The sequence below is a fragment of the uncultured Sulfitobacter sp. genome (assembly GCF_947502895.1).
In the GTDB taxonomy this organism is placed as follows: domain Bacteria; phylum Pseudomonadota; class Alphaproteobacteria; order Rhodobacterales; family Rhodobacteraceae; genus Sulfitobacter.
This window is the reverse complement of record NZ_CANNBM010000001.1, coordinates 227878-342201: the sequence shown is the minus strand read 5'-3', so window position 1 is coordinate 342201 and position 114324 is coordinate 227878. Positions and strand designations below refer to the sequence as shown.

Annotated in this window: 105 protein-coding genes, 2 tRNA genes and 1 riboswitch (2 of these 108 cut by a window edge); of the genes, 77 read left to right on the top strand and 30 right to left on the bottom strand. The window is 57.7% G+C overall.

The annotated features are described in order from the left end of the window. The 3 genes in view from Q0903_RS01610 to Q0903_RS01600 are tightly spaced (at most 18 nt apart) and all read left to right on the top strand, a layout consistent with a single transcriptional unit that may run on beyond the window. On the top strand, window positions 1-47 hold the 3' portion of the coding sequence (locus Q0903_RS01610) for a GntR family transcriptional regulator (protein ID WP_299412244.1). Its footprint begins 604 nt before the window's first position; only the last 47 of its 651 coding nucleotides appear in the window; its start codon lies beyond the left edge, outside the window; it ends in the stop codon at window positions 45-47. Next, a complete protein-coding gene (locus tag Q0903_RS01605; protein ID WP_299412241.1) occupies window positions 44-1084 on the top strand; it encodes an AbrB family transcriptional regulator in 1041 nt (346 codons plus the stop codon). The genes Q0903_RS01610 and Q0903_RS01605 overlap by 4 nt, the downstream gene beginning before the upstream one ends. Window positions 1085-1102: 18 nt before the next feature. Beyond that, the gene (locus Q0903_RS01600; RefSeq protein WP_299412238.1) at window positions 1103-1795 is read left to right on the top strand and encodes a transporter substrate-binding domain-containing protein; all 693 of its coding nucleotides are present in this window, start codon (window positions 1103-1105) and stop codon (window positions 1793-1795) included. On the opposite strand, the gene Q0903_RS01595 is transcribed toward Q0903_RS01600, so the two are convergent. From Q0903_RS01595 to Q0903_RS01580, 4 genes are all read right to left on the bottom strand, one after another. Next, a complete protein-coding gene (locus Q0903_RS01595) occupies window positions 1786-2754 on the bottom strand; it encodes a D-2-hydroxyacid dehydrogenase family protein (protein ID WP_299412237.1) in 969 nt (322 codons plus the stop codon). The genes Q0903_RS01600 and Q0903_RS01595 overlap by 10 nt on opposite strands. Window positions 2755-2779: 25 nt before the next feature. Next, window positions 2780-3871 (bottom strand): 4-oxalomesaconate tautomerase, encoded by a 1092-nt coding sequence (locus Q0903_RS01590; protein WP_299412234.1) that lies wholly within the window; start codon window positions 3869-3871, stop codon window positions 2780-2782. Beyond that, window positions 3868-5895, bottom strand: a complete 2028-nt coding sequence (locus tag Q0903_RS01585) for a tripartite tricarboxylate transporter permease (RefSeq protein WP_299412232.1) — start codon at window positions 5893-5895, stop codon at window positions 3868-3870. The genes Q0903_RS01590 and Q0903_RS01585 overlap by 4 nt, the downstream gene beginning before the upstream one ends. A 68-nt stretch (window positions 5896-5963) precedes the next feature. Continuing rightward, window positions 5964-7070 (bottom strand): tricarboxylate transporter, encoded by a 1107-nt coding sequence (locus tag Q0903_RS01580; protein ID WP_299412229.1) that lies wholly within the window; start codon window positions 7068-7070, stop codon window positions 5964-5966. Window positions 7071-7207: 137 nt separating this feature from the next. Here Q0903_RS01580 and Q0903_RS01575 point away from each other — a divergent pair, with 137 nt between their 5' ends. Next, window positions 7208-7882 (top strand): response regulator transcription factor, encoded by a 675-nt coding sequence (locus Q0903_RS01575; protein ID WP_299412227.1) that lies wholly within the window; start codon window positions 7208-7210, stop codon window positions 7880-7882. Beyond that, complete coding sequence (locus tag Q0903_RS01570; RefSeq protein ID WP_299412225.1) at window positions 7879-9252, top strand: sensor histidine kinase; 1374 nt, start codon at window positions 7879-7881, stop codon at window positions 9250-9252. The genes Q0903_RS01575 and Q0903_RS01570 overlap by 4 nt, the downstream gene beginning before the upstream one ends. Before the next feature lie 4 nt (window positions 9253-9256). Here Q0903_RS01570 and Q0903_RS01565 read toward each other — a convergent pair whose 3' ends face one another. After that, the gene (locus Q0903_RS01565; RefSeq protein WP_299412223.1) at window positions 9257-10126 is read right to left on the bottom strand and encodes a glycosyltransferase family 2 protein; all 870 of its coding nucleotides are present in this window, start codon (window positions 10124-10126) and stop codon (window positions 9257-9259) included. 137 nt (window positions 10127-10263) lie between these two features. Here Q0903_RS01565 and miaB point away from each other — a divergent pair, with 137 nt between their 5' ends. From miaB to metK, 8 genes are all read left to right on the top strand, one after another. Then, a complete protein-coding gene (miaB, locus tag Q0903_RS01560; protein WP_299024410.1) occupies window positions 10264-11580 on the top strand; it encodes a tRNA (N6-isopentenyl adenosine(37)-C2)-methylthiotransferase MiaB in 1317 nt (438 codons plus the stop codon). 323 nt (window positions 11581-11903) lie between these two features. Beyond that, window positions 11904-12419: an OmpA family protein gene (locus Q0903_RS01555; RefSeq protein WP_299027642.1), complete on the top strand. Its 516-nt coding sequence runs from the start codon at window positions 11904-11906 to the stop codon at window positions 12417-12419. Window positions 12420-12431: 12 nt separating this feature from the next. Then, window positions 12432-12752, top strand: coding sequence for a hypothetical protein (locus Q0903_RS01550; RefSeq protein ID WP_299024408.1), 321 nt, complete (start codon window positions 12432-12434; stop codon window positions 12750-12752). A 131-nt stretch (window positions 12753-12883) separates the two neighbouring features. Next, entirely contained in the window at window positions 12884-13909 is a 1026-nt protein-coding gene (locus tag Q0903_RS01545) for a PhoH family protein (protein WP_299412219.1), read from the top strand. 5 nt (window positions 13910-13914) lie between these two features. Next, window positions 13915-14442 carry an rRNA maturation RNase YbeY gene (ybeY, locus tag Q0903_RS01540; protein ID WP_299412216.1) on the top strand — a complete coding sequence of 176 codons (528 nt, stop codon included), beginning with the start codon at window positions 13915-13917 and terminating at the stop codon, window positions 14440-14442. Window positions 14443-14469: 27 nt separating this feature from the next. Beyond that, a complete protein-coding gene (locus tag Q0903_RS01535; RefSeq protein WP_299024401.1) occupies window positions 14470-15378 on the top strand; it encodes a hemolysin family protein in 909 nt (302 codons plus the stop codon). After that, window positions 15375-16847: an apolipoprotein N-acyltransferase gene (gene lnt, locus Q0903_RS01530; RefSeq protein ID WP_299412213.1), complete on the top strand. Its 1473-nt coding sequence runs from the start codon at window positions 15375-15377 to the stop codon at window positions 16845-16847. The genes Q0903_RS01535 and lnt overlap by 4 nt, the downstream gene beginning before the upstream one ends. 80 nt (window positions 16848-16927) lie before the next feature. After that, a riboswitch (SAM-SAH riboswitch) is annotated at window positions 16928-16976 on the top strand. Window positions 16977-16981: 5 nt separating this feature from the next. Continuing rightward, the gene (gene metK, locus Q0903_RS01525; RefSeq protein ID WP_299024397.1) at window positions 16982-18163 is read left to right on the top strand and encodes a methionine adenosyltransferase; all 1182 of its coding nucleotides are present in this window, start codon (window positions 16982-16984) and stop codon (window positions 18161-18163) included. Window positions 18164-18185: 22 nt separating this feature from the next. Here metK and Q0903_RS01520 read toward each other — a convergent pair whose 3' ends face one another. Then, the gene (locus Q0903_RS01520) at window positions 18186-19010 is read right to left on the bottom strand and encodes a response regulator (protein ID WP_299412210.1); all 825 of its coding nucleotides are present in this window, start codon (window positions 19008-19010) and stop codon (window positions 18186-18188) included. 126 nt (window positions 19011-19136) lie between these two features. Between Q0903_RS01520 and Q0903_RS01515 the strand changes: the two genes are divergently transcribed. The 5 genes from Q0903_RS01515 to Q0903_RS01495 all read left to right on the top strand — a co-directional run bounded on the left by Q0903_RS01515 (window position 19137) and on the right by Q0903_RS01495 (window position 23057). Then, window positions 19137-19838 (top strand): tRNA (guanine(46)-N(7))-methyltransferase TrmB, encoded by a 702-nt coding sequence (locus Q0903_RS01515; RefSeq protein WP_299412207.1) that lies wholly within the window; start codon window positions 19137-19139, stop codon window positions 19836-19838. Window positions 19839-20002: 164 nt separating this feature from the next. Further along, window positions 20003-21355, top strand: coding sequence for a 3-phosphoshikimate 1-carboxyvinyltransferase (aroA, locus tag Q0903_RS01510; protein ID WP_299414446.1), 1353 nt, complete (start codon window positions 20003-20005; stop codon window positions 21353-21355). 12 nt (window positions 21356-21367) lie between these two features. After that, a complete protein-coding gene (locus Q0903_RS01505) occupies window positions 21368-21982 on the top strand; it encodes a d(CMP) kinase (protein ID WP_299024391.1) in 615 nt (204 codons plus the stop codon). Window positions 21983-22072: 90 nt separating this feature from the next. Then, a complete protein-coding gene (locus Q0903_RS01500; protein ID WP_299412204.1) occupies window positions 22073-22627 on the top strand; it encodes a hypothetical protein in 555 nt (184 codons plus the stop codon). 52 nt (window positions 22628-22679) lie between these two features. Next, a complete protein-coding gene (locus tag Q0903_RS01495; RefSeq protein WP_299412202.1) occupies window positions 22680-23057 on the top strand; it encodes a rhodanese-like domain-containing protein in 378 nt (125 codons plus the stop codon). 46 nt (window positions 23058-23103) lie between these two features. Here the strand turns inward: Q0903_RS01495 and hemN are convergent, their stop codons facing one another. Next, window positions 23104-24453, bottom strand: a complete 1350-nt coding sequence (gene hemN / locus Q0903_RS01490; protein ID WP_299412200.1) for an oxygen-independent coproporphyrinogen III oxidase — start codon at window positions 24451-24453, stop codon at window positions 23104-23106. Window positions 24454-24906: 453 nt separating this feature from the next. Further along, window positions 24907-26301, bottom strand: a complete 1395-nt coding sequence (locus Q0903_RS01485) for a hypothetical protein (protein WP_299412197.1) — start codon at window positions 26299-26301, stop codon at window positions 24907-24909. A 392-nt stretch (window positions 26302-26693) separates the two neighbouring features. Between Q0903_RS01485 and rpsA the strand changes: the two genes are divergently transcribed. The 5 genes from rpsA (at window position 26694) to trpB (ending at window position 31252) form a co-directional block, all read left to right on the top strand. After that, the gene (rpsA, locus tag Q0903_RS01480; RefSeq protein ID WP_299024382.1) at window positions 26694-28370 is read left to right on the top strand and encodes a 30S ribosomal protein S1; all 1677 of its coding nucleotides are present in this window, start codon (window positions 26694-26696) and stop codon (window positions 28368-28370) included. Between the two features lie 267 nt (window positions 28371-28637). Further along, entirely contained in the window at window positions 28638-28922 is a 285-nt protein-coding gene (gene ihfB / locus Q0903_RS01475; RefSeq protein ID WP_298857955.1) for an integration host factor subunit beta, read from the top strand. After that, window positions 28922-29272, top strand: a complete 351-nt coding sequence (locus Q0903_RS01470) for a LapA family protein (protein ID WP_299412193.1) — start codon at window positions 28922-28924, stop codon at window positions 29270-29272. Before ihfB ends, Q0903_RS01470 begins: the two co-directional genes overlap by 1 nt. Before the next feature lie 6 nt (window positions 29273-29278). Then, window positions 29279-29926 (top strand): phosphoribosylanthranilate isomerase, encoded by a 648-nt coding sequence (locus Q0903_RS01465; protein WP_299412191.1) that lies wholly within the window; start codon window positions 29279-29281, stop codon window positions 29924-29926. 93 nt (window positions 29927-30019) lie between these two features. Beyond that, a complete protein-coding gene (gene trpB / locus Q0903_RS01460; protein ID WP_299024376.1) occupies window positions 30020-31252 on the top strand; it encodes a tryptophan synthase subunit beta in 1233 nt (410 codons plus the stop codon). 36 nt (window positions 31253-31288) lie between these two features. On the opposite strand, the gene Q0903_RS01455 is transcribed toward trpB, so the two are convergent. From Q0903_RS01455 to Q0903_RS01430, 6 genes are all read right to left on the bottom strand, one after another. Further along, window positions 31289-31870 (bottom strand): DUF4893 domain-containing protein, encoded by a 582-nt coding sequence (locus Q0903_RS01455; protein WP_299412188.1) that lies wholly within the window; start codon window positions 31868-31870, stop codon window positions 31289-31291. After that, a complete protein-coding gene (locus Q0903_RS01450; protein WP_299024372.1) occupies window positions 31870-32247 on the bottom strand; it encodes a DUF2237 domain-containing protein in 378 nt (125 codons plus the stop codon). The genes Q0903_RS01455 and Q0903_RS01450 overlap by 1 nt, the downstream gene beginning before the upstream one ends. A gap of 12 nt (window positions 32248-32259) precedes the next feature. Next, window positions 32260-33423, bottom strand: coding sequence for a serine hydrolase (locus Q0903_RS01445; protein WP_299412185.1), 1164 nt, complete (start codon window positions 33421-33423; stop codon window positions 32260-32262). A 64-nt stretch (window positions 33424-33487) separates the two neighbouring features. Continuing rightward, window positions 33488-34531 (bottom strand): DUF2332 family protein, encoded by a 1044-nt coding sequence (locus Q0903_RS01440; RefSeq protein ID WP_299024368.1) that lies wholly within the window; start codon window positions 34529-34531, stop codon window positions 33488-33490. Further along, entirely contained in the window at window positions 34528-35217 is a 690-nt protein-coding gene (gene pth / locus Q0903_RS01435) for an aminoacyl-tRNA hydrolase (protein ID WP_299024366.1), read from the bottom strand. The genes Q0903_RS01440 and pth overlap by 4 nt, the downstream gene beginning before the upstream one ends. Window positions 35218-35440: 223 nt before the next feature. Beyond that, complete coding sequence (locus Q0903_RS01430) at window positions 35441-36082, bottom strand: 50S ribosomal protein L25/general stress protein Ctc (RefSeq protein WP_299024364.1); 642 nt, start codon at window positions 36080-36082, stop codon at window positions 35441-35443. A 222-nt stretch (window positions 36083-36304) separates the two neighbouring features. On the opposite strand from Q0903_RS01430, the gene Q0903_RS01425 reads away from it, so the two are divergent. Further along, window positions 36305-37444, top strand: coding sequence for an MFS transporter (locus Q0903_RS01425; protein ID WP_299412182.1), 1140 nt, complete (start codon window positions 36305-36307; stop codon window positions 37442-37444). A 125-nt stretch (window positions 37445-37569) separates the two neighbouring features. Here Q0903_RS01425 and Q0903_RS01420 read toward each other — a convergent pair whose 3' ends face one another. Further along, window positions 37570-38160 (bottom strand): hypothetical protein, encoded by a 591-nt coding sequence (locus Q0903_RS01420; protein ID WP_299024360.1) that lies wholly within the window; start codon window positions 38158-38160, stop codon window positions 37570-37572. Next, complete coding sequence (locus Q0903_RS01415; protein ID WP_299024357.1) at window positions 38160-39326, bottom strand: alpha-hydroxy acid oxidase; 1167 nt, start codon at window positions 39324-39326, stop codon at window positions 38160-38162. Before Q0903_RS01415 ends, Q0903_RS01420 begins: the two co-directional genes overlap by 1 nt. A 29-nt stretch (window positions 39327-39355) precedes the next feature. On the opposite strand from Q0903_RS01415, the gene Q0903_RS01410 reads away from it, so the two are divergent. Further along, window positions 39356-39640: a hypothetical protein gene (locus tag Q0903_RS01410; protein WP_299412180.1), complete on the top strand. Its 285-nt coding sequence runs from the start codon at window positions 39356-39358 to the stop codon at window positions 39638-39640. 19 nt (window positions 39641-39659) lie between these two features. Here Q0903_RS01410 and Q0903_RS01405 read toward each other — a convergent pair whose 3' ends face one another. The 3 genes from Q0903_RS01405 to Q0903_RS01395 form a co-directional block, all read right to left on the bottom strand. Further along, entirely contained in the window at window positions 39660-43244 is a 3585-nt protein-coding gene (locus tag Q0903_RS01405) for a DUF4214 domain-containing protein (RefSeq protein ID WP_299412177.1), read from the bottom strand. Between the two features lie 167 nt (window positions 43245-43411). After that, window positions 43412-44161, bottom strand: a complete 750-nt coding sequence (locus Q0903_RS01400) for a LuxR C-terminal-related transcriptional regulator (protein ID WP_299412176.1) — start codon at window positions 44159-44161, stop codon at window positions 43412-43414. A gap of 497 nt (window positions 44162-44658) precedes the next feature. Next, complete coding sequence (locus tag Q0903_RS01395; RefSeq protein WP_299412173.1) at window positions 44659-45372, bottom strand: GntR family transcriptional regulator; 714 nt, start codon at window positions 45370-45372, stop codon at window positions 44659-44661. 229 nt (window positions 45373-45601) lie between these two features. Here Q0903_RS01395 and Q0903_RS01390 point away from each other — a divergent pair, with 229 nt between their 5' ends. The 7 genes from Q0903_RS01390 (at window position 45602) to Q0903_RS01360 (ending at window position 52292) form a co-directional block, all read left to right on the top strand. Next, window positions 45602-46789 carry an ABC transporter substrate-binding protein gene (locus Q0903_RS01390; RefSeq protein WP_299412170.1) on the top strand — a complete coding sequence of 396 codons (1188 nt, stop codon included), beginning with the start codon at window positions 45602-45604 and terminating at the stop codon, window positions 46787-46789. A gap of 83 nt (window positions 46790-46872) precedes the next feature. Next, window positions 46873-47742, top strand: coding sequence for a branched-chain amino acid ABC transporter permease (locus Q0903_RS01385; protein ID WP_299024345.1), 870 nt, complete (start codon window positions 46873-46875; stop codon window positions 47740-47742). Between the two features lie 4 nt (window positions 47743-47746). Beyond that, window positions 47747-48727 (top strand): branched-chain amino acid ABC transporter permease, encoded by a 981-nt coding sequence (locus Q0903_RS01380; protein WP_299024343.1) that lies wholly within the window; start codon window positions 47747-47749, stop codon window positions 48725-48727. Further along, window positions 48724-49506, top strand: coding sequence for an ABC transporter ATP-binding protein (locus Q0903_RS01375; RefSeq protein WP_299412166.1), 783 nt, complete (start codon window positions 48724-48726; stop codon window positions 49504-49506). The genes Q0903_RS01380 and Q0903_RS01375 overlap by 4 nt, the downstream gene beginning before the upstream one ends. A gap of 12 nt (window positions 49507-49518) precedes the next feature. Continuing rightward, on the top strand, window positions 49519-50232 hold the full coding sequence (locus tag Q0903_RS01370; protein ID WP_366141482.1) for an ABC transporter ATP-binding protein: 714 nt from the start codon (window positions 49519-49521) through the stop codon (window positions 50230-50232). 6 nt (window positions 50233-50238) lie between these two features. Continuing rightward, window positions 50239-50922, top strand: a complete 684-nt coding sequence (locus Q0903_RS01365; protein WP_299412163.1) for an aspartate/glutamate racemase family protein — start codon at window positions 50239-50241, stop codon at window positions 50920-50922. A gap of 269 nt (window positions 50923-51191) precedes the next feature. Beyond that, on the top strand, window positions 51192-52292 hold the full coding sequence (locus Q0903_RS01360) for an NADH:flavin oxidoreductase/NADH oxidase (RefSeq protein WP_299412161.1): 1101 nt from the start codon (window positions 51192-51194) through the stop codon (window positions 52290-52292). 292 nt (window positions 52293-52584) lie between these two features. On the opposite strand, the gene trpA is transcribed toward Q0903_RS01360, so the two are convergent. Then, on the bottom strand, window positions 52585-53376 hold the full coding sequence (gene trpA / locus Q0903_RS01355; protein WP_299412158.1) for a tryptophan synthase subunit alpha: 792 nt from the start codon (window positions 53374-53376) through the stop codon (window positions 52585-52587). A gap of 150 nt (window positions 53377-53526) precedes the next feature. On the opposite strand from trpA, the gene ychF reads away from it, so the two are divergent. Further along, window positions 53527-54624, top strand: coding sequence for a redox-regulated ATPase YchF (ychF, locus tag Q0903_RS01350; protein ID WP_299024331.1), 1098 nt, complete (start codon window positions 53527-53529; stop codon window positions 54622-54624). Here ychF and Q0903_RS01345 read toward each other — a convergent pair. Further along, complete coding sequence (locus tag Q0903_RS01345; protein ID WP_299412155.1) at window positions 54621-56324, bottom strand: helix-turn-helix transcriptional regulator; 1704 nt, start codon at window positions 56322-56324, stop codon at window positions 54621-54623. The two genes, ychF and Q0903_RS01345, sit on opposite strands and share 4 nt — an antisense overlap. 136 nt (window positions 56325-56460) lie before the next feature. On the opposite strand from Q0903_RS01345, the gene Q0903_RS01340 reads away from it, so the two are divergent. Both Q0903_RS01340 and Q0903_RS01335 read left to right on the top strand, forming a co-directional pair. Then, a complete protein-coding gene (locus tag Q0903_RS01340) occupies window positions 56461-56634 on the top strand; it encodes a hypothetical protein (RefSeq protein WP_299412152.1) in 174 nt (57 codons plus the stop codon). A gap of 172 nt (window positions 56635-56806) precedes the next feature. Beyond that, window positions 56807-56896: transfer RNA gene (locus Q0903_RS01335), tRNA-Ser, on the top strand. 580 nt (window positions 56897-57476) lie between these two features. On the opposite strand, the gene Q0903_RS01330 is transcribed toward Q0903_RS01335, so the two are convergent. Then, window positions 57477-58796 (bottom strand): aspartate aminotransferase family protein, encoded by a 1320-nt coding sequence (locus Q0903_RS01330; RefSeq protein WP_299412150.1) that lies wholly within the window; start codon window positions 58794-58796, stop codon window positions 57477-57479. Between the two features lie 117 nt (window positions 58797-58913). Between Q0903_RS01330 and Q0903_RS01325 the strand changes: the two genes are divergently transcribed. The 4 genes from Q0903_RS01325 to Q0903_RS01310 all read left to right on the top strand — a co-directional run bounded on the left by Q0903_RS01325 (window position 58914) and on the right by Q0903_RS01310 (window position 63947). Beyond that, complete coding sequence (locus Q0903_RS01325; RefSeq protein ID WP_299024324.1) at window positions 58914-59795, top strand: MurR/RpiR family transcriptional regulator; 882 nt, start codon at window positions 58914-58916, stop codon at window positions 59793-59795. A 10-nt stretch (window positions 59796-59805) separates the two neighbouring features. Continuing rightward, window positions 59806-60774: a TAXI family TRAP transporter solute-binding subunit gene (locus Q0903_RS01320; protein ID WP_299024322.1), complete on the top strand. Its 969-nt coding sequence runs from the start codon at window positions 59806-59808 to the stop codon at window positions 60772-60774. Window positions 60775-60912: 138 nt separating this feature from the next. After that, window positions 60913-63519: a TRAP transporter permease gene (locus tag Q0903_RS01315; RefSeq protein ID WP_299412146.1), complete on the top strand. Its 2607-nt coding sequence runs from the start codon at window positions 60913-60915 to the stop codon at window positions 63517-63519. Then, window positions 63516-63947, top strand: a complete 432-nt coding sequence (locus Q0903_RS01310) for a universal stress protein (RefSeq protein ID WP_299024317.1) — start codon at window positions 63516-63518, stop codon at window positions 63945-63947. The genes Q0903_RS01315 and Q0903_RS01310 overlap by 4 nt, the downstream gene beginning before the upstream one ends. A gap of 78 nt (window positions 63948-64025) precedes the next feature. Here the strand turns inward: Q0903_RS01310 and Q0903_RS01305 are convergent, their stop codons facing one another. The 3 genes from Q0903_RS01305 to Q0903_RS01295 all read right to left on the bottom strand — a co-directional run bounded on the left by Q0903_RS01305 (window position 64026) and on the right by Q0903_RS01295 (window position 67415). Then, window positions 64026-65027, bottom strand: coding sequence for an aldo/keto reductase (locus tag Q0903_RS01305; RefSeq protein ID WP_299412143.1), 1002 nt, complete (start codon window positions 65025-65027; stop codon window positions 64026-64028). A 223-nt stretch (window positions 65028-65250) separates the two neighbouring features. Beyond that, window positions 65251-66396 carry an NADH:flavin oxidoreductase/NADH oxidase gene (locus tag Q0903_RS01300; RefSeq protein ID WP_299412140.1) on the bottom strand — a complete coding sequence of 382 codons (1146 nt, stop codon included), beginning with the start codon at window positions 66394-66396 and terminating at the stop codon, window positions 65251-65253. 44 nt (window positions 66397-66440) lie between these two features. After that, entirely contained in the window at window positions 66441-67415 is a 975-nt protein-coding gene (locus tag Q0903_RS01295) for a quinone oxidoreductase (protein ID WP_299024311.1), read from the bottom strand. Window positions 67416-67568: 153 nt separating this feature from the next. On the opposite strand from Q0903_RS01295, the gene Q0903_RS01290 reads away from it, so the two are divergent. The 9 genes from Q0903_RS01290 (at window position 67569) to Q0903_RS01250 (ending at window position 76367) form a co-directional block, all read left to right on the top strand. Continuing rightward, a complete protein-coding gene (locus Q0903_RS01290) occupies window positions 67569-69023 on the top strand; it encodes an aldehyde dehydrogenase family protein (protein WP_299412137.1) in 1455 nt (484 codons plus the stop codon). Further along, the gene (locus tag Q0903_RS01285; RefSeq protein ID WP_299412134.1) at window positions 69016-69519 is read left to right on the top strand and encodes a GNAT family N-acetyltransferase; all 504 of its coding nucleotides are present in this window, start codon (window positions 69016-69018) and stop codon (window positions 69517-69519) included. Before Q0903_RS01290 ends, Q0903_RS01285 begins: the two co-directional genes overlap by 8 nt. 2 nt (window positions 69520-69521) lie before the next feature. After that, entirely contained in the window at window positions 69522-70268 is a 747-nt protein-coding gene (locus Q0903_RS01280) for an SDR family oxidoreductase (RefSeq protein WP_299024306.1), read from the top strand. 160 nt (window positions 70269-70428) lie between these two features. Beyond that, entirely contained in the window at window positions 70429-73296 is a 2868-nt protein-coding gene (locus Q0903_RS01275) for a monovalent cation/H+ antiporter subunit A (RefSeq protein ID WP_299412131.1), read from the top strand. A 1-nt stretch (window position 73297) separates the two neighbouring features. Next, entirely contained in the window at window positions 73298-73636 is a 339-nt protein-coding gene (locus tag Q0903_RS01270) for a Na+/H+ antiporter subunit C (protein ID WP_299024302.1), read from the top strand. After that, a complete protein-coding gene (locus Q0903_RS01265; RefSeq protein ID WP_299412128.1) occupies window positions 73633-75189 on the top strand; it encodes a monovalent cation/H+ antiporter subunit D in 1557 nt (518 codons plus the stop codon). Before Q0903_RS01270 ends, Q0903_RS01265 begins: the two co-directional genes overlap by 4 nt. 1 nt (window position 75190) lies before the next feature. After that, on the top strand, window positions 75191-75691 hold the full coding sequence (locus Q0903_RS01260; RefSeq protein WP_299024298.1) for a Na+/H+ antiporter subunit E: 501 nt from the start codon (window positions 75191-75193) through the stop codon (window positions 75689-75691). Then, window positions 75688-75975 carry a K+/H+ antiporter subunit F gene (locus Q0903_RS01255; RefSeq protein WP_299024296.1) on the top strand — a complete coding sequence of 96 codons (288 nt, stop codon included), beginning with the start codon at window positions 75688-75690 and terminating at the stop codon, window positions 75973-75975. The genes Q0903_RS01260 and Q0903_RS01255 overlap by 4 nt, the downstream gene beginning before the upstream one ends. Continuing rightward, window positions 75972-76367, top strand: a complete 396-nt coding sequence (locus Q0903_RS01250; protein WP_299024294.1) for a Na+/H+ antiporter subunit G — start codon at window positions 75972-75974, stop codon at window positions 76365-76367. Before Q0903_RS01255 ends, Q0903_RS01250 begins: the two co-directional genes overlap by 4 nt. Here the strand turns inward: Q0903_RS01250 and Q0903_RS01245 are convergent. Next, window positions 76364-77239, bottom strand: coding sequence for a LysR family transcriptional regulator (locus Q0903_RS01245; RefSeq protein WP_299412125.1), 876 nt, complete (start codon window positions 77237-77239; stop codon window positions 76364-76366). The two genes, Q0903_RS01250 and Q0903_RS01245, sit on opposite strands and share 4 nt — an antisense overlap. Window positions 77240-77331: 92 nt before the next feature. Here Q0903_RS01245 and Q0903_RS01240 point away from each other — a divergent pair, with 92 nt between their 5' ends. Continuing rightward, window positions 77332-78291: an NAD-dependent epimerase/dehydratase family protein gene (locus Q0903_RS01240; protein WP_299412122.1), complete on the top strand. Its 960-nt coding sequence runs from the start codon at window positions 77332-77334 to the stop codon at window positions 78289-78291. A gap of 68 nt (window positions 78292-78359) precedes the next feature. Then, window positions 78360-79472, top strand: a complete 1113-nt coding sequence (locus Q0903_RS01235; protein ID WP_299027636.1) for an S-(hydroxymethyl)glutathione dehydrogenase/class III alcohol dehydrogenase — start codon at window positions 78360-78362, stop codon at window positions 79470-79472. A 54-nt stretch (window positions 79473-79526) separates the two neighbouring features. On the opposite strand, the gene Q0903_RS01230 is transcribed toward Q0903_RS01235, so the two are convergent. Further along, the gene (locus tag Q0903_RS01230; RefSeq protein WP_299412120.1) at window positions 79527-80063 is read right to left on the bottom strand and encodes a TetR/AcrR family transcriptional regulator; all 537 of its coding nucleotides are present in this window, start codon (window positions 80061-80063) and stop codon (window positions 79527-79529) included. A gap of 105 nt (window positions 80064-80168) precedes the next feature. Here Q0903_RS01230 and Q0903_RS01225 point away from each other — a divergent pair, with 105 nt between their 5' ends. From Q0903_RS01225 to Q0903_RS01170, 12 genes are all read left to right on the top strand, one after another. Continuing rightward, window positions 80169-80945 (top strand): SDR family oxidoreductase, encoded by a 777-nt coding sequence (locus tag Q0903_RS01225; RefSeq protein ID WP_299412117.1) that lies wholly within the window; start codon window positions 80169-80171, stop codon window positions 80943-80945. 24 nt (window positions 80946-80969) lie between these two features. Beyond that, on the top strand, window positions 80970-81428 hold the full coding sequence (locus Q0903_RS01220) for a (2Fe-2S)-binding protein (RefSeq protein WP_299024285.1): 459 nt from the start codon (window positions 80970-80972) through the stop codon (window positions 81426-81428). Between the two features lie 3 nt (window positions 81429-81431). Then, entirely contained in the window at window positions 81432-83672 is a 2241-nt protein-coding gene (locus Q0903_RS01215; RefSeq protein WP_299412116.1) for a molybdopterin cofactor-binding domain-containing protein, read from the top strand. Then, the gene (locus Q0903_RS01210) at window positions 83669-84253 is read left to right on the top strand and encodes a hypothetical protein (protein ID WP_299412113.1); all 585 of its coding nucleotides are present in this window, start codon (window positions 83669-83671) and stop codon (window positions 84251-84253) included. The genes Q0903_RS01215 and Q0903_RS01210 overlap by 4 nt, the downstream gene beginning before the upstream one ends. 65 nt (window positions 84254-84318) lie before the next feature. Then, a complete protein-coding gene (locus Q0903_RS01205) occupies window positions 84319-85356 on the top strand; it encodes a pyridoxal-phosphate dependent enzyme (RefSeq protein WP_299412110.1) in 1038 nt (345 codons plus the stop codon). Beyond that, window positions 85356-86498, top strand: a complete 1143-nt coding sequence (locus tag Q0903_RS01200) for a Xaa-Pro peptidase family protein (protein WP_299412108.1) — start codon at window positions 85356-85358, stop codon at window positions 86496-86498. The genes Q0903_RS01205 and Q0903_RS01200 overlap by 1 nt, the downstream gene beginning before the upstream one ends. Further along, window positions 86495-87220, top strand: coding sequence for an aspartate/glutamate racemase family protein (locus Q0903_RS01195; RefSeq protein ID WP_299412105.1), 726 nt, complete (start codon window positions 86495-86497; stop codon window positions 87218-87220). The genes Q0903_RS01200 and Q0903_RS01195 overlap by 4 nt, the downstream gene beginning before the upstream one ends. Window positions 87221-87381: 161 nt before the next feature. Further along, a tRNA-Gly gene (locus Q0903_RS01190) sits at window positions 87382-87455 on the top strand. A gap of 98 nt (window positions 87456-87553) precedes the next feature. After that, window positions 87554-89371 carry an ABC transporter transmembrane domain-containing protein gene (locus tag Q0903_RS01185; protein ID WP_299412102.1) on the top strand — a complete coding sequence of 606 codons (1818 nt, stop codon included), beginning with the start codon at window positions 87554-87556 and terminating at the stop codon, window positions 89369-89371. Window positions 89372-89443: 72 nt separating this feature from the next. Then, on the top strand, window positions 89444-89875 hold the full coding sequence (gene lysM / locus Q0903_RS01180) for a peptidoglycan-binding protein LysM (RefSeq protein ID WP_299024274.1): 432 nt from the start codon (window positions 89444-89446) through the stop codon (window positions 89873-89875). Window positions 89876-90093: 218 nt separating this feature from the next. Next, window positions 90094-91971: an acyl-CoA synthetase gene (locus tag Q0903_RS01175; protein WP_299412099.1), complete on the top strand. Its 1878-nt coding sequence runs from the start codon at window positions 90094-90096 to the stop codon at window positions 91969-91971. Further along, the gene (locus Q0903_RS01170; protein WP_299412097.1) at window positions 91956-92909 is read left to right on the top strand and encodes an alpha/beta hydrolase; all 954 of its coding nucleotides are present in this window, start codon (window positions 91956-91958) and stop codon (window positions 92907-92909) included. Before Q0903_RS01175 ends, Q0903_RS01170 begins: the two co-directional genes overlap by 16 nt. On the opposite strand, the gene Q0903_RS01165 is transcribed toward Q0903_RS01170, so the two are convergent. Then, window positions 92906-93742, bottom strand: a complete 837-nt coding sequence (locus Q0903_RS01165; protein ID WP_299024269.1) for an alkaline phosphatase family protein — start codon at window positions 93740-93742, stop codon at window positions 92906-92908. The genes Q0903_RS01170 and Q0903_RS01165 overlap by 4 nt on opposite strands. A gap of 541 nt (window positions 93743-94283) precedes the next feature. Here Q0903_RS01165 and Q0903_RS01160 point away from each other — a divergent pair. The 7 genes from Q0903_RS01160 to Q0903_RS01130 all read left to right on the top strand — a co-directional run bounded on the left by Q0903_RS01160 (window position 94284) and on the right by Q0903_RS01130 (window position 102533). Then, window positions 94284-95378: a Hint domain-containing protein gene (locus Q0903_RS01160; protein ID WP_299412094.1), complete on the top strand. Its 1095-nt coding sequence runs from the start codon at window positions 94284-94286 to the stop codon at window positions 95376-95378. Between the two features lie 328 nt (window positions 95379-95706). Further along, window positions 95707-96930 carry a PhnD/SsuA/transferrin family substrate-binding protein gene (locus Q0903_RS01155; protein WP_299412092.1) on the top strand — a complete coding sequence of 408 codons (1224 nt, stop codon included), beginning with the start codon at window positions 95707-95709 and terminating at the stop codon, window positions 96928-96930. Window positions 96931-97048: 118 nt separating this feature from the next. Continuing rightward, window positions 97049-97513, top strand: a complete 465-nt coding sequence (locus Q0903_RS01150; RefSeq protein ID WP_299024262.1) for a DsrE family protein — start codon at window positions 97049-97051, stop codon at window positions 97511-97513. A gap of 636 nt (window positions 97514-98149) precedes the next feature. After that, a complete protein-coding gene (locus Q0903_RS01145) occupies window positions 98150-98764 on the top strand; it encodes a DUF1629 domain-containing protein (protein WP_299024260.1) in 615 nt (204 codons plus the stop codon). Between the two features lie 194 nt (window positions 98765-98958). Next, window positions 98959-99771 (top strand): TIGR00282 family metallophosphoesterase, encoded by an 813-nt coding sequence (locus Q0903_RS01140; RefSeq protein ID WP_299024258.1) that lies wholly within the window; start codon window positions 98959-98961, stop codon window positions 99769-99771. A gap of 15 nt (window positions 99772-99786) precedes the next feature. After that, window positions 99787-100740, top strand: coding sequence for a DMT family transporter (locus Q0903_RS01135; protein ID WP_299412088.1), 954 nt, complete (start codon window positions 99787-99789; stop codon window positions 100738-100740). Between the two features lie 26 nt (window positions 100741-100766). Continuing rightward, window positions 100767-102533: an SLC13 family permease gene (locus tag Q0903_RS01130; protein WP_299024254.1), complete on the top strand. Its 1767-nt coding sequence runs from the start codon at window positions 100767-100769 to the stop codon at window positions 102531-102533. Window positions 102534-102631: 98 nt separating this feature from the next. Here Q0903_RS01130 and Q0903_RS01125 read toward each other — a convergent pair whose 3' ends face one another. Next, a complete protein-coding gene (locus Q0903_RS01125; protein WP_299412085.1) occupies window positions 102632-104404 on the bottom strand; it encodes an SLC13 family permease in 1773 nt (590 codons plus the stop codon). 257 nt (window positions 104405-104661) lie between these two features. Here Q0903_RS01125 and Q0903_RS01120 point away from each other — a divergent pair, with 257 nt between their 5' ends. Next, a complete protein-coding gene (locus tag Q0903_RS01120) occupies window positions 104662-105405 on the top strand; it encodes a YebC/PmpR family DNA-binding transcriptional regulator (RefSeq protein ID WP_299024249.1) in 744 nt (247 codons plus the stop codon). 131 nt (window positions 105406-105536) lie between these two features. On the opposite strand, the gene Q0903_RS01115 is transcribed toward Q0903_RS01120, so the two are convergent. Continuing rightward, window positions 105537-105785: a hypothetical protein gene (locus Q0903_RS01115; RefSeq protein ID WP_299024247.1), complete on the bottom strand. Its 249-nt coding sequence runs from the start codon at window positions 105783-105785 to the stop codon at window positions 105537-105539. A gap of 298 nt (window positions 105786-106083) precedes the next feature. Here Q0903_RS01115 and Q0903_RS01110 point away from each other — a divergent pair, with 298 nt between their 5' ends. The 7 genes from Q0903_RS01110 to betA form a co-directional block, all read left to right on the top strand. After that, window positions 106084-106680, top strand: a complete 597-nt coding sequence (locus tag Q0903_RS01110) for a LysE/ArgO family amino acid transporter (protein ID WP_299412082.1) — start codon at window positions 106084-106086, stop codon at window positions 106678-106680. Between the two features lie 39 nt (window positions 106681-106719). Next, window positions 106720-107622, top strand: coding sequence for a DMT family transporter (locus Q0903_RS01105; RefSeq protein WP_299412079.1), 903 nt, complete (start codon window positions 106720-106722; stop codon window positions 107620-107622). An 80-nt stretch (window positions 107623-107702) separates the two neighbouring features. After that, window positions 107703-108278: a transcriptional regulator BetI gene (betI, locus tag Q0903_RS01100; RefSeq protein ID WP_299412076.1), complete on the top strand. Its 576-nt coding sequence runs from the start codon at window positions 107703-107705 to the stop codon at window positions 108276-108278. After that, on the top strand, window positions 108275-109783 hold the full coding sequence (betC, locus tag Q0903_RS01095) for a choline-sulfatase (protein WP_299412074.1): 1509 nt from the start codon (window positions 108275-108277) through the stop codon (window positions 109781-109783). Before betI ends, betC begins: the two co-directional genes overlap by 4 nt. A gap of 76 nt (window positions 109784-109859) precedes the next feature. Continuing rightward, window positions 109860-111041, top strand: coding sequence for a BCCT family transporter (locus Q0903_RS01090; RefSeq protein WP_299024236.1), 1182 nt, complete (start codon window positions 109860-109862; stop codon window positions 111039-111041). 69 nt (window positions 111042-111110) lie between these two features. Next, complete coding sequence (betB, locus tag Q0903_RS01085) at window positions 111111-112562, top strand: betaine-aldehyde dehydrogenase (protein WP_299412071.1); 1452 nt, start codon at window positions 111111-111113, stop codon at window positions 112560-112562. Between the two features lie 258 nt (window positions 112563-112820). Beyond that, a protein-coding gene (betA, locus tag Q0903_RS01080) for a choline dehydrogenase (protein WP_299412069.1) crosses the window boundary here: on the top strand, window positions 112821-114324 show its 5' portion. 155 nt of this gene lie beyond the right edge of the window; only the first 1504 of its 1659 coding nucleotides appear in the window; the start codon lies at window positions 112821-112823; its stop codon lies off the right edge, out of view.

The following is a 114324-nucleotide window of genomic DNA, read 5'->3' as shown; positions in this document are numbered from 1 at the left end:
ACTTGCAGACCTCCTTGCGGCACCGTCTGCGCGGCATGCAAGGATGAGCAAGCCCATACTGCCCCTGATCGCGGCCTTTACTGTGGCGGGCATCGGTGTGGCCCTGTTCAAGGCGCTGCATCTGCCGCTGCCGTGGTTGCTAGGGCCGATCTGTGCATGTCTGATCGCCGCACTGGCAGGTGTGCCGATGCGCGGGATCAAGCCTGTTGACGAAGCAATGCGCACGATTTTGGGAGTGGCTGTGGGGGCCACATTTACGACAACGCTGTTGATCTCGATGGGGGGGATGTGGCCCACGATGTTGATGATCCCTGTGATGACAGGCTGCATTGGCGTGTTGGGCGTGTTGTATTTCCAGCGCCTGTGCGGGTTTGACTTTGCCACCAGCTATTACGCGGCCATGCCGGGCGGCTTGCAGGATATGCTGGTGTTCGGCGAAGAGGCGGGCGGTGACGTGCGCGCCCTATCGCTGATCCATGCAACACGGGTGATGGTAATCGTGGTGGCGCTGCCTTTCCTGCTGGTTTGGGTATGGGATGCGGACCTGACCAATCCGCCTGGCGCGCCTGCAACCACGATCGCGCCCGATCAGTTGGCGCTGATGGTGTTTTGCGGCCTTGCGGGGTGGCAACTGGCCAAGCGTGCGGGCATGTTTGGCGCTACCATTCTGGGCCCGCTGTTGCTGGCAGCCCTTCTGGCGCTGACCGGTGTGCTGCAACACCGCCCGCCAGCCGAGGCGATCTGGGCTGCTCAATTCTTTATCGGGATGAGTGTGGGATGCAAATATGCAGGCGTCACCATGGGCGAAGTGCGCCGCATCGTGATTGCTGGGTTGGGGTTTTGTGTGATCCTGCTTCTGCTAACGGTGTTCTTTGCCGAAACGATCCACCTTGCGGGACTCGCCCCGCCGATGGAGACGATTCTCGCCTTTGCCCCTGGCGGTCAGGCAGAGCTGACGGTGCTGGCGATTATCGTAGGTGCGGATATGGCATTTGTTGTGGCGCATCATGTGCTACGCATTTTTGTGGTCATCCTTGGTGCGCCGCTTTTTGCGCGATGGTTTGAACGCCGCCGTAAAATCTAGAAAATGTCAGGACCCGATATGAAAACCCAACTTGCCGCTTTGGCGCAGAACGGCGAATTGCGTGCGGCCATCAACACGGGCAACCGCGCATTGGTGCAGCAGCAATCGGACGGCACCCTCACAGGGGTTAGTCCCGCCTTGGCGCGGCGTTTGGCGTCGGAAATCGGCGCAGAGCTTGAAACAGTGGTGTATGCAGGCGCGGGCAAAGTCTTTGCCGATGCGGGGCAGGGGCGCTGGGATGTCGGGTTTTTGGCGATTGATCCCATGCGCGCGCAAAAGGTCGCGTTTACCGATCCTTACATCGTGATCGAGGCAACATTCGCGGTGCGCGCTGATGCGGAATATTTGCGTGATGTTGGCGATATTGATGCGACCGGCGTCTCAGTGCTGACGGCCACGGGCTCGGCCTATGACATGCACCTGACCAAAACGCTGAAACATGCGACGTTGGAACGCTCGGGTACGCCGCCCGACAGCTTTGCCGCTTTTGCTGCTGGGCAATGCGATGCAGTGGCTGGTGTGCGCGCCTCGCTGGAGGGGTATTTTGCGGACGACCCTTCTGTACACATCCTGTCTGGCGTGATGACAGAAGTACGACAGGCCATGGTGCTGCCCCATCACGACGCAGTGGCAATTGCGGCGCTCAACGAATTTGTCGCGCGGGCCGTGTCCGACGGGTTTGTCGCTGCCCACTCGGCTGCTCAGGAGTAGACCTCTGGATTGATCATGTGAATGGGCGCACCCTGCGCATAAGCGTTGATCTGGTCAAAGATGTCCGAGAATTGCAGATCGAATTCATCCTCGGTCACATAGCCCAGATGCGGGGTTGCAATGACGTTTGGATGGGTCAACAGCGGGTGGTTCGTATCGGTCAGCGGCTCCACATCAAAGACATCAACAGCGGCATGGATGCGCGCGCGCGCGATCTCGGCTTCCAGCGCACCTGTCTGGACCAACCCCGAGCGTGAGGTGTTCACAAACAGCGCCCGCGGCTGCATCGCGGCCAGATCAGCCGCTGTGATGATCCCCCGTGTGGCGGGCTTCAGCCTGACATGAACGCTCACAATATCGCTGGTGGCAAAGAACGCTTCACGCGAGGCCGCAACGGTCTCACCCGCCGCCGTGGCCCGTGCGCGCCCTTCGTCCGAGGACCACCATTGCACCTGCATCCCCAAGGCCCGCGCGTATTCGGCAACGGCCCCCGCAATGCGGCCATAGCCGTAGAGGCCCAGCGTGCGGCCGCGCAATGTGCGCCCGACACCTGACTGCCAGTTGCCCGATTTCAGCGATGCCACTTGCTGCGGAATTTGACGATAGCTGGCAAGGATCAACGCCAGCGTATGCTCCGCCGCTGCATAGGACGGCGTGCCAGAATGCATGTTCGAGCAGAGCAGGACGCCATGATCGCTACAGGCTTGCACATCGATATGGGGATAGACGCTGCGCTGGGAGATCAGCTTGAGGTTCGGCACCCCGCCCAACAGGTCCGCCCCGATTTTTGTACGCTCGCGAAACAGGACCAAGGCCTCGGCCTCTTGCACGCGTGCGGCCAGCGTGGCGGGGTCGGGCGCGTGGTCAGTCCAGACAGTCACATCATGCGCCGCCAGCTTTGCAAAGCACGGCAGGCCGCGCAGCGTGTCGAACCAATCGTCAAGAATGTGAACCTTCATGGGAACGTCCTTTTGTCTGTAGAAGTCAGAGACCCGCCCAAACGTGGGAAGGCACAAACACCTCACCGGCGGCGATCTTGCGTGCGGTACGGACAAGGCCAGCGGATCGCACCTCGAAACCTTTGTCGGTTCGGGCGTAATCCACAACCACGTCAATGGTGCCTGATGCGTGCTCCAGCGTGATGGAGGCGGGCGTCATGTTTGGCACAGCCGCCAGCCCATGCGCCACCGTGCCAGGTGTCAGCACGCATGACGCAAGACACTGCGCGCCAGTCACCGCCATTGAGGGGTGCGTGTTCCAAGGCATGAAATACCGCGTGGCGATTGTCCCGCCTGCGCGGGCAGGGGCCAACAAGCCGAACTTCGGCGTGACCGATTTTGTGACATCGCCCATGCCCATCAGTGCGCCCGCCTTGAGACGCAGCGCCTCCATACGTGCAAAGAACTCTCTGTTCTCGTCCAGCTCTGCCGCGCTCTCGTACCCGCTCAGGCCGAAACTATCGGCGCGTGCAATCACCATAGGCATGGCCACGTCCATGCAGGTCACGTCGATCCCGTCGATGGTATCAACCGTGTTTCCGGTGGGCAGGAAGGCTCCTGTCACACCGCCCACTGTCTCCATGAACTGCAGGGCAACGGGTGCGCTGGTGCCGGGGACACCTGCGATCTCGGTGGCTCCCTCATAGCTGACGCTACCTTTTGGCGTCTGCACAATCGCGCTTACCCGCGCTTCGGTGTTCACGGCGCGGATATTGACAGTGGTCTGGCCTTCGCGCGCCTCGACCAACCCCATCTCAATCGCCGCAGGCCCGACACCCGACAGGATATTGCCACAGGTTGGTTTGAAATCCACCAGCCCGTCCTCGACGCTGACCTGCGCAAAGAAATAATCCACATCCGCCCATGCGTCCCTTGAAGGCGACAACATCGCGACCTTGGTCGTGACCGCGGCCCCACCGCCAATCCCGTCAATGTTGAGCGGATGGCCAGAGCCGACAATAGCGATCAGCACTTGGGCTAACGTGTCCAAATCTTCGGGCAGGTCTGCGCGGTTCAGGTATGGGCCCCGCGATGTGCCGCCGCGCATGAAGAGGTAGGGAATAGCAGTCTGGGTCATGTCAAAGGCCAAGGCAGAGTGAAGGTTTCTTGCAGCAATCCGGGTGGGAAATCACGGTTCAGCATCCATGCCATCGCACAGATAAACGCAAGCCCTGCCGCCGTGTAGCCTGCGGCATATGCCGTGCTGACGCCTGCACGCACCCGCATGAAGGTGAACAGGAAAAGCATGAGCGCAAGGATAAAGCCCAACAGCGAGGTCAGCACCAGCAGGGCGCCGAACCAGCCCAATGTGGACCACAGCCCATGGGTCGCATCTGCATCTTCGCCGCTGCGTTCACGATCCGCGAAAATAGTGTCGGTTTCAGGTTTTAGCATCATGCGGATGATCAGCAGCGCACAGCCCACCAGACAGACAGAGGCTACAAAGATCGGGAATGTGCGGTCACGGCTATAGCTGGGGATTGAGGCCGCATCGAAAAGTGCATAGGCGATATATCCCGTCACAAGCAGCAAGAACACCAGCGGCGCACGTTTGGAGCCTGACTGCACATCGCCTTCGGCCATGATGTGTTTGGCCTGCCGCAGCCCCAGCACAACCGAGATCACCGTGATGACCAGCAGCACGATAACGATGGGCGAAAAGATATAGTCGATCCCCTCGCCAAATCCTTTGCGGAAACGCGACTGTGCGATCTGGATCGCCTGATTTGCGTAGGTCTCGGCGGGGTTGGACAGGACAAACCCGATCAGAAAGGCAGGGCGCGACCAGTCAAACCGGCGCATCAGGATGCCCAGAAATCCGATGGCAAACAGGGCCACCAGATCCATCAGGTTCTGGCCTGACTGGAAAGCCGCAAAGCTGATAATCATGAACAGGAACGGGGCCAGCAGTACAAAACGGATTGTCGTCAGCTTGGCGATCCCGCCCGATGCGGCGATGCAGATCACGGTGCCCACTACATTGGCCAGCGCCAGCAGCCAGACGATCGCATAAGTGATATCAAGGTTGTTTTTCAGCATGGCAGGCCCGACCTCGATCTGGCCCGACCCCAGCAGGGCAATCGCCCCGATGAAAATTGCCATAGACCCTGATCCGGGAATACCGAACAGCAGCGTTGGGACCAGCCCGCCGCCTTCCTTGGCGTTGTTGGAGCTTTCTGGCCCGATCACGCCGCGCACTTCGCCGTTGCCAAAGTTGGACTTGTCCTTGGTGGTTTGCACCGCATGGCCATAAGCGATCCAGTCCACCACCGATCCGCCAAGGCCGGGGATTACACCCACAACCACCCCGATGATCGAGCAACGCACCGAAAGCCAGATATTGGCAAACCAGTCGCGTATGCCCGCGATCCATCCACCGCCCAGTTGCGGGCGCTCGGATATGGCGCGGTCCTTGCGCAATAGCGAGATGATCTCGGGGATGGCGAAAATACCAAGGCCTACGATGACCAGTTTCAAACCGTCCGTGAGGTACGGGAAATCATAGGACGACATGCGCAAATCACCCGAAGAGGCGCCCTCGCCAATGGTGCCGATCAACATGCCAAGGCCCGCCGCCACGATCCCCTTGATCGCCACACGGCCTGCAAGGATGCCCACCATGGAAAGACCAAATATGGTAATCATCAACAGCTCGGGTGTGCGGAACTCCAACACAATGGGCCGCGCGATCAGAATGAACACTGTCAGGAAGCTCGCCCCCACCAGCCCGCCAAACAACGACGAGGCAAAGGCCGCCGACAGCGCGCGCGCCGCCATGCCCTTTTTCGCCATGGGAAAGCCGTCCAGCACGGTGGCTTGCGACGCGGAAGAGCCGGGAATGCCCATCAGCACAGAGGCAAATGTGTCGGAGGTCGGCACAACGGCCACCATCCCGATCATCAGGGCAAGGCCCAAGACAGGCTCCATCCCGAACATGAAAGGCAGCAGCAGCGACAGGCCAGCGATCCCGCCAAGGCCCGGAAAGACCCCGATGCACAGGCCCATGACTACACCCATGACCAGATAGCCCAGCACGACAGGCTGCAAAATCAGCGCCCAAGCATCGCCGAACGCGGGCAGCGCCTCCATGATGACTTCCATGAAATCTCCTCCCCCTTTGCTTGTGAAAGCGCCCCGCCGTTGCGGGCGGGGCGCTCAAAAAGCAAAGGTTAGTTTAGCGACACGCCGTATTTTTCCTGCAACCAGTTCACAATGAATGCTTTGGCTTCAGGCGTCACTTTGGTGGCGCTTTCCATGGCTTTTTGGGCCGCATCACCCGTCATTTGCGGGTACTTGCCCAGACGCTTGCCCGAGATTTCGGCGAAATCCGCGCGTGCTTTGACGGCTTCAAAGGCTTTGGTGTAGGTCACGATCGCGTCGTTGCTGGCACCGTTTGGCAGGAACACCATTTTCTGCGCTGGGAAACCCGCAATGAAAAACGCTTTCCATGCGTCCCATTTTTCGCCGGATGTTTCGCAACCGTCAGTGGCTTCGCAGACTTCCTTGAAGGTCGGGATGTCGGGGAAGGTGGGATCGCGGGCGATATTGCCTGCATCATCCAGCGAGCCCCATGTCATCATCGGCACAGCTGTGCCTGCCTCGACCAGTGGCGTGACGCCCGACAGATAGGACGAGGACGTCTGATAGTCGATGTTGGCCTCACCGCGCTCGAACATCAGACGGCCATCACCACGGCCCTTGATGCCCATGACCGATTCCACGTTCAGGCCCAGCATTTCCCATGCCAGCGTTGGCACCAGATCAAGACGCGTGGCGCCTTGGTTGCCGTAGATGAAATCCTCACCTTGCAGCGGGGCCGCGTTCAGACCGTCCATTTTGGCCGCGATTTCCGGCGGCAGATAGGCGACACCGCCCGTGCCAGAGGCCAGAACAACATTCCAGTCGGCATATTCAAACTTTACCCGTGGATCGCCCAACAGATAGGGAAACTGGGTCGAGCCGGACGAGCCGAAGATCAGCGTGCCGTCATTGTATTTCTGCTCTTGGAAAAAGTTCGCACCCTTTGTCGAGCCTGCACCAGGCATGAATTTCACGACAACAGTCGGCTGGCCTGGCAGGGCTTCTGACAGCAATGGTGCATAAAAGTTGGCCCATTTGGCCGAACCACCTGTTTCCGAGAACGGGATGATCCATTCAACGGTTTTACCCTCAAGATCAATGCCATGACCGCCAGCGTGGGCTTGCAGACCAAAGGTCGCAGCAGCAGCGGCCACCAGCCCCAGTGCGGCGCGGCGTGTGTTTTTCAACGTAAACATAAGTTCCTCCCGGTTGTGGATCGCCCCTTCTCCCAAAGGGGTCGATTGAATGAGCGGCAGATGGCAGTGCCCCCGCGCTTGGGCCTGTTGTGCTTGGTGAACCTTGCACCAGACTTGCAAGCGCCGGATAAGAGGGGATGCGCATCACACTGGTCGAAGACAACATCAGCCTTGCCAAAGGCATCACCTACCGTCTGGAGGATGCGGGCCACGCAGTAGACGCGCTGCATGACGGCGCACAGGCGCAGGAGTTTTTGCGCGATGACGGTGCGGATTTGGTGATCCTTGATATCAACCTGCCCGGTATCGACGGGCTGACCCTGCTGACCGAGATGCGCAGGCGTGGCGATGCGCGTCCTGTGATCCTGCTGACCGCGCGCGCGCAAACTGATGACCGCGTGCAGGGCCTAGATGCGGGGGCCGATGACTATCTCATCAAACCCTTCGAAATGGCCGAGCTTGAGGCCCGCGTACGTGCGCTGCTGCGCCGCCGCACTGTGCCGCAACAGCAGTTTCGCAGCATCGGCGCTCTGCAATATGACGCCAGCGCCCGCCAGCTTTTCGCAAATGACACCGAGCTTGCCCTGCCGCGCCGCGAGGTTTCGGTGTTCGAGGTTCTGCTGCTGGCGGATGGCCGTGTGGTTTCGAAACACGGCGTGCTGGACCACGTTTATGGCACTGGCGCGGATATCGAGGAAACAGTGGTCGAGGTCTATGTCTCGCGTCTGCGCAGCCGTCTCAGGCCGCATGGCGTGACCATCAGAACGCGGCGCGGGCTGGGATATCAGATGATTGCGGATAGGGCGGAATGAGGTTCACTTCCCTGCGCGCGCGGCTCATCGTGATTATTCTCACGCCGCTGCTGGTAATCGCCCTTGTGGCAGGTGCTTGGCAGTTCCGCAGCACAACCCAACGCGCAGAGAGCATTTTTGACCGAGGCCTTCTGTCCGCAGCATTGGCGATCTCGCGCGATGTGGCTGTATCGGACGGCGATGCGCTCAGTCCGGCTACGCGGCGGTTGGTCAACGATACCTCGGGGGGGGAGCTGTTCTATCATGTCTATGCGCCTGACGGGGTTTTCGTGACGGGCTATTCCACGCCGCCTGTGCTGGCACATTCAGCCAGCCGTGATCTGACGCAGCCTTTCTTTTATGATGGTCGTTATCAGGGCGAAGAAGTGCGTGTGTTGCGCTTTCAGGACGTGTCTGTCGTCAGCGGTGTTGCGGGTGTGTTCAACATCACCGTCTGGCAAAGCGCACAAGTGCGCAGCACCTTCGTGCGCGAGGTGGCCACACGCTCGTTTGCTGTGATCGCCTTTTTGGTGGTCAGTGCCGGTGTTGTCGTCTGGTTTGGCGTGGGGCTGGGCCTGCGCCCGCTGCTGGATCTGGAACAAGCCATCGCGCGCCGCACCCCGAGCGAACTGGAGCCGATCCGCCGCCGCGTCCCTGTTGAAGCGCAGGGGCTGGTGAATACGCTCAATACACTCCTGAACCGCGTGTCGCGGCGCATCAGCTCCAAGGATGAATTCATCTCAAACGCTGCCCACCAGTTGCGCAATCCTGTCGCGGGTGTGCTGGCGCTGGCCGAGGCGGTGCAAAACGCCCCTAACGCCGCCGCCGCCAAAACCCGCAGTGCCGAGCTGGTGCAAGCCGCGCGCGAGGCGAGTGCGCTGACCAACAAGCTGCTGTCGTTCGAGCGGGCCAGCGGCAGCGACATGCGCCAGACCGCGACCCGCCTTGATCTGAAACCTCTCCTGCACCAAGCCGTGAGCACCTTTCACGCGCAGCAGAAGGGCGCGCCCGTTTCAGTGGACCAAGTACTGCCCGCTACTGCGGTCTACGTCATGGCCGATCCGGTGATGCTGCAAGAGGCGGTGCTGAACCTGCTTGGCAATGCGGTTGTACACGGTGGTCCTGATATGACCTCTATCAAACTGCATTTGTCGTGTGATGCGCGGCAGGCATCGCTGATCCTGTCTGACAACGGTGTCGGCATCCCGCCCGATAAACATGTGGCGGCGATTGGGCGTTTCAGTCAGGCAGGCGGCGGGCCGGGCAGCGGGCTTGGCCTGCCCATCGCGGTACGGGTCATGGAAAACCACCACGGCCGGTTAGAGATTTTGGACCCGCCAGATGGCGCAGCTTTTCGCCTGACCCTGCCGCTGGCAGAGCGCGAAAGCTAGGTCTTCAGAACCACTGGCCCGGTTCCATCAGCCCCAAATCCAGCAGTTGCCGCGAATGCCACTCGAACGGGGCAGAGTTGTGCCATGTGAATGTTTCAATATCGTATTTGCTGCCTGGATTGGATTTCAGCGCCTTGGCGGTACGGAACGAACAAACAGTCGCTGTGATGTTGTGGTGCCACGGACAGGCGTAGGTATTGTACTCCTCGTCCGAGAAGGTGTGATCGGCGCGCAAACGCAGCCCCGCTTTGGCGCGGAATAGCGCGATACGGTCAATCTTGCGCCGCGCTGCGGGCACATGTTCTTCGTAGCGCCAGCGCAAACCGCCGTAGAAATCCAGCTGTCGCTCTTTCGGGTGGCCTTCTTTCTCCATGTCGGGACGCGCCAGCGCGTAATAGCCCGAGCGGTCCAGATGCGCGCGCTCCAGCGATACGGCATCGGGGTGGACATCCAGATTGTCGGAATAAAGATCAATGATATAGGTGAGCATAGCATCGCGCCGCTCTTCCGTGTGAAACGCCAGCATTTCAGAGATCACGCGTGTCTCGCAAAACGGATAAAACAGATATTCGGCATTGTAGCAGTAGAATATCCACTGTCCTGGGGCAGCATCAATGATCGTGTTGACCGCGTTCTCGGTCGCCCCTTCCAGCGATGCTTCATAGTCGATGCGGTGCACGGTTTCCTGTAAATCGCGCGGCAGATCAAACGAAGCAGGCATCAGGGCCAGCACATGGGCGAACCCTGTCTGCAAATGGTGGCGCAGCGTTGTGTCTACCTCCACATCATCCTCTACCAGCACAATCGCGATGGGACCACGGGCAAGGCCTGCACGGTTCTGGGTCACAAACTGGTCGAGCGAGGTATAGCGCATGAGGTCTTTCTGCTGTCGAATAGGCTTGGTTGGGTTTTGACCCAGAATCGGTTAAATCGCCGTGCATTGCAAGACGCCGCAACGACTGATAGTTCGCGCGGCATCCCGTCCACCATGCAACCGTCAGGCGTAGCCCCATGTCCGAGACAAAAACACAGACACCTAAAAAGCTGTTTATCAAGACTTACGGCTGTCAGATGAACGTCTATGATAGCGAACGCATGGCGGAAAGCCTTGAAGGATATGTGCAGACAGATACGGCAGAAGACGCGGATATGATCCTGCTCAACACCTGCCATATCCGCGAAAAAGCGGCTGAAAAAGTCTATTCCGAACTGGGGCGGATGAAGCCGCTCAAGGCGTTGAACCCTGATTTGAAGATCGGGGTTACGGGATGTGTGGCGCAGGCCGAGGGCGCTGAAATCATGCGCCGCCAGCCTGCTGTTGATCTGGTTGTCGGGCCGCAATCCTACCATCGCCTGCCGCAGATGGAGGCACGGGTGCGCACAGGCCAAACCGCGCTCGATACCGATTTTCCCGAGGAAGATAAATTTAACCATCTCAAAGGGCGCGGCACCAAGGCGCGCCGCGCACCTGCTGCCTTTCTCACCGTGCAAGAAGGCTGTGATAAATTCTGCGCCTTTTGTGTAGTGCCCTATACGCGCGGTGCCGAGGTCTCTCGCCCTGCTGAAAAAGTCATTCGCGAGGCGCAAGAACTGGTCGAGCGCGGCGTGCGCGAGCTGACCTTGCTGGGCCAGAATGTAAACGCCTACCACGGCGGCATGACACTGGCGCAACTGGTCCGTGCGCTTGCAAAGGTCGACGGGTTGGAGCGTATCCGCTATACCACCAGCCACCCTAACGACATGGACGACGATCTGATCGCAGCCCATGCGGACACGGACAAGCTGATGCCTTATCTGCACCTGCCTGTTCAGTCGGGCAGCGACAAAATCCTCAAACGCATGAACCGCAGCCACACAGCCGAGAGCTATCTGCGCCTGATCGAGCGTATCCGCGAGGCACGCCCCGATATCATGATGTCGGGTGATTTCATCGTAGGTTTCCCCGAAGAGACCGAAGAAGATTTCCAGGCGACGATGGATTTGGTGGAAGAGGTCAACTACGGCTACGCCTACAGCTTCAAATATTCGACCCGCCCTGGCACACCTGCCGCAGGGCGCGCGCAGGTTGATCCGGCAGAAGCCGACGATCGTTTGCAGCGATTGCAGGCGCTCATCAGCCGCCAGCAATACGCCATTCAAGAAAGCATGGTAGGTCGCGACCTGTCGGTGCTTGTGGAAAAGGCAGGGCGCAAAGAGGGCCAGATGCTAGGCAAATCCGAATATCTGCACGCTGTCCATATCGAGGATGCGACGGCACAGATTGGTGATGTGGTGCCCGTCCGTATCACCCGCGCAATGACCAACTCGCTCACCGCGCGCCAGCGCTGAACGTCCCACGGGCGAAGTGAGTCGCGGCCAAGCACGAGAATCATCACATAAGTGTGTGGCGCTAAGGGGATTTCCCCAGCGTCACCACCAACAGTTACCATAATTAGCCTGAAATTGCGGTTTTCGGCCTTATGCCCACCAGATATGGACACATAGTCCTTTCCACCGCCCGCCCTTTTGCCTAACCTGTAGGAATGTGGAGCTTTCAAGGCACAATTGTGGCTTTGTCATGGCTTCGGGGGAACAGAAAAGGGAAAAGAGCTGTGGCAAACACACTTTTCAAAACATTGCGCATCGCCGCAGGGGCCGCATTGGTTGCTGTGATGGCCCTTCAGGGTGCTGCTGTCAGCGCGCAGACGAAATCACAACAGGGCCGTGACAAGGGCCAGTACATTCCGACAATCTGGGTTGATCCCGACGGGTGTGAGCACTGGGTTATGGATGACGGCGTCGAGGGTTATATGACGCCCCACACCAACCGTCAGGGCATTCCGGTCTGCCGCCGTGGCAATGTCTGTGGCGTGATGCAGAGCGACCAGTTCTTTGCAACCAACAGTGCACGTGTCTCCAAACATGGTCAGCAGCGTCTGCACAAGTTCTTCCGCGAAGCAAAAGCCACCAGCTATATCATCACCGGCCACACAGACAGCCGCGCCTCTGACGCATACAACATGCGCCTGTCGCTGAACCGTGCCAACTCGGTGGCTAAAATCGCGAAAGCATCCGGCGCACGTATCGCCGATGTACGCGGCTATGGTGAGCGTCAGCCTGCGGCCTCCAACCGCTCCGCATCTGGCATGGCAAAGAACCGCCGCGTCGAAATCATCTGCATTCGCTGAGGAAACAAGCACATGAACATTCTTAAAATCACCGCGCTTGTTGCTTTTGCGACCACCCTTGCGGCTTGCGAAGATTTTCAGGTCCGCCAGAACGGCCCTGACAAAACAGTTGACCGTGGCATCGACAAAAAGCACCTCAGCCAGCTTGAGGCGGGTATTTGGGTCGATCCAAACGGCTGTGACCACTGGATTATCGATGATGGCGTCGAAGGGTATCTCTCGGCGCGTCTGGACAAATATGGCAAGCCCGTCTGCTCTGGTGTTGCACCGCCCACCCAAACCGTGGGTGATTTCAAAAAAGGTGCAACCGGCCTTATTGGCGATCCGATCTGATCTTGCCACTGCATACACGACATTCAAAGGGCCGTGGTGCATCGCACTGCGGCCCTTTTTGCATCGCTGCACTGGCGCTGACCCTATGCGCGCCCTATCTGATTTAATCTGCCTCCTGAAAGGATCTGCTTTTGTCTTCTTCCGATACGCTCACGCCTGAAACTGGTCCCCCCGGACCCGTGCTTGATTTCGCAGACAACCGTCTGCTGATTGATCTGTGCGGCCCTTACGACCAGCATTTGGCGGCAATCGAAAAGGCCTATGAGATACAGATCGTGCGGCGCGGTAATTTTCTGACGCTGCTGGGCGAGGCGACAGCGACCGAAGCTGCGGCACAAACGCTGCAAACGCTTTATGCCCGCCTTGAAGGTGGCCGCACGGTGGAGCCTGCGGATGTGGACATGGTACTGCGCATGGGTACGTCTGCCAAAGACACAGGCGTGCGGGCAGGGGACCAGATCGAGATGCCGATCAGCGGCGGGATCGAAATCCAGACCCGGAAAAAACGGGTCGAGCCGCGCACAAAAGCGCAAAAAGCCTATGTGGAATCGCTTTTCAATAACGAACTGGCCTTCGGCATCGGCCCTGCGGGTACGGGCAAGACCTATCTGGCTGTAGCTGTCGGGGTCTCGATGTTTCTGTCAGGCAAGGTTGATAAAATCATCCTCAGCCGCCCAGCCGTCGAGGCGGGCGAGCGTCTGGGCTTTCTCCCCGGTACACAAGACGAAAAGATCGACCCCTACATGCAGCCGCTCTATGATGCGCTGAACGACTTTTTACCAGGCAAGCAATTGGCGAAGCTCCGCGAGGAGAAGACAATCGAGATCGCGCCGCTGGCCTTTATGCGTGGCCGCACGCTCAGCAATGCGTTTGTGGTGCTGGACGAGGCCCAGAATGCCACCGCCATGCAGATGAAGATGTTTCTCACCCGCCTCGGTGAGGGCTCGCGTATGGTGATTACGGGCGACCGCACGCAGATTGATTTGCCACGCGGGCAGGCCTCGGGGCTGGCGGATGCCGAGCGGTTGCTCAAATCCATCCCCAAGATCAGCTTTAACTACTTCACCTCCAAGGATGTGGTCCGCCACCCGCTTGTAGCCGCGATCATCGAGGCATATGAGGCCGAAGCCGAACGCGCCCTGAACCGCGACGGTTAAGCAAAATGACTAACTTGGATGTCATCATCGAAGCAGAAGTGTGGGGCGCGGTGGAACTGCAACCGCTGGCCGAACGTGCCGTTCAGGCCACGCTGCACCACATGGGGCTGGAGCCTGCCGTGTGCGAGGTCACGCTTTTGGCGTGTGATGACAAACGCATTGCGATCCTCAACGCTGAATTTCGCAACAAACCACAGCCAACAAATGTTCTTAGCTGGCCGACCCAACCGCTTTCCCCTGTGGCCGAGGGTGCGCCCCCACCACCGCCCGAACAGGGCTTTGACGGTATGTTTGAACTGGGCGATATCGCGCTCAGCTATGACACCTGCGCGGCTGAGGCTACCGAATCATCCAAACCCTTCGAGGCCCATCTGACCCACTTGATTGTTCATGGTGTGTTGCATTTATTGGGCTATGACCATGAAACAGATGCCGATGCCGCTCTTATGGAGGGGCTGGAGGTCGAAATTCTTGGTAATCTGGGGTGGGATGACCCATATAATAGCGACAAGTACCTCACTGGCACGCATTGATGCGGCCGTTTCCAAAGACAGGACCCAATGGGCGACACTGACGGATCTTCTAACGCAGCGCCAAGCGCGCAGGATCAACTCTCCCTCGACGAGACCAGCCCACAGGGCGATGGTGAGACGGCAAAGAGCGGCTTTTTCAGCCGTGTCATAGGCGCGCTCAGCCCCTCGGATACACAAGACGACCAGCGAGATGCCGCACCAAAAAGCGATCGCGGCACCACAGGTATGGGCAATCTGCGCCGCATGCGTGTGGATGATGTCATGGTTCCGACCGCTGATATTGTGGCAGTAGGCATCACCTCCACCATGGATGAGCTTGTGTCGGTCTTCAAAGACAGTGGTCTGACACGTTTGCCCGTCTATGACGGCACGCTGGATACGCCCGTTGGCCTTGCGCATCTCAAAGATCTGGCGCTGCGTTTTGGTTTTAACGGCACGCCCAAAGACTTTGATCTGACAGAAATGCTGCGCCCGCTTCTGTATGTCCCGCCCTCCATGACAATTGGCGTATTGCTGACCAAAATGCAGGCAGAGCGGCGTCATATGGCGCTGGTCATTGACGAATACGGCGGTGTTGACGGTCTGGTCACGATTGAGGACCTGATCGAACAGGTGATCGGCCAGATCGAGGATGAGCATGACGTGGATGAAGGCACCTATTGGTCCGAGGAAAAACCCGGCCAGTACCTTGCCCTCGCCAAAACCCCACTGTCCGAGTTCGAGAGCGAAGTAGGCCTGTCGCTTACCGATCACGACGATGTGGATGAGGAAGAGATCGAAACACTGGGCGGTCTGGTCTTTATGCTGTCGGGCCGTGTGCCTGCGCGGGGCGAAGTGGTCGTGCATCCTGATGGTCCCGAATTTGAGGTGATGGACGCCGATCCGCGCCGGATCAAACGGCTGCGGGTGCGGATGAACGGCGCGCCAACCGCATGACACCCCGCCTCAAGGGGGCGCTTTTGGCGCTGCTGGCAGGGGCGGTGGCAGCAATGGGCCAAGCCCCGTTTGATGTTCCGGTCCTGATGGTGCTGGGCCTTTCGATTGCTTTCTATGTTGCCCGCAGCGCCCAGACTCCGCGTGCGGCAGCTGCCGCAGGGTTTGGAGTAGGGTTTGCCTATTTCGCAATCACGCTGCACTGGATCGTCTCACCGTTTCTGGTGGACGCAGCGCGCCACGGATGGATGGCGCCCTTTGCCGTTGTACTCATGGCTGCTGGTGGTGCGCTGTTCTGGGCGGCTGCCTTTTGGGCCGCGCGTCGTCTGTCGCCGCAGCTGTGGGTGCTTGTCCCCTGTTGGACAGCAGTAGAGCTTGCGCGCGCATATATCTTCACAGGGTTTCCGTGGGCCAGCCCAGCACAGGCCATGGTTGATACGTTTGCAGGGCAGTCGCTGGCATGGGTCGGGCCGCACGGGTTGAATTTCTTGCTTTTCGCCGTGGCTTTTGCATTTGTCGTGGCTATGAAGGCGGCAACGCCTTTGCGGGTTGCATCGTTTCTGGCGCTGTTGCCGTTTGTCTGGCCTGTGTCTCAGGGCGCGCCAGCTCCCCTGTCGGATACTGTTTTGCGCCTTGTTCAACCCAATGCGCCCCAGCATGAAAAATGGGACCCCGAAAAGGTCGGGATCTTCTACACACGCCAACTGGAGCTTACTGCAGCGCCGCCGACAGCCGCGTTTGGTCCACCCGATGCGGTTATCTGGCCCGAAACAGCTATCCCGTGGAACCTCGCTTACGCCGAGACGATCCTGCAGGAAATCAGTGCGGCGGCGGGGGGGAAACCTGTTGTTTTGGGTGTGCAGCGGACCGAAGAAGGGCGTCATTACAACAGCCTTATCACCCTTGGCCCGCAGGGCGAGGTGTCCCAGCTCTATGACAAACACCATCTGGTGCCGTTTGGTGAATATGTCCCCTTGGGGGATTTTGCCGCCCGCTTTGGCATTGTGGGGATGGCCCCGCAAAACGGTGTGGGTTTCAGCAGCGGGGCAGGCGCGCAGCTGATGGACCTTGGTGCGATTGGCCGCGCACTGCCACTTATTTGCTACGAGGCGGTCTTTGCCCATGACGTAAACGCTGCACCCGAGCGTGCCGATTTCATCATACATGCCACCAATGATGCGTGGTTCGGCACCTATGCGGGGCCACAACAGCATCTGGCCCAAGCGCGGATGCGGGCGATTGAACAAGGTCTGCCTGTGGCCCGCGCCGCCAACACAGGCATCACCGCGATGATTGATCCTGCAGGACGCGTGTTGGACAGTATCGGCTTGGGGCAGGCCGGATTCATAGATGCTGCATTGCCTCTGCCTCTTGCCCCTACGCTCTACAGTCGCACAGGCGATTGGCCTGTCACGGCTCTTTTGACCATTCTGCTTGGGTTGGCGGTGTTGTGCAGGCGGCGAAAACCCTAGCTGTTGCGCGCTCTGCGACCCCACCGCACGCTGCCCGAATAGTGATTGACCCGCTGCGCACAGCGTCCTAATCAGTCCCGAACGCACCACAACGGCTTCCTGACGTGGTGCTTTATTTATATTGGAGCACGTACATGTCCCGCAAATCCTATGTATTCACTTCCGAATCCGTCTCTGAGGGGCATCCGGACAAGGTCTGTGACCGCATCAGCGATGCCGTCCTTGACGCCTTCATTGCCGAAGAGCCAGAGGCGCGCGTCGCTGCTGAAACCTTCGCGACCACGAACCGTGTCGTGATCGGGGGCGAGGTAGGTCTGTCGGACCGCGACAAACTGCACGATTATATGGAGCGTATCGAAGATATCGCGCGCGCATGTATCAAGGATATCGGATACGAGCAGGATAAGTTCCACCACGAAACTGTCGAGATCACCAATCTGCTGCACGAACAATCTGCCCATATCGCGCAAGGTGTTGATGCGGGTGCGGACAAGGACGAAGGCGCAGGCGATCAGGGCATCATGTTCGGCTATGCCACCAACGAGACGGACGAGCTGATGCCAGCGCCTATCCACTACGCTCATGCGATCCTGCGCCGGCTTGCCGAGGTGCGTAAAGACGGCTCGGAACCTACATTGCGCCCCGATGCGAAATCGCAGCTGTCGGTACGATATGAAGACGGGAAACCCGTCGGCGTGACATCTATTGTGCTAAGCACCCAGCACGCGGACGAGGCCCAAACCAGCGCTGATATCCGCGATATCGTAGAACCTTATATCCGCGAAGTGCTGCCCGATGGCTGGATTTCAGACGCGACCGAATGGTGGGTGAACCCCACAGGCACTTTCGTCATCGGCGGACCTGATGGCGATGCTGGCCTGACTGGCCGCAAAATTATTGTCGATACCTATGGCGGGGCGGCGCCGCATGGCGGCGGTGCGTTCTCTGGCAAAGACCCGACCAAAGTTGACCGTTCGGCTGCTTATGTTGCGCGCTATCTGGCGAAAAACGTGGTTGCTGCGGGGATGGCGTCCAAATGCACGATCCAGCTGAGCTATGCGATTGGCGTTAGCAAGCCGCTTTCAATCTATTGCGATACGTTTGGCACGGGCGAAGTAGACCCCGAAGCGATCGAGCGGGCCATTGGTCAGGTGATTGATTTGACACCACGTGGCATCCGCAACCACCTGCAACTGAACAAGCCGATCTACCAGCGCACGGCAGCTTACGGGCATTTTGGCCGCGCGCCAGAAGCGGATGGCGGTTTCAGCTGGGAGCAGACCGATCTGGCTGCGGCCCTGAAAGCGGCGCTGTAACCCACGCGTTATCCATCGTGATCTAGTCTGGCCGCCGTCGAAAAATCGACGGCGGTTTTGCTTTTGTAGGGGATTTTAGCGGGCGCTCCGAAGGGACGCGCATGTTGATGCTTGTAGCACTGCTGCCGCGTTGCCCTGACACGCTTGGCCCTGTTGGACCGCCTTGCGCGGCAAGCTGGTCAAGATCATCCAAAAAGGCCCATAACCTGCGCAGTGACCCTTCAACCCGTTGAATGCGGCTGGTCGCGTCTTGGGGGCTGATATTTTCGATCTCGCGCAGTTCGCGCATCTGCCGCATCATCCTGCTGACAATGGGTTTGATATCTTGCGCGCATTCACGTGAAAAGCTCTGCAGTGAGGCGTGCATGGTGTTGCGCTGTGACGTGCTGATCTGCATTCCACGCGACAGTTGCGATTTTTGCAAAGCGGTGATTGCCGTGCGGGCCAGAGACTCCTCGCTCAGCTCGTCTTTGGTCAGATAATCGCTGAAGCCCGATTTCAGCGCCTGAATGGCAACATCTTTTTGTTCGGTTCCTGTAATCATGACCACGGCGGCGGTGCTGTTGACGCTGTCGGCACGAATGCAATCAACCCCTTCAATGCCGGTACCGTCGGCCAGATGGTAATCAAGCAAGACAAGATCAAAGCGGTCTTTTTTGAGTTTATCCCGCATCTCCGCCAGTGAATCCGCTTCGGCCACATGGGTGTTGAAACTAAAAGACTGGCACATGTTTTTGAGCCGCTTGCGGTCGAACCGCTGGTCATCCACGATAAGAATGCTGGCAAATTCCGGTGCCGCTGCGGCCTGCTGCTGGGCGCTGGTTTGGATTTTTGTGAAATGGCTCATGCGGTGCTCCTGTCACGCGGTACAGGTGCTGGTGTAACGCAAACAGTCTTAACGATCTGTGAGCGCTGTGCGTCCGCCTCTGCACATGTATTGCAGCCCTGCGCGAACCTCGCTAAATCCAGCGCCATGAACACACCCGTCAAACCCCGCCGAAATTTTTATGGTCGCCTCAAGGGCCACAACCTCAAACAGTCCCAAAAGGACTATCTGGAGGAGGACCTTGCTGCCCTGTCGCCAGGTGCTGTGGATTGGGATGCAAACCCGCAACGCATCCCGCTGGATATGGACGCGATGTTTGGGGGCAAACCTGTCTGGCTTGAGGTCGGCTTTGGCGGCGGCGAGCATATGGTCCATCAGGCGGCGCTGAATTCTGAAACAGGTATCATAGGCTGTGAGCCCTACATTAATGGTGTTGCCATGCTGTTGGGTAAAATCCGCCGCGCAGAGGTGCAAAACATTAAGGTTCACCCCGGTGACGCGCGCGATATCTTTGATGTCCTGCCAGAACAGAGCATCTCGCGGGCTTTTTTGCTGTATCCCGATCCGTGGCCCAAAACCCGCCACCACCGCCGCCGCTTCGTGACCGAAGAACACCTCGTACCGCTGCACCGCGTTCTGAAACAGGGGGCGATTTTCCGCGTGGCGACGGATATTGAAGATTACGTACGCCAAACGCTGGAAGAAGTGCCGCGCTATGGATTTGAATGGTTGGCCGAAGGCCCTGATGACTGGCGCAAACCGTGGGATGACTGGTATTCTACCCGCTACGAGCAAAAAGCCCTGCGCGAGGGGCGTGTGCCGCATTACCTGACCTTCCGGCGGCTGTAAGCCCCGAGCAAAAGGAGCGCTTGCGCGCATTCGATTTTATTTTGCTGATGAGGGGCTTTGCCCCTCAAACTCCCCAGAGGATTTGTGGCCAAGAGAGATAGGGTCATGGACGGGGTATGAAGGCTGGTCTAGAAAGCCTTAGAATTTGTAGTGAGGGCGCTAACATGTCGGGCCATGGTGATCCAATTCCAATGACGTCAACTGCCTGCGGGCCGTTGAAAGGCATCGCAGATGTGCCGGGTGATAAATCAATCTCGCATCGTTCGCTTATTCTGGGGGCAATGTGTGTGGGTGAAACGACGATCACCGGTTTGCTGGAAGGGCAGGATGTACTGGATACAGCCGCTGCTATGCGGGCCTTTGGCGCGCAGGTGACAGAGCATGGCGGCGGACGTTGGTCGGTGCAGGGTGTGGGTGTCGGGGGATTCGCGGAGCCCGATGGCGTGATTGACTGCGGTAATTCCGGTACGGGTGTGCGGTTGATTATGGGCGCTATGGCGACCCAACCGATCACCGCGACCTTTTCCGGCGACGCGAGCCTGAATGGCAGACCTATGGCGCGGGTAACGGACCCGCTGGCGGCGTTCGGGTGTCAGGCAGTGGGTCGCAGCGGCGGGCGTTTGCCCATGACGCTGGTTGGGGCCCGTGCGCCTGTGCCTGTGCGCTACGCTGTACCTGTGCCTTCGGCGCAGGTGAAATCTGCAGTATTGCTGGCAGGGCTGAACGCCCCCGGTCAGACAGTGGTGATCGAAAAGGAAGCGACCCGCGACCATACCGAGCGTATGCTTGAGGGATTTGGTGCCGAAGTCTCGGTGCGCGATACCGAAGAGGGGCGCGAAATTACGCTAACAGGCCAGCCGGAGCTGCGTGCACAGCATATCGAAGTCCCGCGCGATCCAAGCTCGGCCGCATTTCCGGTTTGTGCGGCGCTGATCGTGCCTGGGTCAGATGTATTGGTGCCTGGCATCGGGCTGAACCCGACGCGCGCGGGCCTGTTTACTACACTGCGCGAAATGGGTGCCGATCTGGTCTATGAAAATGCGCGTGAGGAAGGTGGCGAGCCTGTGGCGGACCTGCGTGCGCGCTATTCGCCTGACATGAAGGGCATCGAAGTGCCACCTGCGCGAGCGGCCAGCATGATTGACGAATATCCTGTACTCAGCGTCGTGGCGTCTTACGCGAAAGGCGATACCGTCATGCGCGGGGTGCGCGAACTGCGCGTCAAGGAGAGTGACAGGATTGATGCGATGGCCAAAGGATTGCGGGCCAATGGCATTGAAGTGGCTGAAGGTGAGGATTGGTGGACGGTCACTGGCGCGGGCCACGGCAATGTGGCGGGGGGCGGTCTGTGCGCCAGCCAGCTTGATCACCGTATCGCCATGTCATTTCTGATCTTGGGCATGGCCGCCAACAGGCCTGTACGGGTGGATGATGGCGGCCCCATCGCCACGTCCTTTCCTATCTTCGAGCAATTGATGGCGGACCTCGGCGCGTCTGTTAGCCGCGATCAGGTCTGAGGGAGTGTGAAGATGAGCACAGGATTTACAGTCGCCATTGACGGGCCGGCAGCTGCAGGCAAGGGCACGGTCTCCAAAGCGGTCGCGGCGCATTTCGGGTTCGCGCATCTGGACACAGGGCTGCTCTACCGCGCGGTGGGCGCCAAGGTGCTGGCAGGGACCGAGCCTGTGCACGCGGCGCAGACCCTTTTGCCGGATGATCTGGAGGATGACAGCCTGCGGACCCCCGATGTGGCCCAAGCGGCCAGCAAAGTGGCTGTGATTGCCGGTGTCCGTGCAGCTTTGCTGGACTTTCAGCGCACATTCGCCGCGCGTAGTGGCGGTGCGGTTCTTGACGGGCGCGATATCGGCACCGTGATCTGCCCCGAGGCGGATGCGAAACTGTTTGTCACGGCCAGTGCTCCCGTGCGCGCAAAGCGGCGTTTTGAAGAGCTGTCGGCCAAGGGAAATACGGACAGCTATGATCAGGTTCTGGCTGATGTTCAGGCCCGTGATGCCCGCGACATGGAGCGGGCGGAAGCACCTCTGCGCCCCGCAGCGCAAGCCACAGTGATCGACACGTCCGATCTGTCGATTGAACAGGCCATCGCTGCTGCGATTGCAGCGGTAGAGGCAGCGCGCAACTAAGCCGCGAATTGCGTAACAGTGCTCACCAAAGGGTGTATCGCGTTTTGGCGCGGGATTGCTAAGCTTGGGGTCTTAACAAGGAGACTTGCCATGTTCCGCGCCCTTACCCTTGCCTTGATGCTGTGCCCTTTGCCCCTTTTGGCGCAGCAGGCAGTTCCTGTACCTGATCTGGCCGAACCGCAAGTGGCCGAACCGCCAATGACGCTGGAGCGGTTGGCAGGGATCATCACGGCACTTGATGCCGATGTGGTGGCCCAAGGGCCGACCTTGCAGTTTAACATCGACGGTATTCCCGTGATGATTGTCGCGGATGCAGGCGCGGACAGGATGCGCGCCATGGTACCTATCGCCAGTGCAGAAGGGCTCAGCGCGCAGGATTTGCTGCGCATGATGCAGGCTAATTTCGACACGGCACTTGATGCGCGTTATGCGGTGGCAAACGGGCGGTTGTGGGGGGTATTCATCCACCCGCTGTCGCCGTTGGAGCGCGACCAGCTTATCAGTGCGTTGGTGCAAACAGTGAATGTGGCGCGCAGCTATGGGCAGACATACTCGGGCGGGGCGCAGGTGTTTGGCGGGGGGGATTCCAATGGCATCTACCGCGAACTGTTCGAGGAGCTAAAGAAAAAGGGTGAGGCGCTCTAGCGCGATCTGCGCTACATCTGCACACTCCAACTTTCTCACAAGGACACCCGGAATGAAAACCGCAAAAGACTATATGGATGCTGCAAACGCGGATGTGCCAAAGATGGACGCCCCTGCCGCAATTGCCAGACATGCCGCAGGGCAGGGCGTGTTTATCGACGTGCGTGACAGTGCCGCCATCGCCGAGAGCGGCACAATTGCGGGCGCACACCGTGTGCCACGCGGCATGATCGAATTTCGCGCCGATCCGGCAGTCGAAGCGATGTATAATCCGGTCTTTGACAAAAATGCCGAGTACTATCTGATTTGTGGTGCAGGCGGGCAGGCCGCATTGGCAGGTAAAACCCTCAAGGACATGGGCTTTGCCAATGTAACCAATATCGGCGGGTTCAGTGCGTGGAAACAAGCAGGCGGCCCGACTGAAAGCTGAGTGAAAGGCCCCCGCAAAGGCCAAAACCGTTCGGGGGGTAATTTCGCTAGACAGCAACGGAGTGGCGCGCGTCGCTTTTGGCCAGATAGGCATCAAAGGCAGAGGCTGCAATCCGCACCAGCGGGCGGCCCATATCTGTCATGACGACTTTGCCCTCCGTTAGCGTTAGCAGGCCGTCTGCCTGCATTTGCTCCAGTGGATCAAAGGCATCGGACCACCAGCCGTCAGCGGCGCCATGGGCGCGGCCTAACGCGTTCGGATCTACATGCCCGTCACACATCAATCGCTCGATCACTTGGGCGCGCAAACGGTCTTCATGGACAAAGGGCAGACCTTTGGCGACGGGCAATTGCCCCGCCTCGACGGCGCGCGACCATGCGCCCGTTTCGGCGATGTTCTGAAAATACCCTGATGGTGTGCGCCCGATAGATGTGGCCCCCATGCCGATCATCGTCTCGGCGCGGTCTGTGGTATAGCCTTGGAAGTTGCGCCGCAGCTCCCCGTTGCGCGCTGCTGCCGCCAGATCATCTTCGGGCAGGGCAAAGTGGTCCAGACCAATCGCCACATAACCTTCGGCCAGCAGGGCCTCGGCGGCGGCATCTGCTTGGGCCTTGCGCGCGCTGGCATCGGGCAGGCTGTCTTCGGGGATCATCCGTTGGTTCTTGGCCATCCACGGCACATGCGCATAGCCAAACAGCGCGATCCGGTCAGGGCGCATGGCTGCACTAAGCTTTACGGTTTCAACAAGGCTGTCCACCGTCTGGAAGGGCAGGCCATAGATCAGATCAAAGTTGATGCCGGAAACGCCTGCCGCGCGTAGTTGATCAACCGATGTGCGCACCATTGCTGGCGGCTGGATGCGGTTGATCGCCTTTTGCACCTTCATATCAAATTCCTGCACGCCAAAGCTGGCGCGGGTGAACCCCAGCGCACCAATGCGTGCGGCCATCTCGGGCGTCAGCGTGCGCGGATCGCTCTCGATCGCGATCTCGGCGTCAGGGGCGAAATTCCAGCGCGCGCGCACCTCGTTCATCAAGGCTTCCAGATCATCAGGGCTGAGGGCGGTGGGCGTGCCGCCGCCCCAGTGCAAATGCGATACGGTCATGCGCGCAGGCAGCGCATCTGCTGTCAGCGCAATTTCGCGGCGTAATGTCTGTGCATAAGCGGCCACAGGCGCGTATTTCGAGGCCAGCTTCATGTTGCACCCGCAGTACCAGCACATCTGGCGGCAGAAAGGCACATGCAGATAAAGCGAGACGGGGGCCTCAACATCCAGATCCGACAACCACTCGCGATACCGCGTTTCGGCAAAATCTTTCTCGAAATGTGGCGCAGTGGGGTAACTGGTATAGCGCGGCGTGGCGCGGCTGGCATAGCGGTCTATCACAGGGTCCATCATGCAGTCCTTTGGGTCCGAAGGGGTGAAGGCAGCAGCCAGAGGCGCCTTGAGTGGTTTGTCTTGCAGCCCTCCACCCTTTGGAACGGGAGTAATTCCAAACAGGAAGAGAACTGCGCGACTGACCTCAATCTACAAAAACGCATCATTCGCGCTTTGACCCAGATCAAAGTTCGCAAAAGGGCGAAAGCGTCACGGCACTCGTGAACCATCACCGCCAAATTCCTGAACGGACGCCTGCGTGTTACCAAGAACCGAAATGGGGGCAGCAGCTATTTAGAGACGCAAACAACCAGCGATCCAAGCACCTTCGCGGCGCAAGGCACCCCAACTGACCTCGGGCGCCAATAGGAAAGAAAAAACAAAGCAGAATCGCCGAACGGGCCTGAAGCACCCCGAAAAGAGCGCTTCAGACCCGATAAAAAAGCGGCCTTCAAAAGACGGACTGAACCGTTAGGTCAGAAAGGAGGGCAGGTTGGTCCGCGGAATATCCACCCCGCTCAGATTGTCGTTGGCGCGATCCCACATATCAAATGCCCGATCAATCTCGTTCTGGGTCACCTCCTCTGACGTCAAAGGTGATCCGGTGGTCGGCGTTTCGTCAGCCGAAGGGCTTGTGGTCTCTACTTGAACGACAGGTGTCGTTGTCGGCGTGCTGGGCGCTGTCGGTACGACGACAGGCGTGCTGGTCTGGCCCTGATCGGTCTGATCGGCTGTTTCGGATTGAATGATATCACCGGTCTGCGCCACTGGTCTGGCCTCTTGCGTTACATCCTCACCATCATGTTCACCCTCTGAGGCCCAATAAAAATTAGTGCTGATGTCGGGGTCGTCATTGGTGAAATCGACAATAGTCTGTGACGTCACAGGCGTGCCGTTGGTGCCACCTACCTGTGTTAGGCTGGAGGTGCCCAGATGCACTTCGGCCACCAGTTTGGTCTGGCTGTCGACAGCGCCATCGCCATCAATGATACGGCTGATTTCGTTCGCAGACAGATAGCGCACGTCCAATGGTGTTTCGATCACATAAAGCGTCCGTGTGGTATCGGTCAGGCTGTCGCCTGTGTCTGCGCTCTCTACCTCGTTGGTAATCAGGTGCATAAAGCCTCTGAGATTCGTGAATTCGAAGTGAAGCGAATCTGCGGGGTTTGACAGGTCTATCTCGGTGACATGGCTGCCCACCTGCGACTGGTCGATATTGATTACAATATCCACGTTATTGGCGTATTCTTTGGAAATCACGGTCTCTGAAAAGACGTTTCCGCCCCCGTCCACCTTATCTTCGGTGCTCGAAACGATGACGCTCTCACCGCCCGCAATATTGGTATTCAGCGCGGCAATAACCAACGCGGTGTCCTCGTTCGGGGTTACGGCAAAGGTCGTGTCGGCGTCATACCCCAGATCAATGACATGCAGATCTTCTGGAGGCTCGACAATGTAGGATCGGTCTTGGTTTTCTCCTGTTTCAGGACCTTCGACCAAAACAGCATCATCACTTAGCGTGCCACCGTCGAGCGTCACAACTGTTACCATTTCATCAAGAGACAGGACAGGAATCGGCAAATCGGGGGGCGGGGAATAGCTTACGGGCTCGGCAATCTCCTCGTCTTCGCTATCCGGCGCGGTGGTGTCAGGCGCTTCGGTAACGGGCGTCTCGGTTTCTTCTTCGCCAGCGACAGGTGTTTCAGTGACGGGCGCTTGCGTCACTGGATCGGCTTCGGCCTCCGTTTCTGGCTCCAGCATTTCGTCGTTTGTCTGGTCCTGCGGCTCAATGTCTCCATCGTCACTACCACCCATAATTCCGACCAACCCAAGCGAGAGCATCGCGATAATTCCAACAGCAAGCATATTGTCTATCCTTCAATATGGTGGCGCTGGACCGCGCCGATCAAAACAATTTGAATCTTTTTGGACTATGTTTCGGGCATGAGTGGGGCAGATCGTGGCAACAATAGGGTTAGTTGCGGGTTATTGTTGAAAGCCGGATTTGGCCGCAGGCGGGTATATGCCGCATAAGAAGGGGCCAAATCGCTTGCGCGCAGTGCCTCTTTGGCCTATACGCGCGCTTGTCTAAGGGGCGATAACAGGCTTCGGGCGAGATATCTAATACAGGGGTCGGAGTCTTCCGGCCCTCTTTCTTTATCCCGACCGGAACACCACCCCGCAGGCCAATGCTCACCCAAGACCGGCGGAGACAACCGCACGGCCAGAAAACACTTTATAAGGATACGATACGCTACATGGCGAATATGATGGACGAGTTTGAAGCACTCTTGAACGAAAGCTTCGAAATGGACACACCCGAAGAGGGTTCTGTTGTCAAAGGCAAGGTGATCGCGATTGAAGCGGGCCAAGCCATTATCGACGTAGGCTACAAGATGGAAGGCCGCGTCGAGCTTAAAGAATTTGCCGATCCCGGCGAAGCTCCCAAAATTGCTGTCGGCGACGAAGTCGAAGTGTTCCTGCGTCAGGTAGAGAACTCTCGCGGCGAAGCGGTTATCTCTCGTGAGATGGCGCGCCGTGAAGAAGCATGGGACCGTCTGGAGAAAGCCTACGCAGCAGAAGAGCGCGTCGAAGGCGCAATCTTTGGTCGCGTCAAAGGTGGCTTTACTGTGGATCTTGGCGGCGCGGTTGCGTTCCTGCCCGGCTCGCAGGTTGATGTGCGCCCCGTGCGCGATGCAGGCCCGTTGATGGGTCTCAAGCAGCCGTTCCAGGTTCTGAAAATGGACCGTCGCCGTGGTAACATCGTTGTATCGCGTCGTGCGATCCTCGAAGAGTCCCGTGCCGAACAGCGCGCCGAAGTCATTGGCAACCTCACCGAGGGCCAAGAAGTTGACGGCGTGGTCAAGAACATCACCGAATATGGTGCGTTCGTGGACCTTGGCGGCGTAGACGGCTTGTTGCACGTGACAGACATGGCATGGCGCCGTGTGAACCACCCATCCGAGATCCTCGCCATCGGCGAAACGATCAAGGTGCAGGTGATCAAGATCAACAAAGAGACACACCGCATCTCCCTCGGCATGAAGCAGTTGCAAGAAGATCCATGGGATCTGGTTGCTGCCAAGTACCCACTGGAATCCTCGCACACTGGCCGCGTGACCAACATCACCGATTACGGCGCCTTTGTTGAGCTGGAGCCAGGTGTTGAAGGTCTGGTTCACGTCTCCGAGATGTCCTGGACCAAAAAGAACGTACACCCCGGCAAGATCGTGTCTACGTCTCAGGAAGTCGAAGTCATGGTTCTGGAAATCGATGGCGCCAAGCGTCGCGTTTCCCTTGGTCTCAAGCAGACCATGCGCAACCCGTGGGAAGTGTTTGCAGAAACACACCCTGAAGGTACCGAAGTTGAAGGCGAAGTCAAAAACATCACCGAATTCGGTCTGTTTGTTGGTCTTCCCGGCGACATCGACGGCATGGTTCACCTCTCTGATCTCTCATGGGACCAGCGCGGCGAAGAGGCCATTCAGGACTACCGCAAAGGCGACATGGTTCAGGCAGTTGTCTCCGAAGTCGACGTCGAGAAAGAGCGTATCTCGCTCTCCATCAAAGGCGTGGGCGGCGACAAGTTTGCAGAAGCAGTGGGCGGCGTGAAGCGCGGCTCTGTTGTGACTGTGGCTGTGACCTCCATCGAAGACGGTGGCATCGAAGTGGAATATGAAGGCATGAAAGCCTTCATTCGCCGCTCCGATCTGTCCCGCGACCGTGCCGAGCAGCGCCCCGAGCGTTTCTCTGTGGGTGACAAGGTTGATGTGCGCATCACCAATGTCGACACAAAAGCACACCGTCTGGGCGTCTCGATCAAAGCGCGTGAAATCGCTGAAGAGAAAGAAGCCGTCGAGCAGTATGGCTCCTCCGATTCGGGCGCATCACTGGGCGACATTCTTGGTGCCGCGCTGAAAACCAGCGACGATTGATAGAAGTGCCGAAAGGCAGTGAAGATATCAAAAGGCCCTGCGCATACCGCGTGGGGCCTTTTTGCGAATCGGCTAGGGATAGGTTAAAATTGCGGCGTTGACGGACTTAGTTTGTTAAGGAATCGCCTTTTGGTTGTACTTCACTTGGCTAACTGAGGGTCAATATGCAATAAACTGCTTGATTTGGTCGGTTCTGTGACTTTCAAAAACGCCGATTTTTTCTATAGTGGCGACATAATGACGCAATAATGCGCAGGGGAGAAACGAATGATCCGGTCAGAATTGATCCAGAAGATCGCAGACGACAATCCGCATTTGTACCAACGGGATGTCGAGCGGATCGTAAACACCATATTTGACGAGATTACGACCGCGATGTCCAAAGGCGACCGTGTCGAGTTGCGCGGCTTTGGCGCATTTTCGGTCAAGAAGCGTGATGCACGTGTGGGCCGCAATCCACGCACCGGCGAGACTGTTCATGTCGAAGAGAAACATGTACCGTTCTTCAAAACGGGCAAACTGCTCCGTGATCGGTTAAACGGGAAAAGCTAATGCGTTACGTCCGCTACTTGTGTATCGCCATCTTCGCGGTGGCCCTTATTTCTGTGGCTCTGGCCAATCGTGCGATGGTATCGCTTCAGGTCTTGCCAGCAGAGGTCTCCGGCCTCTTTGCAATGAACCCTTCGGTTCAGCTGCCGCTCTTTGTCGTGATTCTCGGCAGTGTACTGGCAGGTCTGCTGATCGGTTTCGTTTGGGAATGGATACGCGAATACGGTGAACGTGCCGAAGCGGCCAAACAAGCGCGCGAACTGCGCCGCTTGCACCGTGAGTTGGACAAGCTGAAAGCCGAAAAGCACGAAGGCAAGGACGAAGTCATCGCGCTGCTGGACAAAGCCGGCTAAGCGGACATGTCATCTGATGTTTCTGTAAAGATTTGCGGTTTGCGCAAACCCGAGGATGTGCGCGCTGTCGCCGAGGCAGGCGCGCGCTACGTCGGGTTTACCTTCTTCCCCAAATCCCCACGCTTTGTGGAGTTTCCGCAGGCTGCCGATCTCGCAGCCGCGGTACCAGTGGGCATTTGCAAAGTGGCCCTTACCGTAAACGCCGATGATGCGTTCCTCGACGCGCTCACCAGTGCGGTACCACTCGATATGCTGCAACTCCACGGCGGCGAAAGCCCGGTGCGTGTGGCGCAGATCAAAGCGCGCTATGGCCTCCCCGTGATGAAGGCCATCGGGGTGGCAGATCAGGCGGACCTTGCCCAAATCGACGCCTATACAGGTTTGGCCGACCAGCTTTTGATTGATGCCAAGCCCCCAAAAGACGCGGACCTGCCCGGCGGCAACGGTCTGGCGTTTGACTGGCAACTGCTGGCAGGGCGCGTCTGGCGCAGCCCTTGGATGCTTGCAGGCGGTCTGACCCCTGACAATGTGGCCGAAGCGATCCGTCGCACAGGCGCACGGCAGGTGGATGTGGCCTCTGGCGTCGAGAGCAGCCCGGGTGTCAAAGATGCTGCTCTCATCCAAGCATTGGTGCGCGCGGCGCAAGAGGCCTAATTCCCGCTGAACTGCGCGTCTTTGGCTTCTTTACCATTCTCTGCATGGGCGATACTGCTATGCTCAACAGATATTCCAAGAGGCATATGCGCAATGGCAAACGATCTTTTCAACAGCTTCATGACTGGCCCCGACGAGAATGGCCGCTTTGGTGAATTCGGCGGGCGGTTCGTATCCGAGACGCTGATGCCCCTCATCCTCGAATTGCAGGACCAGTACGACATTGCCAAAACCGACCCTACATTCTGGGCCGAGATGGATGACCTTTGGGAGCATTACGTGGGCCGCCCCAGCCCCCTCTATCACGCCGAGCGGCTGACCGAAGAGCTGGGTGGCGCGAAAATCTACATGAAGCGCGACGAGCTGAACCACACCGGTGCGCATAAGATCAACAATGTGCTGGGCCAGATAATTCTCGCCCGTCGTATGGGTAAGAAACGCATCATCGCCGAGACAGGTGCAGGCCAGCACGGTGTGGCCACGGCCACCGTCTGCGCCAAATTCGGTCTGCAGTGTGTGGTCTACATGGGCGCCCACGATGTAGAGCGTCAGGCCCCCAACGTCTTTCGCATGCGCCTGCTGGGAGCAGAGATTATTCCCGTCACATCGGGTCGTGGCACGCTCAAAGACGCGATGAACGATGCGCTGCGCGATTGGGTCACCAACGTGCGCGACACCTTCTATTGCATTGGCACCGTTGCAGGCCCGCACCCGTACCCCGCAATGGTCCGCGATTTCCAAAGCATCATCGGCAAAGAAGTCCGCACCCAGATGGAAAAGGCCGAAGGCCGTCTGCCCGACACGCTGATCGCGGCCATCGGTGGCGGCTCTAACGCGATGGGCCTTTTCTACCCCTTCCTCGATGACAAAGAGGTCAACATCATCGGTGTCGAGGCTGGTGGCAAGGGCGTGAATGCCAAGATGGAGCATTGCGCCTCTCTCACAGGTGGCCGCCCTGGTGTGCTGCACGGCAACCGCACCTATCTGTTGCAAGACGATGATGGTCAAATCCTCGAAGGTTTCTCAATCTCCGCAGGTCTCGACTATCCGGGTATCGGGCCAGAGCACGCTTGGCTGCATGACATCGGCCGCGCGCAATATGTTTCGATCACTGATGTCGAGGCATTGGCTGCTTTCCAGAAATGCTGTGAGCTGGAGGGGATCATCCCCGCACTGGAGCCGTCGCATGCGCTTGCCCATGTGATCAAGATCGCGCCGACACTGCCAAAAGACCATTTGCTGGTAATGAACATGTGTGGCCGTGGCGACAAGGACATCTTCACCGTGGCCCGCGCGCTGGGCTTCGAGATGGGCGAATTCGCCTGAGCAAGACGAGGGCAGGGGCCATGTGCCCCGCCCGCCTTAACGTGTAAGCTCAAGGATGTCGAAATCACTCTCGTTTACGGGAGCGGGGAACATCAGCCGCGCCCGTGTGTCTGATACCCGTTCGAACACGGCGACATCGGGTGTGATGGTGCCTGTACCCTCAAAATCCGCAGCCAGATCGCTGTACGCCCGCGGCGTCTCGCTCGCCACATACCCAACGCCCAGATAGACTGCGCGCCCGTCCCGCATCTCGATCCGCCCCGAGGTCCGCTGTGAGCCTGACAGCTTTTCAAAGGTCACGCCGGTATTATCCAGCGTCATGCGACATTTGAAATTGCTATAGACCACCAGCGCAGGCGTGCCGCCCAGCTTCATCGTGCGGCAGCGCCACTCCCCCTGCAAACTTGGGTCAAAGGCAACCTGTGGTGTGCCGGACAAGGCCGTTGTCAGGGCTGCTACATCGCCCGCACTGCCCTGTGCAAATGCCTCCAGCAAAGCTGTGCCTGCCAACCTCTCGAACCGGTCCAGCCTTGATTGCTCTTGCACGCGGATGTCCTGCGCCGCCGCAACCCCTGCGAGGAGCGCCCAAAGGGCAGCGAGGAGCAGCGCGCGATGCATCAGGCTGCGTCCAGACTGTGCGCGCGCAATACATCTAATGGCACCACTTCCAATGCGCGCAGATGTGTGGCGGCCAGATGCACCTTTGGCCCACACCCTTCCTCGGCGGCCTGCATGAAGCGCCCCGCACACAGGCACCATTTATCACCGGGTTTCAGCCCCGCAAAACCAAAGGCGGGGTTGGGCGAGGACAAATCATTCCCCACGTATTTTGAAAACGCCAGAAATTCGGCGGTCATTATTGCGCAAACCGTATGGCTGCCCTGATCCGCAGCACAGGTGTTGCAGTGTCCGTCGCGGAAAAAACCTGTCACAGGATCATTCCCGCACAGCTCCAGCGTGCCACCTTCGACATTCGTACTTTCGTCCGGCTCCATAATCCTGTCTCCCTAAATGTTATCTGCAATGGCACGAAAAATTGCGATGTTCTGTGCCGAGACGCCCTCGTCACGGAATCTGCGATCGGCAGCATTGGTGGCGATCACCACGCCGCGTGTGCGGTTGACATAAACGTATTGCCCGTAAATCCCGCGCGCCATGAATTCACCGTCCACAGCGCCCTGCGGTATCCACCATTGATAGCCATAGCCGATCGCCCCCACCGCTGTTGGCGCGGATGGTACGGTCGAAGCGGCGACCCAATCTTCAGGCACGATCTGCACACCGTTATAGCGCCCGTTTTGCAAAAACATCTGGCCCATACGTGCATAATCCCGCGTGGTCAGGTTCAGGCCCCCCAGCACAAAGGCGGTGCCAAACCCGTCCGTCAGGTAATAGGGCGTCTGCTCCAGCCCCATAGGGGCGATGACCTTTTCACTCAGCAACGCGGCAATGGGCCGCCCCGTTGCGCCGCGCACGACCATCGACAGGACATGTGTGTCAATCGAGACATATTTCCACATCTCGCCCGCGTTCGTGAACGTCTCGCTGATGCCAGCGGCAAATTCGTCCATACTGCCGCCCAGCGCCAGCACACGGCCCATGCGGTTGATATCCGAACTCTGGTCAAGGTAATCCTCGTCAAAAGTCACGCCGCTGGCCATGTTGAGCACGTTGCGGATGCTCGCCCCGTCGTATGCACCACCCACAAGCGCAGGCGCATAGCGCGTGACGGGATCGTCCAGTGATGCAATGGCACCTTCTTGCAACAGCACACCGAACAACGCGGACAGATAGCTTTTGGCGACCGACCACGATATCCGCAAATCTTCAGGCGCAGTGCCTTTGTAATAGCTCTCGTGCACGATCTGCCCGTCCTTCAGCACGACCAACGCCGTCACATCGCGTGCCTCTGCCCAGTCGGCCACCTGCGGGGGCAGGACGGCATCAGGGCCATAAGGCAGCTCTGCCGTGGGTCCATCGCCGCGCGGCACGGGCACGGTCAGAAACGCTGCGTCCATGTTCGAAAAATTCTGCACGATTTTTTCTTCGGTAAAGAGCGAATTGACCGCCAGCAGTCGCGTGATCTGTTCGCGCTGCCACAGCCCGATCACAAGCGCGGCAAGCACCAGAACGAATACAATTCTAAGCAGCCATTTTATGAATGTTCGCATGGGATCGTTCCTTTTTCTGTTGGCCCCACTCAATCACGCGCAACCAAAGGCTGCCAGTCCCGTATCACCCGCTTGCTGGCGCCCAGTGTACCCAGCGCCCGTGAAAATCTGCCCGTCCCAACGACAGTGTCATATCACCGGGCCAGAGACGCAGGGTAATCGCGGCCCCCTTACCGCCCGTCGTGTCGCCATCACTCTCCATCGAAAGCCACGCCAGCGGTCGGTTTGCTGTGGCTTTGTTGCCTGCTGCCTCGATCAATGCGGTGCCACGGGCGCGTGTGGCCGCGGGGAAATACTGCCACGCGACAGAATGCTGGATCAGGTGGATCTGCCCCTGTGGGGCCGAGGCCAGACGTGTTGCCAGCCATTCGATTGCATCGCCTTTGTCTATCTGCGCTGTCATTACCGATGCCGCCGCCCGCGTCAGCGCCAGACGCTCGGGCTGGTCCGGCCATAGATATGCCGTGAGCCGCAGCAGATCATCTCCGTTTTGAGGGTCTAGCGGGTTAAGGTCCACTCCCGCACGGCTTGCAATCTGCGGCGTGGCTACGGGTGGTGGCGGGCCTGTCCACTCGGGGCTGAGAGACAGAACAGGCATGTCGGGGCCATAGCGTGTACCCGCCAGATCAAGGGCGTAGTGATCCCACATGAGGTTCAGACCGCCGCTTGCGCCCAGCTCGCTCAGGTGCAGAGGCAGGTCGAACTGCGCCACTGCGACCCGCGCACCCGCAATCAGCACGCTAGAGCGCCGCACCTCGTTCGTCTGTGGCGCGCTGGCTGTCCAGGTCTCCATAAACGCCGCGTGTGTTGTGAGCGCCGCAAGAACTGCATCGCGCAGATCAGCGTCGGAAGGCGTGTTGGGTGGATATACCGCCACCAACCCCGCATCGCGCCGCGTCAACACCAGCGCATGTAAGCCACCTGCCACGCGCAACGGAAGCGAATGGCCCGCAGGCCCGATATCACCTCCGAAAGCTTCAAATTTGCGCGCCAATGCGCTGTCCTGCGGCCAGTTTTCGGCCAGAGTATTCAAGAGCTGCCCCATGAACGGGCTGCCAAGCGCCGCGCAAGAGATCGCCTGATCGCGGAAGGCTTGTATTAGTGTCATTTGAAACGCTCCATAAGTTTTTGCAGGGCCGTGCGTTCATCGCTGCCCGTCGGGCGCTCCTCATCCTTGGCAGGGGGTGGCGCTTTGGCGGGGCCTTTGGTGCCCGTTGACGGGCGTGGGGGGGCTGTGCGCAAACTCACTGCATTCATGAACTTGGCAGCGTCGCCCTGCGCCAACCATGGCGCACCATCACTCACACCGCGTAACACATCGTCCAACCAGTCAGCTTCGGCTTTGGCAAAATCATTCAACACATAGCCTGCCACACGGTCCTTGTGACCAGGATGTCCGATGCCCAACCGCACACGGCCATAGTCAGGCCCCAGATGTGCGTGGATCGAGCGGAGCCCGTTGTGCCCCGCATGGCCCCCGCCCATCTTGAACTTTACCTTGCCAGGGGCGAGGTCCAGCTCGTCGTGCAGTACAATCACATCCTGCGCGTCTACTTTGTAGAAATTGCACGCTGCCATTACGCTGTCGCCCGAACGGTTCATAAAGGTCTCGGGGCGCAGCAACACGGCACGCGCGCTGCCAAAGCGTCCTTCGCTGATACTGCCTTGATGTTTTGACTTCCACGGTGAAAACCCATGATCCGCCGCGATCCTCTCCACTGCCATGAAGCCGATATTGTGACGGTTACGCGCATATTTCGCGCCTGGATTGCCCAGACCTACGATGAGTTTCATTTCATGTCTCCGCTGCTTGGCCCTACCTTATGGGCGGTGGGGGGCAGGGTCCAGCGGATGCGGGATGCGCCGCCGGTATCGCGCAGCGCTTGCGCTGCGCCGCCAAGACTGCGTGCAGGCCAAAGAGGGCATGAAAACCAGCGCCCTGACCCGCCCCCTGAAACGAAAAACGGGGCCGCTCCAAGGCAGCCCCGTCTCGATCAGATCGAAAGCTGTGCAAAGATTACTCTTCGCCGCCCTCTGCCGCCTCTGGTGCGGCATCATCCGCGTCATCATCATCGGTGGCGGATGCCAGACCGGATGGTGCGGAAACCTGTGCAATCACAAAGTCACGGTCGATGACCGGCTTGCAACCTGCGGGCAGTTTCACGTTCGCGATTGTCGCGTTGTCGCCGATTTCCAGTTCAGAGATATCAACTGTGATGCTCTCTGGGATATCAGCTGCCGTTACAACCAGCTCAACCTCGGGACGTACAAGGTTCAGCGTGCCGCCCTTGCGCAGGCCGGGGCATTCTTCCTCGCCAGCAACTTCGACGTTGATGAACAGGTTGATTTTGGTTGTACGCTTGAGGCGCATGAAGTCGACGTGCGTTGGCAGGTCTTTGACAACGTGGCGCTGTACATCGCGGCAGATCACGCGCACATCGTCGTGGCCCTCTACCTTCATGTTGAACAATGTCGCTTTAAAGCGGCCTTTGCGCAGCATTGTCAGCAGCTTGTTGAAGTCCATCTGGATCGGCAGCGGATCAACGTCGCCCCCGAAAACAATTCCAGGAACCATGCCATCGCGGCGCGCCTGACGAGCGGCGCCCTTGCCTGTCCCCGTGCGTTCTTGAACTTCAAGATCTGGGATCTCTCCGGCCATAATAATTCTCCAATATCTAACTCGGGACGCCTCCAAGGCTGTCGTCCCGCGTGAACAGGCAGCCCCCATGGGCAACCCGCATGAACAGACGCCCGGAATTGGGACAGCCCGCATGAAGTCGCGCGTATAGACGGGAAAATGCGATGTGAAAAGAGTGAATCGCGCGCTGCGTTGACAAAGCTGTGCTTGAACCGCTCAGAGTCGCATGGCAAGCCTGCCAGCATGGGAATTAGGCACGATATTTCTGCATCTTACAAGCCGTTGGGCGGGTTTGCCGCGATCGGGCTGGCGTGGGCTGCCTATTTTGCGCAGATGCCGGTGATCAAGGCAGGTGTTGGTGCCTCTGACGGGGCGTACGGCGTGGCATTGCTCTGGGCGTCGTTGGGAGCGGTGGCTGCGATGTGGCTGGCGCCCCTTGCTCAGGCGCGTGCAGGGCGGTTTGCGGTGCCGCTGGCGATTTGTGCGATTGCGTCGGGCTTGCTGGGCGCAGGGCTGGTGCCCGCACTCTGGGCGCTGGCGGTGATGCTTTTGCTCATGTCGGCGGGATCGGGCATTGTGGATGTGCTGGTAAACGCTCAGGTGGCCGAAATCGAGGCCCGCACAGGACGCGCGCTGATGAATCTCAACCACGCGCTTTATTCATTTGTCTATGCAGGGGCGGCACTGGCAGTGGGCGCATTGCGCAGCGCCGGATGGAGCCCTGCCGAAGTATTCAGCGCGTGCTTGGTTTTGTTTGCCTGCCTCGCATGGACGACCATCGGCAAGATCGCAGCGCCGCTAAGCGAGGAGCATTCGGCCCCGGCCAGCGCACTGCCAACCACCCTGATCTGGATAGCAGGAACACTGGTGTTCTTTGCGTTTCTCACAGAGGCTGCCGCCGAAGGCTGGTCCGCTCTGCGCATCGAGCGCGGGTTGGACGGTACCGCGGCCCAAGGTGCGCTTGGCCCTGCATTGCTGGGACTGATGATGGGGGTGGGACGGCTTTCGGGACATGCTGTTGCCCAGTTTGTCAGCGAAAAATTACTTATGATCGCGGCGTGTTTGTTGACCGCAGCGGGGCTTGCCGGTGTCGCACTGGCCAACTCGGTCGGGGCTGCTTTGTTGTGCTTTGCGCTGGCTGGTTTGGGCATATCGGTGGTGGCGCCGCTGACCCTAGCAATAGCGGGCCGCAGGGTGCCTGCCCGAATACGTCTGGCTGTGATCGCGCGTGTCTCTGTACTGGGCTATGGTGCGTTTTTCTTCGGCCCGCCGCTGATGGGTCTGATTTCGCAGGGATTCGGGCTGAGTGCTGCATTCATGACTGTTGCAGTGCTGATTTCTATCGTCGCGGTGACGCTGGTGCCGTTGCTCTCTCGGGAATGAGGACTGATACTGCGGCCACTTGCTGACGTCGGCGTGTGTTGCGTGTGGGAGTTTGGGGCGCTGCCCCGACTTCGCCTTTGGCGAAGCCCCCCCCGGAGGATTTAAGGCCAAGAAAAATAGGCAGTTCAGACGGCATTCACCAGATGTCCGCCGGTGGCAGTTACACGGGCATGCAAGGCGATTTCGGCAGCGTAGGCCGCGTCGAACAATTCTTGGGTTTCGCGGCTTATCGGCGTGGGGGCAGGGGGCGAGACATTCAGCGGTTTAAACGCGATCTCGCTGTTCATGCGCGCCTCCAGCCAACTGCGCAGAACCGGCTGGGCTTCGTATGCGAACAGATGCGTGACGCCCAAGGTGCCGTGCCGGTCTGTCAGAAAATTATGCTGGGTGCCGATGCGTGCCCATGACGGGGGAGCGGTGGAAGTCACGGCGCGGACGAACCCGTCAAAATCCACATCGAGGTCCGCCGCGCGATAGCGATACCAGCTGCGCAGATGCTCCAGCGGGGCGCGGATTACGGCCATGGTTTCGGGGGTCAGATCAAATGCCTCGCGCAGAAAGGGCGCAATTTTGCGCTGGTACCTGCCGTAGGGCGCGTGTTTGCGGTGCTTGTAGAACGCGATATCCGCCCAAGGTTTCAGCGCCACTTCCATAGCTGTCGACCCCGTTTTGGGGACCGACAGCAGCACAAGGTTCTGCTCTGAAAAAACCAGCATCAGTCTTGCCAGTTGCCCTCGAACCCTTTGGGGATCAACAAGTTGTGCCGCCCGAGATCTGTCACCTTCGTCTCGCCACATAGTGCCATTGTCGTGTCCAGTTCTTTATGGATCACCTCCAGCGCGCGGGTCACACCCGCTTGGCCCATTGCGCCCAGCCCGTAGATGAACGCCCGCCCGATGTAGGTGCCGCTGGCCCCCATCGCCATGGCCTTCAACACATCCTGACCCGAGCGTATGCCACTGTCGAGATGTACCTCCACCTGATCGCCCACGGCATCCAGAATGGAGGGCAGCATCCGGATCGAGCTGAGCGCCCCGTCAAGCTGGCGACCGCCGTGGTTACTAACAATAATCGCGTCCGCACCGACCTGCATGGCCATCTTGGCGTCTTCTGCGTCCAGTATCCCCTTGAGGATCACTTTACCGCCCCACTGCTCCTTGATTTTGGCGATTTTCTTCCAGTCCAGCGTGGGGTCGAATTGTTCGGCTGTCCATGCGCTTAGGTCTGATGCGTCCGAGATATTGTCCACATGCCCCACGATGTTGCCAAAGCTGCGGCTTTTGGTCTGCAACATCCCGATGCCCCAGCGCCATTTTGTCGCCAGATCGGCCATCGAGGCCATCGTCAGCTTTGGCGGTGCCGAGAGGCCGTTTTTGATATCCTTGTGCCGCTGCCCGATGATCTGCAAGTCCAGCGTGATCACCAGTGCCGAGCAGTTTGCCGCGCGGGCCCGTTCGATCAGGCGGCTTACATAATCCTCGTCGCGCATGGTATAAAGCTGGAACCAGAACGGCTTGTTCGTTGCTTGGGCCACCTCTTCGATTGAGTTGATCGACATGGTCGACAGCGTAAAAGGCACGCCGAATGCCTCTGCCGCGCGGGCGGCCTTAATCTCTCCATCCGCGTGCTGCATGCCTGTCAGGCCGACAGGGGCGAGGGCCACAGGCATTGCTACATCCTGTCCGATCATCTTTGTGGCCGTACTGCGCCCCGACATATCGACCGCCACGCGCTGACGCAGGCGGATCTGGTCAAAATCCGATGTATTCTCGCGGAATGTTTGCTCGGTCCAGCTGCCACTTTCTGCATAGTCATAAAACATCTTCGGCACGCGGCGGCGGTGGATGCGTTTGAGATCGTCGATGTTGGTGATGACGGGCATGCAAAGTCTCCAGGAATTATTGGTAAATATTGTTTACCAATTTTGAAAATGAAGATCAACAACGGATTCATTGTGATTCAGAAGGTGCCCCCGAAGGGGGGCGCCCTGCGAAACAACCGCAGTTCAGCGCGATAGCAAAAGGTGTTTGGACGCAGACATTTACGATCTGCGGTGCTTCTCTTCGTTTTCACCGCAAATGGCTGCTTTCGCGGTTGGCTCAGTTGCCTTTCAACGCATCTACGGCAGAAGGGGGACATGCGCTGCGCACACAAATTCAGAAAGCCCAGCCGCAAAAGGGGTCTTTGCGCGCCTGAGCCATCGCGTATTCACGCGTCAGATTATAAATGTGTCAGAAGAAATATCCGACAGATCGGTATTCTTGAGCTCTACCAAAACACCCTGATCTTCGAACACGACACTTTCGCCCTGTTGCTCCATCTGGTCACGCACTTGGTTAGTATTGGCATAACCGAACCCGTCAAAGCGCAAATAGTCCCAAGGCTCAAGATCAAGAACTTGATTGCTGCCAGCCTCACCCGCGCGGAATACAAAGACATCACTTAATAGCCCGCCTGCCAGAGTGTTATCGCCTGCCCCTCCTTCAAGCCGGTCGTTCACACCTTGTGCGCGCATCCATTCAGCCAAAGCGTCAGCTGTCTTGAGCGTGAACTCCTGACTTTGTGAAAACCCGATCACAACTTCAGCACGCGATATGCCTGCATCCAGTTCCTCCAGCCACCCTTGTCTGCCAGCCGCGTCTGAGGCTCTGTCAAGAACATTGCGGTAGAGTTGCTCAACAAACCCGTCGTTGGCAAGGTCACCATATTTGATCTGAAATTCGCGGCTGTTGGTGAACCCGCTTACCACTGTTTCCAAATCGCTATCCGTCGCCAGACGTGCCGACCACGCCTTGAATCCGGCTAAATCTGGATCGCGCTCAAGCGTTGCGCGGTATAGGCGAAAGACATCATCAGACCAATCGGATTGGGTGTGCGCAAAGGCTGATCTGGCCGCATCGGATTGCGTCGCGTTCCTGAATTCCAGACTCTCGGAAAAGCCAAGCGCGACCTGCTCTCTTGTCGTACCGTCGACCATTTGATTGAGCCAGTTTTGCTTTCCGTCCACGTCAGAGCCACGCCCAAGGACATTCTGGTACAGCTGCTCGATGAAGAGGTCGTTGGACAAAAGACCATATCTGCTCTGGAATTCCGCACTGTTCACAAAGCCATTTGCAACAGATTGCAAATCCATTTCACCGCTGAGCAGGTGCGCTGCCCAGTTCAAATGCCCGTCACCGTCCGGGTCGCGATCAAGCGTACTGCGGTACAAACGGTATACTTGGTCAGCGACATCACGGACCTGCGATAAAGGCAACGCATCACCTATCAAGGTGTCGTCGCCGTTCCCGCCCCGCAGCACGTCACTGCCTGAACCGCCGATAATGAAGTCGTCGCCGTCCAGCCCGTCAATGCGATCATTACTCGGCAATCCGGTCAGGACATCTGCGGTTTCATCGCCTGAAACTGGCGCGTTTACGCCTTCAATCTCGCTCGTCTTCTGGCTTGAAATACTCTCTGCTGCGCCGTAGCGGTCAGTATAGGATACACGCACGCTGACCTGCGAGCCGATGTCATCGTCCCCGAGAACATATGCCAACCCGTCCGCACCGCTGATGTCTTCCGTCCCTCTGACCCATTGATACTGGAACGTACCTAACCCGTCGATATCCGAGGCAGCGGTCGCATCCGCTGTCAGCGTTTCGCCCGACTGTGGTGCGCCCCATAGCTCTACCGATCCAAAGACGGGATCGTTGATGTTTGCCACAAAAGTTGACGAACGACTTTGCAGGGCACCCGTGCCACCAAAATCATCTTCGTACTGGACCTCGACGGAAATCCTTTTATCGACATCCTGCTGTCCCAGAACATAAAGAGCGCCGGTCGCGCCGCTAATTTCGGTGTCTTGCCCATAATACCATTGGTAATAAACGCGCCCGACACCGTCCTCGTCAGATATCGACTCTCTGGCAGTTAGAATTTGCCCTTGGGTCAGCGGGCCGTCGATCTCTATCGTTATCAGGCCTTCGTCATCGACGTTTTGGATTGTCTGCGTTGGCGCGCTCGTGACTATTTCGGTCGCTTTGAACGTATCTTCATAGGTGACGCGAACTTGAATGGTTCGGCCCACATCTTCCTGAACCAACGTGTATTCAGCCTCCGTCTGTTCAGCGATGACGTCACCATTTCTGAGCCATTCGTAGCGGACGGTAAGCGGTTCGATCCCATCGGCATCAACAATATCCACAATATCAGCAGACAGGACGTCTTCTTCGGCTGGGACCCCTGTAATTTTGGGTAGCCCAATCGGGATTTGATTGACCAAAACGCCGGCCATCAAAAAGGACGACCCATCACCAAGCGTAACAGTTCGCCCGTTCTCGCTATAGCTTACCACTGCCGCATCCCGGTCTTCGGGCGTCAGCGCCGCGAGATCGAGACGGTCTTCGCCCGGGGTAAAATCAGTGATTATATCCTGCCCCATACCAAGCGAGATCACAAAAACGTCTTCGCCAGCGCCGCCCGTAACCGTGTCATTCCCTGTTCCGCCCGCGATAAGGTCGTCACCAGCGCCCCCCTCAATCACATTCGCACCCGCGATACCAAAAAGCGCATCGTCGCCCGCATTTCCAGTCAGCGTATCGTCAAAAGCAGTGCCCAAAATCGCGTTATTCGCCCCATCCCCTTCAATGTTCTGTGCTTCGTTCCGCGTGTCAAAAACCCGTGCTTCTGTTCCTGCCAAAGACCAGAAGACCCCGTTGCTCAGGGCATACACAACGCCAGGCGCATCTCGTGGATCGGGGTTCGGGTCGACCAGAAACGCATCGGAAGACGGGGATAAATCCGAGTTCAGGATTCGCGCGGCTTGATACCCGAAATCATAGTCGGGATTGGTTTCATGCCAGCCAACCACCAGCTTTCCATCGCTCAGTTCGGAGATGGTGGGGCGAATGATGTCGATGCCCGTGCCAAACGGGCTTTCGTCCGGCGCATAGCGCACAGTGGTCCGGTTTCCTGTTGCAACAAGATCCTCATCATAGGTCGCCACTACCGTGATCGACCCATGCGACAAGCTCTGCCAAGCGACTGCGATGCCACCATCCTCAAGTGCGATGACCGAGGGGTCGTGTTTTTGAACTGTGCTACCAAAGCGATCAGCAAATGATATTGCCAAATCAACAGGCGGCGCGAGGGCGGTTCCGTCCGACGAGAACTTTTGCGCTTTCAACGAAGACGTTCTCGTTCCAACACCCACATACGTCACGTCTGACCAAACCAGTATGAATGTGCCGTCCGCCAAGCCCACAACCTCGGGCTTTGAATCTTCTTCAAAGAAATTTGTGTTGGAGTTCGGGAACTGGGCTGTCAATTCGATCGACAGATCACTCGACGTTATTTTGGCAGTGTCGGTTCTTGCACTTGTGTCTGCATTGAACACACGCAGGTAGACATCCCGCGATCCGCCATCGGGCTGCATTTCCCAAGTGATTGCAAACCCACCATCAGCCAGCGCACCCACATTCGGTTCATTTGGAATTTCATACTGAACCTGATTGGTGAAAACAGTGATCTGATCGCCCAACTTTTCGCCAGAGCCCCCGAATTTTTGCGCCTCTATCAGAAAATCCAGCCCGCTGTTTCCCGTTGTCGACCATGTGACAACAACATTTCCATCGTCCAAAAGGGCGATGGACGGCGTTTGCTCATAGGTTGTGGAAGGATCGTTTATAATAAACTGCTCGCCAGACCGCGTGCCATCGGGAAAGAAGATTTGCCCTTGAATGCTCAGCCGATCCTCGGACGACGGGTGGCTTTGTTGGGACCAGACGACAAAAACCCTGCCATCGGGTAGCTCTACCATCCGGGGGTCCCCCCCCGAGATGCCGAAGCTTCTTATGTCAAATATGTCGGCGGATGCTGTAGGGATTGGCATAATAAACTACTCTTAAATCTATAAAAAATTGCTGTCTGACGTTACTATCGTTCCAATTTTCCCGCCTAGACAAGATATCGAAAGCGATACGTGATCTACAGGGTGATCCAGCCGTCCCGAATGGCGATCGCAACTGCTTGCTCACGCGTGCTCGCCCGCAGTTTGCGCCGTGCAGAAAGCAGGTGTTTGCGCACTGTCACTTCTGCAATGCCCGCTTTGAGCGCGATCTGGTCATTGCGAAACCCGCAGGCAAGCCATCTGAGAACATCAGTTTCTCTTGCCGATAGCGGATCTATGCGCACAACAAACTGACCACCCCCGTCACTTGTATTCGGCCTTGGCGTATGCGCGGCGATCAATGCGTGAATTATCGCCAGTTTCGGAAGACCAATTTCTTTTTGCACTTCGGCAATGCTCTTGTCAGAGCAGTATACGACAATCGAGCGATAGCCGTTGTCCGCGCTGCCATACATCGTCCCATAGAGCGACATATAACCGTATGACTTCAGGTCGTGGTTCAAGTCATATGCAGGGTCCGAACGGGGGAGCGTGCCACAGTCTGTCAACACTTCCGACTGGCCAGCAGTCAAAGCCGCGATAAACGGATCGACTAAATGGTATTTCTTATCTTCATATCTCTCAAGCCAACCATCTGACATGGATGAACGGCCCCAGCCGGGCTGATCACCCTCCAAATTTGTGCCGCCAAGATTTATCGCCGTTGCACCAATGTCTTTCGCAACGCCTTGGGCGATCACCCAGCTGTCTAGCGGGTCAGACTTCTTTTGAAACCGTTGATGGATGTCAGCGAGAGCGTTTTCAAAGCGGGCCAGATCAAGCGGCATCTTTTGTTTCCAATGTTGGTTGCTGCGCGGGCGAGTAAAGTCCTGGTTAGAGTTCGTGTCAAATCCGGTGTGACAGGGTATTCTGTCGCGCTGCGACAGGCTCTTGTGCCTCAGCTTCAATTCCGTCTCTGGACCTGACCAAAAGCGTGGCTTTGGCGGGATGGTCAAAGCCACGGGGCTTTTTCGCGTTTGACGTATCCCTGAGTGCCAGCAATGTGCAAAGGCCCGCTTTTAGCCGCCTGCAACAGCTGCCCAATCGCAGGCAGATCTGGTTTCTTGCATTGCAGCGCCCACAACCCGCCATGCCTCACATGCCCAAGCCAACGCTGAGGGTGCAACACATATTGAAATGCTGCCCAGCATCCGGGAACAGGATCAAGCGACCGACGCTGTTTTAACCGAATACACCAGCACCCGTTAGATCGTTTGCATCTGTATGAAGGACACTCCGGCGTTCTGTGTCTGCCAACGCAGCTGGGGCATCCCCGCGTTCAGACCTATCGCAGAATGGCAGCCAAATCATCCTGGGGCTCTTGGCGCGCTTCCATATCCAGACCACTCTGAATGTGGTTGAGGTGGGATATCAGCAATTCCTCGGCCAGCTCAGGGTTGTTGGACTGGATCGCTTTCAAGATGTTGCTGTGTTCATCATCTGGGCAGCTGGCGTTTTCCGATGATCCAAAGAGGCCGACAATAAGGGATGTCCGAGTGACCAACTCACGCATCATTCGGAAGATAAACTTGTTTCCGGTCGCCTGAGCGAGCTTTGTGTGAAATTCACCGGACAGCCGAATGATCTCGGTGCGTTCTTTTTTCTCGCGGGCCGCGTCCTCATGCGCGATGTGTTCCGTGAGAATGGCGAGATCAATATCATCCGAGTTCTGCGCCAGTTGACGAACAAGCGGGGGTTCAATCAACATCCGCGCCGCAAATACATCGTTTGCTTCGGATTTGTCGGGGCAGGCGATATACGCACCGCGGTTTGACTGAAGTTCAATGATGCCCTGACTTGAGAGCAGAAGCAGGGCGCGGCGCACGCGCATACGACCAACACCGAATGTCTCGCACAGGCGCGCCTCGCTTAGTTTGGTATTCGGCGCCAAACGCTGTTCCATGACGGCCTTGAAGATGCGCTCGACAATAAAGTTCTCATCGGACCCCGAACGCGGGATCGAAGCAGCGACGTTGCTTTGTTGTGGATTGGAGGACACGAGCTCACTTTCACGATTGATTGGCATTCGGGCATTTTGGGCTGTGAATGCTTAACCTTCAATCAATGTAAGGCCAAGCGTCAGAATTTGTCGACAAAAATACAAACTGTGTTGACAAAAATTGTTAACAATCATGAACTCATCGTGCGGCACGAATGGAGATTCCATCTAACTGCCGGCCAAGAATGACGCAAAACGTGTCGAAATCAAATTCAACGGGAGTTATGATATGCAAAGAAGATCAGTGATTAAGGCGGCTTTGACGGCTGCAACTTTGACGGCGCTTGGGGCTACGACCGCTCTTGCGGAGAACCCGGTTCTGAAAATCGGGTTTGTTGGCGTGACCAGCGGCCCTGCTGCGGCTTGGGGTATCTCCAACCAGCGTTCAATGGAAGCGCGCGCGGCATGGATCAATGAGACAGGCGGTTACACCATCGGTGGCACTACCTATGACGTTGAAATCGTGTCCTTTGATGACCAAAAAGACCCCAAGCGCGCAATTGCGGGCATGGAAAAGATGGCCCAAGAGGGCATCCACTATGTTGTGGGGCCAAATGTTGACGACGGCGCAGCAGCCGTACGCCCCGTGGCTGAATCCAACGGGATCATGTATTTCCCATACGCATTCCCAAAGTCGCTCTATCAGGCACCGGCCTCTAATGCCGTTTTGGGTATGGTCGCCAACTACCAGTCCGGCCCCGTGATCTATAAATACCTGATGGAAGAAAAGGGCGTCAAAACCGTCGCCTTCATCGCAGCAAACGAATCCGACCCGCTGAGCCAGCGTGATGGTGGCATCGAGGCCGCAAATGCGCTTGGGTTGGAAGTGGTTTCCGACAACGTGACGTATCAGGTGGATACGACCGACTTTACACCGGTCCTGACACCCGTGATGCGCTCGCGCCCTGATCTGCTGGTGCTGTCTGGTGTTTCTCCGGCAAATGCCCCCCAGTTGATCCGCTCCGCGCGTGAGCTGGGCTTCCAAGGCGTCATTTCGACAGAGACCGCGCAAGATGCGGGTGTTTTGGCCGAAGGCGCTGGCGATCTGGCAAACGGTTTCATTTCGGTCGGTGGGGCATCCACGCCCGAGCTGGCCTCCCCGATGATGAATGAATTCGTCGACCGTTACACAAAGATGTTTGGCGAATACAACGACGAGTCCAACACAAAAGTCTATGCGTTGGAGTATATTCTGGAAACGCTGAAAGCTGATCCATCCGCCATCGACAATGTCGAAGCGTTCCAAGCAAAGATGGACACATTCGAAGCACCAAACCCCTACATGAACGGTGATGCAAAACTGCGTTATGTCGGCATGACATCCTTTGGCCAAAAGCGTCAGGTCGCGGTGCCATTGGTGGTAAACGTCTATCAGGACGGCAAGTTCGAAACACTGTTCGTCGCTGAAGTAGACTAACTTTTCCCCTGCTCTGGACCTCTCCTGAGCAAAACTTCCCCGGGCCACGTTGGCCCGGGGCTTTTCCACGAAAGAAAACCGACATGGAACAGATACTGGCCAATGGCGTCTATCTGGGGTCCCAATACGCGATGATTGCGCTTGGTCTGACCCTGATTTTCGCGCTGATGAACGTCCTCAACTTTGCCCACGGGCAGATGTATGTGATTGGCGGCTTCGTTACTTACACATTCTACGGTCAATGGGGTGTGCCGTTTGTTTTGGCCCTTGTCATGTCGTGTGTCACTTTGGCGATCCTTGGCGCGCTGATCGAACGATACCTCTTTGCACCCGTAATCAAAGGGTCAGCCCGCGAAGAAAGCACGATGCTTTTGGCGGCTGGTATCGCGTTCTTTCTTGATGCCGTGATCCTTCTTGTTTTTGGCGAAAAACAACGCGGCGTTCCCAAAATTGTCGACGGCGTGTTCAATTATGATTTCCGCCTGATTATGCCCTATGATCGCATTCTGATCTGCTTTCTCGCGATCCTGTCAATCGTCGCGTTCATCGGTCTGATGCAATACACCAAAACAGGCCGCGCCCTGCGCGCTTTGGCCCAGGACCGTACCGCTGCCCAGTTAATGGGCGTGAACGTGGATCGGTATTCGATGATCGGTTTTGCGCTGGGCGCAATGCTTGCCGGTCTGGTCGGTGGTTTGCTGGTCACGATTACAGGCGTGAACCTTGGTATGGGCGGCGCAACATCCATCAAAGCCTTCATGATGGTCATGATCGGCGGCGCAGGGGTGATTTCAGGCGCAATCTGGGGCGGTATCATCCTCGGTTTCATGGAAGCTATCGGCCTCGCGCTGCTCTATCAGTACGGCGATATTACCTATCTGCTGATCTTCGTTTCCCTGATGATCTTCCTCGCCATCAGACCGCAAGGTCTGATGGGCAAGCCGTGGGGTTGATGTGATGTTTGGATTTACCTCAAAACAGCTTATCGGGGTCTCGATTTTCTTGTTCATGATCTTCATCGGCGTTCCGCTTATCATTGGCGCAACGGGGCGTTGGGACTTTTACTTTACCCTGACATCGGTCGCCCTTCTGGCAATCGCCAGTGCCGGAGTTTGGCTAACCTTCTACATTGGCCGGATCAATATCGGCCAAGGTGCTTTTGCGCTGATCGGCGCGTATGTTTCCGCCATTCTGGTGGTTAAAGCGGGCTGGTCATTCTGGATATCGCTGCCAGCGGCGGGCCTCTTCGCAGCCTTGGTCGCGATCCTGATCGGTCTGCCGATCCTGCGTCTGCGCGGCGTATATTTCGCCATGATCACGCTGGTGCTGACGCAGGTTGTCACGCTGACAGCCTTGGCGCTGCCCATCACCAACGGCGCGCGGGGTATCTCGAACATTCCTCTGCCCTCGGGCATCTCGGTGTTCGGTATTCCAATCCTGCCCGATTTTGCCGCGATGGAGAACACCAAGCTGGCCTTCTATTACACCGCCTGCATCATTATGATCGTGACCTATGCCGCGCTGTACAGGCTGGTGAATTCCCGCCTCGGGCATCTGTGCCGTTCTATGCAACAAAACGAAGAACTTGCCAGCTCAATCGGGGTGAACATTTCCTACATCCGCATCGTGATCTTTGCCATTTCCAGCTTTTTCGGCGGGGTAGGCGGGGCCATGTTCGGGTCCATTGCGCAGTCGGTCTATCCGTCCAGCTTTCAAGTCGCGGACTCGGTCAACTTCATGTTGAACTGCTTTCTTGGCGGCCTCGGTTATGTCTTTGGGCCGATGCTGGGTACGCTGGTTCTCTACTTCGGATGGGATTTGTTGTTTGAATTCGGCAAATACCAGATGCTGATCTACTCCACGATCCTGATCGTCATCATTCGCTTCCTTCCCAATGGCCTGCTGAGCATTCGTCTCGGCAAAGGAGGTGACAAATGAGCCCGCTTCTTCAAGTCAAGAATGTCACCAAGAAATATGGTGGTCTGACGGCAAACAATGCGATCAATTTCGACGTGGCCGAGAACGAAATCCTGTCGGTGATCGGGCCGAATGGTGCGGGCAAGTCTACGTTGTTCAAAATGATCGCCTCTTTCACGCCAACAACCTCGGGTGAAGTGATCTTTAAGGGCGAGCAGATATCCAACCTCAAGCCACATATCGTGGCGCGCAAAGGGGTGGTGCGCACGTTTCAGGAGACTACGATTTTCAAAAGTATGACGGTGCGGGAAAGCGTTGTGGTAGCACAGCACTTGCGTGCCAAAGCCTCGCTTGCCGGATACTTCTGGGGGTCAAAGACCGCCAAGGAAGATGTGACCGCCTTTGAGAAATATGCGGACGAGCTGCTGGAATTTCTGGGCATGTCCGAAATTAGCAATGAACAGGCCAGCAATCTGCCGCAAGGCAGCCTGCGCGCGCTGGGGATTGCAATCGGCCTTGCCACAGACCCCAAGGTGCTGCTGCTGGACGAACCCTTTGCAGGCATGAACCATGACGAGACCATGAATATGGTCAATCTGGTGCGCTCGGTTCGGGACGAACGCGGGGTGACGGTCATGCTGGTAGAGCACGATATGCCAGCGGTCATGAATATCTCGGACCGGATCGTGGTGTTGAACTTTGGCGAAAAGATCGCAGAGGGCACGCCGTCGGAAATCCAGAACAATGAAAAAGTCATCGAGGCCTATCTTGGCAGCGTCGACGATGAGATCGGGATGTAAACCATGACAGCCATGTTAGATTTCAAAGACGTCGAACTGTACTACGATCACGTTTATGCGCTGAAGGGCGTGTCCCTGAACGTCAACCAAGGTGAAACCGTTGCCCTGATCGGGGCAAACGGCGCGGGCAAGTCATCAATCCTGCGCGCCATCACAGGTTTGGCCAAGCCCAAAAGCGGCTCTGTGACGTTTGAGGGCACGCGTGTCGATGGCGCTGATCCCTCGGATATTGTCAAACGCGGTATCGCCATGGTGCCCGAAGGGCGCCGCGTGTTTCCGTTCATGTCGGTCAAGGACAACCTGATGATGGGGGCCTTCACGCGCACGGACAAAGCCGACATTCAGAATACGCTGGACAGCATACTAACCCGCTTTCCGCGCTTGAAAGAACGCTACTCTCAGGCTGCGGGTACCCTCTCGGGGGGGGAGCAGCAGATGATGGTGATTGGCCGCGCCCTGATGGCCAAGCCCAAACTGTTGTTGCTGGATGAGCCAAGTCTCGGGATCGCACCCAAGCTGGTGCAGGACATTGCCCGTTCCATCGTCGCGATCAACCGTGACGAAGGCGTGTCGGTACTGCTTGTGGAACAAAACTCGCGCATGGCGCTGAGCATTTCGCACCGCGCCTATGCAATGGCGACAGGGAATGTTGTCATCGAAGGCGCCTCCAAGGAGTTGCTGCATGATGACCGGATCAAGGCCGCCTATCTTGGCGGTGAGGTGTGAGCTGATATGAAAATCCTCGTTATCAACCCGAACACAACCAGTTCCATGACCGATAAGATCGCGATTGCGGCAAGGGCTGTCGCCCGCCCCGATACCGAGATCATTGCGGCCAATTCGCAAGACGGACCTGCCAGCATCCAAGGTTTTCTGGACGTCGCCACTTGCATCCCCGGTTTGCTGGCCGAGGTTTCACGGCATCCTGATGTCGATGCGATTGTGATCGCTTGCTTCGATGATACGGGCGTTGATGCAGTGCGGACACTGGTCAATGTGCCGGTCTTGGGCATTGGTGAGGCGGCCTACCACGCAGCCAGTATGGTCGCCAACAAGTTCAGCGTCATCACAACTCTCTCACGCTCTGTCCCTGGTCTTGAAAACAATTTGATGCGCTATGGGCTGGCCCAGAAATGCGCGCGCGTTCGCGCAACGGATATCCCTGTTCTGAAACTGGAAGAGGGCGATCCGGCGACTCTGTTCAAAATCAAATCAGAAATTCGCGACTCCATCGCGCACGACAGAACTGAAGCGATCGTTCTGGGTTGTGCGGGGATGGCGGATCTTATGGCGCAGCTGAGCGAGGAATTCGGCCTACCGGTGATTGATGGTGTGGCAGCTGGTGTCACCTTTGCCGAGGCACTGGTGAACAATGGTCTGGGCACTTCGAAAATCGGGGCATATTCGGCCGATTGATCGGGCGGTCAGGCCCATCCAGCCGCTAAAAGACTTGGGAAACACTTGGCCGTGGGTACGCAATAGCCCGCCCTTGGCGGAACGGTCTGTTGCCACTGCGCCGCAAAAGGCCGCTTTGATCGGCTGCGCGCATGTCAGTGTTTTGCATCGCAACCGACTGGCCAGTGTCGAAATGGCTTGTCTATATTGCGATTTTCACCTCTAAATCTGGCGGCGTTACGCACCAATCGTTGGATGATCAACGAATAGAGCCCAATTCAAGGAACCTCATGTCTTCAGACCTCTTCACGCCGTTCCAGATCAAGAACGTAGAATTCAAGAACCGCATTGGTATGTCGCCGATGTGCCAATATAGCTCCACCGATGGTGTCGCAAGCGATTGGCATATGGTGCATCTGGGTGCGCGCGCTGTTGGCGGCGTCGGTTTTATCATGGCCGAATGCACGGCTGTATCGGCAACGGGACGCATTTCACAAGGCTGCGCTGGCCTATGGAATGAAGATCAGGTTGCCGCCCTAAAGCCAATTGTCGCCTTACAGCGGCAGTTCGGCGCTGTGACTGGTATTCAGATCTCACATTCTGGCCGCAAAGGTAGTGCCGCCACCGCGCTTGAAGGCGGAAGCCACCTCGATGCCAATGATCCCAACGGCTGGGAAACTGTCGGCCCGACCGCTGATGCATTTGATCCGGATGGCACCCGACTTTGGAAGGCACCGCGCGCCCTGTCTATCGCTGAAATCCACGAAATTCAGGGCCAGTTCGTCCGGTCCGCCGAACTGGCGCTTGAGGTCGGGTACGATCTGCTAGAGGTGCATTGCGCCCATGGTTATCTACTCCATTCGTTTTTGACGCCTTTGGTCAACACCCGCACTGACGACTACGGCGGCGATCTGCGCGCACGCGCGCGTTTTCTGCTGGAAACCGTTGAAAAGGTGCGTGCAGTATGGCCTCAGGACAGGGTTCTTTCTGTGCGTCTTTCGGTGCATGACTTTGCTGCTGGCGGTCTGACCCTTGATGACACATCGCAAGTTGGGCTGTGGCTCAAGGAGCTTGGTGTCGACATTCTGGATTGTTCAGGCGGTGGCGCTGTGCCAGAGGCGCGTGGCGCAATCGGTAATCGCACCGCGGAACAACCCGAAATGGCGGGTCAGCTGCGCAAGGCGACAGGTTTGCCTGTCATGGCTGTTGGCGGCATTACCGATCCCAAGCAGGCTGACGCGCTTGTTGCCAACTCTTGCGCCGACATCGTTTTGTTGGGCCGTGAAATGATGCGTGATCCCCATTGGGCTTTCAACGCAGCAAAAGAGCTAGGTATAGATGCGCGGCACGTCCTTGCCGAACAGTATGGATTTTTCGTCGGGGCCAGCTAAAACCTTGGCCCGCGGCGGCCTGGCCCACAACAATGGCGATCCCGAAGCACTGGCGGATTAGTTTGATCCGGTGCAACAGGCATGTGCCGCAATGCGACATGTTGGTAGGACAGGGCGCACGACGGCATCCGCTTTTTCAAACGGAACGCTGCTGCGCGTGCAATGGATTACCTGCGCGCCGTGGCGCGCATAGTGGCTCAACGGCTGTTATCTTGTGCAGTGTTCACGCTGCCGAGGCGCAGTGCCTCAAACGCGCATCCGACGTTTTCGCAAGCGCCAAGGCTATGCGTATTCAGACGGAGTGTGCTCCGTCTGACAGCGTTTTGACAAAGGCCAGCACATCTTCGGTGCTTTTACCTGCTGCGATCTGGCTCACAATGGCCGATCCCACCACAACACCGTCCGCGACCTGCGCAATCGCGCGGGATTTCTCGGGGGTGTTAACGCCAAAACCCACAACCACGGGCAGGCCGGTTGCTTCGCGGATGCGCGCCACGGCAGGTGAGACATCGCCCGCGTCCGCCTCGGCCGCACCGGTGATGCCGGTGATCGAGACGTAATAGACGAAACCAGAGGTGTTCTGGGCAACGCGGGCCAGTCGTTTGTCATCGGTTGTAGGGGTGGCCAACCGGATAAAGTTGATCCCCGCTTCCTGTGCAGGCACGCACAGCTCCACGTCTTCTTCGGGCGGCAGATCAACAACGATCAACCCGTCAATACCTGCTTCTACAGCGGCCTTGAGGAAGGCATCTACGCCCATTGAATAAATCGGGTTGTAATAGCCCATCAGCACGATCGGCGTTGTGTCGTCGGCCTCGCGAAACGCGCGCGCCAGCTCCAGCGTCCGCAGCAACGTCATGCCGCCATCCAGTGCGCGCTGCCCCGCCAGCTGGATCGTCGGACCATCCGCCATAGGATCCGTGAACGGCAACCCCAGCTCGATAACATCGACGCCCGCTGCAGGCAGCCCGCGTACAATCTCCAGCGAGCGGTCAAAATCGGGATCTCCCGCCATCACATAAGACACGAACGCCTTCTTACCACGGGCTTTGAGATCGGCGAATTTGGCGTCAATGCGGGTCATGGGGCTGGCCTTTGTAAGAACTGTTGGCGATGGAATGCCCAATTGCGCGGCAGAAATCAATGCACGACTGCACGTACAGGCCCCACCATTCCCTTGCACAGCACGCCGCGACCTTCTAACACGGCCCCTATTGCAAAAGAGGACGCTGTCATGGGTTTCAAAATGGGTATCGTAGGTCTGCCAAACGTGGGCAAATCAACGCTTTTCAACGCGCTCACCCGCACCGCCGCCGCACAGGCCGCCAACTTCCCCTTTTGCACGATTGAGCCGAACGTGGGCGAAGTCGCCGTGCCAGACGCGCGCCTTGATACTCTGGCCGAGATCGCCAAATCCAAATCCATCATCCCCACCCGTATGACATTCGTCGACATCGCGGGTCTGGTGAAGGGGGCGAGCAAAGGCGAAGGCCTCGGCAACCAGTTCCTCGCCAACATCCGCGAGACAGACGCAATCGCCCACGTCCTGCGCTGTTTCGAGGATGATGACGTCACCCACGTCGAAGACCGCGTGGACCCCGTGGCCGATGCCGAAACCATCGACACCGAACTCATGCTCGCCGATCTGGAAAGCATCGAGAAACGCCGCGCAGGCCTTGTACGCAAGATCAAAGGCAATGACAAAGACGCCGTGCAGCAAGACCGCCTGCTGGCGCTAGCCCAAGCCGCCATTGAGGACGGCAAGCCCGCCCGCGTGGTCGAGATTGACGAGGACGACGCAAAAGCATGGCGCATGCTGCAACTGCTGACGACCAAACCGGTCCTCTATGTCTGCAACGTAGGCGTGGATGACGCCGCGCAGGGCAACGCACACTCTGCCGCCGTGGCGAAAATGGCCGAGGCGCAGGGCAACTCTGCCGTGGTCATCTCTGCCCAGATCGAAGAAGAAATCAGCCAGCTTGACGCCGACGACGCCCAGATGTTCCTCGACGACATGAACCTCGAAGAAGCAGGCCTCGACCGCCTCATCCGCGCAGGCTACGAACTCCTGCACCTCGAGACATATTTCACCGTAGGCCCCAAAGAAGCCCGCGCATGGACCATCAAACAAGGCACCTCCGCGCCAAAGGCCGCAGGCGTCATCCACGGCGACTTTGAAAAAGGCTTCATCCGCGCCGAAACAATCGCCTATGATGATTTTGTGTCCCTAGGCGGCGAAGGCCCCGCCAAAGAAGCCGGAAAAATGCGCGCCGAAGGTAAAGCCTATACCGTCAAAGACGGCGACGTGCTGCACTTCTTGTTTAACACCTAATCCCGCAGGGATTGGATGTGGGTAAGCAGCGCATCCGCGTTCGCCAGATAATGCGTGACCCCCGCCTCATCAAAAACCTCACGCGCATCTAAGCCGTGGCGCTCTGCCACGTCCAAATGCGCCACCGTCCCGTCTTTCTCAAAATACGCAACATATACAATCGCAAGATTAACTTGCGTCGCAGCCCAGTACAGCGGCACCCGCGCGCGTTTCCGCTCTTTAAGCGCCTCGCGGTAGGCCAGCACCGCCTGATCCAGCCGCGCCGTCCCGCTTTCCCGCTCCCCAAGGATGCGTAGCGCGGTGCCCAGATTGTTCTGCGTCGTGGCCCAGTCTTGCGGCACCCGCGCGCGTTTCCGCTCTTTTAGCGCCTCGCGGCAGGCCAGCACTGCTTCATCCAGCCGCGCCGTCCCGCTTTCCCGCTCCCCGAGGGAGGTCAAGGCATTCCCCAGATTGTTCTGTGTTACGGCCCAGTCCAGCGGCACCCGCTCGCGTGTCCGCTCTTTCAGCGCCTTACTATATGCTAGAACCGCCTCATCTAGCCGTGCCGTCCCGCTTTCCCGCTCCCCGAGGCTTTTCAGCACAGTGCCCAGATTGTTCTGCGTCGTGGCCCAGTCCAGCGGTACCTGCTTGCGTGTCCGCTCTTTCAGCGCCTCGCGGTAGGCCATCACCGCCTCATCCAGCCGTGCCGTCCCGCTTTCCCGCTCCCCGAGGGATTTTAGCGCATTGCCCAGATTGTTCTGCGTCGTGGCCCAGTCCAGCGGCACCTGCTCGCGTGTCAATTCTTTCAGCGCCTCGCGGTATGCTAGAACCGCCTCATCCAGCCGCGCTGTCTCGCTTTCCCGCGCTCCAAGGATGCTTAGCGTGTTACCAAGATCGTTCTGAACCGTCCCGCGCGCATTTGCATCTGTTGCAAAAGCAAGATTGGACCGCGCCAGTTGGATCGCAACCGTCGCCTCGAACGCCAGCCCGCGATCGCGGCCGCGCTCATACCATTCAAGCATAACACCGCGCAGCGCTTCGAACGGTTCCTTCGGCGCATCCAGCATCACCTGCTGCACCAGTTTTGCCGCAGCCGCCTCCGGCTCATTGCGCATCCGATCCTGCTGCACCCCAAGGTCGAGCAGGGCAGAAACCTCCGCTGACTTCTGCGCCATCGCTGCATCAATCGCCTCTGCCGCCGCGTCCAATTCCTCGGCCTCGTTCAGCCGTTGCACTTCTGCGCGCACCGCAGAAATCCCCGCATCCGTATTGTCGGGCAGGGCGGCCCGCGCCTTCATCTCCACCGCCGTTTGCAACGCGACCTTCAAGCCGCGATAGGCGCTGTCCAGATCGTTCGCATCGCCCTCGGCATACTCATAGGCCAGCGCGATCATCAGGTTTTCGGCAATGTCTATTGCCTCGTCATGCCCAGTCGCCGAGAGAAGCTGTTCCGCTCGGCGGTCTTCCTGCGTGACCTCATCCTCGGCATTGCCAAGAAAGCGATCCATCCAGCTTTCGTCCAGATCAAGCACTTTGATCAGCTTGCCCACCGTCGCAGGCGACAGTTGCCGTTTTCCGTTCTGGATGCGCGACAGGTAGCCTTTGCTCATCGGCGGCGTGATTGCCGCACCCAGCGAATCCAATGACCAACCTTTCAGCCCATTCGCTTTCCGAACAGCATCCCCGAAGGCGGTCAAAATCTCTTGGGCAACGTCAGGCAACCTCAGGGCACTCCTTGCAACATCAGGACACCCTTGAGCAAACGGCTGCCCGTCCCAGAACCGCTATCTTAAATCTTGTCATGACAACGTCTTAAACCCAAGACGGGCGCTCGTCGCATTACAAGGAACATATCCAATGATGTGGCAACTTCAATCAATGATTGCGTGGACGATGTCCGCGCAAGGCAGCAACGTCACCTTCGCAGCAATCTGCGCGCTGGCTCTCATCGGCGTCCCTGTCCGGTGGGTGGTCGTGCTGACCCTTCTCGCGCACCTCTCCCTCGCATGGGCGGGCGGCGGCGCGCTCTGACAGTCTCGACAGGGCAGGGCGCAGGAGGGCTCTTTCCCGTGTTCTGCCTGCATCGCTCCCTGTGCCAGCCGGTGTACAGGGGGTGTACGCAGGGTGTACCAAAAGCACCCCCCGAAAATTCACCCAATAAACCCCCTTGCCCTCCCAGCACCCCATCGCTAAACGGGTCAGCGGAGACGTGGCCGAGTGGTCGAAGGCGCTCCCCTGCTAAGGGAGTAGGCGAGGAATCGTCTCGAGGGTTCGAATCCCTTCGTCTCCGCCACCGCGCCTTTAATTCACGAAGCAATATTGGTTTGTTGAAGCGCATGTTTTGGCTGATTTAGAACCGGGTGCGGATTATTCTTTTGGGGTTTTCGATCGGTCCTGGAGTGATTTTATGTGCCCTATTGAGATTTATTTTTGCTCACGGGCATTTCGCCGAAAGGCTTGGGGCTGACACTGTATTCTGAGAAAGCTCAGGTCGGTGGTTGGTGGCTTGCGATGACACTCGCACAGGTCCCACAATGCGGCCTTTCCTGTGGCAAACTCCACAAAACTGAGGCAATCACTCTTAGCTATTTTCCTCCACCAGTCTCGCGGTTTCTGTGGGGCTGCTTAGTCTTGAATTTCGCCGAGTATTTAGCTTTGTCAAGTTTTGTCATGCTAGTTATCTCGGCTGCTAACCTTGGTGGTTCTGGTTTGCTATCAAAGGCTTTTGGCGGGGGCCTTTTACCTGAAAATGCGGGGTTTCACAGGTGTTGTCGGTCCCTTTTTGATCTGTCCCAGCCTGCATATGTGACGCCGTCTGATATACGCGAATATCTTTGAGCTACCGTCATACGAATGCAGAAAAATAGGGTGGTTCAGAACACTTTTGCGACTGCGATTTCAAGTTTGGTTATGATTTCATCAATGTGACACTCTTGCATAATAAAGGGCGGTGCAAGAAGGATGTGATCGCCGTTTTTACCGTCGATAGTGCCGCCCATCGGATAGCAGGCAAGCCCTGCTTCGAATGTTTCTTTCTTGATGGCTTTGTGGATGGCGCGGGAGGGATCGAAGGGACGTTTTGAGTCGCGATCTTCAACAAGCTCGATGCCGCGGAACAGGCCGCGACCGCGGATGTCGCCAATGTTGGGGTGTTGACCAAAGGCCTGTAACAGTGCGTCCTGTAGCTTGTCGCCCATCGCGGCGCATTGGCTGACAAGCCCCCCATCGGTAAGTTTCGTCAGAACAGCAAGGGAGGCGGCGCAAGCGGTGGGGTGGCCCACATAGGTGTGGCCATGTTGGAAAAAACCGCTGCCCGCTTCAATCGCCTCATAGATCTCGGCCGAGCAAAGCATCGCGCCGATCGGCTGGTACCCCGCACCAAGGCCCTTGGCGATGGCGACGATGTCGGGGCGGATGCTGTCATGCTCGCTGGCAAACAGTTTGCCAGTGCGCCCCATACCGCACATGACTTCGTCGAGGATCAATAGAACGCCGTATTGATCGCAAATCTGGCGCACCCGTTTGAAATACCCCTCGACTGCCGGAACAGCCCCTGCGGTGGCGCCGACAACGGGTTCTGCAACGAACGCGATGACCGCGTCTGGCCCAAGGCGCAGAATTTCTGTCTCCAGCTCATTGGCAACACGCAGTCCGTAGTCTTGGGTGGTCTCCTCGGCGCGCTTGCCACGGTATTCAAAGCAGGGCGAGATATGCGTCGTCTCAACCATCAGCGGCGCAAACGGCGCGCGGCGCCATTCGTTTCCGCCTGTTGCCAAGGCCCCCAGCGTATTGCCGTGATAGCTTTGCCGCCGCGCGATCACATGACGTCGCTGGTCTTGCCCGATCTCCACGAAATACTGTCGGGCCAGTTTTAGCGCAGCCTCCATCGCCTCGGAGCCACCGGATACGAGATAGACGCGGTCTATACCTTCAGGCGCGTGCTGGATCAGTTTGTCTGACAGTTGTTCAGCCGGATCAGATGTAAAAAAACTGGTATGCGCATAGGCGATATTGTCCAGCTGGGATTTGATCGCGTTGATTACATCCTGATCACCGTGACCAAGGCAGGACACTGCCGCACCGCCCGAGCCGTCAAAATATTGTTTGCCGGACTGGTCGTACAAATAAACACCTTCACCGCGCGCGATTGTAGGCAGTGCCGACTTTGTGTGACGTGGAAAAACATGTGACACGGTCTGCGTCCTTATGTGTCTTGGTATCGCTGTACTGAAACAGACGCCTCTGAAGTTGACAAGACGTGAAACAGATGGAACATTCTAGTAAGGCGAGATTTCGGGGGATATTCGAGCTTGAGTCTGTCGTTTGAACACCAACTGTCGCAAAAATACGCATCTCTCAGCGCCAAGCTGAAGGAGGCTGCGGATTATATTGTGGCCCACCCGATTGATGCAGCGACCCGAAGTCTCCGCACGCTCTCAAAAGACGCGGGCTTGTCGCCTGCTACGTTTTCGCGGATGTCGACGGCATTGGGGTATGACAGCTATGAGGACCTGCGCGATGTTTTGCGCAAGGCAATGCAGCCTGCCAATTCATTTTCGCATCGGGTTGAGGCACTGCAACAGCAACATGGAGAAGGGGGGCAGGGATTTCTGCACCAACACGTGATGGATTGCGCGGCCAACCTGCAAGGGTTGGGAGCCGCGATTGACGATGCCATGCTTGAAACCTGCGTGGAGCGTTTGCACAGCGCGCGGCGGGTTTTGGTCGCTGGGGCCTTAGGGTCGACGGGCGCGGCGGAATATCTGACATACATGGCCAGTTTCATTAGCGACAAATGGGCAATGGCCAGCCGTATGGGGGCATCCTTGGCCAGTGGTCTGGTCGGGATGACAGATGGCGACGTGCTGATTGTCATGACCAAGCCACCGTTTGCGAACAACGCCCTCAATGCGGCATGCGAAGCCCATGCGGCGGGCGTATTTGTGATCGTAATTACCGACACACATACCTGTCCGGCCCTGCCACACGCGTCGGCGCATTTCATTGTGCCGACCCATAGCCACAATTTCTTTTCGTCTTACGCGGTGACAATCGTGTTATGTGAGGTCATGATCGCGATGGTTGCAGGTCGCGCCGGAGCACCTGCTCGTGCGCGTATCGCGGAAGTAGAGCTAAGAAATCGCCGTCTTGGCGAAGTCTGGGACGAGCAAGCGAACCAAAACATCAACTAGGGAGAAACTGATGTCCAAAAACCTTAAAATCTCACTCGCGGCCTTTGCTGTAGGGGCGATGATGGCACCTGCGGCCTATGCAGAAGAATTTATCACAATCGGTACTGGTGGCGTGACCGGTGTGTATTACCCGACGGGCGGCGCGATCTGCCGTCTGGTCAATAAGGGCCGCAAAGAGCACGGCATCCGTTGCTCCGTCGAATCGACTGGCGGCTCGGTTTACAACATCAACACCATCCGCGAAGGCGAGCTGGAGTTCGGTGTTGCCCAGTCGGACTGGCAGTACCACGCATATAACGGCACATCCAAATTTGAAGATGCAGGCGCGTTTGAAGGCTTGCGTGCGGTGTTCTCCGTACACCCTGAGCCCTTTACGGTCGTGGCCCGTGCAGATGCCGGCATCACGTCTTTTGATGATCTCAAAGGCAAACGCGTGAATATCGGCAACCCCGGTTCCGGCCAGCGCGGCACGATGGAAGTACTGCTGGAAGCCAAAGGCTGGAGCACCGATGACTTCGCGCTCGCAACCGAGCTGAAAGCGGCCGAGCAGTCAGCAGCCCTGTGTGACAACCAGATCGACGCGATGGTCTACACCGTTGGCCACCCCTCCGGCTCCATTCAAGAAGCAACAACAGCTTGCGATTCCGTATTGGTCACGGTCAGCGGTGCAGAAGTAGACAGCCTGATTAACGACAACTCCTTCTACCGCTCTGCGAAAATTCCAGGTGGCATGTACAGGGGCAGCGATGCGGATACCGCGACATTCGGTGTAGGTGCGACATTCGTGACATCGACTGATGTATCGGACGAAGCGGTTTATCAGGTCGTGAAATCCGTGATGGAAAATATCGAAGACTTCAAAAAGCTGCACCCCGCATTTGCCAACCTTGATCCCAAGGAAATGGCAACGGCTGGCCTGTCAGCACCTCTGCACCCCGGTGCAATGAAGTACTACAAAGAAGCTGGCCTGATCGACTGATCGCGCTTGTCGGAGGGGCGAATTTTGCCCCTCCGTTTCGAACCAGACAATTTCGATGCTGCATTTACGCGACTCAAAAACACACGACCCATAAAAACAAATGCAGTTTGAACTGCTACTCTAGGGGGACAAAAGACCATGGCTGATCAGACACCCAAAAACCGTCCGTTAACAGAAGAAGAGTTGCAAGATCTTGTAGCATCCTCTGACGCAGGCGCGCGCGACCCCGCGGGAGGAGTAGGCACACTGCTGGCTGTTGTCGCTGTTGTCTGGTCATTGTTCCAAGTGTTGCTGGCCTCGCCACTGGCCAACTATGTGTTCCCCGGTGATGTCATTAATAATTCGCGCCAGATCCATCTGGCCTTTGCTGTCTTTCTGGCCTTCATGGCCTATCCCGCGTTCAAGTCGAGCCCGCGCGCATACATCCCGATGGCGGATTGGTTCCTTGGGCTGATGGGTGCTTTCATTGCCATGTACGGCTTTGTCTTTTATCAAAAGATCGTGGATGCAGGCGGTCTGGCTGACGATATGGACAAATGGTTTGCACTTGCGGGCCTGTTGATCCTGTTTGAGGGCGCGCGCCGCGCGCTTGGCCCGGCAATGGCGATCATCGCCACGATTTTCCTCGGCTACGTGTTCTTCGGCTCGTCCGAACTGGTGCCTGATGTAATCCGCTGGAAAGGGGCCTCGCTGAAAAAAGCGATGAGCCATATGTGGATCACCTCCGAAGGGGTCTTTGGTATCGCGTTAGGCGTTTCGACCAAATTCGTGTTCCTTTTTGTGCTATTCGGTGCCTTGTTGGATAAGGCAGGGGCGGGCAATTACTTTATCAAGATGGCGTTTGGCGCGCTGGGCCACCTCAAGGGCGGTCCGGCTAAAGCAGCCGTTGTAGGCTCTGCTGCGACCGGTCTGATCTCCGGCTCTTCTATCGCGAATGTTGTCACCACAGGCACATTCACTATTCCGCTGATGAAACGGGTAGGATTTTCGTCGGAAAAGGCAGGCGCGGTTGAGGTTGCCTCTTCGGTCAACGGACAGATCATGCCGCCCGTCATGGGGGCTGCGGCCTTTTTGATGGTGGAGTATGTGGGCATTTCTTATGTGGAAGTCATCACACATGCCTTCTTGCCTGCAACGATTTCATATATCGCGTTGGTCTATATCGTGCACCTCGAAGCGGTGAAGAACAACATGCCAACGCTGGGGAACCGCGTTGTCTCTATGGGCAAGACGATTGGCGGCATGATGGCCTTCTTTATCGGGTTTGCAGCACTTTGCTATGGCGTCCAGTTTCCTGTGGGCTGGGTTGCCGCGGCTGCGGGTGATGCTGCGGGCCTCGTCATGTCTGTGTTGATTTTCGGCGGTTATGCGGCCCTCTTGTACCTCGCCTCTACCGTGCCTGATCTGGAGCCTGATGACCCCAACGCAGCAGAAGTCGAGCTGCCGGTTGTTGGCGAAATCTATAAATCGGGCCTCTATTTCCTGCTGCCCATTGTGGTGCTGGTTTATTTCCTGATGATCGAGCAGAAATCACCGGGCCTGTCCGCCTTCTGGGCGACTATGCTGCTCTTTGTGATCCTGCTCACCCAACGACCACTGAAGTCAATCTTTCGTGGCGAGAACGAGACGGTCAATGCCTTCAAGCAGGGCGTTGGCGATCTGATTCAGGGCCTGATCGACGGGGCGCGCAATATGATCGGTATCGGTCTGGCGACTGCGACAGCAGGTGTTATTGTAGGGACTGTGACGCTGACAGGTGTCGGTCAGGTTATGGCTGATCTGGTAGAGTTCCTGTCGGGCGGTAATCTGATCTTGATGCTTGTGATGGTGGGGCTGTTGTCGCTCATCCTCGGGATGGGTCTGCCGACAACGGCGAACTATATCGTTGTATCGTCGCTTATGGCAGGTGTTGTGGTCGAGTTGGGGGCGCAATCGGGACTGATTGTACCGTTGATCGCTGTGCATTTGTTCGTGTTCTACTTTGGTATCATGGCCGACGTGACCCCGCCCGTGGGTCTTGCCAGTTTTGCAGCAGCTGCCGTGTCTGGCGGGGATGCGATCAAGACAGGCTTTGTCGCCTTCTTCTACAGCCTGCGCACCGTGGCTTTGCCATTTGTGTTTATCTTCAACACAGATCTGTTGCTGATAGATGTGACATGGGCGCAGGGTATATTGGTCTTTGTCACAGCCTCCATTGCGATCCTTGTGTTCACCGCAGGCACAATGGGTTGGTTCCTGACCAAAAGCCGCATCTACGAGAGTATTGCCTTGATCCTTGTGGCCTTCGTCTTGTTCCGTCCCGATTTTGTGATGGACCGCATACAGCCACCGTTCCAGCAGGTTGAGCCTGCGATGTTCGCAACGGCACTGGGCAATGCCACGACGGGCGACGAGATAAGGCTGGTTGTTTCTGGCCCCGACATTGATACGGGCGAGACAAAGGAAACCACTTTGGTTTTGCCTGTCAGCGAAGGCTCTGCCGATGAGCGCCTCGCAGCCTCGGGCCTGCTTTTGATCGAAGAAGACGGTTTGGCGAAAATGGATGAGCCTGCTTTTGGTTCGCCTTTCTCCGACAGCCTCTCCAGCTTTGATTTCTATGGTGATGATCCCGTGCAGATTGCATCGGTCAATGCACCGGCAGATCAGATGCCAAAAGAGCTTGTCTTTATTCCGGCGCTGATCTTCTTGTTCTTCATTGCTTTCTTGCAACGCGCCCGTATGTCCCGTGAAGGAGTTCCAGCATGAACAATTCAGTTCTTTGTGCCGTTGACGTCAGTAACGGTGAGTCCGATCTTGACGTGATCCGCAAGGCGGCCCAACTGGCCGCGCTGGACGGCGCACAGCTTGACGTAATCGCGGTTGTGCCTGATTTCGGGATGAGCAGGGTGGGGGCGGCCTTTCGGGCCGACCATCACGACAAGATGATGGAAGAGGCCAAAGAGCACCTTAACGCGCTAGTCACCACAGCACTGGATGCCGCCCAGAATGAAAAGGTCAGACACGTCATCGCCACGGGCCGCGCCTATGAAGAAGTGCTCAAGCTTGCGCGCGAAACCAAACCATCGCTTATCGTCGTGGGCGCGCATCGGGCCGACCTTGCAGACTATCTGCTGGGTCCCAACGCTGCCCGCGTGGTGCGCCATGCTACTTGTTCGGTACATGTCGTCCGATAACTAGCGAGATAGGACCGATCTGCTGCGCAAAGCAACCTAGACATGGTTTGCTGCCAGCGCGGCGCGTTGTTTTGGTTGTTAGCAGTATCTTTCAGGGCCAGCCCACTGCGCTACTGAATAGCGGTCGCCATGTGCCCAGCCGATCGGAAGGACACGCTCTATCTCGCGCAATTCATCGTCGGTTAGGGGGCGGTTGGCCCCTTGGAGCAACTGGCGCAGATGGTTTACAGAGCGTGTGCCGGGGATCGGGATTATATGTTCCCCCTGTGCCAGCACCCAAGCAATAGCAAGGCCCGCAGTCGATAGGCCCATATCGACGGCAAGCGCCTGAAACGGGGCAACAGCGGCGATGTTCGCGTCATAATTTGGCTGCATAAAACGGGGGTTATTCACCAAAAAGGGCAGGTCTTGCACCGCTTCATGGCTCAGTGGTGTGTCCGTCAGAAACGACCTACCCACGGGCGAGAAAGCAACCAAAGCAGTACCCAACTCTGCACAGGTCTGGACCAATCCCATCTCGGGTGAGCGGGTAGAGAGCGAGTATTCAGACTGCACCGCCGCGACAGGATGCACTGCATGCGCGCGGCGTAGCGATGTGGGGGCAATTTCGGAAAACCCGATGGCTTTGGCTTTGCCCGCTTTGACAAAGCGACCGAGGGTCTGTGCAACTTCTTCAATCGGTATGCGGGCATCAAGACGATGCACATAATAAAGATCAACGGCTTCGAGGCCCAGACGCTTGAGACTGCTGTCCAGTGCGGCCTCAAGATGCTGGGCTGAGTTATCAATTATGTTGCCGCTGCCATCGGGCGCGCGGGAAATCGCACCTTTGGTGGCGATTGTGAAGTGGTCCTTGGCCTCGGGATTGCTCTTGAGGTAGGTGCCGATCACCGTCTCGGACGTGCCAATGCCATAGACATTTGCCGTGTCGATGTGATTCACACCCGCGTCCATTGCCGCATCAAGGATCGCTATGCTCTGAGCTTCGGTCGTGGGGCCGTAAAAGTTTGAAAATGACATGGCCCCGATCCCGACCGGATGGATACCTGCCCCGTCCTTGACCAGTGTTCTGGATTTCATTTTGTGTGCCTCCGTTTTTGATGTTGCTTCTACTCTTCTGAAATATTCAAAGAATACGTTGGTTTGTCTATCTCGCAGTGCTGGTACTGGCCGCGGGATTACCGCTGCTTAGGATGCGCTTTACCGCGTGGCGTGGCGTAGGCTGGCCGGTGCCTCGCTAGCCCCTAGGCCAACGATTTCCGCCCGCAAAGATGTCAGCCGCGATGCTTGCTGCAAATTGCTGTCAATCAGGTTGGTAAAACTCTGATGTCTTTTGACGACTTGCCAGCCACCACCCCGATTGTTCGGGCCAGTTCTCAAATGCAATATCATGGCCCAGATCACGGGCCGCATGCAGTGCCCACATGGGGTTGACCAATGCCTCGCGCCCCAATGCAATCAGGTCTGCATGACCCTGCGCCAAGATCTGTTCTGCCTGCTGGGCATGTGTGATGAGGCCCACGGCCATTGTTGCCATCTTCGCATCCGTACGGACGCGTGCTGCGTATTCAACCTGAAATCCGGGCTGGCGTTTCTTGGGGCTGCCTGCGGTTGCGGAGCCGGCGATGCCGCTGGAAGAACAATCCATCACATCCACGCCGATTGCTTTCAGCTTATTGGCCAGAACCACTGTATCGTCCAGCGTCCAGCCCTCCGGAGTCCCGTCAACGGCTGAGGTGCGAAAGAAGAGCGGCAGCTCATCCGGCCAGATATCCCGTACGGCTTGGGTGATCTCCAGCGCCAGCCGTATACGGCCATCCAGATCGCCGCCGTATTGATCGCTTCGCCGGTTCGAGAGTGGCGACAGGAAGCTGTGCAGCAAATAGCCGTGGGCGCCGTGAATTTCAGCAATCTTATACCCCGCCGCCAACGCGCGCCGCGCGGCAGAGACGAAGTCGCCGATCAGTTCGTTGATCTGTGTCTGGGTCATCTCATGCGGGACAGGCCAGCCCTCGGCAACAGGAACGGGCGATGGTCCGAGTGGGGTCCAAGGCATATCCCCACGGGCGAAATCATCCGCGTTCAGTGGGCCATTGCCAAACCAAGGTCGCTGCATCCCGCCCTTGCGGCCAGCATGTGCTAATTGGATCGCAGGGATTGCGCCGTGTTGCAGCGCAAATTGCGCTACCCTTGCATGGCCTGTGATCTGGCTGTCGGCCCATAAGCCGGGGCAACCATGGGTGATGCGGCCTGATTTTTGCACTGCCGTGGCCTCGGTAAAGACGATACCTGCGCCCCCCGTTGCAAAACGGCCCAAATGTACAAGGTGCCAATCATCCATATGCCCCTCATGGGCCGAATATTGGCACATCGGCGAGATAACGACACGGTTGCGTGTCTGGATACCCCGAAGGGTCATCGGCTCAAAAAGATGCGGCGCGTTTGTCATGTGGTATCCTGTTCCAAATTTGCAGGGTCTGTGTTTTTGGCGGCCTATACCTCCAGCACGGTGGAGCCTGTGGTGCTGCGGGCCTCTAATGCAGTATGCGCTTTGGCGACGTCGCGCAGGGCAAATCGCTGTCCGATATTAATCTTCACATCACCGTCCAGCACCTTTTGTGCGAGATGTTGTGCCATAGCCTGACAGGTTGCATGGTCGTTGATATGGGTGAACAAGGTAGGGCGCGTCAGTTTCAGCGACCCCATCCGCCCCAGTATGCCCAGATCGAATGGCGGTACCGGCCCCGATGCGTTGCCAAAGGACATCATCATTCCCAACGGCTTGAGCGAGGCGAGCGAGCCTTCGAACGTATCCTTGCCCACGGCGTCCATCACCACATCAACACCACGTCCTTCGGTCAGATCGCGTACGGCTGCGGCCCAATCTGAGGTGCGGTAGTTCAGGCAATGGCTTGCCCCGTGATCCAGCGCCAGCTTGCATTTCTCGTCAGTGCCTGCTGTTCCGATCAGCGTAATCCCCTCGGACCGCGCCCATTGACAGGCCAACAACCCGACACCGCCCGCCGCCGCATGGAACAAAACCGTGTCGCCTGATTTCAGCGGGCTGGTGCGGTGAAACAGATATTCAACCGTCATCCCTTTCAGCATCATTGCAGCGCCTTGCTCAAAAGAAATCCCGTCAGGCAAGGGGCAGACCTGCGCGGCAGGCATAACGCGCGCCTCGGCATATGCGCCAGGCGGGTTAGAGGCATAAGCGGCACGGTCGCCTACTTTGAGATGTGTAACACCTTCGCCCACAGCCTCGATCACGCCTGCGGCTTCCATGCCCATCGCATGGGGCAGCTGCATGGGGTAGAGACCCGTGCGCTGGTATACATCGATAAAGTTCAGCCCGATTGCTTTGTGGGCGATGCGCACTTCGCCTGTCTGTGGTGCGCCGACCTCGCGGTCGACCAGTTTGAACTGTTCCGGCCCGCCGTGGGTTTCGATGATTGCGGTAAGTGCCATGTTGGATCCTCCTGAATTTGGGTGATCTTGGTGCGAGTGGTGCGGTGATGTCCATTGATTAGTTATGCGCGTTGCCAGTGACGGTCTGCGCAGCGCCTTGCTAAAGCAGGGCATGATTGCCAATCTAAGCGCGACACCGGACAGGAGGCTGCTATGACATTTCGCATTCTTGATGTTGATTCCACCCATTGCCTGATCGCAGGCAGATGGCAGCGTAACGCCTCGGGGGAAACCATGCCGTTGGTTAACCCTTCAGATGGCAAAGCCCTTTGTGAAATCGCGCGCGGCGGTGCTGACGATATCGACGCTGCAGTGGCCGCGGCCCGCGCTGCCTTTGACGGCCCATGGGGCCGCAGCACTGCCGTTGAACGGGGGCGCATCCTGTCGAAAATAGGCGCGCTGGTGCTGGAGAACATTGACGCACTGGCAAGAATGGAGGCGCAGGACGTGGGCAAACCCCTGGCCCAAGCGCGTGCAGATGTCATAGCACTCGCCCGTTATATGGAGTTCTACGCAGGCGCTGTGGACAAGTTGCACGGCCAGACTATTCCCTATCTGGACGGATATACCGTCTATACCCTGCGGGAGCCGCATGGCGTGACAGGTCATATCATTCCGTGGAACTACCCCATGCAGATCATTGGCCGTTCCGTAGGGGCCGCGCTGGCGGCTGGTAACGCAGCTGTTCTGAAGCCCGCAGAGGAGGCGTGCCTGACCGCGCTGGCCTTTGGCGAGCTTGCGCGCCGAGCGGGGTTGCCTGATGGCGCGCTGAATGTCGTTAGCGGCACAGGGGCCGAGGCAGGGGCAGCGTTGACTGCCCACCACGACGTCAACCACATCTCTTTTACAGGCTCGGTTGCAACGGGGCGGCTGATCCAGCAGGCTGCGGGGCAAAACGTTGTGCCTGTAACGCTGGAATTGGGCGGCAAGTCACCGCAGCTTGTCTTTGAGGATGCCGACATTGATGCCGCTTTGCCGTTTCTTGTGGGCGCAGGGATACAGAACGCGGGCCAGACCTGCTCTGCCTCTTCGCGCATCTTGGTGCAGCGCGGTGTCTATGACGAGGTGGTCAGCAAAATGGCCGCACGTTATACCGCCCTGCGCGCAGGGCCAGCCTTAGACGATCTGGCTGTCGGTCCGCTTGTCTCGATGCGGCAAAAACAGATTGTGGAGGGGTTCTTGGCCCAAGGGGCAGACCTGAGCCGCGCAGCCACCGGTGAGGTCATTACACAGGCGCCAAGTGGGGGGGCCTATGTGGCACCTGTCCTGTTCGAAAACGTGCCCCCCGATCATGTGCTTGCACAGGACGAGATTTTTGGGCCTGTTCAGGTTATTATCCCCTTCGAGGATGAAGCCGAGGCCTTGGCAATCGCAAATGGCACCAATTACGGGCTAGTCGCCTCTGTCTGGACGCGGGACGGGGCGCGGCAGATGCGGCTGGCACGGGCCTTGCGTGCAGGACAGGTTTTTTTGAACAACTACGGCGCAGGTGGCGGGGTCGAACTGCCCTTTGGGGGGGCGGGTCTGTCAGGGCATGGGCGTGAAAAAGGGTTCGAGGCGCTCTATGCCTTTACCGCGCTCAAGACTGTGGCTGCCTATCATGGGTGAGGCAGCTATCCGCATGATCGACCCGCAGGCGGATTCGGTTGCTGTTTCTGACCTGTGTGTGCGTGCTGCCGACTATATCACGCTTGAAACCGGAGCGCCGCCTGATGCCGATTACGCAGCCAATCTATTGGCTGAAGCGCCGCCCGACCTGCCATCCAAGGATGTCTTTGCCTTTGGTGCAGGGCGGGCAGGGCGGCTGGACGGGGTCGTGACCTGTCTGCGCAATTTTTATGCGCAGGGTGAATGGTACATGGGTCTGCTGTTGCTGGACCCTGCCGCCCGTGGTGCGGGACTGGGCGCACGTATGGCGCAGCATGTCTTTTCCATAGCACAAGGGCAGGGCGCCGTGTGCATCCGTGTGGCAGTGCTGGAGGCCAACCCGCGTGGCCGCGCCTTTTGGGAGCGGCAGGGATTTGTGCATGAACGTCTTGTGCCGGCGGATCCCGAAGGAGACGGGCACATACGACACGTATTGAAACTGGATTGGGAGGCATAGAAATGCGGCTACAGGGTAAAACAGCGATCATAACGGGGGGCGCATCGGGCTTTGGCGCCGGAATGGTGCGTAAATTTGTGGCCGAGGGGGCGCAGGTGATGATTGCTGACCTCAACACGGAAATGGCACAGGATCTTGCACAGGAAATGGGCGCACATGCTATTGTTGCCACTGCCAATGTCGCCAACAGCGAACATGTGCGTGCAATGACGGCTCAGGCGGTTGCCGCTTGGGGTCATATCGATATCTTGGTAAATAACGCAGGTGTTACCCATCTGCCCGCTCCGATGGATACCGTCAGCGAGGAGGATTTCGACCGCATCTTTGCAGTGAATTGTAAGGCCGTTTACTTGACTGCGCAGCACATCGTGCCTTTGATGAAAGCGCGCCGCACGGGCAATATTCTTAATATCGCTTCAACTGCGGGTGTGTCCCCGCGCCCCAACCTTAGCTGGTACAACGCCTCCAAAGGCTGGATGAACAACGCAACAAAAGGCATGGCCGTAGAGTTGGCTCCCGCAGGTGTCCGCGTTAATGCGCTGAACCCTGTCGCGGGAGAGACGCCTCTGCTTGCCAGCTTTTTGGGCGAGGATACGCCAGAGATGCGCGCAAAGTTCCTTTCCACGATCCCGTTGGGACGTTTTTCAACACCGGAGGATATGGGAAACGCTGCCTGCTATCTATGCTCGGATGAAGCATCAATGATTACGGGTGTCTGTATGGAAGTCGATGGTGGCCGCTGTATCTGATAAAAAACCTAAAGAAATTGCTTTGCGTGTCTTGGTATCGGTTCGCACCTTTCCTAAATACCGCGTAACGTATTTGAAATCATCGCCATGATTCCCATTCGGGGCGAAACGACAAGCCCAGAGGGGATACATCCTCGGGCCCCAACAGTATGGAGCCGCCGTGTCTCTTCTATTGATTGTAGCATTGCCGTTTTTGGGGGCGCTGCTGCCCGGACTGATGAACCAGGCAGGCCGTGCGGCCTGTGCTGGCGTCACCTTTACCGTCACCCTTGCCGCCTTTATCGGGTTGTTGACCAACCTGCCTGCTGTGATGGCAGGCGATGTGGTGATGTTTCGCGCTGACTGGATCCCCAGCCTTGGTCTGAACTTCACGCTGATGCTGGACGCGCTGGGCTTTTTCTTTGCGACGCTCATCCTTGGTATCGGTCTGCTTATCATCACCTACGCGCGTTTCTATCTGGCTCGTGAAGATAACATGGGTGAGTTCTTTACTTACCTGCTACTCTTCCAAGGCGCGATGGTTGGTATCGTTCTGTCCGACAACATACTGCTTTTGCTGGTTTTCTGGGAGCTGACTTCTTTGTCGTCCTTCCTGCTGATCGGGTATTGGAAGCATCTGCCCGAGGGTCGCCAAGGCGCGCGTATGGCCCTGACCGTGACGGGTATGGGCGGCTTGGCAATGATCGGTGGTATGCTGATCCTTGGCCAGATCGCGGGCAGTTATGACCTGAGCGTTATCTTGCAAAACCGTGAAATTATTCAGGAAAGCTCGCTTTATGTGCCCGCGCTCATCCTGATTTTGCTGGGTTGCTTTACCAAATCAGCGCAGTTTCCGTTCCACTTTTGGTTGCCACACGCGATGGCAGCCCCAACGCCTGTTTCGGCCTATCTGCACTCTGCCACCATGGTAAAAGCGGGGATTTTCCTGATGGCACGCATGTGGCCTGTGCTGTCCGGTACGCCTGAATGGTTCTGGATCGTCACAACCGCGGGCCTGATTACCATGGTGCTGGGCGCGGTGATCGCGCTGTTTAAACATGATCTCAAAGCGTTGCTGGCCTTTTCTACAGTAAGCCACCTTGGCCTGATCACGATGCTGCTGGGCACAGGGACGGCGTTTGGTGCGATGGCGGCGGTGTTTCACATCCTCAACCACGCGACCTTCAAGGCGGCGTTGTTCATGTCCGCTGGCATCATTGACCATGAGACACACACACGCGATATCCGCCGTCTTGGCGGCCTTCGGCATCTGATGCCCATCACCTTTGTCATTGCCACGCTCGCGGCGCTTTCGATGGCGGGTATCCCGCTGCTGAACGGATTCCTCAGCAAAGAAATGATGCTGGAAGAGGCCTACCACACCGAGTTGTTTGGCCCGTGGTGGGTGGTGCCTGCGCTGGCAGTACTCGGCTCGCTCTTCTCTGCTGCCTATTGCTTCCGCTTGATCGGGCATACTTTCCTTGGCCCCAAACGTGACGATTATCCGGCCAAGCCGCATGATCCGCCTAGCGGTTTGTGGCTGCCTCCCGCGTTGCTGGTGATGCTGGTTGTGGTGATCGGCGTGGCGCCATTCCTTGCCGAGCCTGCGGTGAAGGGCATTACCTACGCCGTTCTGGGCGGCGAAGCAGAAGTGCCGAAAGCGTATTTCAAAATCTGGCACGGATTGGTGCCGGCACTTTATATGTCCATCGCGGCGGTTGTGGGTGGCCTGATTGTGCTGGCGCTCTTCAACCCGCTACTGCGTGTCTGGGATGCGGCCCCGCGCCCCGAGGCCAAGACGATTTTCGAAGGGTCGGTCGAGGGCATCGTCCGTCTGGCAAAAGGGCTGACCCTGCCGCTGCACAATGGCGCGTTCTCGCGCTATGGCGCGGTCATGGCGGTTACTGTCGTTGCTGCGGGCTATTACGCTTGGGCCACAGGGACAGTCGGCGCGCCGACACGCACAGTTCAGCCTGCGGGCGCGATCGAGATTGCGGGCTGGGTCATGCTGGTGGCAGCAACGCTTGGCATGGTGTTCCTGCATCGCAATCGCTTGTTGTCGCTGGTGCTGATCGGCATCATCGGGCTGATGGTTTCTATCGGCTTTGTATTCTTCTCGGCACCTGATCTGGCAATGACACAGATCACGGTCGAAGTGGTCACGACGATCCTGCTGTTGCTGGCTCTAAACTTCCTCCCGAACGAGACCCCTGTCGAAAGCACGGTTTTGCGCCGTATGCGTGATGTGACTGTTGCCATCGCAGGCGGTGCTGCGGCCATGGCGCTCAGCTATCATTATCTGCTGCGCGACGCGATCACGTCGCCCATTTCCGAATTCCACCTTGCCAACAGCTATAAGGGGGGCGGCGGTACGAATGTGGTAAACGTGATCCTTGTTGATTTCCGTGGCTTTGACACCTTCGGCGAGATTATCGTGCTGGGGATCGCTGCCGTGCTGATCTATGCGCTGACCGAAACGCTGCTGGGCGGCCCCGTGCGCGCCCGTTTGCTCAACCGGAAACCCGACAAACCGTTGGCTGGGGATATGCACCCCACCATGATGGTCGTCATGACCCGTGTGCTGATGCCTGTGGTCATGGTCGTTGGTTTCTATATCTTCCTGCGCGGCCATAACGAGCCGGGCGGCGGGTTTATTTCGGGTCTGGTCGTTTCGATTGGTTTGGTGATGCAGTATATGGCCAGCGGCTATAGCTGGGCTACCGCCCGCCAACGCTATCCGCACCATGGTGTGATTGGCGCTGGTGTGCTGATTGCGGGTCTGACGGGAATTGGATCGTGGTTTGTCGGCAAGCCTTTCCTGACATCCGATTTCACATATGTGCGCATCCCGCCATTTCAGGAGTTTGAGCTGGCGACAGCTGCTTTGTTCGATCTGGGCGTGTTTTTGGCCGTGGTGGGGGCAGTCATGCTGTCGCTGGACGGGTTCAGTAGGCTTGCGCGCCGCGCCCATGTAAAAGACAGCGACTATGCGATGGACATCAATCCCGCACGGTCCGAGAACGAAGCACTAAAAGGGGGGGGAGCATAAGATGGAGTTCCTTGTCGCTTCCGCTATCGGCGTCTTGACCGCTGGTGGTTTGTACATGGTGATGCGTTTGCGCACCTTCCCTGTGATCCTCGGTATCTCGCTGCTGACCTATGCTGTGAATGTGTTCCTGTTCGCTTCGGGCCGCCTGACGACAGGCGCCCCACCGATCCTGACAGATGCGACGACCTACGCCGATCCGCTGCCGCAGGCCTTGGTGCTGACAGCCATCGTGATTTCCTTCGGGATGACTGCCGTTGTGGTGATGATCGCGCTGGGCGCCTATCTTGGCACGGATGATGATCATGTTGATGATGCACCCGATGGGGAGGACGCGACATGACCCATTGGCTGATTATGCCGGTTGTCCTGCCGGCCATCCTTGCGCCCTTTATCATTCTGGCTGCGCGCTACCATATGGGCATCCAGCGTGTCTTTTCTGTTGCTGGCGTTCTGGCGATGATCACTGTCGCTATCGGCCTCGCGCTGGAGACATCTGACGGCACTGTCATGCTTTATCAGTTGGGTGATTGGGCGGCACCGTTCGGTATTGTGCTGGTTGGCGACAGGCTGAGCACGATGATGGTGCTGCTGATGGCGGTGCTGGCGTTGTTCGTGCTGCTTTATGCGATTGGCTCTGGATGGGACGAACGGGGTCGGCATTTCCACGTCTTGTTCCAGTTCCAGCTGATGGGCATTGCAGGGGCCTTCCTGACAGGCGACTTGTTCAACCTCTTTGTTTTCTTCGAGGTGCTGTTGATCGCGTCCTACGGCCTGATGATCCACGCAGGGGGCAACGCGCGGCTGCGCGCGGGCGTCCAATATGTGCTGTTCAATCTGCTCGGCTCAACGCTGTTTCTGTTCGCACTAGGCGCGATCTATGCAGAAACGGGCACGCTCAATATGGCCGATCTGGCCCAGCGTGTGCAATTGATCGAGGCGGATGCGACCGTCGGCATCCGTGTGGCGGCTGTGCTGCTGATCCTTGTGTTTGCGATCAAGGCTGCGGTGGTGCCGCTGCACTTCTGGCTGCCAAGCTCCTACGCAGAAGCGCCCGCGCCCGTAGCGGCCTTGTTCGCCATTATGACCAAAGTTGGCGCATATGCGATCATTCGCGTTTACACCATGATCTTCCCCGTTGACCTTGAGGTGACTTCCGGCTTGCACGGGACATGGCTGTTGCCGGTTGCCTTGCTGTCGCTGGCGGTCGGTGCTGTCGGTGTGCTGGCCGCAAGAAAGCTGGACCGTCTGGTGGCGTTTGCAGTGATCAGCTCCATGGGAATGGTGATGGTCGCTATCGCGCTCTTCACACCGGAAAGCATCGCATCGGCGCTTTATTATATGGTTCACTCGACGCTGGCGGCAGCGGCCTTGTTCCTGATCGTTGATTTGGTCCGACAGAGCCGTGGGCATTTGAACCTGATCACGGATGCACCTGTGGCTGGCGCCTCGTTGATTGCGGGCCTGTTCATGGTTGCCGCGATTGCGATGACGGGCTTGCCACCGCTGTCAGGGTTTGTCGGCAAGCTGATGGTGCTGAACGCGGCCTTTGATGCGGGGCCAGCGGTCTGGATCTGGGCTGTTGTGCTGGTTTCAAGCCTGATCAGTGTGGTGGGGTTTGCACGCGCAGGGTCTGTCCTGTTCTGGAAGGCGCAGTCGGATGGGGCGCCTGTGCCCGATCCGTCCCGCGCGGCACCTTCGACACTATCGTATGTCGCTGTTGGAGGGCTGTTGGCCTTGCTGCTGGCGCATACTGCACTTGCGGGCAAGATGTATGACTACACGGGCGCCACGGCACAGCAGCTGTTCAACCCGCAGGCTTATATCAGCACTGTATTGGAGACACCGGGCAAGTTGAGCGGTGGTAAGGCCGATGCAAAAGAAGGGGATCACTGAGATGGCACGCTTGTTTCACTGGCTCTTTCCGCACCCCTTGCTGACGCTCATTCTGGCAGTGGTCTGGATATTGCTGCAAAATGAGTTCTCCGCAGGCATGGCCGTATTTGGCCTGATTATCGGGATCATTATTGCGCGCATCACGGCGGCCTTCTGGCCCGAACGTCCGGCAGGGTTTCGCATGGGCAAGATGATCTCTTATGCGTTGATGGTGCTTTGGGATATCATGGTGGCTAACGTGCAAGTCGCGTGGATCGTGCTCACGGTGCCCAATTCCAAGCTTAAGCCTGCATGGATCACGATACCGCTTGAGCTACGCTCGCCCGAGGCGATTACGCTGTTGGCAGGGACGATTACGCTGACACCGGGGACGGTATCGGCGGACCTGTCCGAAAGTGGGCATCACTTGTTGGTGCATGTGCTGCACACCGATGATCCCGACGCCGAGCGCGACGGCATCAAAAGCCGCTATGAAGCGCGCCTGAAGGAGATTTTCGTATGACCCTTGCAACCGAATTGATGAATTACGCGCTGATCGGGGCGTTTGTGGTGGTGGGGCTGTGTCAGGTTATGGCCATGATCCGCGTCGTTATTGGCCCCAGCGTGGGCGACCGCATTCTGGCGCTGGATACGATGGTAGTGAACGCCATCGGTCTGGTCGTGCTAATGGGTCTGGCACAAGGCACGCGGATTTATTTTGAGGTATCGCTGATCATTGCGATGCTCGGCTTTGTCTCAACCGTGGCTTATGCGCGGTTTGTATTGCGCGGGGACATCATCGAATGAACATCGAGATTATCGCACTCTATGCCGTTACTTTTTGTCTGGTGGTGGGCGCATTGTTCACGCTGGTGGGCGCTATTGGCCTGCTGAAATTCAACGACAGTATGACCCGCCTTCATGCGCCCACCAAAGTGGGTACCGTAGGGGTAGGGGCGCTGCTGTTGGCTTCGATCATCTATCACGGAGTGTTCGGCGACGGCGCTATTCACGATCTGCTGATCATGGCATTTCTGTTTGTCACCGCGCCTATTTCCGCCAATTTCATTGCAAAGGTGAACATCCATCGCCGTGCCTGCGACACACCTCCCGAGCTTGAAAAAGACGAGCAGTGGGCTACTTTCGCTGTGCCTGAAACGGACCAGGTCGAAGACGTCATCACTGTCACCAAGACCTAGAGCGCGCCAAAGCAGCTTGCCAGATGCTCAAAACAGATGCGCACCCTTGGGCTCATCCGTAATTCCTGATGCGCTGTCAGCCAGACAGGAAGAGCGCCTATGTCGATTTCTGGCCACAACTGAACGAGATTGGGGTCGCTCTGTCCGATGACAGTCTGGTTGAACCCGATGCCGTGGCCCGCCTGGACCATACGCCAGCCAACAACCTGATCATCCGATCGGAAAGTGAAAAAACTGCGGTCAACGGTGATACCGACCTGACGCATTCCGTCGATAATTGCAGTGCTGCGGTCATAGCCGATCACGCTATGATGGTAGAGATCGCTTGGATGTTCCGGCAGGCCGCACCGTTCGATATAGCTGCGCGCGGCAAAGATGCCGATAGCTAGATTTCCGACTTTTTTGGCAATCAGATCATTTTGGGTAGGCCGGTACATACGCACAGCCAGATCGGCCTCGCGGCGCAGCAGGTTTTCGGTCTGGTCGGTTGCTACGACCTCCAAGGCCAGATCAGGGTGTGCTGTGTGCAGCGATACCAGCATATCGGGCAGCAGATAGGTCGCTGCAATCTGGCTCGCCGTAATGCGCACTGTGCCGCTGAGCGTTTGCTGGCCCTTAAAGGAAAGTTGGGCGGCCGATTTCGCCATCGCATCCGCATGTGCCTGCACGGCCGCCCCTTCGGGTGTGAGGGTCAGACCTGTTGATGTGCGAAAGAACAGGCGTGATCCGATCCGTTCTTCCAGTTGGGTCAAATGGCGACTTAGCGTGGGTTGGCTGCTGCCCAACACTTTGGCTGCCGCAGAGAGTGAACCGGTGTCACTGATCGCGGCAAAAGACTGCAACAGGTGCCATGGGAGAGGTTCGCTATTCATATATGGATATCAATATATGAATTTCGTCAATTATGCCACCAAAAATTGATTGATACGGTCTGGGTGTCAACATCAATGAATAGGAGATACCCATGACCGGAACAGTTCTTATCCTTGGCGCAACAGGCCGCTTTGGCCGTGCTGCAACAAATGCCTTTGCGAATGCAGGCTGGCAGGTAATTGCCGCCAGCCGCGCAGGGGGCGGCGAGGTGCCGCGCGGCGTGAAAACGATCGCGTGTGATCCGACAGACAAGGCGGCAGTTGTGGCAGCGGCGCAGGGCATGGATGTGATCGTTCATACCGTGAACCCGCCTTATCATCACTGGGCCAAGCTGATGCCGAATCTGACACGCAACATAATCGCCGCAGGGTTGTCTAGCGGCGCCACTGTGATGATCCCGGGCAATATCTATGGATACGGTGAGGACGCCAGTATCATCCTGCGTGAGGAAGCGGCCCGCGCACCGACCACCCGCAAAGGCGCGCTGCGCGTCACGATGGAACGCGCCTTTGAAGATGCGGCAGCAGAGGGCCTGCGCACCATCATTCTGCGATCGGGTGATTATATGGAGCGGCAGAATACAGGCAGCTGGTTTGAAAGTTATATTGCCAAGAAGGCCAGCAAAGGGGTGTTCACCTATCCGGGCCGGATGGATGCAGTACATGCGTGGGCCTACCTGCCTGATGTCGGCCGCGCAATGGAGCAGCTTGCGCGCATTCGTGCTGATCTACCCGCTTTTACGGCGCTCGGGTTTGAGGGGTATAGCCTGACAGGGGCCGAGCTGAAGGCGGCTGTTGCTCTTGCTGTGGGTCAGCCGCTCAAGACGGCCAAAATGCCCTGGAGACTGATGCGGGTGTTGGGCCTGATCAATCCTGTGGTGCGCGAAGTCATGGAAATGCGCTATCTGTGGAACACGCCGCACCGCGTGGACGGGACAGCGTTGCGCAAGCTGCTGCCCGACTACAAAGACACGCCGCTGTCGGTCGCGATGCAGGATGCCGTCCCCGACCTCATCCCGCCACGTGTCGATGTACAGGCATATCCAGCCTGACCTACTTGACAACGTGCCTGCGCTTTGGTCCTGCTGGAGAGGTAATTTACAAAGAGGACAGACCCATGATGAAGACTCGCGCCGCTGTTGCTGTAGAGGCAGGCAAGCCCCTTGAGATCATGGAGGTCAACCTTGAAGGACCAAAGCGCGGCGAAGTCTTGGTCGAGATCAAGGCAACTGGCCTGTGCCACACGGATGAGTTCACCCGTTCGGGCGATGACCCCGAAGGCATCTTTCCTGCTATTCTGGGCCATGAGGGCGCGGGCATCGTGATGGAAGTCGGCGAGGGTGTTACTACTCTGGAAGTCGGCGACCATGTGATCCCGCTTTATACGCCAGAGTGCCGCGAGTGCGAGTATTGCCTGAGCGGCAAGACCAACCTGTGCCAAGCGATCCGTGTGACCCAAGGGCGCGGCCAACTGCCCGACGGCACCACGCGCTTTTCCATGCTGGATGGCACGCCGATCCATCACTACATGGGGTGCTCGACCTTCGCCAACCATACTGTGGTGCCCGAAATCGCGCTGGCCAAAGTGCGCAAGGACGCGCCGTTTGACAAGATCTGCTATATTGGCTGCGGCGTCACGACTGGCATCGGTGCGGTAATCAATACTGCCAAGGTTGAGATTGGTGCGCGTTGCGTGGTCTTTGGTCTGGGCGGCATCGGTCTTAACGTGATTCAGGGCCTGCGCATGGCAGGAGCAGATCAGATCGTTGGCGTCGATCTGAACGACGACAAGGAAGAGACGGGCAAATACTTCGGCATGACCGACTTTGTTAATCCTTCCAAGATCGACGGCAATCTGGTCGAGCATCTGGTGGAGTTGACGGGCGGCGGCGCGGACTACTCGTTCGACGCCACAGGCAACACAAAGGTCATGCGTGACGCGCTAGAGTGTTCGCACAAAGGCTGGGGCGAAAGCATCATCATCGGTGTGGCCCCTGCGGGTGCCGAAATCTCCACACGTCCTTTCCAGCTGGTCACAGGCCGTGTCTGGCGTGGCACTGCCTTTGGTGGGGCAAAGGGGCGCACGGATGTGCCGAAAATCGTAGACTGGTACATGAATGGCAAAATCGAAATCGACCCGATGATCACCCACAAACTGACGCTTGATCAGATCAACGAAGGGTTTGAGCTGATGCATCAGGGTAAATCCATCCGCGCTGTTGTCGAGTTCTGATCCATTGCCCTGTCTGCCGGCCCACTGTGTCGCTGGCAGACAGGCGCCGCTTGGCTAGACTGGATAGGCGAGCGCAGCGTTGAGCATATGGCGCAACTGTGCCTCGTATTCCGGCGTGTCAAAGGGCGCTATGCCAGACAGGTGCAGCGATTTCTCTGCGACACTCATCCCCAAAATCACCGCCATAAATAGGGCCGCGCGGGCAGGATCGCCCACCGCGCGTTCGCAGGCTGTTTGTAGCCCTTTCTGGTGCGCTTCGCGCACAGCTTCGCCCACTTCTTCGTCCTGTGCGTTCATCAACATCAGGTGCAGGATTGAGACAGAACCCGCATCACGGGGATGGCTCACGAACAGCTGCACCACCATATCAACCAGTTCTGCGGGCGAGGAAGCTTCGGGCGTGTCAAATGCACCTTCCAGCGTTGCCTCGAACAATCCGCGCTTGCCACCGAAATAGCGCGAGACGAGCGCGACATCGACGCCCGCTGCGGTTGCGATTTGTCTTAGTGGAACGTTTGAATACCCGTGCCGCCATAGCAAAGCGCGTGCATGGATCAGCAGTTTCTCGCGAGTCATCAGTGCTTTGGTCATTGGACTTAACCTACTGGCAGAGACAATTTTGTCAACATATGTTGACAGAAGCGCAGGGCACAGTATGTCATGTGTCAACGACTGTTGAATTATCGGAGAGATACGATGGCAAAGACCGCGCTTATTACGGGTGCTTCCTCTGGTATCGGTGCTGAATTCGCCCGTTATCATGCGCAAAAAGGGGGGGATGTCGTGCTGACGGCGCGCTCGGCAGACCGCTTGCAGTCGCTCGCGGATGAGCTGACTGCCGAATACGGGATCAAGGCACATGTGTTACCTGCCGATCTGGGCGCGCAAGATGGTGCGGATATTCTTATTGCGCAAGTCATCAAGGCAGGTGTGCAGGTCGACATCCTGATTAACAATGCAGGCTTTGGCGGGCAGGGGCGGCACATTGATCGTGATCTGGCCGAAGAGCTGGGGATGGTCGACCTTAACGTAAAGGCGCTGGTGGCCCTTAGCCACTATTTTGGTCGCGAAATGGCCAAGCGTGCACAGGGCTGTATCCTCAACGTGGGATCCAGCGCGGGTTTTATGCCTGGTCCGATGCAGGCCACCTATTTTGCAACCAAAGCCTTTGTGAAGAGTTTCTCTCAGGCGCTGGACCATGAATTACGCCCGCAGGGTGTGACCGTGACGCTTCTGGCGCCAGGATATGTGAATACGGCCTTTGCAGATCGCGCTGATTTGCACGGTACAAAGCTGGTTGCAGGTGGAGGCAAGACGCCCCGCTCTGTTGCAAAATACGGCTACGACGCCATGTCTCGAGGAGAGCTTGTGGCTGTGAATGAAAAGCAGTTGGGCTTTATGATTGACTGGATCATCCCGCTGCTGCCGCGCCGTGCGGTTCTGAAAATGATAGAGCGGATGCAAAGCAAATAATCGTCCCCATCAGGAGGAAACAGAATGAAGCTGAATGTGAACGGGAAAGCCCACGACGTAGACGTCGAAGAGGACATGCCGCTGCTCTGGGTCCTGCGGGACGAACTGGGGATCACAGGTGTAAAATATGGATGCGGCATCGCGCAGTGCGGTGCTTGTACCGTTCATGTAGATGGCGTGGCTGTACGGTCGTGCCAGTTGGCAGCAGGGGATGTGGATGGTGATATTACAACCATCGAAGGTCTGGGCACGCCCGAGGCGATGCACGCGGTGCAGCAGGCGTGGGTTGAGCATCAGGTTGCGCAATGCGGTTACTGCCAGTCAGGCCAGATCATGCAAGCGGCCAGCTTTCTTGATCTAAACGCGGCACCAAGTGATCAGCAGATTGACGAAGCGATGAGCGGCAATCTTTGCCGTTGCGGGACCTATCCGCGCATCCGTGCCGCCGTGAAAACCGCCGCCGCAAAATTGCAGGGAGCTTGAGTTATGGGTCGTCTTAAAACGATTGCACGCCGTTCGTTTCTGATCGGTTCCGCTGCCATTGTCGGTGGTGTCGCGTTCGGTGCCTATATGGTGCGCCGCGATCCTGAAAACCCGCTGACGCAGGACGCCTCGGCAGGTGATGCCGTCTTTAACCCTTGGGTCAAGATCAACGCAGACGGCATTATGCTGGTCACACCGCACACGGATCTGGGGCAGGGGGCATCGACCATGCAGGCGATGCTGATTGCCGAGGAGCTGGACGTGGATCTGGATCAGATCACCACGACACCTGGCGCACCTGCTGCGGCTTATTACAACACGGCACTTGCCGCCGAGGCAGTGCCATTCCGCTCTAATGACGAAGGGTTCGCCGCCGAAACGATGCGCAGCACTATGGGTGCGGTGATGAAAGTGTTGGGGGCGCAGGTGACAGGCGGCTCGACTTCGGTGCCTGACAGCTTTGACAAATTGCGCCAAGCGGGTGCCGTTGCACGCGAAACGCTCAAGGCAGCGGCCTCTGCCGAAACAGGTATTGATGCTTCCCAGTTGAAAACAGAACGCGGTGCAGTTGTGCTGCCCGACGGTACGCGCATGCTCTACACCACGCTTGCCGCCCGCGCGGCAGCGATGGAACCCGTAACAGATGTAGCTCTGCGCGATCCTTCGCAGTGGCGATTGATCGGCAAGCCGCTGCAAAGGATGGACATTACGGCGAAATCAACTGGCACCCAGACCTACGGGATCGATGTGAAAGTGGAGGGGATGCTGCATGCCTCGGTCAAGATGAACCCGCGCAAGGGCGCGCCAATGCTCGGATTTGACGCAAGCGGCGCCGAGGGTATGCGCGGTGTGTCCAAAATCGTGGGTTTGCCCAATGGTGTTGCGGTCATTGCTGACAATACATGGCGCGCCTTCCGAGCGCTTGAAGAGATCGAGTTTGACTGGGCTGAAGCATCTTTTCCGGCCGAGCAGTCGGATCATTGGGCCGCAGTAGAGGCCTCCTTCACCCCCGATCATCTGGACAAGGAGTGGCGGCATGATGGCGATGTCGACGCCGCACTCGATGGGACCGATGTGGTTAGCGCCGAATACCGCGCGCCTTATGTCGCCCACCAGCCGCTTGAACCACTGAGCGCGATTGCCACCGTTACCGCAGACCGTGTGGATATCTGGGCCGCGCACCAGTTGCCGCGATTTGTACAGCAGCGCATCGCGGCACGTCTGGACATGGAAACAGACCAGATTTTCTTGCACAACCAGTACGCTGGCGGCAGTTTCGGGCACCGTCTGGAGTTTGACAATATCGACGTCGCCGTAGACGTGGCGCGTGAAGTTGCCGGCACACCTGTTAAACTTACCTTCCGCCGCGAGGAGGATTTCGCGCAGGATTACAACCGCCAGATTGGCATGGCACGCGGGCGTGGCGCGCATTCAGGCGGTCAGGTCACCGCGCTTGATCTGGACATCGCCACAGTTTCGTCCTCACGGTCACAATCGGGCCGACTTGGCGCGCCTGTACCGGGGCCGGATACACAGATTGCAGCAGGCGCATGGAACATGCGCTACAGTGTGCCTGACCTGCGGGTGCGTGCCTATGCGGTGCCCGAACTTGCGCCGACGTCGTCGTGGCGTTCTGTCGGTGCGTCCACAGCTGGATTTTTCGCCGAGAGCTTTCTGGATGAGCTGATCCATGCGGCGGGTGCCGACCCGATGGCAGAGCGTCTGCGCCTCGTGAATGATCCAGACGCCCGTGCGGTGCTGGAGGCCGTGGCCGAGATGTCGGACTGGGGCAGTCCACTGGGCCCGCGACAGGGACGCGGTGTGGCGCTGGTCACGTCCTTTGGCGTGCCTGTTGCGGAGGTGGTGCAGGTCACCGATATGGACGACGGCATCAAGATCGACCATGTCTGGGTCGCTGCCGAAGTGGGCCGCGTTGTTGATCCTGTGACTTTCGAAAATCAGGTGGCAGGCGGTGTTGTCTGGGGCTTGGGCCACGCCATGAACTCCGAGATCACCTATTCGGACGGTCGTGCAGAACAGGACAATTATCACCTCGCCGAGGGAATGCGCCTGCATCAATGCCCCGTGATCGAAGTGCGCGCACTGGAGAACAACGATACCATTCGTGGTATCGGTGAACCGCCCGTGCCGCCGGCAGCACCCGCGCTTGCCAATGCTATCTTTATGGCTACGGGAACCCGTTTGCGTGAAATGCCTTTCTACAACACGGTCAGCTTCTTGTGAGTAGGATCGCCCCTTTGGTCTGTGCGCTGGTGCTGGGTTTTGCATCGGGCGCTGAGGCGCAATCGGCAGCAGTATCTGACGCCGGTGCGCAAGCGTGGGTGCGTATCTTTGCTGTTGCGTCACATCCGCGCTGTACCAACTGCCACGTAGGCGCATCGGGTCGTCCTGCTTGGGACGGATTGGGTTATGGTGCGACTAAGTTGCATGGCATGAACATCGTAGCGGGAGACAGCCGCATCGGTGCCGAGACGATCCCATGTCGTACCTGCCACATCGGCGCGGTAGGGCCGAATGACCGGCCACACGCGGCCCCGCAGGTTGATGATGCGTGGCGCTTGCCGCCAGTGGAGCTGGCGTGGCGCGGTAAATCGGGCGCCGAGGTCTGCGCACAATTGCGCAACCCAGAAACCAACGATGGCTTTGATCTGGCAGACCTTATTGACCATGTCCGCACCAGTGAATTCGTTCGCTACGGGTTCGAGCCGGGCGCGGGGCGTACACCTGCTGCTGGCTCAACAGCAACGCTGGCAAAAGATTTGCAAGCATGGGGTGATGCAGGAATGCCCTGTCCGCAGGATTGATGGCAGGTATTTGAGCTTAGCTGAATTTTCTTGACCTGCGGGCTGTAATTGTCCCACGTCAATGCATGGAGATTTTGCACATATCCCGCCCCGTATCCCTTCGGGGCTTAGATGATATCCCGCTGCCATCTCAGGATGCGCCGCGTGCGCAGGCACTTGTGGCGCGCTGCCCTGTTGCGGCGCAAACACCTCTGGAGGCTTCGGTGGCGATTGCCACGCAAACAGGCGTGCAAGACGTCTGGATAAAGGACGAGCGGGGCCGCATGGGGCTAGGCAGCTTCAAGGCGCTGGGCGCTGCCTATGTTATTGCGTGCGATGCCCAAGGTGGCCCTGTATCGGCACGCACCTATGTGACCGCCAGTGCGGGCAATCATGGCATGTCTGTTGCAGCAGGCGCCGCGGCATTCGGGGCAGCATCGGTGGTCTATATTGCGCAGACCGTCCCCGATAGCTTTGCCGCGCGGCTGGAAGAACAGGGCGCGCGCGTGGTGCGCGAAGGCGAGACATATGAGGACAGCCTGCAAGCAGCAGAGCAAGCGGCAGAGCAGAACGGTTGGGATTTGTTGTCGGACGGGTCGTGGCACGGCTACACAGACCGCCCCCATCGTTTGATGGAGGGCTACACCGTGCTGATGGCCGAGGCGATTGAACAACTGTCGCTCGCGCCTACACATATATTTCTGCAAGCGGGTGTTGGTGGTCTGGCTTGTGCCTGTGCCACCTTGGCGCGGCAGGCATGGGGCGATGCGCCGAGGATTGTAGTGGTTGAGCCTGACGCGGCTCCCGCGCTGCACGGCTCTATCGTTGCGGGCGAGGCAGTAGAGAGCGTCGGACCAGTTTCAGAGATGGGACGGCTTGATTGCAAAATGCCTTCGCTGATCGCGCTTAAAGGTCTGGCGGAGGATGCGGATGCCTTTGCTTTGATATCAGAACATGAGGGGCAGGCAGGCGCAGGTCTGGCTATGGTTGCAGGGCTAGGCTCGTCTCCCTCGGGGGCGGCGGGAATTGCGGCACTGGCCGCACTGGATGCCGATCAACGCGCCGCCTTGGGCATTAATGCGCAGTCGCGGGTGCTGTGCATCCTCAGCGAAGGGCCTGCATGATGCAGCGCGGCTTTGCGCGGGCCGAGTTCGAGGCACGTACAATGGCGGCCCAGGCAATGATGGCGCAACAAGGGCTGGATGCGCTGCTGCTGACAACAGAAGCGGACGTGCGTTATTTCACGGGCTATCTGACGCGCTTTTGGGAAAGCCCGTCGCGTCCTTGGTTTTTGGTCCTACCCGCGCAGGGCAAACCCATTGCGGTGATCCCGTCGATTGGCGCACCCCTAATGGGCCAGACGTGGCTGGATGATATCCGCACTTGGCGTGCGCCTGACGTGCTGGATGACGGGGTAAGCCTGCTGGTCGATACATTGAACAGCTTGCACGCACTGGAGATCGGCACTCCCATGGGCGCCGAAAGCCATCTGCGCATGCCGTTGGCCGATTGGGCGCGCGTGCAGGCAGCGCTGTCAGGCACTGTTAGGGATGATGCGCGCATTGTGGCAACGCTGCGCGCGGTCAAGTCCGAGGCAGAGGTCGCCAAGATCTCGCAGGCATGCGCGATTGCGGGCCGTGCCTTCGCCCGGATGGATCAAATTGCGCGCAAGGGTGTAACCGTCGCGCAGGTGTTTCGGGATTTCCAACGGCTATGTCTAGAGGAAGGTGCCGATTGGGTGCCCTATCTGGCGGGCGGTGCGGGGCAGGGTGGGTACGGTGATGTTATCTCGCCCGCGCAAGACGTGCCGCTTGCCTCTGGTGATGTATTGATGCTGGATGCAGGTCTGGTTTGGGACGGTTACTTCTGCGACTTTGATCGCAACTTTAGCATCGGTGCACCCACGGCAGAGACGCAAAGCGCCCATGCCCGCCTGATTGACGCGGTAGAGAGTGCAGCAGCGATTGCCCGCGAAGGCACCACCGCAGCGCAGCTGTTTCACGCGATGGACGAAATCGTAACTGGCGGGGCGGGCGGCTCTGATGCTGGGCGGCTGGGCCACGGTCTTGGCATGCAGTTGACCGAGGGGCTATCGCTGATTCCACAAGACCGAACAGTACTGAAGGCGGGAATGGTAATCACCCTTGAGCCAGGGATCGAAACGGGGGACGGACGGATGATTGTGCATGAAGAAGATATCCTGATCACCGAGGGCGCCCCGCGATTTTTGTCGCCGCGCGCCTCCCGCGATATTGCTGCCTTATGACCCAGTACACCTACACCCGCGCGCAGGAGGGGCTGGCGCCTGTCGGTCTTGTGGTTTTGCAAACCGACGAGACGATAGAGCAGGACATGCGGCGCATGCTACCGCCCCGCACGCCTGTTTATGTAACGCGCGTGCCCTCTGCACCTCAGGTGACGCCCGAAAGTCTGCGCGAGATGGCCCAACACCTGACCCAAGCTGCTCGGCTGCTGCCCCAAGCAGTGCCATTTTCCGCCATCGGATACGGCTGCACTTCGGCTACCTCACAGATTGGTGCAGACAAGGTTGCGCGGTTGATCGGCGACGGGGTCCGCACCGAGCGGGTATCGGACCCGCTGAGTGCGCTTGTCGCCGCCTGTACCGCAATGGGCATCACGCGTTTGGCGCTATTGTCGCCTTATACGGCGGATGTATCGGACAGGCTGCGCGCGGCACTGGCATCAGCGGGAATCGAGACGCCCGTTTTCGGCAGCTTCAACGAGGCAGACGAAGCCTGCGTTGTGCGCATCGATGCGGTGTCCCTAATTGAGGCGGCCTGTGATCTGGCGGGGCAGGGCGATGTTAATGGCATCTTTTTGTCCTGCACCAATCTGCGCACCCTCGACGTGATCGCGCAGATTGAGGGGCGCACAGGATTACCTTGCCTGTCCAGCAATCAGGCCTTGGCATGGCATCTTAGTCCAGATGCAACTGTACCGGGCCGGTTGGCAGACGCGCTGCGGTAAGGCGCCTGCCGTGCTAAGGGGGTAATGGCAATGCCGGTTCCTCTTGGCCTGCCTTTGCCACATCTCGATCACCGCGTTGCTCGTGGTGGCACGTTTGGCAAAACAGCCTTCGGTTGCTCTTGACCTTACCCAGCCGCTCCCATAACACCAAGGTCGGTCTTGCGGGCGTTGTGTAATGGTAAGACCTCAGCCTTCCAAGCTGATGATGCGGGTTCGATTCCCGCCGCCCGCTCCATCATTTTGCTCCCATATATATCCCTGCGACAGCGCAACGCTTGACCACAGCTAACTGGCGCGCCAATAAGCGCTGCACGATTTGTTAAAGGACAGCGCATGGCGGATAGCTCCACGCAGAAAAACGCACCGGTTCCGCCCTCGGCTACGGAAGAGCGCGCCCGCTCGCGCAAGATAGGGGCACTGCGGGCCTTGTTGCCGTTTTTGCGCCCTTACCGTCTGCTGATGCTCGCGGCGCTTGCGGCTTTGGTGGCCACTGCAATGATCTCGCTCGCGCTGCCGCTGGCCGTCCGCCGTGTGGTGGATAACTTTGACACGGGTGAGACCGCGCTGCTGGACCAGTATTTTGTCGCGGCCCTCGCCATTGCGGGCCTGCTGGCCGCTGGCTCTGCGCTGCGCTACGCGCTTGTCACCCGTTTGGGAGAGCGTGTGGTTGCGGATATCCGCAAAGAGACCTTCGACCGCGTGATCGCGATGAGCCCCGTCTTCTATGAGCGTATCATGACGGGCGAAGTGCTGAGCCGCATTACAACCGACACGACCCTTATTCTTAGTGTGATCGGCTCGTCCATATCGATCGCGCTGCGCAATATGCTGACGTTCATTGGCGGGCTGATCCTGATGCTGCTGACTTCGGCAAAACTGGCGGGGTTGGTGCTGTTGATTGTACCGGCTGTAGTGGTGCCTATTTTGCTGTTGGGCCGCCGCCTGCGGGTGCTGAGCCGCGAAAATCAAGACTGGATTGCGGCCTCTTCGGGAAATGCCTCCGAAAGCCTGAGCGCGGTGCAGACCGTGCAGGCCTTTACCCACGAGGCGGCAAGCCGTGCGCAGTTCGCCCAGATGACCGAAAGCTCGTTTGATGCGGCGCGCAGGCGCATCCGCACGCGGGCCTATCTGACCGCGATTGTGATCTTTTTGGCCTTTTCAGGCGTTGTCGGCGTGTTGTGGATCGGTGCGCGCGATGTGCGCGATGAGTTGATGACCGTGGGGGCATTGGTGCAGTTTGTTATCTATGCGGTTATGGTGGCAGGTGCGGTCGCAGCCCTGTCCGAGATCTGGTCGGAATTACAACGCGCCGCAGGTGCTACCGAGCGTCTGGTGGACCTGTTGGAGACCGAGGACCCTGTGAACGATCCTGCCGCTGCACGCAGCCTGTCCGCACCTGTGCAGGGTCACATCCGGTTTGAAGATGTTTCCTTCAGCTATCCTGCACGGCCACAAGTTGCCGCTTTGGATGGTGTAAGTCTGGAAATAAAACCGGGTGAGACGGTTGCTTTTGTGGGGCCGTCCGGCGCTGGCAAGACGACCATCATCCAGATGATCCTGCGCTTTTACGATCCGCAGCAGGGGCGCATCACCTTTGACGGTGTGGATCTGCGCGACCTTGCGCGCGATGATTTCCGCCGCCAGATCGCATTGGTGCCGCAAGACCCTGTTATCTTTGCGGCCTCCGCCCGCGAGAACATCCGTTTCGGTCGCCCCGATGCGACCGATGTCGAGATTGACAGCGCCGCACGCGCCGCCGCTGCCCATGACTTTATCACGGCCCTGCCAGATGGATATGACAGCTATCTGGGCGAGCGTGGCGTGATGCTGTCCGGTGGTCAGAAGCAGCGTATCGCCATCGCCCGCGCGATCCTGCGTGCAGCCCCCGTGCTGCTGCTGGATGAGGCAACCAGCGCGCTGGACGCCGAAAGCGAGCGCGCCGTGCAAGCGGCGGTAGAGGAGCTGAGTGCTGGGCGCACAACCTTGATCGTGGCGCATCGTCTGGCCACTGTGAAAAAGGCGGACCGTATCGTGGTGCTGGAGGATGGCCGCATCGTTGACACGGGCACGCATGACGCATTGGTGGACAAGGGCGGGCTTTATGCGCGCCTTGCCCGTCTGCAATTTACAGATGGCATCGCAGCCGAGTAATTCCCTCTTGCGTCTATGGGGCGCTGGGTGAAACACTCGGACCCATAAACCAATCCATAAGGGAGTATTCAAATGGGTCTGTGGAGTTTTGTAAAAGGTGCGGGCAAAAAAGTGTTCGGCGGCGATGATGAGGCCGAAGTTTCGGGCGCGGCGCTGCAAGACGAGCTGAAAGAACTGGGTCTGGACGCCGAAGGTCTGGACATCACTGTCGAGGGCGACAAAGTCAAAGTGACGGGGAATGCGGCCTCTCAGGAGATGCGCGAAAAAGTCATTCTGGCTGTGGGCAACGTCGAAGGTGTTGCTGCGGTAGAGGATGATGTAACGGGCGGCGAAGGCGAGCCTACGTTCCACACCGTTGAAAAGGGTGACACCCTTTGGGCGATCTCGGAAAAAACACTGGGCAACGGCGCCCATTATGAAAAGATTTTCGAGGCCAACAAGCCGATGTTGACCCATCCGGACAAGATCTATCCCGGTCAGGTGCTGCGCATTCCCGCAGCCTAAGACCCTGCTGCACCCTGCCCCATAAATCGGGGTGCAGCCTCTTTTGCCAGCAATGGCGCCTCCCCATATCGTTGTTACCCGACTGACGTTCGGGCACTTACGCATTTAACGCTGCGTCTGTAGCGATGCTTTGCTTGAATTTTTGGATCAGGGGCGGCATCGTATCGTATCAAAATTACGCATGCCGCACCAAGCGGCAGCACAGGGGAGGAAGACACATGGGATTCGCAGGAATCATCGACCGCGACGCCATCGAGGCGGAGTGCACGTGGGAAGACCGCGATGTACACAAGACACTCTACAGTCTGCTGGCTGACACAACCTCAAAATTTCCAAAACGCAATGCGCTGAGCTATCAGTTGTTCTCGGGCCCCAAGGACCATGCAGAGACACTGAACTGGCAACAGCTGCACGACAAATCCGTGCAGGCGGCCAATCTGTTCCGCAGCCTTGGGGTGGGACCAAAGGACGTGGTGGCCTATGTGCTGCCCAACACGAACGAGACGGTCTACACCCTGTTCGGCGGTGCCATTGCAGGCATCGTGAACCCGATCAATCCGCTGCTGGAGGCGGAACAGATCGGCGCCATCCTGCGTGAGACAAATGCGACTGTCGTCGTGACCCTGCGTCCCTTCCCGAAAACCGATGTGGCCGACAAAACAGCCGAGGCGGTGGCGCTGGCACCGAATGTGAAAACAGTGCTGGAAGTAGACCTGCACCGTTACCTGACAGGCCTTAAAAAGGTGATCGTGCCGCTGATCCGCCCCAAGCGGACCGCCCAGAACCAAGCCACCTACAAAAACCTGAACGAAGAAATGGCTAAGCAGCCCACAACGCTGCAATTCGAGGATCCGCAGGAAGACCGCATCGCGTGCTATTTCCACACGGGCGGGACCACGGGGATGCCAAAGGTTGCCCAACACAAATATTCGGGCATGATTTACAACGGCTGGATCGGTAAGCAGATTTTGCTAACCGAAGAGGATAACATCCTGTGTCCGCTGCCTCTTTTCCACGTTTTTGCTTGTCACGTGATCCTGATGGGTGCGCTGTCGGCAGGGGCGCACACCGTTTTTCCCACGCCGCAGGGTTTCCGCGGGGAGGGCGTGTTCGACAACATCTGGAAGCTGGTAGAGCGTTGGCAGATCAGTTTTATCATTGGCGTGCCTACTGCTATTTCCGCGATGATGCAGCGGCCTGTGGATGCTGATATCAGCTCGGTCAAGAGCACGTTCAGCGGCTCTGCCCCGCTGCCGATGGAGCTGTTTCGCCGCTTTGAAAAGGCGACAGGCGTTGAAATTCTTGAGGGCTACGGCCTGACAGAGGCGACGGTTATGGTGTCAGGCAACCCCGCGGACGGTGTCAAAAAAGTAGGCTCTGTCGGCGTGGAATTCCCCTATTGCCGCGTGCGTATCATCAAAGGCACGCCAGACGGTCATGTGGATGCTGCAGTGGACGAAGTGGGCGAGATTTGCGTCTCCAACCCTGGTGTGTTCCCCGGAAATACCTACACCGAGGCGGACAAGAACAAAGACCTCTATTACGATGATATCTACCTGCGCACAGGTGATCTGGGCCGCAAGGACGAGGACGGCTATATCTGGATCACAGGCCGCGCCAAGGATTTGATCATCCGTGGCGGCCACAACATTGACCCTGCCGAGATTGAAGAGGCGCTGCTGGGCCATGAGGCCGTTGCCTTTGCCGGTGCCATTGGCCAGCCTGACGCCCATGCGGGCGAGGTGCCCTGCGCATTCGTTGAGCTGGTGGACGGTGCATCGGTCACGACAGAAGAGCTGATGGCGTTCTGCAAAACGCATGTTCAGGAGCGTGCAGCGCAGCCCAAGTACCTTGAAATCATGGATGAATTGCCCAAGACGGGCGTTGGCAAAATCTTCAAGCCCGACCTGCGCCGCAGTGCCATTACGCGCGTGTTTGATCACGCACTTGAAGCTGCTGGTGTGCCTGCGCGCGTGGATCATGTGATCGACGATAAAAAGCGTGGTCTGGTGGCGATGATGGCGATGAACGGGGCCGAGCCTGACGCCGTTGGCGAGGTGCTGGGCAGTTTCATCACCCAATGGGATCAGGCGTGAGCCAACCTGACTATGGCGCGCTCCTCGATGATGAGGTGCGCGCCTACATCGCGCGGGGGGCTACGTTCTATCCCCCCAACGCGGTTGATCTGACGATAGCACAGCAGCGCGAAGTCTATGACGCAATGTGTGCGGCGTTTCATGCAGGCCGCCCCGAAGGCGTACAAACATGGGACGAGGAATGGGGCGGTGTGTCTTGCCGCAGATACGAGACTGGCCCGAGCGATGTCACGGTGGTCTATTACCACGGTGGCGGCTTTGTCGTCGGGGGCTTGCACAGCCACGATGATGTCTGTGCCGAGATATGCGACCGCACAGGTTTTCGTGTAGTTTCAGTCGATTACGCGCTGGCACCAGAGCATCCCTTTCCCGCCTGCTACAATGATGCGTTGGCCGTGTTCGAAGGCATTGCCGAGGTATATAAAGGCCCGATCATCATGGCGGGGGACAGTGCCGGCGGCAATCTGGCTGCTGCCGTTACGCATCATGCGCGGGACCGCGTCGCGGGGCAGGTCTTGATCTATCCTGGCCTTGGGGGCGATCCGACGGAGGGCAGCTATGTCGAACATGCCAACGCGCCCGAGCTTACGACCCGCGATATGCTGTTCTATCAAAAGGTCCGCACAGGTGGGGCTGAGGTGCCTGTTGGCGATGCGCGCTATGCGCCGCTGCATGACGCGGATTTTGCTGCGCTGCCCCCAACGGTTTGCGTCACAGCACAGTGTGATCCGCTGGCCAGTGACGGGGAGGCATACCGCAACGCGATAGCGGCTGCTGGCGGGCAGGCAGTGTGGTTCAACGAGGCAGGGCTGGTGCATGGCTGTCTGCGCGCACGGCACATGTCGCAGCGTGCGGCGAAGCTGTTTGACAGGGTTGTCGAGGCTGTCGATGCCTTGGGGCAGGGGACGTGGCCCTATGATGAAATGCCCTTAGACTAGGTCAGAAAGCTGTCTGCTTTCATAGTGTTAGGGATGGGCGCGCCGAGGCGTGTCAGGATCGTCGGAGCGAGTTGTAGCTGATCGATGACTGCGTCCGCCTCCGGCCCCTGTGCATCACCGAAGTAGTAGAGCGCGGCCTCTTGTTGCAGCGGGTCACGCCCCCCGTGGTGCCCGCGCGCGTCTTGTCCGTGATCGGCAGTGACGATCACCTCATATCCCGCTGCGCGCCATTTCGAGATGAAGGGTGCGAGCATTTCATCCATTACATGACAGGCATGGTCCATCTCTTGGCAGTCGTGGAAAAAGCGATGGCCCATACTGTCGAGAGTGCAGGTGTGCAGCATCCCGTAATCAAGGCCAAAGCGCAGGCACAGGTTGGTCAGCGTGGCAAAGAGATCGACGTCAGATGGGGTCATCTGGTTGGACTGGCCATAGCCTGTCATGGTGTGGAAACGGCCATGGTTGATGCTGTCGCTGTCAGGCTCATCGTATTCAATATCGCGAACGTAATCAAAGGGATGGCGGTTAAAGAACTCGGACCAGAAGCTGTGGGCAACAGCGCCTGTCACACCGCCTGCCTTGCGCACCTGACCAAACACATCGGGCTGGCCAAGGTGAAAGACGTTGCCGTTGCCGGTACATCCATGCACAGCGGGGGCGAGGCCTGTATGGATGGACGCATAGCAAGAGGCCGAGATGGAGGGCAGCACCGAGCGGATCTTCCACACACGGGCATCGCCGCTGTCGACCCAGCCTTCGAGATTGCCGAACAGACGTCGCCAGTTGCGGTAGGGTACACCGTCGAGAATGATGAGCAGGAGTTTGGATTTCATGGGCCGCCCCGTGGTGTTGCGTTTCTCCTCCGATAGAAGCGCAACAGCACCGTGCGCGCAACAGCTAAGCTAAAATTTCCGTGCGGTTCGGAACAGGCGCGTTAACACCCAAGTTTGATGGAGTTTGAGGGGGGTGCGGTGGGTACATTTGCCGTACACCCTGCGTACACCCCCCAGTGCACCCTGTCAGGCGTTTGGCCCGATTTACACAGCGCGCGTTGCGTCGTATTTCATGACATACCCGCGCCCGACAGCGGCGTGTTCAGGGGTGTGTCAGGGCGGGTTGTTTTTGCGGGTGATGACGCCATTGCGGGGCAACGCGGGCTTCTGCCGCGATTGGACAAATGACTGATTTTTTGCAGCACACGGCATAGTGAAAAAAGCCCTACAGCAGTCACTTTGTAGAACAAACTGCAGTCAGCCCGAGCCCTCCATTCCCGCTCATATCCTTAATGTAATCCCAACAGTTTCTTACCGTCGCCGCAATAACGACACCAATCACCAGCATTTATCTCAAAACGTAGAGAAACGAGTACGGTGAATGCCAGATCCTGTCATATCAGAAATCAAGTACCTCGGCGGAGGACCGTTGGACTTCCTCGAAGTCCGTGTGCCTGACGACTATCCCGATCCGGCAAACCTGCGTCTGGTCATCTACGATCTTTCGCACAACGGCTCCACCAGCGCATCACCCGCTGCAGCGGATGTTTACAACATCACGTCAGTGGGAAATCTGTATACCGAAGACGTTGACAGTGATGGCAATGACGACGACGGAGTTCTGCATTATACTATCGGCCAATCCGAAAACGGCACAAACATCCGTTTACACATGCAAGATGCGGTCGGGCTCTATAATGCTGTTACCGGAGAGACCTATGGCCTCTATAACTGGAGCGGTGCGAGTTATACCGTTTCCACCGCCTCTGGTGATCCATTTGCGGGGCAAGTTGCGGAACTGTTGGACACGACCGGTCAGGTTTCGGGCGTCAGTTCGCTAGAGCGGCAAGCGAATGGCGACTACACCCTTCAGACGACGCCACAGCCGGGAAGCAGTTATATCTGTTTTACCGAAGGCACCCAGATTTTAACTACGGGCGGTAACCGTGCAGTTGAAGATCTGCGCATTGGTGATGAAGTGGTCACGAAGGACGCTGGTGCGCAAAAGATCCGCTGGATTGGCCGCAAAGACCTGATGGGTCTCGATCTGTCAGGCCACAGCAATCAACCGATTACAATCAAGGCACATGCTTTTGGCCAAGGCGTTCCCAGCTGTGATACCAAGGTGTCACCGAACCATGCCATTTTGAACACCCATTGGAAGGCGTCACTTTTCTTCGGGGATGCAGAAGTTCTCACGACAGCGAAAAGTCTTCTGAATGCGGATTATGCGTACCGCAGCACTGTTGCGTCTGTCAGCTATTTTCACATTCTGCTTGATCAGCATAATCTGGTGCAAGCAAACGGGCTGTGGGCAGAGAGCCTGTATCTGGGATCCGAGTGCATGAAGATGCTGTCTCCAGCATGCCGCTCGCAGATTTTCAATATGTTCCCGCAGCTTGGAGGTGACATCTCCGGCTATGGTCAGACTGTGCGCCAGCAGGTGAGGCCAGACGTTGGCGCACTGCTGATTTGAGGGACCAGATTTCGGAAGGATGCACACCCGATCAGCGAGCCTTATATAATCATCATTTCCTGTGACCAGATGTTCATGCGACACACGGCATTCGGAAAAATGAGGTCAGACCAGACCTGTGGCGCTGCAGCGGAACGAAACCATGTTGGATGGCAGCAATGCGGACAGAGTGAGCGATCGCCGCAAGCGTACCAATGTCCGGTTTTGCCAGTCAATGCGGTGAACTTGCTGGCTTGTGTTAATGCGCTCTTGCGAGCAGACCATACAGTTGCGCGTAATTTCTTGCGCAAACCGCTCGTCCCGAAGTAGTGTTGAAGGGGAGGATAGAATGCGAATAACTTTGACCTTTGGTTTATGCGCTTGCTTCCTAACATCGGGTATCAGCAGGGCAGAGACACTTACAAACGAGGCGACGATAGGTGTTTTGGCATATCGTGGTTCAGCCGAACTAAAGCAGAAATGGATGCCTCTCAGTGAATATTTGATGGCCGTAATTCCCGGATGGTCCTTTCAGATTGTTCCTATGACGCTTTCTTCAGCGACGGAGCAGATCAAGTCAGGCCAGCTGGATTTTGTCGTGACAAACCCTGGTCACTTTGTGACGCTCAACCGAGAACACCGTATGAGTGTGCTTGCGTCGCGATCACAGGAAAAATCTGACGAGCGGCACTCCACTGAATTCGGCAGTGCTATAATTACCCGTAAAGATAGCGGCATCCAGTCATTGAGTGATGTTGCGGGTAGGTCTGTAACAGCAATCGACGCAAATGCTTTTGGGGGGTTTCAGATCGCTTGGTACGAGTTTGATCGCACCGGGATTGATCTGTTTTCCGACACCTCCAGCCTGACATTTGTTGGTTTTCCAATGGATCAGGTTGTTGCTCAGGTTTTGGCAAAGGAAACGGACGTCGGCATCGTCCGAAGCGGTTTGATGGAAGACATGTTGCACGAAGGACGTGTTGATAAAGATGAAATAAGATTTTTGAATACCAATGTGATCTATGATCATCCGGACACGGTCAGCACAAATCTCTATCCAGAGTGGCCATTTGCGGCTTTGGCCGCGACTGACCCGAACCTCAAAACTCAATTCGCCGTAGGACTGCTACAGAGCGGAAATAGCCCGCTTGCCGCCGAGTACGGAATGAATGACTTATGGTCTGCACCCCTTCCGTATCACGGTGTGCAGGACTTGACAGAAGCCTTCCACGCGCGCTTGCAGCACACCAGTTTGCTACAGTCCACCTTGTTTGCGAAAGCGGTGTCGGTTGGGTTGCTGGTTCTGTTATCAGCAGGTGCTTTGCTTTGGTGGTGGCGCGCCAATCATGCAGCGAAAGAGCTGGACGAAGTGGGCGACGTCATGGCGGATGAAGCTGCCAATCTGACCCAGCGTGAGCATGAAATACTGGCATTTATTGCCAAAGGATATTCGACAAAAGAAATTGCAATTGATCTTGGGATAAGCCCAAAGACCGTCGAATTTCACCGCGCAAATTTGTTGCGCAAGTTTGGTGCGCGCACTTCAAGCCAGCTTGTTGCGTTGGCAACCTAGGGTAAACCCTAGCACTGTTTTATTGAATTCTTAGGGTTCTGCTGAGGTGTGCGGGATCACTTTCAATGTCAGACTTCTTATATCCGTTCAAAAAGGAACGGTCATTAGGGAGAGACAAATGAAATATCTATTATCCTTGTGCCTGACGACTGCACTTGTTGTGACCGCATTGTTTGCGCAAGCGACGGATGCGCAGGCCGAAGAACGCTATGGAAAGCAAAAAGTCGTATATCATATTAACTATGATGGCGGTCAAGACGACAAAAAATACCGTGGCGCGATGCGCAACATTCAAAACCACATCAATGCTGTTGGTGCCGACAACATGGACATCAAAATTGTGCTGCACGGAAATGGTCTGGGACTTTTATCGCAAGCAAAAACAAACGAACTGCTCCAAGGCCAGGTTCTGGAACTTAAAGGGCAGAACGCGGACTTTCACGTCTGCAACAACACATTGAAGGGTCGTAAGATCTCTTATGAAAACGACCTTTTCGACGTTTTTGAGGAGGACATTGTACCCAGCGGTGTGGCGGAACTTTCACACCTGCAAATGCAGGGTTACACCTACATCAAACCCTGACGCACACGATCCATACGTCAGTCTTCAAATCCGCACCGGCAGGCGGTCTGATCTTGCCGGTGCAGCGAACGCTCTGCAATGAGTTTGACGGTTTCGTGTGGCCGTCGCTCGACGAATTCTTAGCTGAAGGACTTGAATAGTCCTACAGATGATTTGTCTCGCAATTCAGAGCAGGAGGTACACGCATTGCGAGCGGGCTCAGTAGCGATGACAGCGTTAGTAATCTTAGGAGCCGTAAGCAGACGTTTATCATTCTCGCAGGATTCAACACTTTGGGCTCACTGCCGACCTTGGAGGCAGTGCAGCATCTCCACGACATGAGCTTACGACAGGCGTTACTGACGGCCCAAACCGGACCTTCACGCTGGGTTTGAAAGCTGCGGTGCGGCGTCACCAAAGCAGTCATTCATCGTTTTTGCAGCGATTTGACTACCCAGAGTTCAGCTGTGCCGGACGGAGCTGCCGTTTGTTTCAAGTTATTGCAGGTCTGCTTTTTGGGTCTAAGCTGGTGCGACGCTTGAAACTCACCGACTGGGGCAAGCAGGCGCGGATTTGGAAATCACAAGCCCAGAAATCAGTTTGCTACAGGATCTTGTTTCCGAGTATTAATCTGAGAACATATGTGGAGCTTTATTTATGGTCTACCAACTTATTCACGGACCACCGTCGTCAGGCATCACGGATCACCTTATTGAGACTGACGGAGATTTCAACAAGGTGACGATTGCCGACATGACGCCGGACGGTGGTAAAAAAATCAGTAATACGCAGTTCAAGGTAGGGCGGGCGATCAAGCCTGACCACCTGCCCACGCGGCTAAAGCGGGACCATAAACGCAGCGATCCGTTGGATGATTATATGCCTGCCGCGAAAGGCGCGTCTTATGTGAGCGCAGCTTTCAAGGCCCTGGTTGAGCAATTCGAACCCGGTGTTCACCAATTCTTTGAAATGGCAGTCAAGTCAGGCAAAAAGGACGCTGGAATAGTCTATTATTTCGTCGTGACGAACCGGATTGACGCTTTGGATCATGCCGCCTGTGTCCCGCCAATCGGGCCAAATGACAGATTGTATACACCCAATTACGACCCAGACGACAAGATAGTGTTCAGCAAATCTCAGATTGGCTCTGCACATATCTGGTCGGAAAAGCGTGAACTTGGGATATTCATGACGGACGCGTTTCACGATGCTCTTTTTGCGAACGGTCTGACCGGCGTAAAAGACTCAGCACACTTTGAGGAGACGCCTTAGCTACCTTAGCGTAGCCCACTGCAACTTAAGAGATGACCTAGAAAACATCCAAAGCAGCCATTCGCGCCCCATGCAGTATTGGTCCGTCTGGGCTCGAAGCAGACTTCCGCGACCTAGGTACATGTTGCGACGTCTTGTGCTGCTTTGCACCTATCCTCTTGCACGCGGCTAAGCACCCGCGTAGCGATGCATCCATGAAAATACTCTTTCTTGGTGATGTGATGGGCCGCGCCGGGCGCCGCGCCATTGCTGAAAATCTCTCGCGCTTGCGGACTGAATGGAAACTCGATTTCATCGTGGTGAACGGTGAAAACGCGACCTCTGGAATGGGGCTGTCGGCCGCGCATGCGAAGGATCTGCTGGAGGCGGGGGCCGATTGCCTGACCTTGGGTGATCATGCGTTTGATCAAAAGGACATGTTGGCCTTTATCGAGCAGGAGCCGCGCATTATCCGCCCGCTGAATTTCTCTAAAAACGCACCGGGCAAGGGCGCGCGGCTGTTCAAGACGCGCACGGGCAAGCAGGTGTTGGTCACTCAGGCGCTGGGTCAGGTGTTTATGAAGCGTCCGTTTGACGATCCGTTTTCGGCGCTTGATGCGGTGTTCAAAACCCATCCGCTTGGCGGGTTGGCCAATGCGATCATCGTGGACATGCATTGCGAGGCGACATCAGAGAAGATGGCGATGGGGCATTGGTGTGACGGGCGCGCGTCACTTGTGGTGGGCACGCATACCCATGTCCCCACATCCGATGCGATGATCCTGCCTTCGGGTACCGCGTATCTGACAGACGCTGGCATGTGCGGTGATTATCATTCGGTAATCGGCATGGAAAAGGGCGAGCCTTTGCGCCGCTTTATCACCGGTATGCCGAAAGAGCGGTTCACCCCTGCGGGGGGCGAGGCCACACTATCGGGTGTTTATATCGAGACCGATGACAAGACGGGGCGCGCCACGCGGGTCGTGCCTGTGCGTCAGGGTGGGCAGCTTCAGCAGAGCGGTCCGTGACAACGGGGGTTTGCCATGCGGGCTAAGGTGGTGGACACCAGCACGCTGAGCCGTCGCGAGGTCCTGCTGTTCAGCGGCTTTCTTGTGCTGATGGGCGCGGGGTGGGGGGCGACCCAACCGCTAACCAAGATTGCGGTCAGCACGGGGTACGGCTATTTCGGGTTGCTGATGTGGCAGCAGGTATTGGGGGCAGTCCTGATGGCTTGTGTCTGCGCATGGCGGCGCACGGGACTTCCCTATCACGCGGCAGCCCTGCGGGCGTATCTGGTGATTGCCTTGATCGGCGCGGTATTGCCCAACAGCATCTCGTATCAAGCTGCGGTGCATCTGCCCGCTGGTATCATGTCGCTGCTGCTCAGCATCATTCCGATGTTCGCCTTTGTGATCGCTTTGGCGCTGGGCAATGACAGGTTTGCATGGCGCAGGCTTTTGGGGCTGTGTTTCGGACTGGTGGGGGTACTGATAATAATTGTACCTGCTGTTGATCTTGGGGCGGCTGTGCCGATGGGCTGGGCTGCCGCCTATCTGGTGGTCGCACTGTTTTATGCATTTGAGGGCAATTACGTGGCGCGTTGGGGTGTTGCGGGGTTGGACCCGTTCCAGTTGATGTTGGGCGCTTCTCTTATTGGGCTGGTTATTGTGCTGCCTCTGATGCTGGTCAGCGGCCATGCCATCGTGCCGCAATGGCCGTTGCCCGTGGCGCAGTCGGCCTTGATCGCCGGGTCGGTCATTCATGTGTTTGTCTATGCGAGCTATGTCTGGCTGGTGGGCCGTGCTGGCGCAGTGTTTGCGGTGCAGGTCAGCTATATGGTCACGGGGTTTGGCTTGTTCTGGGCATGGCTGGTGCTGGGCGAGGCGTTCAGCCATGTGATCTGGCTGGCGCTGGCGGCGATGTTTGTGGGCATGTATCTGGTTCAGCCACGACCCAACGCCGCTCTTGCCGAGACCGTTGCGATGCGCGACACTTAACCGATCACTGAGGCTGGCCCCACGATATGTTTGAACTCACACAATTTTCTCAGGCTATTCTTGCGCTCACCGTCGTGGCGGTGATGTTCATCCTGTTTTTGCGGGAGACATTCCCGACCGAGGTTGTGGCCCTTGCAGGGGCCGCTTCCCTGCTGGCGATGGGGCTGTTGCCCTATGAGGATGCGCGGCTGGTGCTGTCCAACTCGGCGCCTTGGACGATTGCGGCTATGTTTATTGTCATGGGGGCGCTGGTGCGTACGGGCGCATTAGAAGTGCTGACCCAAATGGCGGAGCGTTACGCGCGCACCAACCCCAAGCTGGCGGTGGTCGGGGTGATCTTGTCGGTGATGGGGGCATCGGCAATTATGAACAACACGCCTGTTGTTGTGGTGATGATCCCTGTGGTGGTCCAGTTGAGCAAGACGCTGGGAACAAAGGCTTCCAAGCTGCTGATCCCTCTAAGTTATGCGGCGATCATGGGCGGGTCACTGACATTGATCGGCACCTCGACGAACCTGTTGGTAGACGGGGTGGCGCGTGCGCAGGGGTTGGAGCCGTTTGGCATTTTTGAAATCTTGCCCGTCGGCTTGGTCGTTTGTGCGTGGGGGTTGCTCTATATGGCGACCATCGGTCGGCGGCTGCTGCCCGCGCGTGACAGTATGGCGGGCATGCTGAGCGACCGCTCGAAGATGAAATTTTTCTCGGAGGCAGTGATCCCGCCCGAAAGCAACCTGATCGGGCGTGAGGTGCTGGACGTAAAGCTGTTCAAGCGCGAAGGGGTACGCCTGATTGACGTTGTGCGCGGGGATGCGTCATTGCGGCGGAATATGGCGGATGTGGTGCTGCAAACCGGCGACCGTGTGGTGTTGCGCACGCAGATGGCCGAATTGCTGAGCCTTCAGGCCACGCCAGAGTTAAAGCGCGTGGATCAGGTTTCGGCGGTGGAGACGAACACAGTCGAGGTGTTGATTACACCGGGGTGCAAAATGATTGGCCGCAGCCTTGGGGCGCTGCGCCTGCGGCGGCGCTATGGCGTCTATCCGCTGGCGGTACACCGCCGGAACCAGAACATCGGGCGGCAGTTGGACGATTTGGTTGTGCGGGTTGGCGACACCTTGCTGCTGGAAGGTGCGCCTGAAGACATTCAGCGGCTGTCGGCGGATATGGATATGGTGGATGTCAGCACGCCGTCGCAGCGCGCGTACAGACGCGGGCGCGCGCCGATTGCCATTGGGGCGCTGGCGGCAATTGTGGTGCTTGCCGCACTGAACGTGGCACCGATCCTGATGCTGGCAGTGATAGCGGTTGCTGTGGTGCTGGTGACAGGCTGCATCGACGCGGATGAGGCGTTTTCCTACATTGACGGTCGTTTGCTGGCGCTGATTTTTTCGATGCTTTGCGTGGGGGCTGCGTTGCAGCATACGGGCGCTGTGCAGCTGATCGTCGATGCGATCTCGCCCACTCTGGGGACGCTGCCGCCTGTGGGTGTGATTTTCTGTGTGTTCCTGCTGACCACCATTTTTACCGAGATTGTATCCAATAACGCGGTAGCAGTGATCATGACCCCGATTGCGATTTCGCTGGCAGCGGCGCTGGGTATGGATGCGCGCGCGCTGGTGGTTGCGGTGATGATTGCGGCATCCTGCGCCTTTGCCACGCCCATCGGGTATCAGACCAATACGTTGGTATACGGGCCGGGGGGGTATAAGTTCACCGACTTCATGCGCGTAGGGATACCGCTGAACCTGTCGATGTCGCTGATCGCCAGTGCGACGATCCCGTTCTTTTTCTAAGCGTAGTCTTGTTGCGAGGTCGGGAATTTTCGGAGGCTCTGCCTCCGGACCTCCGGAGGATTTATGGCCAAGAAAAATAGGGGCAACCTTGCCGCTTTCTAGAGGGGCCAGAACACAAGGATGGCGGGGATGGAGACGGCGACCACAATGATTTCGAGTGGGAGGCCGATGCGCCAGTAGTCGCCAAAGCTGTAGCCGCCGGGGCCGAGGATGAGCGTGTTGTTCTTGTGCCCGATGGGGGTGAGGAAAGCCGAGGATGCAGCAATGGCAACCGCCATTAGGAAAGGATCGGGGTTGACCCCGAGGCTCTGGGCCATCTGGATGCCAACGGGGGCCGCAACGATTGTTGTGGCGGTGTTATTGAGTACGTCTGACAAGGTCATGGTGACCACCATAAGCACCGTGAGGACCGCCCAAGCTGGCATACCATTTGTGAGGGTGACAAGCGAGCCTGCGATAAGTTCGGTGCCGCCCGATTTTTCCAATGCAGCCCCCAACGGGATCATGGAACCGAGCAGCACGACCACGGGCCACTCGATATGAGTGTACAATTCGGACAGAGGTACGATCTTGGTCAGAACATAGGCCACGACCACGATGCCGAGGGCCACAGGCAGATAAATCAAACCAAATGAAGCAGCAACGACAGCCCCTGCGAACAGACCGATGGCGAGCCAGACCTTGCTGTTTTCGGTAACGGCCAGACCGCGGTCGGCCAGTGGCAGCACACCCAACCACTCTACCACATCATTGCCCGTGTCGCGCGGGACCAGCAGCAGCAGGATATCGCCTGTCTCCAGCGTTGTTTTGCGCAGTTGCGCTGTGATTTTGCGGCCACGCCGCGAAATTCCCAGCAACACAGTACGTTGACGCCATGCCAGCCCTACGGCCTGCGCGCTACGCCCTGCAAGGCGGCTTTCGGCAGTGACAACGACTTCGATGATCTCGACGCCTTCGCCGTCTGCGCGCAAGCGTTCCTCACGGGCACTGTCAGCGATGGCCAGATCAAGGGTCGAGCGGAATTCATCCAGCGCGTCGGGCGTGGCCTCCAGCACGAGGGCGTCGCCTGCGCGCAGTTCGGCGTTTTGGGCGCGGCCATAGCGGCGTTTGCCGTCGCGCATCAGTCCGATGATGGTGACGTCCGACTTTTCGGCGGTCTCTTCCAGCTCGGACAGGCGCTTGCCGATGTGTTTGTTGCCTTCGGGCACGACCAATTCGGCAATATAGGCGGCGAGGTCTTCGGCGCTGATGCCGCCGTCATCGCGGGCGGGGATCAGTCGCCAGCCGACAAGCGCTACAAACGCCAGACCAGCGATTGCCGCGATCCCGCCGACAGGGGCGAAGTCAAACATCTTGAAGGGCGCGCCGAGGGACTCCTCGCGGATCGCGGCGATGATGATGTTGGGCGGTGTGCCAATGAGCGTGACCATGCCGCCGAGGATCGTGGCAAATGAGAGTGGCATCAACGAGAGGCCAGGTGCGCGCCCTGCCTTGCGTGCGGTCTGGATATCGACGGGCATCAGTAGGGCAAGAGCAGCGACATTGTTCATAAACGCAGACAGGACGCCGCCGACGGCCCCCATCAATGTTATGTGCGCACCAAGCGAGCGAGAGGAATCGACAAGCGTTCGGGTGATCAGTAGCACCGCGCCCGAGCGGACCAAACCTGCCGAGACTACCAGCACCAGTGCCACGACCAATGTTGCGGGATGGCCAAAACCACTAAAGGCGTCTTTGCTGTCGACCACACCGAGCACAACCCCTGCCATAAGCGCGGAAAACGCAACGATATCATAGCGGAACCGCCCCCAGAGCAAGAGGCCGAAGACACCGCCAAAGAGGCAGAAGAGGATGATTTGATCTTGGTTCATGTCCTGCACCATGTTGCAGGTCGGTGCATAGGACAAGGGGATATTAGGGATTGGTGTGGGGGCCGCGTCCGATTGGACTGCGCGATTTGAGTAGCGTGGTGCTTTACACAAGTCGCTGTTTGCCGCGATCGGGGCGTTGCGCGCGCGGAGCGGGACGCGAAGCCCTGATGCATTCGGCCTGATGTGAGCCTTGCCCATCGTGGCGCGCCTGCCTTATAAGCGCGGCTGACACAGTATTCCTTAGACGGAGAAGATCCATGGCAGGCCATTCCAAATGGGCAAATATTCAGCACCGCAAGGGACGTCAGGACAAGCTGCGTTCCAAAATGTTCTCGAAGTTTTCGAAAGAAATCACAGTCGCCGCAAAGATGGGCGACCCTGACCCAGACAAAAACCCGCGCCTGCGTCTGGCGGTAAAAGAGGCCAAGCAGGCCTCGATGCCCAAGGATAACATTGACCGCGCGATCAAAAAGGCGACAGGGGGCGATGCAGAGGATTACGAAGAAATCCGCTATGAAGGCTATGGGACCAATGGTGTGGCTGTGATCGTCGAGACGATGACTGACAACCGCAACCGCACGGCCTCAACCGTCCGCTCAACCTTCACCAAATACGGTGGCAATCTGGGCGAGACGGGCAGCGTAGGCTTTATGTTCGACCGGAAAGGCGAGGTGACGTACCCGCCAACGGTTGGCGATGCCGACACGGTCATGATGGCAGCGATTGAGGCGGGCGCCGAGGATGTGGAAAGCACCGAAGACGGCCATGTGATCTATTGCGCAGATACCGACCTGAACGAGGTCTCGACGGCGTTGGAGGCAGAACTGGGCGAGAGCGATAGCACCAAGCTGGTTTGGCGTCCGACCACCACCACAGAGATGGACCTTGAAGGCATGCAAAAGCTGATGAAGCTGATTGATGCGCTGGAAGATGATGATGATGTGCAGCGCGTCACTGCCAACTTCGAGGCGTCCGACGAAGTCATGGAAGCGTTGGAATAATCACTGATAGTGTTTGGCTGATTCCGGCCGTCATCGCAGGTTCTGCGGTGGCGGCTTTTTTGTTTTCCGGTTTGGCCAATAAAAAACCGCCCCGAAGGACGGTTTGCGTAACATAGCGGGCGGTCGACTGCTTAAATCGCTTGCCCCATCGCGCGCAGCATACCCCAAAATCCCGTATTGGCGGCGCGCTTCGGGCGGGGTGCTTCACGCTGGCTGGACACTGTGGCAAGCAGGCGCTTGACCTCGTTGAGCCGCGCGAGGGCACCGTGACCTCCTGCGCTGGCCTGCATGGTCAGGATCTTGGTCTGGGTTTCAAGCGCGCGTGCGATAATTTCCAGCTCGGCTGTGCTGATTTCCAGCTTCTTGGTATTTTGGTTCATCTGCTGTTCCTTCATCATATGAGGCAGATAGGTACTCTGGGTAGTATACGCTAGGGCGGGCGGTTCAGATTACTGTGATCTGGCGAAATAATGCCATTTCACGGGCTCGTGATTGCAAGTGATTGATAAAAGTTAACTTATCAACCGCTCTATGAGACCCAGAATATAGCAAAGACACTGGTAACGGGCAAAACGCGTTGCTGTGATTAAGGTGTGAAAATGGGCGCATGTCCTCGACATCACGTAACCAAGTGGCCATAGCAGGCCCAAAATATGTTGAGTGCGGGGCAGGAGCGGAATGTCGTCATTTATACCGGGATTTATTCTGAGCCTGTCATTGATACTCGCCATTGGGGCGCAAAATGCTTTTGTCCTGCGGCAGGGTTTGCGGCGCGAGCATGTTTTCTGGGTGTGCCTGACCTGCGGTATCTCTGACGCGGTGTTGATTGCGGCGGGGGTCGCGGGTTTTGGTGCTTTGGCCAAAGCTGTGCCGTGGTTCGAGACGGCAATGCGGTACGGCGGTTCAGCTTTTCTGATCGTTTATGGTTGGCAAAACGCGCTCAGTGCTTGGCGCGGTGGCAGTATGCTGATGGCTGAAGGCACGGGGGCATCATCGCTGCGCAAAACACTGCTGACGCTGCTGGCGCTGACGTTTCTGAACCCGCATGTGTACCTTGATACGCTTGTACTCATCGGTTCGATCTCGGCCCAATATGATGACAGGCTGGCATTTGGCGCGGGCGCCGTGCTGGCCAGTATCACATTCTTTTTTGTGCTGGGCTACGGCGCGCGCTTGGTACAGCCCGTGTTTGCACAACCTCTGAGTTGGCGGGTGCTAGATGCACTGATTGCCGTGACGATGTGGGCAATCGCGGCAAAACTCTTGTTCGTGTAACCCCTTGCGCCCCCTGTTTGAATGTAGCCAAGGTAAATTATGACAACGCAAAGCCCTTCCCGCCCGCTGGTCGGCATCTTTTGGATGCTCGTAACGGGCTTTTGTTTTATTATGGTTACCGCCCTTGTGAAAACGATGGGGCCGCGCCTCCCGCCAGGGGAGGCGGCGTTTATCCGCTATGCGATGGGCTTGGTATTTTTGCTACCCTCTCTCAAGGCGATTTTTGCCGCGCATTTGACACCTCGGCAGTGGGGGTTGTTTTCGTTGCGCGGGTTTTGCCACGCAGGTGGCGTCATCTTGTGGTTCTATGCCATGGTGCGCATCCCCATCGCTGAGGTCACGGCAATGGGCTATCTGGCGCCGATCTATGTCACCATTGGCGCTGCGTTCTTTCTGGGAGAGCGGCTGGCGGCGCGCCGGATTGTCGCTGTCGTGCTGGGACTTGTTGGCGCCGCGATCATCCTACGCCCCGGTTTCCGTGAAGTGAGCGAGGGCCATCTGGCCATGCTGCTGGCAGCAGTTGTATTTGCGGGCAGTTATCTGGTGGCCAAAGTCATGGCCGACGAGGTGAAGCCCGGTATCGTTGTGGCGATGCTGTCGATTTTTGTGACCATTGGCCTCGCGCCCTTTGCCGCCGCCGACTGGATCACGCCCACCCCGCGCGAGCTGATGTTTCTCGCGGGCGTTGCGGTGTTTGCCACGTCGGGGCACTACACGATGACGCTGGCTTTTGCCGCAGCACCCGTGACGGTGACGCAGCCCGTCACATTCCTCCAGCTGATATGGGCGACGCTGTTGGGGGTTATCTGGTTTGCGGAACCTGTTGATATCTGGGTGGTTCTCGGAGGCATCGTCATCCTTGGATCGGTCACGTTCATCACATGGCGTGAGGCGATGTTAAAGCGCAGCGTGACGCCCGATGCACCTGCGACCAAGGGCTGAAACGGCAGGTTTTATTATTGATTGACGGATCAATCTAAAACCGCCACCCTACGTGCCATGTGCAAACCGATCAGATTCTCATGCCCAAATTAGGGATGGAGCCCTTGCGGCGTGCGTCCCTTGTGCAAGCCACGATCCACGAGATCGGGCGTGCGCAATCGCTAGACGTAACCGTGGGCCAGATTGCGAAGACTGCTGGTATGTCTACGGCGTTGGCGCATCACTACTTTGGTGGCAAGAACCAGATTTTTATTGCGGCGATGCGCCATATCCTGACTGAATATGGGGGTGTGGTGCGTGCGCACCTGCGTGCAGCCCCTTCGCCGCGCGCGCGTGTAGAGGCGATTATCACAGCCAGTTTCGATCAAACCTGCTTCGCGCCTGATACGGTTGCTGCATGGATGACGCTCTATGCTGCGGCCTACAACCAGCCCGAAACAAAGCGTCTTCTGGCATTGTACCAGTCGCGCTTACGCTCAAACCTGACGCATGCCTTGCGCCCGTTGAGTGCCACGCCGCAGGCCCACGCAGACATATTGGCGGCCCTGATTGACGGGCTGTATTTGCGTGCGGCCTTGTCCGATGCGGGGTCGGGCGATGACGCGGCAGCGGCGGCCCTGAATACACTCTCCCATCTTCTGAAAGACACGAAATGACCCAGCCGAACATCCTGATCCTGATGGTGGACCAATTAAACGGAACGCTCTTCCCAGACGGCCCTGCTGACTGGCTGCATGCGCCTAATCTCAAAAAACTGGCGGCACGCTCAACGCGTTTCAAAAACGCGTATACGGCCTCGCCGCTGTGTGCGCCGGGGCGGGCGGCGTTTATGTCCGGCCAGCTGCCCTCGGCCACAGGGGTTTATGACAACGCGGCCGAGTTCGCCTCTTCCATCCCGACCTATGCGCATCATCTGCGCCGTGCCGGGTATTACACCTGTCTGGCGGGCAAAATGCACTTTGTCGGGCCTGACCAGTTGCACGGTTTCGAGGACCGCCTGACCACCGATATCTACCCCGCCGATTTCGGCTGGACCCCTGATTACCGCAAGCCGGGAGAGCGGATTGACTGGTGGTATCACAACATGGGGTCCGTCACAGGCGCAGGTGTGGCCGAGATCAGCAACCAGATGGAATACGATGACGCTGTCGCCTATGAGGCCACGCGCAAGATATACGAGTTGTCGCGCGGTCTGGACGGGCGCCCATGGTGCCTGACTGCCAGCTTTACCCACCCGCATGACCCATATGTGGCGCGCAAGAAATACTGGGATTTGTATGAGGACTGCGCACATTTGCTGCCCGACGTTCCCATGATGCCATATGACGACCACGACAGCCATTCACAGCGTATTCTTGATGCCAATGATCGCGGCAATTTCGAGATCAGCGAAGAGGACATCAAACGCTCCCGCCGCGCCTATTTTGCCAACATCAGTTATCTCGACGACAAGATTGGCGAGATTTTGCAGACCCTTGAGGACACGCGCCAAGAAGCGATCATCGTCTTTGTGTCCGATCACGGTGATATGCTGGGCGAGCGCGGATTGTGGTTCAAGATGAGCTTTTTCGAAGGCGCCGCCCGCGTGCCGATGATGATCGCGGCCCCTCAGATGGAGGCGGGACTGCTTGATACTCCTGTCAGTAACATCGACGTTTGCCCGACGCTATGTGATCTGGCAGGCGTCAGCATGGATGAGGTGATGGAATGGACAACTGGCCAAAGCCTTTTGCCGATGGGGCAGGGCGTAGAGCGGACCGAGCCTGTGGCGATGGAATATGCTGCAGAGGCGTCATATGCGCCGATGGTCTCGCTGCGGTATGGCAAATGGAAGTATAACCGATGCGCGCTGGACCCCGACCAGCTGTTCGATCTGGACGCTGATCCGCATGAATTGACCAACCTCGCCGAGGTGCCAGCCCATCAGGGTACGCTGGACCAGTTACGCGCCAAATCCGAGGCGCGTTGGGATCTGGCAGCCTATGACGCGGATGTGCGCAAATCCCAAGCGCGCCGCTGGGTGGTCTATGAGGCGCTGCGATCGGGCGGGTATTATCCGTGGGACTACCAGCCGCTGCGCGATGCCTCCGAGGCCTATATGCGCAACCACATGGACCTGAACGTGCTGGAAGAAAACAAGCGCTTCCCCCGCGGGGAGTGAACGACGACCGCTGACCCGAAGGATGCAGGGCGGCGGCGATAAATGGCATCCGAAATAACCGATAGGGACGAAATCTATGTTAACCTCAATCATCTCCTTTGGAGTGATCCTTGCCTTTGCGCTGGTGATCTTCTGCACCATAAAATGGTGGAACCTGACGCTAACGGGGACCAACCCGCAGCCGCTTTTTGTGTTCATTGCGATCCTGTTCACATCAGGCCTTGATGTGGGGCTTATCATGTTCCCACTGGCGTTCGACTATCCGCTTTATGCCGATGTAGCAGCCGAGCCTGCCTATGGCTTTACCAATCCACTGGCGCTTGAGTTCGGGTTTTGGGGCTTTTTGATCTGGGCCTTCTACTTCCTCACTACATTCTATTTCTGCGCGATTGAGCCGCGGGTCAGGTTTTTTGACATCCCGGCGGTGAAGATCCTCAACAACATCGTGATCATCACGACCTGTGCGTTCACAGGCGCGCTGTTCCTGATCTACATGCCTTATTACATCGCCGAAGTGGGCGACGGTGAGACGATCCTGCCAGTGTTCTACCTGATCTGTTTCCTTGTGATCCTTGTCGCTGCCTTCAGCTCGACGGACATCAAATTCGTGAAGGTCCTCTCGGTAAGCTCGACCGTGCTGTTCTTTGGCTTGATCGTTTACATGTTCCTGAATGCAGGGATGAGCGTGGGTGATCTGGCCAGCACAGGCAGCGATATCGGCGGCTATTTCGCCAATATTCACAAGTTTATCATTCCGTTGACAGACTACCACGAATTCTACCTTTTCTGGTGGTTTGCGTGGTCGATCATGATCGGGCAGTTTGTGTCGCGCTTTGTAGGCGGTCTGAAAACCTATCAGTTGCTGGCGGCGCTGCTTGTGTTCCCGTCCATTCCTTTGGCGCTGTGGTTTTCGGTTTTGTACTTTTACCACCTCAATGGCATTGGCACGGCAGGTCTGCCGAACTGGGCGATGACAGTTGTGGGCATCGTGTTTGTGATCAACTCGTTTGATAGCCTGATCCGTCTGTACACCGACAACCTGAACCTAACGGCCGAGCGTTTCGGCACCGTGTCTTATGTGCTGGCCAATGCGATCGGTTTGTTCGTGTTGACGCTGCTGTTCCAGAGCCAGTGGTTGCAGATCCAGTGGGTCGGAACCGTGGTGATCGGGATCTATCTGGCCGCACTTGCCTACATGTTCTTCCGCAAGCGCCACACGCTGGGCGATCTGGACGGGCAGGCGGCACCGTTGAACTGATACGATTACAAAATCAAAAGGCCCCGCGCGGAACGCTGTGCGGGGCCGCATCTGATAAAAGAGAGAGTTATGCAAACCCAACCCACCGCGAGCCATTTCATCAATGGCAAATACGTTGAAGATACAGCAGGCGCGCAAATCGAAGTGATTTACCCCGCCACAGGCGAGGTGATTGCGACAGTTCACGCAGCCACCCCTGCGATTATCGAGCATGCAATTACAGCCGCGAAAGAGGCACAAACCGCATGGGCCGCGTTGAGCGGGACAGAGCGGGGCCGCATCCTGCGCCGTGCTGCCGATATCATGCGCGCGCGCAACCATGATCTGAGCATTCTGGAGACATATGATACGGGCAAGCCCTATCAGGAAACCTCGGTCGCCGATGCGACTTCGGGTGCGGATGCGCTGGAGTATTTTGGCGGTATGGCTGCGACCCTGACGGGCGAGCATATCCAGCTGGGCGAGGATTGGGTCTATACCCGCCGTGAGGCGCTGGGCGTGTGTGTGGGTATTGGCGCATGGAACTATCCCACCCAGATCGCTTGCTGGAAAGGTGCGCCTGCGCTGGCTTGCGGCAATTCGGTGATCTTCAAACCGTCAGAGACAACACCGCTCTGCGCGTTGAAAGTGGCGGAAATTCTGCATGAAGCTGGTTTGCCGGCGGGTCTGTATAATGTCGTTCAGGGGTTGGGCGATGTCGGGGCCGCACTTGTGACAGACAGCCGTGTCGATAAGGTCTCGCTCACGGGGTCGGTGCCTACGGGCCGCAAGGTTTATGCGGCTGCAGCAGAGGGCATGAAGCACGTCACGATGGAATTGGGCGGTAAATCCCCCATGATCGTATTCGAGGATGCGGACATTGAGAACGCCGTATCAGGCGCCATTCTGGGCAATTTTTATAGTTCGGGTCAGGTCTGCTCGAACGGGACGCGGGTGTTTGTGCATAAAGCCATCAAGGAGGCCTTTCTGAAACGTCTGGCCGAGCGGCTGGAGACAGCCGTGATCGGTGATCCGATGGATCCTGCCACGAGCTTTGGGCCGATGGTGTCAAAGCGCCAGTTGGACATCGCGCTGGACTATATCGCTAAAGGCGAGGCCGAAGGGGCGCGCATAGTTTATGGTGGTAAGGCGATTGAGGGTGCGGGGTATTACATGCAGCCCACCGTTTTTGCCGATGTGACCGATGATATGGTGATCGCGCAGGAAGAGATTTTTGGCCCTGTCATGGCGGTGCTGGATTTCGAGGGTGAGGCGGACGTCCTGGCGCGCGCCAATGATACTGAATTCGGTCTGGCAGCAGGGGTATTTACCCGCGATCTGACCCGCGCCCACCGTGTGGCCGCCGCCTTTGAGGCGGGGACCTGCTACATCAACACCTACAATGATGCGCCAGTAGAGGCCCCGTTTGGCGGGGTCAAAGCATCGGGCGTGGGCCGCGAAAACTCAAAGGCCGCGATTGAACACTACAGTCAGGTTAAATCGGTCTATGTGCGCATGGGCGATCTGGAGGCTCCGTTCTAACGGGGCCTGATCTGGCGGTGCGCGTGCCGCGCGTTTCATTTTTGAAGCGGGTGGCTGGCGTTCTCGCAAAGCGTTGAGTGGGTTTTGGTTGGGCTGTGGTGGTCCAGTTGGCTGAGAGGTGCTTGAGGGATCGGATTGATCCTCAAGTCACCTCGACGAGGTTGGATGCGATTCCCTGACGCCTCAAGGACAAGCGCGCAGGCGCGGGCCTTTGGCCTCCTTGACCCGTCATGGAATCACGAGGCGAAAGAGAGATGAATGGAAGCTGATTTTGTAATTGTGGGCGCAGGGAGCGCCGGATGCGCGATGGCTTACCGTCTGGGTGAGGCGGGGGCCTCGGTGCTGGTGATCGAGCATGGCGGTACGGATGCGGGGCCGTTTATCCAGATGCCTGCGGCGCTCAGCTATCCGATGAATATGAAGCGGTACGATTGGGGCTATCTGTCAGAGCCTGAGCCAAATCTGGGTGGGCGGGCATTGGTTTGCCCGCGCGGCAAGGTGATTGGCGGGTCATCCTCGATTAACGGGATGGTTTATGTGCGTGGCCATGCGATGGATTATGACCATTGGCGCGATCAGGGCGCTGAGGGCTGGGGCTATGCGGATGTGTTGCCTTATTTCCGCCGGATGGAGACATGGCACAGTGGCGGGCACGGGGGCGATAGTTATTGGCGCGGCAAGGATGGCCCGCTGCATGTGAGCCGTGGCCCCCGCGAGAACCCTCTGTTCAAAGCCTTTGTCGAGGCGGGCAAGCAGGCGGGCTATGAGGCGACTGATGACTATAACGGCGAAAAGCAGGAAGGCTTTGGACCGATGGAGCAGACGGTCTGGCGCGGGCGGCGTTGGTCGGCGGCCAATGCATATCTGCGTCCTGCGCTGAAGCGCGCCAATGTAGAGCTGACCCGCGCACTGGCACAGCGGGTTGTGATAGAAGGCGGGCGTGCGGTCGGGGTCGAAGTGGTCCGTGGCGGCAAGACCGAAGTGATCCGCGCGCGGCGCGAAGTGATCCTTGCGGCGTCGTCCATCAATTCGCCCAAGCTTTTGATGTTGTCGGGGATCGGGCCTGCGGCGCATCTGGCAGAGCATGGCATTGACGTGATCGCGGACCGCGCAGGTGTGGGAGGTAATCTTCAGGACCATCTTGAGGTTTACATGCAGATGGCGGCGAGCCAGCCGATCACGCTGTACAAGCACTGGAACCTGATCTCGAAAGCGGTGATCGGCGCGCAGTGGTTATTCACCAAAAAAGGTATGGGGGCCTCCAACCAGTTTGAGAGTGCTGCGTTCATCCGCAGCCGTGCAGGCATTCCCTATCCTGATATCCAGTATCATTTCCTGCCCATCGCCGTGCGGTATGACGGTAAGGTCGCGGCAGAGGGACACGGGTTTCAGGCGCATGTGGGGCCGATGCGCTCGAAATCGCGGGGTCGTGTTTCGCTTAGGTCCGCTGATCCTGCGGACAATCCGAAGATTAATTTTAACTATATGTCTCATCCCGAGGATTGGGAGGATTGGCGGCGTTGCATCCGTTTGACGCGTGAGATTTTTGCGCAGGACGCGTTCAAACCTTTCGTCAAACACGAGATTCAGCCCGGCGCCGACGTGCAGACCGATGCCGAGATTGACGCTTTTGTGACCGAGCATGCCGAGAGCGCCTATCACCCGTGCGGGACTTGCAAAATGGGTCGTGCGGATGACCCGGACGCTGTCGTAGATGCCCATGGCCGTGTGATCGGGGTTGAGGGGCTGCGCGTTGCCGACA

What these genes read in the sequence shown, in the direction of transcription:
- Q0903_RS01605 (WP_299412241.1), top strand. Translation starts at nt 44, where the DNA reads ATGAGCAAGCCCATACTGCCCCTGATCGCGGCCTTTACTGTGGCGGGC.
- Q0903_RS01600 (WP_299412238.1), top strand. Translation starts at nt 1,103, where the DNA reads ATGAAAACCCAACTTGCCGCTTTGGCGCAGAACGGCGAATTGCGTGCG.
- Q0903_RS01595 (WP_299412237.1), bottom strand. Translation starts at nt 2,754, where the DNA reads ATGAAGGTTCACATTCTTGACGATTGGTTCGACACGCTGCGCGGCCTG.
- Q0903_RS01590 (WP_299412234.1), bottom strand. Translation starts at nt 3,871, where the DNA reads ATGACCCAGACTGCTATTCCCTACCTCTTCATGCGCGGCGGCACATCG.
- Q0903_RS01585 (WP_299412232.1), bottom strand. Translation starts at nt 5,895, where the DNA reads ATGGAAGTCATCATGGAGGCGCTGCCCGCGTTCGGCGATGCTTGGGCG.
- Q0903_RS01580 (WP_299412229.1), bottom strand. Translation starts at nt 7,070, where the DNA reads ATGTTTACGTTGAAAAACACACGCCGCGCCGCACTGGGGCTGGTGGCC.
- Q0903_RS01575 (WP_299412227.1), top strand. Translation starts at nt 7,208, where the DNA reads ATGCGCATCACACTGGTCGAAGACAACATCAGCCTTGCCAAAGGCATC.
- Q0903_RS01570 (WP_299412225.1), top strand. Translation starts at nt 7,879, where the DNA reads ATGAGGTTCACTTCCCTGCGCGCGCGGCTCATCGTGATTATTCTCACG.
- Q0903_RS01565 (WP_299412223.1), bottom strand. Translation starts at nt 10,126, where the DNA reads ATGCGCTATACCTCGCTCGACCAGTTTGTGACCCAGAACCGTGCAGGC.
- miaB (WP_299024410.1), top strand. Translation starts at nt 10,264, where the DNA reads ATGTCCGAGACAAAAACACAGACACCTAAAAAGCTGTTTATCAAGACT.
- Q0903_RS01555 (WP_299027642.1), top strand. Translation starts at nt 11,904, where the DNA reads ATGGCCCTTCAGGGTGCTGCTGTCAGCGCGCAGACGAAATCACAACAG.
- Q0903_RS01550 (WP_299024408.1), top strand. Translation starts at nt 12,432, where the DNA reads ATGAACATTCTTAAAATCACCGCGCTTGTTGCTTTTGCGACCACCCTT.
- ybeY (WP_299412216.1), top strand. Translation starts at nt 13,915, where the DNA reads ATGACTAACTTGGATGTCATCATCGAAGCAGAAGTGTGGGGCGCGGTG.
- Q0903_RS01535 (WP_299024401.1), top strand. Translation starts at nt 14,470, where the DNA reads ATGGGCGACACTGACGGATCTTCTAACGCAGCGCCAAGCGCGCAGGAT.
- lnt (WP_299412213.1), top strand. Translation starts at nt 15,375, where the DNA reads ATGACACCCCGCCTCAAGGGGGCGCTTTTGGCGCTGCTGGCAGGGGCG.
- metK (WP_299024397.1), top strand. Translation starts at nt 16,982, where the DNA reads ATGTCCCGCAAATCCTATGTATTCACTTCCGAATCCGTCTCTGAGGGG.
- Q0903_RS01520 (WP_299412210.1), bottom strand. Translation starts at nt 19,010, where the DNA reads ATGAGCCATTTCACAAAAATCCAAACCAGCGCCCAGCAGCAGGCCGCA.
- Q0903_RS01515 (WP_299412207.1), top strand. Translation starts at nt 19,137, where the DNA reads ATGAACACACCCGTCAAACCCCGCCGAAATTTTTATGGTCGCCTCAAG.
- aroA (WP_299414446.1), top strand. Translation starts at nt 20,003, where the DNA reads ATGTCGGGCCATGGTGATCCAATTCCAATGACGTCAACTGCCTGCGGG.
- Q0903_RS01505 (WP_299024391.1), top strand. Translation starts at nt 21,368, where the DNA reads ATGAGCACAGGATTTACAGTCGCCATTGACGGGCCGGCAGCTGCAGGC.
- Q0903_RS01500 (WP_299412204.1), top strand. Translation starts at nt 22,073, where the DNA reads ATGTTCCGCGCCCTTACCCTTGCCTTGATGCTGTGCCCTTTGCCCCTT.
- Q0903_RS01495 (WP_299412202.1), top strand. Translation starts at nt 22,680, where the DNA reads ATGAAAACCGCAAAAGACTATATGGATGCTGCAAACGCGGATGTGCCA.
- hemN (WP_299412200.1), bottom strand. Translation starts at nt 24,453, where the DNA reads ATGGACCCTGTGATAGACCGCTATGCCAGCCGCGCCACGCCGCGCTAT.
- Q0903_RS01485 (WP_299412197.1), bottom strand. Translation starts at nt 26,301, where the DNA reads ATGCTTGCTGTTGGAATTATCGCGATGCTCTCGCTTGGGTTGGTCGGA.
- rpsA (WP_299024382.1), top strand. Translation starts at nt 26,694, where the DNA reads ATGGCGAATATGATGGACGAGTTTGAAGCACTCTTGAACGAAAGCTTC.
- ihfB (WP_298857955.1), top strand. Translation starts at nt 28,638, where the DNA reads ATGATCCGGTCAGAATTGATCCAGAAGATCGCAGACGACAATCCGCAT.
- Q0903_RS01470 (WP_299412193.1), top strand. Translation starts at nt 28,922, where the DNA reads ATGCGTTACGTCCGCTACTTGTGTATCGCCATCTTCGCGGTGGCCCTT.
- Q0903_RS01465 (WP_299412191.1), top strand. Translation starts at nt 29,279, where the DNA reads ATGTCATCTGATGTTTCTGTAAAGATTTGCGGTTTGCGCAAACCCGAG.
- trpB (WP_299024376.1), top strand. Translation starts at nt 30,020, where the DNA reads ATGGCAAACGATCTTTTCAACAGCTTCATGACTGGCCCCGACGAGAAT.
- Q0903_RS01455 (WP_299412188.1), bottom strand. Translation starts at nt 31,870, where the DNA reads ATGCATCGCGCGCTGCTCCTCGCTGCCCTTTGGGCGCTCCTCGCAGGG.
- Q0903_RS01450 (WP_299024372.1), bottom strand. Translation starts at nt 32,247, where the DNA reads ATGGAGCCGGACGAAAGTACGAATGTCGAAGGTGGCACGCTGGAGCTG.
- Q0903_RS01445 (WP_299412185.1), bottom strand. Translation starts at nt 33,423, where the DNA reads ATGCGAACATTCATAAAATGGCTGCTTAGAATTGTATTCGTTCTGGTG.
- Q0903_RS01440 (WP_299024368.1), bottom strand. Translation starts at nt 34,531, where the DNA reads ATGACACTAATACAAGCCTTCCGCGATCAGGCGATCTCTTGCGCGGCG.
- pth (WP_299024366.1), bottom strand. Translation starts at nt 35,217, where the DNA reads ATGAAACTCATCGTAGGTCTGGGCAATCCAGGCGCGAAATATGCGCGT.
- Q0903_RS01430 (WP_299024364.1), bottom strand. Translation starts at nt 36,082, where the DNA reads ATGGCCGGAGAGATCCCAGATCTTGAAGTTCAAGAACGCACGGGGACA.
- Q0903_RS01425 (WP_299412182.1), top strand. Translation starts at nt 36,305, where the DNA reads ATGGGAATTAGGCACGATATTTCTGCATCTTACAAGCCGTTGGGCGGG.
- Q0903_RS01420 (WP_299024360.1), bottom strand. Translation starts at nt 38,160, where the DNA reads ATGCTGGTTTTTTCAGAGCAGAACCTTGTGCTGCTGTCGGTCCCCAAA.
- Q0903_RS01415 (WP_299024357.1), bottom strand. Translation starts at nt 39,326, where the DNA reads ATGCCCGTCATCACCAACATCGACGATCTCAAACGCATCCACCGCCGC.
- Q0903_RS01405 (WP_299412177.1), bottom strand. Translation starts at nt 43,244, where the DNA reads ATGGTAGAGCTACCCGATGGCAGGGTTTTTGTCGTCTGGTCCCAACAA.
- Q0903_RS01400 (WP_299412176.1), bottom strand. Translation starts at nt 44,161, where the DNA reads ATGCCGCTTGATCTGGCCCGCTTTGAAAACGCTCTCGCTGACATCCAT.
- Q0903_RS01390 (WP_299412170.1), top strand. Translation starts at nt 45,602, where the DNA reads ATGCAAAGAAGATCAGTGATTAAGGCGGCTTTGACGGCTGCAACTTTG.
- Q0903_RS01385 (WP_299024345.1), top strand. Translation starts at nt 46,873, where the DNA reads ATGGAACAGATACTGGCCAATGGCGTCTATCTGGGGTCCCAATACGCG.
- Q0903_RS01380 (WP_299024343.1), top strand. Translation starts at nt 47,747, where the DNA reads ATGTTTGGATTTACCTCAAAACAGCTTATCGGGGTCTCGATTTTCTTG.
- Q0903_RS01375 (WP_299412166.1), top strand. Translation starts at nt 48,724, where the DNA reads ATGAGCCCGCTTCTTCAAGTCAAGAATGTCACCAAGAAATATGGTGGT.
- Q0903_RS01370 (WP_366141482.1), top strand. Translation starts at nt 49,519, where the DNA reads ATGTTAGATTTCAAAGACGTCGAACTGTACTACGATCACGTTTATGCG.
- Q0903_RS01365 (WP_299412163.1), top strand. Translation starts at nt 50,239, where the DNA reads ATGAAAATCCTCGTTATCAACCCGAACACAACCAGTTCCATGACCGAT.
- Q0903_RS01360 (WP_299412161.1), top strand. Translation starts at nt 51,192, where the DNA reads ATGTCTTCAGACCTCTTCACGCCGTTCCAGATCAAGAACGTAGAATTC.
- trpA (WP_299412158.1), bottom strand. Translation starts at nt 53,376, where the DNA reads ATGACCCGCATTGACGCCAAATTCGCCGATCTCAAAGCCCGTGGTAAG.
- ychF (WP_299024331.1), top strand. Translation starts at nt 53,527, where the DNA reads ATGGGTTTCAAAATGGGTATCGTAGGTCTGCCAAACGTGGGCAAATCA.
- Q0903_RS01340 (WP_299412152.1), top strand. Translation starts at nt 56,461, where the DNA reads ATGATGTGGCAACTTCAATCAATGATTGCGTGGACGATGTCCGCGCAA.
- Q0903_RS01320 (WP_299024322.1), top strand. Translation starts at nt 59,806, where the DNA reads ATGTCCAAAAACCTTAAAATCTCACTCGCGGCCTTTGCTGTAGGGGCG.
- Q0903_RS01315 (WP_299412146.1), top strand. Translation starts at nt 60,913, where the DNA reads ATGGCTGATCAGACACCCAAAAACCGTCCGTTAACAGAAGAAGAGTTG.
- Q0903_RS01310 (WP_299024317.1), top strand. Translation starts at nt 63,516, where the DNA reads ATGAACAATTCAGTTCTTTGTGCCGTTGACGTCAGTAACGGTGAGTCC.
- Q0903_RS01305 (WP_299412143.1), bottom strand. Translation starts at nt 65,027, where the DNA reads ATGAAATCCAGAACACTGGTCAAGGACGGGGCAGGTATCCATCCGGTC.
- Q0903_RS01300 (WP_299412140.1), bottom strand. Translation starts at nt 66,396, where the DNA reads ATGACAAACGCGCCGCATCTTTTTGAGCCGATGACCCTTCGGGGTATC.
- Q0903_RS01295 (WP_299024311.1), bottom strand. Translation starts at nt 67,415, where the DNA reads ATGGCACTTACCGCAATCATCGAAACCCACGGCGGGCCGGAACAGTTC.
- Q0903_RS01290 (WP_299412137.1), top strand. Translation starts at nt 67,569, where the DNA reads ATGACATTTCGCATTCTTGATGTTGATTCCACCCATTGCCTGATCGCA.
- Q0903_RS01285 (WP_299412134.1), top strand. Translation starts at nt 69,016, where the DNA reads ATGGGTGAGGCAGCTATCCGCATGATCGACCCGCAGGCGGATTCGGTT.
- Q0903_RS01280 (WP_299024306.1), top strand. Translation starts at nt 69,522, where the DNA reads ATGCGGCTACAGGGTAAAACAGCGATCATAACGGGGGGCGCATCGGGC.
- Q0903_RS01270 (WP_299024302.1), top strand. Translation starts at nt 73,298, where the DNA reads ATGGAGTTCCTTGTCGCTTCCGCTATCGGCGTCTTGACCGCTGGTGGT.
- Q0903_RS01265 (WP_299412128.1), top strand. Translation starts at nt 73,633, where the DNA reads ATGACCCATTGGCTGATTATGCCGGTTGTCCTGCCGGCCATCCTTGCG.
- Q0903_RS01260 (WP_299024298.1), top strand. Translation starts at nt 75,191, where the DNA reads ATGGCACGCTTGTTTCACTGGCTCTTTCCGCACCCCTTGCTGACGCTC.
- Q0903_RS01255 (WP_299024296.1), top strand. Translation starts at nt 75,688, where the DNA reads ATGACCCTTGCAACCGAATTGATGAATTACGCGCTGATCGGGGCGTTT.
- Q0903_RS01250 (WP_299024294.1), top strand. Translation starts at nt 75,972, where the DNA reads ATGAACATCGAGATTATCGCACTCTATGCCGTTACTTTTTGTCTGGTG.
- Q0903_RS01245 (WP_299412125.1), bottom strand. Translation starts at nt 77,239, where the DNA reads ATGAATAGCGAACCTCTCCCATGGCACCTGTTGCAGTCTTTTGCCGCG.
- Q0903_RS01240 (WP_299412122.1), top strand. Translation starts at nt 77,332, where the DNA reads ATGACCGGAACAGTTCTTATCCTTGGCGCAACAGGCCGCTTTGGCCGT.
- Q0903_RS01235 (WP_299027636.1), top strand. Translation starts at nt 78,360, where the DNA reads ATGAAGACTCGCGCCGCTGTTGCTGTAGAGGCAGGCAAGCCCCTTGAG.
- Q0903_RS01230 (WP_299412120.1), bottom strand. Translation starts at nt 80,063, where the DNA reads ATGACCAAAGCACTGATGACTCGCGAGAAACTGCTGATCCATGCACGC.
- Q0903_RS01225 (WP_299412117.1), top strand. Translation starts at nt 80,169, where the DNA reads ATGGCAAAGACCGCGCTTATTACGGGTGCTTCCTCTGGTATCGGTGCT.
- Q0903_RS01220 (WP_299024285.1), top strand. Translation starts at nt 80,970, where the DNA reads ATGAAGCTGAATGTGAACGGGAAAGCCCACGACGTAGACGTCGAAGAG.
- Q0903_RS01215 (WP_299412116.1), top strand. Translation starts at nt 81,432, where the DNA reads ATGGGTCGTCTTAAAACGATTGCACGCCGTTCGTTTCTGATCGGTTCC.
- Q0903_RS01205 (WP_299412110.1), top strand. Translation starts at nt 84,319, where the DNA reads ATGGAGATTTTGCACATATCCCGCCCCGTATCCCTTCGGGGCTTAGAT.
- Q0903_RS01200 (WP_299412108.1), top strand. Translation starts at nt 85,356, where the DNA reads ATGCAGCGCGGCTTTGCGCGGGCCGAGTTCGAGGCACGTACAATGGCG.
- Q0903_RS01195 (WP_299412105.1), top strand. Translation starts at nt 86,495, where the DNA reads ATGACCCAGTACACCTACACCCGCGCGCAGGAGGGGCTGGCGCCTGTC.
- Q0903_RS01185 (WP_299412102.1), top strand. Translation starts at nt 87,554, where the DNA reads ATGGCGGATAGCTCCACGCAGAAAAACGCACCGGTTCCGCCCTCGGCT.
- lysM (WP_299024274.1), top strand. Translation starts at nt 89,444, where the DNA reads ATGGGTCTGTGGAGTTTTGTAAAAGGTGCGGGCAAAAAAGTGTTCGGC.
- Q0903_RS01175 (WP_299412099.1), top strand. Translation starts at nt 90,094, where the DNA reads ATGGGATTCGCAGGAATCATCGACCGCGACGCCATCGAGGCGGAGTGC.
- Q0903_RS01170 (WP_299412097.1), top strand. Translation starts at nt 91,956, where the DNA reads ATGGGATCAGGCGTGAGCCAACCTGACTATGGCGCGCTCCTCGATGAT.
- Q0903_RS01165 (WP_299024269.1), bottom strand. Translation starts at nt 93,742, where the DNA reads ATGAAATCCAAACTCCTGCTCATCATTCTCGACGGTGTACCCTACCGC.
- Q0903_RS01160 (WP_299412094.1), top strand. Translation starts at nt 94,284, where the DNA reads ATGCCAGATCCTGTCATATCAGAAATCAAGTACCTCGGCGGAGGACCG.
- Q0903_RS01155 (WP_299412092.1), top strand. Translation starts at nt 95,707, where the DNA reads ATGCGAATAACTTTGACCTTTGGTTTATGCGCTTGCTTCCTAACATCG.
- Q0903_RS01150 (WP_299024262.1), top strand. Translation starts at nt 97,049, where the DNA reads ATGAAATATCTATTATCCTTGTGCCTGACGACTGCACTTGTTGTGACC.
- Q0903_RS01145 (WP_299024260.1), top strand. Translation starts at nt 98,150, where the DNA reads ATGGTCTACCAACTTATTCACGGACCACCGTCGTCAGGCATCACGGAT.
- Q0903_RS01140 (WP_299024258.1), top strand. Translation starts at nt 98,959, where the DNA reads ATGAAAATACTCTTTCTTGGTGATGTGATGGGCCGCGCCGGGCGCCGC.
- Q0903_RS01135 (WP_299412088.1), top strand. Translation starts at nt 99,787, where the DNA reads ATGCGGGCTAAGGTGGTGGACACCAGCACGCTGAGCCGTCGCGAGGTC.
- Q0903_RS01130 (WP_299024254.1), top strand. Translation starts at nt 100,767, where the DNA reads ATGTTTGAACTCACACAATTTTCTCAGGCTATTCTTGCGCTCACCGTC.
- Q0903_RS01125 (WP_299412085.1), bottom strand. Translation starts at nt 104,404, where the DNA reads ATGAACCAAGATCAAATCATCCTCTTCTGCCTCTTTGGCGGTGTCTTC.
- Q0903_RS01120 (WP_299024249.1), top strand. Translation starts at nt 104,662, where the DNA reads ATGGCAGGCCATTCCAAATGGGCAAATATTCAGCACCGCAAGGGACGT.
- Q0903_RS01115 (WP_299024247.1), bottom strand. Translation starts at nt 105,785, where the DNA reads ATGAACCAAAATACCAAGAAGCTGGAAATCAGCACAGCCGAGCTGGAA.
- Q0903_RS01110 (WP_299412082.1), top strand. Translation starts at nt 106,084, where the DNA reads ATGTCGTCATTTATACCGGGATTTATTCTGAGCCTGTCATTGATACTC.
- Q0903_RS01105 (WP_299412079.1), top strand. Translation starts at nt 106,720, where the DNA reads ATGACAACGCAAAGCCCTTCCCGCCCGCTGGTCGGCATCTTTTGGATG.
- betI (WP_299412076.1), top strand. Translation starts at nt 107,703, where the DNA reads ATGCCCAAATTAGGGATGGAGCCCTTGCGGCGTGCGTCCCTTGTGCAA.
- betC (WP_299412074.1), top strand. Translation starts at nt 108,275, where the DNA reads ATGACCCAGCCGAACATCCTGATCCTGATGGTGGACCAATTAAACGGA.
- Q0903_RS01090 (WP_299024236.1), top strand. Translation starts at nt 109,860, where the DNA reads ATGTTAACCTCAATCATCTCCTTTGGAGTGATCCTTGCCTTTGCGCTG.
- betB (WP_299412071.1), top strand. Translation starts at nt 111,111, where the DNA reads ATGCAAACCCAACCCACCGCGAGCCATTTCATCAATGGCAAATACGTT.